At 73.7% G+C, this 115,343-nt stretch carries 93 protein-coding genes and 1 pseudogene; 48 read left to right on the forward strand and 46 right to left on the reverse strand.

Going from position 1 to position 115,343, the window contains the following annotated elements; translation table 11 throughout:
- Positions 1-46 precede the first annotated feature (46 nt).
- The 21 genes from lysA (at position 47) to POF43_RS08180 (ending at position 22,699) form a co-directional block, all read left to right on the forward strand.
- Positions 47-1,438: a diaminopimelate decarboxylase gene (gene lysA, locus POF43_RS08080; RefSeq protein WP_271324317.1), complete on the forward strand. Its 1,392-nt coding sequence runs from the start codon at positions 47-49 to the stop codon at positions 1,436-1,438.
- Between the two features lie 183 nt (positions 1,439-1,621).
- Positions 1,622-2,914 (forward strand): homoserine dehydrogenase, encoded by a 1,293-nt coding sequence (locus POF43_RS08085; protein ID WP_271317452.1) that lies wholly within the window; start codon positions 1,622-1,624, stop codon positions 2,912-2,914.
- Positions 2,915-2,919: 5 nt separating this feature from the next.
- Entirely contained in the window at positions 2,920-4,008 is a 1,089-nt protein-coding gene (gene thrC / locus POF43_RS08090) for a threonine synthase (RefSeq protein WP_271317454.1), read from the forward strand.
- Positions 4,009-4,777: 769 nt separating this feature from the next.
- On the forward strand, positions 4,778-5,731 hold the full coding sequence (gene thrB / locus POF43_RS08095) for a homoserine kinase (protein ID WP_271324316.1): 954 nt from the start codon (positions 4,778-4,780) through the stop codon (positions 5,729-5,731).
- 473 nt (positions 5,732-6,204) lie between these two features.
- Positions 6,205-8,226, forward strand: coding sequence for a transcription termination factor Rho (gene rho, locus POF43_RS08100; protein WP_271324315.1), 2,022 nt, complete (start codon positions 6,205-6,207; stop codon positions 8,224-8,226).
- Between the two features lie 485 nt (positions 8,227-8,711).
- Positions 8,712-8,933, forward strand: a complete 222-nt coding sequence (gene rpmE, locus POF43_RS08105; protein ID WP_271313988.1) for a 50S ribosomal protein L31 — start codon at positions 8,712-8,714, stop codon at positions 8,931-8,933.
- Positions 8,934-9,023: 90 nt separating this feature from the next.
- Complete coding sequence (gene prfA / locus POF43_RS08110; RefSeq protein WP_271324937.1) at positions 9,024-10,094, forward strand: peptide chain release factor 1; 1,071 nt, start codon at positions 9,024-9,026, stop codon at positions 10,092-10,094.
- Between the two features lie 25 nt (positions 10,095-10,119).
- The gene (prmC, locus tag POF43_RS08115; protein WP_271313990.1) at positions 10,120-11,001 is read left to right on the forward strand and encodes a peptide chain release factor N(5)-glutamine methyltransferase; all 882 of its coding nucleotides are present in this window, start codon (positions 10,120-10,122) and stop codon (positions 10,999-11,001) included.
- A gap of 58 nt (positions 11,002-11,059) precedes the next feature.
- Entirely contained in the window at positions 11,060-11,707 is a 648-nt protein-coding gene (locus POF43_RS08120; protein WP_271313991.1) for an L-threonylcarbamoyladenylate synthase, read from the forward strand.
- A 43-nt stretch (positions 11,708-11,750) separates the two neighbouring features.
- Positions 11,751-12,386: an arsenate reductase/protein-tyrosine-phosphatase family protein gene (locus POF43_RS08125; RefSeq protein ID WP_271313992.1), complete on the forward strand. Its 636-nt coding sequence runs from the start codon at positions 11,751-11,753 to the stop codon at positions 12,384-12,386.
- A 295-nt stretch (positions 12,387-12,681) separates the two neighbouring features.
- Positions 12,682-13,986, forward strand: a complete 1,305-nt coding sequence (locus POF43_RS08130; protein WP_271324936.1) for an MraY family glycosyltransferase — start codon at positions 12,682-12,684, stop codon at positions 13,984-13,986.
- A gap of 258 nt (positions 13,987-14,244) precedes the next feature.
- Entirely contained in the window at positions 14,245-14,763 is a 519-nt protein-coding gene (locus POF43_RS08135; protein WP_282704480.1) for a hypothetical protein, read from the forward strand.
- Between the two features lie 298 nt (positions 14,764-15,061).
- Positions 15,062-15,868, forward strand: coding sequence for a F0F1 ATP synthase subunit A (gene atpB, locus POF43_RS08140; RefSeq protein WP_271313995.1), 807 nt, complete (start codon positions 15,062-15,064; stop codon positions 15,866-15,868).
- 74 nt (positions 15,869-15,942) lie between these two features.
- Complete coding sequence (gene atpE, locus POF43_RS08145; RefSeq protein WP_271313996.1) at positions 15,943-16,191, forward strand: ATP synthase F0 subunit C; 249 nt, start codon at positions 15,943-15,945, stop codon at positions 16,189-16,191.
- 35 nt (positions 16,192-16,226) lie between these two features.
- Positions 16,227-16,766 (forward strand): F0F1 ATP synthase subunit B, encoded by a 540-nt coding sequence (locus tag POF43_RS08150; RefSeq protein ID WP_271313997.1) that lies wholly within the window; start codon positions 16,227-16,229, stop codon positions 16,764-16,766.
- The gene (locus tag POF43_RS08155; RefSeq protein WP_271313998.1) at positions 16,763-17,578 is read left to right on the forward strand and encodes a F0F1 ATP synthase subunit delta; all 816 of its coding nucleotides are present in this window, start codon (positions 16,763-16,765) and stop codon (positions 17,576-17,578) included. The genes POF43_RS08150 and POF43_RS08155 overlap by 4 nt, the downstream gene beginning before the upstream one ends.
- Before the next feature lie 115 nt (positions 17,579-17,693).
- A complete protein-coding gene (atpA, locus tag POF43_RS08160) occupies positions 17,694-19,265 on the forward strand; it encodes a F0F1 ATP synthase subunit alpha (protein ID WP_271313999.1) in 1,572 nt (523 codons plus the stop codon).
- Between the two features lie 2 nt (positions 19,266-19,267).
- On the forward strand, positions 19,268-20,182 hold the full coding sequence (locus tag POF43_RS08165; protein ID WP_271314000.1) for a F0F1 ATP synthase subunit gamma: 915 nt from the start codon (positions 19,268-19,270) through the stop codon (positions 20,180-20,182).
- Positions 20,183-20,187: 5 nt separating this feature from the next.
- Complete coding sequence (atpD, locus tag POF43_RS08170; RefSeq protein ID WP_271324257.1) at positions 20,188-21,630, forward strand: F0F1 ATP synthase subunit beta; 1,443 nt, start codon at positions 20,188-20,190, stop codon at positions 21,628-21,630.
- Between the two features lie 117 nt (positions 21,631-21,747).
- Positions 21,748-22,125 carry a F0F1 ATP synthase subunit epsilon gene (locus tag POF43_RS08175; RefSeq protein ID WP_271314006.1) on the forward strand — a complete coding sequence of 126 codons (378 nt, stop codon included), beginning with the start codon at positions 21,748-21,750 and terminating at the stop codon, positions 22,123-22,125.
- Between the two features lie 112 nt (positions 22,126-22,237).
- A complete protein-coding gene (locus tag POF43_RS08180) occupies positions 22,238-22,699 on the forward strand; it encodes a DUF2550 domain-containing protein (RefSeq protein WP_271314002.1) in 462 nt (153 codons plus the stop codon).
- Between the two features lie 72 nt (positions 22,700-22,771).
- Here POF43_RS08180 and POF43_RS08185 read toward each other — a convergent pair whose 3' ends face one another.
- Entirely contained in the window at positions 22,772-23,344 is a 573-nt protein-coding gene (locus tag POF43_RS08185) for a cob(I)yrinic acid a,c-diamide adenosyltransferase (RefSeq protein ID WP_271314003.1), read from the reverse strand.
- Positions 23,345-23,571: 227 nt separating this feature from the next.
- Here POF43_RS08185 and POF43_RS08190 point away from each other — a divergent pair, with 227 nt between their 5' ends.
- From POF43_RS08190 to POF43_RS08200, 3 genes are all read left to right on the forward strand, one after another.
- Positions 23,572-24,420 carry a 3-hydroxyacyl-CoA dehydrogenase family protein gene (locus POF43_RS08190; protein ID WP_271314004.1) on the forward strand — a complete coding sequence of 283 codons (849 nt, stop codon included), beginning with the start codon at positions 23,572-23,574 and terminating at the stop codon, positions 24,418-24,420.
- A gap of 572 nt (positions 24,421-24,992) precedes the next feature.
- Complete coding sequence (locus tag POF43_RS08195; RefSeq protein WP_282704481.1) at positions 24,993-25,340, forward strand: STAS domain-containing protein; 348 nt, start codon at positions 24,993-24,995, stop codon at positions 25,338-25,340.
- A gap of 629 nt (positions 25,341-25,969) precedes the next feature.
- Positions 25,970-28,552 carry an ATP-binding protein gene (locus tag POF43_RS08200; protein WP_282704482.1) on the forward strand — a complete coding sequence of 861 codons (2,583 nt, stop codon included), beginning with the start codon at positions 25,970-25,972 and terminating at the stop codon, positions 28,550-28,552.
- Between the two features lie 395 nt (positions 28,553-28,947).
- On the opposite strand, the gene POF43_RS08205 is transcribed toward POF43_RS08200, so the two are convergent.
- Positions 28,948-29,961: a carbon-nitrogen hydrolase family protein gene (locus tag POF43_RS08205; RefSeq protein ID WP_271324824.1), complete on the reverse strand. Its 1,014-nt coding sequence runs from the start codon at positions 29,959-29,961 to the stop codon at positions 28,948-28,950.
- Between the two features lie 287 nt (positions 29,962-30,248).
- On the reverse strand, positions 30,249-30,911 hold the full coding sequence (nucS, locus tag POF43_RS08210) for an endonuclease NucS (protein WP_271324825.1): 663 nt from the start codon (positions 30,909-30,911) through the stop codon (positions 30,249-30,251).
- A 265-nt stretch (positions 30,912-31,176) separates the two neighbouring features.
- On the opposite strand from nucS, the gene POF43_RS08215 reads away from it, so the two are divergent.
- On the forward strand, positions 31,177-31,569 hold the full coding sequence (locus POF43_RS08215; RefSeq protein WP_271313694.1) for an SCO5389 family protein: 393 nt from the start codon (positions 31,177-31,179) through the stop codon (positions 31,567-31,569).
- A gap of 287 nt (positions 31,570-31,856) precedes the next feature.
- On the opposite strand, the gene POF43_RS08220 is transcribed toward POF43_RS08215, so the two are convergent.
- Positions 31,857-32,888: an LLM class flavin-dependent oxidoreductase gene (locus POF43_RS08220; protein WP_271324827.1), complete on the reverse strand. Its 1,032-nt coding sequence runs from the start codon at positions 32,886-32,888 to the stop codon at positions 31,857-31,859.
- A gap of 283 nt (positions 32,889-33,171) precedes the next feature.
- Between POF43_RS08220 and POF43_RS08225 the strand changes: the two genes are divergently transcribed.
- On the forward strand, positions 33,172-33,486 hold the full coding sequence (locus POF43_RS08225; protein WP_271313695.1) for an Rv1322 family protein: 315 nt from the start codon (positions 33,172-33,174) through the stop codon (positions 33,484-33,486).
- Between the two features lie 9 nt (positions 33,487-33,495).
- Here the strand turns inward: POF43_RS08225 and POF43_RS08230 are convergent, their stop codons facing one another.
- The 8 genes from POF43_RS08230 to mce all read right to left on the reverse strand — a co-directional run bounded on the left by POF43_RS08230 (position 33,496) and on the right by mce (position 44,579).
- Complete coding sequence (locus POF43_RS08230) at positions 33,496-34,434, reverse strand: ABC transporter permease (protein ID WP_271324826.1); 939 nt, start codon at positions 34,432-34,434, stop codon at positions 33,496-33,498.
- Position 34,435: 1 nt separating this feature from the next.
- Positions 34,436-35,764 carry an ABC transporter ATP-binding protein gene (locus POF43_RS08235; protein WP_282704483.1) on the reverse strand — a complete coding sequence of 443 codons (1,329 nt, stop codon included), beginning with the start codon at positions 35,762-35,764 and terminating at the stop codon, positions 34,436-34,438.
- A gap of 193 nt (positions 35,765-35,957) precedes the next feature.
- Positions 35,958-36,752, reverse strand: coding sequence for a hypothetical protein (locus POF43_RS08240; RefSeq protein WP_282704484.1), 795 nt, complete (start codon positions 36,750-36,752; stop codon positions 35,958-35,960).
- 200 nt (positions 36,753-36,952) lie between these two features.
- Positions 36,953-37,723, reverse strand: a complete 771-nt coding sequence (locus POF43_RS08245; protein ID WP_372515900.1) for an ABC transporter permease — start codon at positions 37,721-37,723, stop codon at positions 36,953-36,955.
- Positions 37,724-37,725: 2 nt separating this feature from the next.
- Positions 37,726-38,832, reverse strand: a complete 1,107-nt coding sequence (locus tag POF43_RS08250; protein WP_271323156.1) for an ABC transporter ATP-binding protein — start codon at positions 38,830-38,832, stop codon at positions 37,726-37,728.
- A gap of 111 nt (positions 38,833-38,943) precedes the next feature.
- On the reverse strand, positions 38,944-39,879 hold the full coding sequence (locus POF43_RS08255) for a coiled-coil domain-containing protein (protein ID WP_271313701.1): 936 nt from the start codon (positions 39,877-39,879) through the stop codon (positions 38,944-38,946).
- Positions 39,880-39,981: 102 nt separating this feature from the next.
- Entirely contained in the window at positions 39,982-43,992 is a 4,011-nt protein-coding gene (gene scy / locus POF43_RS08260) for a polarized growth protein Scy (RefSeq protein ID WP_271323158.1), read from the reverse strand.
- Between the two features lie 158 nt (positions 43,993-44,150).
- Positions 44,151-44,579 carry a methylmalonyl-CoA epimerase gene (gene mce / locus POF43_RS08265; RefSeq protein ID WP_271313702.1) on the reverse strand — a complete coding sequence of 143 codons (429 nt, stop codon included), beginning with the start codon at positions 44,577-44,579 and terminating at the stop codon, positions 44,151-44,153.
- 181 nt (positions 44,580-44,760) lie between these two features.
- On the opposite strand from mce, the gene POF43_RS08270 reads away from it, so the two are divergent.
- Positions 44,761-45,936 (forward strand): acetyl-CoA C-acetyltransferase, encoded by a 1,176-nt coding sequence (locus POF43_RS08270; RefSeq protein WP_271313707.1) that lies wholly within the window; start codon positions 44,761-44,763, stop codon positions 45,934-45,936.
- A 74-nt stretch (positions 45,937-46,010) separates the two neighbouring features.
- On the forward strand, positions 46,011-46,967 hold the full coding sequence (gene meaB, locus POF43_RS08275; protein WP_271323155.1) for a methylmalonyl Co-A mutase-associated GTPase MeaB: 957 nt from the start codon (positions 46,011-46,013) through the stop codon (positions 46,965-46,967).
- A 174-nt stretch (positions 46,968-47,141) separates the two neighbouring features.
- Here the strand turns inward: meaB and POF43_RS08280 are convergent, their stop codons facing one another.
- The 5 genes from POF43_RS08280 to POF43_RS08300 all read right to left on the reverse strand — a co-directional run bounded on the left by POF43_RS08280 (position 47,142) and on the right by POF43_RS08300 (position 50,530).
- Positions 47,142-47,618: a MarR family winged helix-turn-helix transcriptional regulator gene (locus POF43_RS08280; RefSeq protein WP_271323154.1), complete on the reverse strand. Its 477-nt coding sequence runs from the start codon at positions 47,616-47,618 to the stop codon at positions 47,142-47,144.
- A gap of 34 nt (positions 47,619-47,652) precedes the next feature.
- On the reverse strand, positions 47,653-48,390 hold the full coding sequence (locus POF43_RS08285) for an AIM24 family protein (protein WP_271323157.1): 738 nt from the start codon (positions 48,388-48,390) through the stop codon (positions 47,653-47,655).
- A gap of 68 nt (positions 48,391-48,458) precedes the next feature.
- A complete protein-coding gene (locus POF43_RS08290) occupies positions 48,459-49,109 on the reverse strand; it encodes an AIM24 family protein (protein WP_271323153.1) in 651 nt (216 codons plus the stop codon).
- Positions 49,109-49,747, reverse strand: a complete 639-nt coding sequence (locus POF43_RS08295) for an AIM24 family protein (RefSeq protein WP_271317537.1) — start codon at positions 49,745-49,747, stop codon at positions 49,109-49,111. Before POF43_RS08295 ends, POF43_RS08290 begins: the two co-directional genes overlap by 1 nt.
- On the reverse strand, positions 49,748-50,530 hold the full coding sequence (locus POF43_RS08300) for a DUF2127 domain-containing protein (RefSeq protein WP_271317536.1): 783 nt from the start codon (positions 50,528-50,530) through the stop codon (positions 49,748-49,750).
- Positions 50,531-50,705: 175 nt separating this feature from the next.
- Here POF43_RS08300 and POF43_RS08305 point away from each other — a divergent pair, with 175 nt between their 5' ends.
- The 5 genes from POF43_RS08305 to icmA all read left to right on the forward strand — a co-directional run bounded on the left by POF43_RS08305 (position 50,706) and on the right by icmA (position 54,389).
- Positions 50,706-51,056, forward strand: coding sequence for a DUF3817 domain-containing protein (locus POF43_RS08305; protein WP_271317535.1), 351 nt, complete (start codon positions 50,706-50,708; stop codon positions 51,054-51,056).
- Positions 51,053-51,349: an MTH1187 family thiamine-binding protein gene (locus POF43_RS08310; protein ID WP_271317534.1), complete on the forward strand. Its 297-nt coding sequence runs from the start codon at positions 51,053-51,055 to the stop codon at positions 51,347-51,349. Before POF43_RS08305 ends, POF43_RS08310 begins: the two co-directional genes overlap by 4 nt.
- 146 nt (positions 51,350-51,495) lie before the next feature.
- Positions 51,496-52,005 carry a MarR family winged helix-turn-helix transcriptional regulator gene (locus POF43_RS08315; protein ID WP_271317533.1) on the forward strand — a complete coding sequence of 170 codons (510 nt, stop codon included), beginning with the start codon at positions 51,496-51,498 and terminating at the stop codon, positions 52,003-52,005.
- A 227-nt stretch (positions 52,006-52,232) separates the two neighbouring features.
- Complete coding sequence (locus POF43_RS08320; protein WP_271318257.1) at positions 52,233-52,568, forward strand: DUF3817 domain-containing protein; 336 nt, start codon at positions 52,233-52,235, stop codon at positions 52,566-52,568.
- 120 nt (positions 52,569-52,688) lie between these two features.
- A complete protein-coding gene (gene icmA, locus POF43_RS08325) occupies positions 52,689-54,389 on the forward strand; it encodes a coenzyme B12-dependent isobutyryl-CoA mutase large subunit (RefSeq protein ID WP_271318258.1) in 1,701 nt (566 codons plus the stop codon).
- 577 nt (positions 54,390-54,966) lie between these two features.
- On the opposite strand, the gene POF43_RS08330 is transcribed toward icmA, so the two are convergent.
- Complete coding sequence (locus POF43_RS08330) at positions 54,967-55,632, reverse strand: TetR/AcrR family transcriptional regulator (RefSeq protein ID WP_282704485.1); 666 nt, start codon at positions 55,630-55,632, stop codon at positions 54,967-54,969.
- 274 nt (positions 55,633-55,906) lie between these two features.
- Here POF43_RS08330 and POF43_RS08335 point away from each other — a divergent pair, with 274 nt between their 5' ends.
- From POF43_RS08335 to POF43_RS08365, 7 genes are all read left to right on the forward strand, one after another.
- Complete coding sequence (locus POF43_RS08335; RefSeq protein ID WP_271312768.1) at positions 55,907-56,866, forward strand: tetratricopeptide repeat protein; 960 nt, start codon at positions 55,907-55,909, stop codon at positions 56,864-56,866.
- Positions 56,867-57,558: 692 nt separating this feature from the next.
- The gene (locus POF43_RS08340; protein ID WP_271312769.1) at positions 57,559-58,185 is read left to right on the forward strand and encodes a DUF6230 family protein; all 627 of its coding nucleotides are present in this window, start codon (positions 57,559-57,561) and stop codon (positions 58,183-58,185) included.
- Positions 58,186-58,289: 104 nt separating this feature from the next.
- A complete protein-coding gene (locus POF43_RS08345) occupies positions 58,290-58,805 on the forward strand; it encodes a DUF6114 domain-containing protein (RefSeq protein ID WP_271323636.1) in 516 nt (171 codons plus the stop codon).
- The gene (locus POF43_RS08350; protein WP_271312771.1) at positions 58,795-60,117 is read left to right on the forward strand and encodes a hypothetical protein; all 1,323 of its coding nucleotides are present in this window, start codon (positions 58,795-58,797) and stop codon (positions 60,115-60,117) included. The genes POF43_RS08345 and POF43_RS08350 overlap by 11 nt, the downstream gene beginning before the upstream one ends.
- A 79-nt stretch (positions 60,118-60,196) precedes the next feature.
- The gene (locus POF43_RS08355; RefSeq protein ID WP_271323637.1) at positions 60,197-61,765 is read left to right on the forward strand and encodes a glycosyltransferase family 2 protein; all 1,569 of its coding nucleotides are present in this window, start codon (positions 60,197-60,199) and stop codon (positions 61,763-61,765) included.
- A gap of 334 nt (positions 61,766-62,099) precedes the next feature.
- On the forward strand, positions 62,100-64,337 hold the full coding sequence (locus tag POF43_RS08360) for a bifunctional glycosyltransferase/CDP-glycerol:glycerophosphate glycerophosphotransferase (protein WP_282704486.1): 2,238 nt from the start codon (positions 62,100-62,102) through the stop codon (positions 64,335-64,337).
- Positions 64,338-64,387: 50 nt separating this feature from the next.
- Positions 64,388-66,067 carry a glycosyltransferase family 2 protein gene (locus POF43_RS08365; protein ID WP_271322759.1) on the forward strand — a complete coding sequence of 560 codons (1,680 nt, stop codon included), beginning with the start codon at positions 64,388-64,390 and terminating at the stop codon, positions 66,065-66,067.
- 83 nt (positions 66,068-66,150) lie between these two features.
- Here POF43_RS08365 and POF43_RS08370 read toward each other — a convergent pair whose 3' ends face one another.
- The 11 genes from POF43_RS08370 to POF43_RS08420 form a co-directional block, all read right to left on the reverse strand.
- The gene (locus tag POF43_RS08370; protein ID WP_271312775.1) at positions 66,151-67,755 is read right to left on the reverse strand and encodes a hypothetical protein; all 1,605 of its coding nucleotides are present in this window, start codon (positions 67,753-67,755) and stop codon (positions 66,151-66,153) included.
- On the reverse strand, positions 67,739-68,569 hold the full coding sequence (locus POF43_RS08375; protein WP_372515902.1) for a polyprenol monophosphomannose synthase: 831 nt from the start codon (positions 68,567-68,569) through the stop codon (positions 67,739-67,741). The genes POF43_RS08370 and POF43_RS08375 overlap by 17 nt, the downstream gene beginning before the upstream one ends.
- Before the next feature lie 46 nt (positions 68,570-68,615).
- Positions 68,616-69,695 carry a mannose-1-phosphate guanylyltransferase gene (gene manB / locus POF43_RS08380; protein ID WP_271322760.1) on the reverse strand — a complete coding sequence of 360 codons (1,080 nt, stop codon included), beginning with the start codon at positions 69,693-69,695 and terminating at the stop codon, positions 68,616-68,618.
- Positions 69,696-69,803: 108 nt separating this feature from the next.
- Positions 69,804-71,036, reverse strand: a complete 1,233-nt coding sequence (locus POF43_RS08385) for a hypothetical protein (protein ID WP_271322761.1) — start codon at positions 71,034-71,036, stop codon at positions 69,804-69,806.
- Between the two features lie 169 nt (positions 71,037-71,205).
- On the reverse strand, positions 71,206-72,636 hold the full coding sequence (gene pyk, locus POF43_RS08390) for a pyruvate kinase (RefSeq protein WP_271312778.1): 1,431 nt from the start codon (positions 72,634-72,636) through the stop codon (positions 71,206-71,208).
- 168 nt (positions 72,637-72,804) lie between these two features.
- Entirely contained in the window at positions 72,805-73,968 is a 1,164-nt protein-coding gene (locus POF43_RS08395) for an acetate/propionate family kinase (RefSeq protein ID WP_271322762.1), read from the reverse strand.
- Positions 73,965-76,070, reverse strand: a complete 2,106-nt coding sequence (pta, locus tag POF43_RS08400; protein ID WP_271312780.1) for a phosphate acetyltransferase — start codon at positions 76,068-76,070, stop codon at positions 73,965-73,967. Before pta ends, POF43_RS08395 begins: the two co-directional genes overlap by 4 nt.
- A gap of 154 nt (positions 76,071-76,224) precedes the next feature.
- Positions 76,225-78,702: a 1,4-alpha-glucan branching enzyme gene (gene glgB / locus POF43_RS08405; RefSeq protein ID WP_372515903.1), complete on the reverse strand. Its 2,478-nt coding sequence runs from the start codon at positions 78,700-78,702 to the stop codon at positions 76,225-76,227.
- Between the two features lie 184 nt (positions 78,703-78,886).
- Positions 78,887-80,347 carry a maltokinase N-terminal cap-like domain-containing protein gene (locus POF43_RS08410; RefSeq protein ID WP_271312781.1) on the reverse strand — a complete coding sequence of 487 codons (1,461 nt, stop codon included), beginning with the start codon at positions 80,345-80,347 and terminating at the stop codon, positions 78,887-78,889.
- Positions 80,348-80,426: 79 nt separating this feature from the next.
- Positions 80,427-82,139, reverse strand: a complete 1,713-nt coding sequence (gene treS, locus POF43_RS08415) for a maltose alpha-D-glucosyltransferase (protein WP_271312782.1) — start codon at positions 82,137-82,139, stop codon at positions 80,427-80,429.
- Positions 82,136-84,136 carry an alpha-1,4-glucan--maltose-1-phosphate maltosyltransferase gene (locus POF43_RS08420; protein ID WP_271312783.1) on the reverse strand — a complete coding sequence of 667 codons (2,001 nt, stop codon included), beginning with the start codon at positions 84,134-84,136 and terminating at the stop codon, positions 82,136-82,138. Before POF43_RS08420 ends, treS begins: the two co-directional genes overlap by 4 nt.
- Positions 84,137-84,753: 617 nt before the next feature.
- Here POF43_RS08420 and glgP point away from each other — a divergent pair.
- The 3 genes and pseudogenes from glgP to POF43_RS08435 form a co-directional block, all read left to right on the forward strand.
- Positions 84,754-87,360 carry an alpha-glucan family phosphorylase gene (gene glgP, locus POF43_RS08425; protein ID WP_282704487.1) on the forward strand — a complete coding sequence of 869 codons (2,607 nt, stop codon included), beginning with the start codon at positions 84,754-84,756 and terminating at the stop codon, positions 87,358-87,360.
- 145 nt (positions 87,361-87,505) lie between these two features.
- On the forward strand, positions 87,506-88,825 hold the full coding sequence (locus POF43_RS08430; protein WP_271316977.1) for an AAA family ATPase: 1,320 nt from the start codon (positions 87,506-87,508) through the stop codon (positions 88,823-88,825).
- A pseudogene (locus POF43_RS08435) lies at positions 88,779-89,303 on the forward strand (RloB family protein); the annotation flags it as partial. The gene POF43_RS08430 and the pseudogene POF43_RS08435, both read left to right, overlap by 47 nt.
- A gap of 89 nt (positions 89,304-89,392) precedes the next feature.
- Here POF43_RS08435 and POF43_RS08440 read toward each other — a convergent pair.
- The 3 genes from POF43_RS08440 to glgX all read right to left on the reverse strand — a co-directional run bounded on the left by POF43_RS08440 (position 89,393) and on the right by glgX (position 95,723).
- Positions 89,393-91,246 (reverse strand): ABC transporter ATP-binding protein, encoded by a 1,854-nt coding sequence (locus POF43_RS08440; RefSeq protein ID WP_271316978.1) that lies wholly within the window; start codon positions 91,244-91,246, stop codon positions 89,393-89,395.
- A complete protein-coding gene (locus tag POF43_RS08445) occupies positions 91,246-93,057 on the reverse strand; it encodes an ABC transporter ATP-binding protein (protein ID WP_303657704.1) in 1,812 nt (603 codons plus the stop codon). The genes POF43_RS08440 and POF43_RS08445 overlap by 1 nt, the downstream gene beginning before the upstream one ends.
- A 344-nt stretch (positions 93,058-93,401) precedes the next feature.
- Positions 93,402-95,723, reverse strand: a complete 2,322-nt coding sequence (gene glgX / locus POF43_RS08450; protein WP_372515905.1) for a glycogen debranching protein GlgX — start codon at positions 95,721-95,723, stop codon at positions 93,402-93,404.
- Between the two features lie 169 nt (positions 95,724-95,892).
- Between glgX and POF43_RS08455 the strand changes: the two genes are divergently transcribed.
- Positions 95,893-96,825 carry a L,D-transpeptidase gene (locus POF43_RS08455; protein ID WP_308217729.1) on the forward strand — a complete coding sequence of 311 codons (933 nt, stop codon included), beginning with the start codon at positions 95,893-95,895 and terminating at the stop codon, positions 96,823-96,825.
- Between the two features lie 216 nt (positions 96,826-97,041).
- Here the strand turns inward: POF43_RS08455 and POF43_RS08460 are convergent, their stop codons facing one another.
- Complete coding sequence (locus tag POF43_RS08460; protein WP_282704488.1) at positions 97,042-97,962, reverse strand: GHMP family kinase ATP-binding protein; 921 nt, start codon at positions 97,960-97,962, stop codon at positions 97,042-97,044.
- Positions 97,963-98,323: 361 nt separating this feature from the next.
- Between POF43_RS08460 and POF43_RS08465 the strand changes: the two genes are divergently transcribed.
- The 3 genes from POF43_RS08465 (at position 98,324) to POF43_RS08475 (ending at position 100,785) form a co-directional block, all read left to right on the forward strand.
- Positions 98,324-99,091 (forward strand): enoyl-CoA hydratase/isomerase family protein, encoded by a 768-nt coding sequence (locus tag POF43_RS08465; protein WP_271325562.1) that lies wholly within the window; start codon positions 98,324-98,326, stop codon positions 99,089-99,091.
- Positions 99,092-99,271: 180 nt separating this feature from the next.
- Positions 99,272-99,766 carry an ATP-binding protein gene (locus POF43_RS08470; protein WP_271325563.1) on the forward strand — a complete coding sequence of 165 codons (495 nt, stop codon included), beginning with the start codon at positions 99,272-99,274 and terminating at the stop codon, positions 99,764-99,766.
- Positions 99,767-99,951: 185 nt separating this feature from the next.
- Positions 99,952-100,785: an SDR family NAD(P)-dependent oxidoreductase gene (locus tag POF43_RS08475; RefSeq protein ID WP_271325564.1), complete on the forward strand. Its 834-nt coding sequence runs from the start codon at positions 99,952-99,954 to the stop codon at positions 100,783-100,785.
- Between the two features lie 115 nt (positions 100,786-100,900).
- On the opposite strand, the gene POF43_RS08480 is transcribed toward POF43_RS08475, so the two are convergent.
- From POF43_RS08480 to POF43_RS08520, 9 genes are all read right to left on the reverse strand, one after another.
- The gene (locus POF43_RS08480; RefSeq protein ID WP_271324874.1) at positions 100,901-101,152 is read right to left on the reverse strand and encodes a hypothetical protein; all 252 of its coding nucleotides are present in this window, start codon (positions 101,150-101,152) and stop codon (positions 100,901-100,903) included.
- On the reverse strand, positions 101,149-101,925 hold the full coding sequence (locus tag POF43_RS08485) for a COG4280 domain-containing protein (RefSeq protein ID WP_271324873.1): 777 nt from the start codon (positions 101,923-101,925) through the stop codon (positions 101,149-101,151). The genes POF43_RS08480 and POF43_RS08485 overlap by 4 nt, the downstream gene beginning before the upstream one ends.
- Positions 101,922-102,728, reverse strand: a complete 807-nt coding sequence (locus POF43_RS08490; RefSeq protein WP_271314500.1) for a polysaccharide deacetylase family protein — start codon at positions 102,726-102,728, stop codon at positions 101,922-101,924. Before POF43_RS08490 ends, POF43_RS08485 begins: the two co-directional genes overlap by 4 nt.
- Positions 102,729-102,786: 58 nt before the next feature.
- Positions 102,787-104,160, reverse strand: coding sequence for an MGDG synthase family glycosyltransferase (locus tag POF43_RS08495; protein WP_271324872.1), 1,374 nt, complete (start codon positions 104,158-104,160; stop codon positions 102,787-102,789).
- Positions 104,161-104,285: 125 nt separating this feature from the next.
- Positions 104,286-104,942 (reverse strand): phosphatase PAP2 family protein, encoded by a 657-nt coding sequence (locus tag POF43_RS08500; protein ID WP_271324871.1) that lies wholly within the window; start codon positions 104,940-104,942, stop codon positions 104,286-104,288.
- A gap of 41 nt (positions 104,943-104,983) precedes the next feature.
- A complete protein-coding gene (locus POF43_RS08505; RefSeq protein WP_271324870.1) occupies positions 104,984-106,780 on the reverse strand; it encodes a hypothetical protein in 1,797 nt (598 codons plus the stop codon).
- 621 nt (positions 106,781-107,401) lie between these two features.
- Entirely contained in the window at positions 107,402-108,490 is a 1,089-nt protein-coding gene (locus POF43_RS08510; protein WP_271323446.1) for a M48 family metalloprotease, read from the reverse strand.
- Positions 108,491-108,494: 4 nt separating this feature from the next.
- Entirely contained in the window at positions 108,495-108,947 is a 453-nt protein-coding gene (locus POF43_RS08515) for a BlaI/MecI/CopY family transcriptional regulator (RefSeq protein WP_271323445.1), read from the reverse strand.
- Between the two features lie 87 nt (positions 108,948-109,034).
- A complete protein-coding gene (locus POF43_RS08520) occupies positions 109,035-109,493 on the reverse strand; it encodes a cupin domain-containing protein (RefSeq protein ID WP_271318101.1) in 459 nt (152 codons plus the stop codon).
- Positions 109,494-109,596: 103 nt separating this feature from the next.
- Here POF43_RS08520 and POF43_RS08525 point away from each other — a divergent pair, with 103 nt between their 5' ends.
- Positions 109,597-110,232, forward strand: coding sequence for a TetR/AcrR family transcriptional regulator (locus POF43_RS08525; protein WP_271318100.1), 636 nt, complete (start codon positions 109,597-109,599; stop codon positions 110,230-110,232).
- A gap of 65 nt (positions 110,233-110,297) precedes the next feature.
- On the opposite strand, the gene POF43_RS08530 is transcribed toward POF43_RS08525, so the two are convergent.
- From POF43_RS08530 to POF43_RS08545, 4 genes are all read right to left on the reverse strand, one after another.
- Positions 110,298-111,842, reverse strand: a complete 1,545-nt coding sequence (locus POF43_RS08530) for an MFS transporter (RefSeq protein WP_271323444.1) — start codon at positions 111,840-111,842, stop codon at positions 110,298-110,300.
- Positions 111,843-112,028: 186 nt separating this feature from the next.
- On the reverse strand, positions 112,029-112,850 hold the full coding sequence (locus tag POF43_RS08535) for an alpha/beta fold hydrolase (RefSeq protein WP_271323443.1): 822 nt from the start codon (positions 112,848-112,850) through the stop codon (positions 112,029-112,031).
- Positions 112,851-113,479: 629 nt separating this feature from the next.
- A complete protein-coding gene (locus POF43_RS08540) occupies positions 113,480-114,058 on the reverse strand; it encodes a DUF6529 family protein (RefSeq protein WP_271323442.1) in 579 nt (192 codons plus the stop codon).
- Positions 114,059-114,101: 43 nt separating this feature from the next.
- The gene (locus tag POF43_RS08545; protein WP_271323441.1) at positions 114,102-114,644 is read right to left on the reverse strand and encodes a COG4315 family predicted lipoprotein; all 543 of its coding nucleotides are present in this window, start codon (positions 114,642-114,644) and stop codon (positions 114,102-114,104) included.
- Positions 114,645-115,343 lie beyond the last annotated feature (699 nt).

The following is a 115,343-nucleotide window of genomic DNA, read 5'->3' on the forward strand; positions in this document are numbered from 1 at the left end:
TCCCCGTCGCCCCCGGCCTCACCCCCCACCCCCGAGGAGCCGCCGCGTGAGCCGCAGCGCGCACCCCGCGGGGCCCCGGCACGCCGACGTACTGCCGGAAGGGCACTACGCCGCGCCCCCCGCCGACCTCAACGTCCTCGACGAGCGCGTCTGGTCGCGGACCGTCAGCCGTGGCGCGAACGGTGTGGTCAGCGTCGGCGGCGTCGACGTCAAGCAGCTCGCGCGCGAACACGGCACGCCGGCGTACGTGCTGGACGAGAGCGACTTCCGGGCCCGCTGCCGGGCGTGGAAGCAGGCGTTCGGGCCGGACGCGGACGTCTTCTACGCCGGCAAGGCGTTCCTGTCCCGCGCGGTGGTGCGGTGGCTGGACGAGGAGGGGCTGCACCTGGACGTGTGCTCCGAGGGGGAACTGGCGACCGCGCTGTCGGCCGGTATGCCCGCGGAGCGCATCGCGCTGCACGGCAACAACAAGTCGGCACGCGAGATCGAGCGGGCGGTCCGGGCCGGCGTCGGCCGGATCGTGCTGGACTCCTTCCACGAGATCGTGCGGGTCGCCGGGATCGCCGAGCGGCTCGGCACGCGGCAGCGGGTGCAGATCCGGGTGACCGTCGGCGTCGAGGCGCACACCCACGAGTTCATCGCCACCGCGCACGAGGACCAGAAGTTCGGCATCGCGCTCGCCGACGGGCAGGCCGCCGAGGCCGTGCGCCGCGCGCTGAAGCTCGACAGCCTCGAACTCATCGGCATCCACTCGCACATCGGCTCGCAGATCTTCGACACCTCCGGCTTCGAGGTCGCCGCCCACCGGGTCGTCGGCCTGCTGCGCGAGATCCGCGACGAGCACGGCGTGGAGCTGCCGGAGATCGACCTCGGCGGCGGCCTGGGCATCGCCTACACCCCCGACGACGACCCGCGCGAGCCGGACCGCATCGCCGTCGCGCTCAACGACATCGTCACCCGCGAGTGCGAGGCGGCCGGCCTCGCCGTGCCGCGCATCTCGGTCGAGCCGGGCCGCGCCATCGTCGGCCCGACCGCGTTCACCCTCTACGAGGTCGGCACGATCAAGCCGCTCAAGGGCCTGCGCACCTACGTCAGCGTGGACGGCGGCATGTCGGACAACATCCGCACCGCGCTGTACGACGCGCGCTACAGCGTCAGCCTGGTCTCGCGGTCCTCCACCGCGCCGCCGATGCTGTCGCGGGTGGTCGGCAAGCACTGCGAGTCGGGTGACATCGTGGTGCGCGACGCGTTCCTGCCCGAGGACCTGGCCCCCGGCGACCTGATCGCGGTCCCGGCCACCGGCGCGTACTGCCGCTCGATGGCCAGCAACTACAACCACGCCCTGCGCCCCCCGGTGGTCGCCGTCAACGACGGTGCCTCCCGGGAGATCGTGCGGCGTGAGACGGAGGAGGATCTCCTGCGTCTCGATATCGGTTAGCAAGATCTTGGTCTCGAATGCTGGACCGGGCATAGAAACTCACGTCCAGTGGGTGAGACTGGTCCGTACTACCCCGTTCCGGGACCGTCCCAGGCGGCCCCGGAACCGCGGGTGACCAGGGTGACGAGGGTGGCAAGCGGTCGCGAGGCCGGCGAGAAACCGACGTGCGAGAAACGAGGTCGCATGATGCGTACGCGTCCGTTGCGGGTGGCGCTGCTGGGCTGTGGAGTGGTCGGCTCGGAAGTGGCCCGCATCATGACGACGCAGGCGGCCGACCTCGCCGCCCGCATCGGCGCGCCCGTCGAACTCGCCGGCATCGCGGTGCGCCGCCCGGACCGGGTACGGGCCGGCGTGCCGCAGGAGCTGATCACCACCGACGCCACCGCCCTGGTCAAACGCGGTGACATCGACGTGGTCGTCGAGGTCATCGGCGGCATCGAGCCGGTGCGCACCCTGATCACCACCGCCTTCGAGCACGGCGCCGGCGTGGTGTCCGCCAACAAGGCCCTGCTGGCCGCACACGGTGCCGCCCTGCACGCGGCCGCCACGGCGGCCGGCGTCGACCTGTACTACGAGGCCGCGGTGGCCGGCGCGATCCCGCTGATCCGCCCGCTGCGCGAGTCGCTGGCCGGCGACAAGGTCAACCGGGTGCTCGGCATCGTCAACGGCACCACCAACTTCATCCTCGACCGGATGACCTCCACCGGCGCCGGCTACTCCGAGGCGCTCGACGAGGCCACCGCACTCGGCTACGCGGAGGCCGACCCGACCGCCGACGTCGAGGGGTTCGACGCCGCCGCCAAGGCCGCGATCCTGGCCGGCATCGCCTTCCACACCCGCGTCACCATCGACGACGTGCACCGCGAGGGCCTCACCGAGGTCACCGCCGCCGACATCGCCTCCGCCACCCGCATGGGCTGCGTCGTCAAACTGCTGGCCATCTGCGAACGCGCCGCCGACGGCCGCTCGGTCACCGCCCGCGTCCACCCCGCGATGATCCCGCTCAGCCACCCGCTGGCCGGCGTCCGCGAGGCGTACAACGCGGTCTTCGTCGAGGCCGACGCCGCCGGGCAGCTGATGTTCTACGGCCCCGGCGCCGGCGGCGCGCCCACCGCGTCCGCGGTGCTCGGCGACCTGGTGGCCGCCTGCCGCAACAAACTGGCCGACCGCACCGGCGTGGGCGAGTCCGCCTACACCGAGCTGCCGGTCAGCTCGATGGGCGAGGTGGTCACCCGCTACCACATCAGCCTCGACGTGGCCGACAAACCCGGTGTGCTGGCCCAGGTCGCCACCGTCTTCGCAGAGCACCAGGTGTCCATCGACACCGTCCGCCAGCAGGGCAAGGACGGGGAGGCGTCGCTGGTCGTCGTCACCCACCGCGCCCCGGACGCCGCCCTGTCGGCGACGGTGGACGCGCTGCGGAAACTCGACACCGTCCGCGGGGTCGCCAGCATCATGCGTGTGGAAGGGGAATGACCCAGATGAACGCCGTCGTCGATCCGCCCCGGCTGTCCGCCACCCACCAGTGGCGCGGGATCATCGAGGAGTACCGGGACCGCCTCCCGGTCACCTCCGCGACCCCGGTGGTGACGCTGCTGGAGGGCGGCACCCCGCTGGTCCCCGCGCAGACGCTGTCCGCCCGCACCGGGTGCGACGTCTACCTCAAGGTCGAGGGCGCCAACCCCACCGGTTCCTTCAAGGACCGCGGCATGACGATGGCCATCACCCGCGCCAAGCAGGAGGGCGCCCGCGCGGTGATCTGCGCCTCCACGGGCAACACCTCCGCCTCGGCCGCCGCCTACGCTGTCCGGGCCGGCATGGTCTGCGCGGTACTGGTGCCGCAGGGCAAGATCGCGCTCGGCAAGATGGGCCAGGCCCTGGTGCACGGCGCCCGCATCCTCCAGGTCGACGGCAACTTCGACGACTGCCTCACCCTGGCACGCGAACTGGCGGACAAGTACCCGGTCGCCCTGGTCAACTCGGTCAACCCGGTCCGCATCGAGGGCCAGAAGACCGCCGCCTTCGAGATCGTCGACGCGCTCGGCGACGCCCCCGACGTGCACGTCCTGCCGGTCGGCAACGCCGGCAACATCACCGCGTACTGGAAGGGCTACCGCGAGTACGCGGCCGACGGCGCCGCCACCCGCACCCCGCGCATGTGGGGCTTCCAGGCGGCCGGCTCCGCGCCCATCGTCAACGGCGCACCGGTGCTCAAGCCGCAGACCATCGCCACGGCCATCCGGATCGGCAACCCCGCCTCCTGGGCGTTCGCCGAAGCCGCCCGCGACGAGTCCGGCGGCCTCATCGAAGCGGTGACCGACCGTCAGATCCTGTCCGCCTACCGTCTGTTGGCCTCCCGCGAGGGTGTCTTCGTCGAGCCCGCCTCCGCCGCGTCGGTGGCCGGCCTGCTCAAGGCGGCCGAGGAGGGCAAGGTCGACCCCGGCCAGCGCATCGTCTGCACCGTCACCGGCAACGGCCTCAAGGACCCCGACTGGGCGGTGGCCGGCGCCCCCCAGCCGGTAACGGTCCCCATCGACGCGGCGGCGGCGGCGGAACGGCTGGATCTCTGAATTTATTGTGTTCGCTCTTGCTTTTTTGTGTTCGCTCGCCGCCGGGCGCTTGACCCGGCGTCGACACTCCTCCTCGCACGGTCACTCGTCCCTCGCTCCCTCCTCCTCGTCGCTTTCGACACCGGCGCGCCCTTTGGCTCGCTCACCCCACGCCATCCCGGCTGACGCCTTCGGCCCATCACGGGCCCGGCTGACGCCTTCGGCACGTCACCGGGCGGGGCTGGCGCCTTCAGGGCCTCACCGGGCGGGGCCGGCGCCTTCGACCCGGCACGCACCCGGGCGGCGCCTTCGGCACGTCACCCCGTCCTGCTGCCGTACGTCGTCCCCCGCACCGGTGACGGCAACTCCGCGCACCCGGTGACGGCGGTGGCCTCGCTCCCCGCTCGGTCCTGGCTGGCTCCAGCGCGGGGCGGCCCGGCTGCCGGCCTCTGCGCCGGCCCGGGTGCCGCGACGCGGCTGCCGTGCTGGTGGGCGGGGGTCTCGGGGGCGGTGCGCGGGGTCAGGGCGCACGAACCTTTCGCGACACGCGTCGCGCGCCGTCCGTGCGCCCTATGTCGCGGTGGAACCTTCCTTCGATAGGCTGGCCCCACCGGCGTCGCAGCGTGCCGGTCCCTCCCGTGCCTTCGGCGGTCGCTTCCGGCGCGGTCCCTGCGTCCGTACCGCCGCTGCCCCGGGCGCCGGACGACGCCCGACCTGACACGTACCGGCCCAACGCGGCGGTACGCCGGGCCGGTTCAGCAGCCGCCAGTACAAGGAGAGTCTTCGACCGATGGCCGGTCCCGCCTTCCGCGCCGCCGCCGTACGGGTACGCACCCCCGCGACCAGCGCGAACCTCGGCCCCGGCTTCGACGCCTTCGGCCTCGCCCTCGGCCTGTACGACGACGTCGTGGTCCGGGTCGCCGACCACGGGCTGCACGTCGACATCGCCGGCGAGGGTGCGCAGACGCTGGGGCGGGACGAGAAACACCTGGTCGTACGGTCCCTGCGCACCGCGTTCGACCTGCTCGGCGGGCAGCCGAGGGGGCTGGAGGTGGTGTGCGCCAACCGCATCCCGCACGGCCGCGGACTCGGCTCGTCGTCGGCGGCGATCTGCGCCGGGATCATCGCGGCGCGCGCGGTCACGATAGGCGGGCCCGACAAGCTCGACGACGCGGCGATGCTGGAACTGGCCACCGAGATCGAGGGGCACCCCGACAACGTCGCCGCCTGCCTGCTGGGCGGCTTCACCCTGGCGTGGACCGAGGGCGGCGCGGCGCGGGCCATCCGGATGGACCCGTCCGCCGAGGTGGTGCCGGTGGTGTTCGTACCGGCCAATCCGGTGCTGACGGAGACCGCCAGGGGCCTGCTGCCGCGGGCCGTGCCGCACGCGGACGCCGCCGCCAACGCCGGGCGGGCCGCGCTGCTGGTCGAGGCGCTGACCCGGCGCCCGCACCTGCTGCTGGCGGCCACTGAGGACCGGTTGCACCAGGAGTACCGCGCCCCGGCCATGCCCGAGAGCGTCGCGCTGGTGGGACGGCTGCGCGCGGACGGCGTGCCCGCGGTCATCTCCGGGGCGGGGCCGACCGTGCTGGCGCTGGCCACCGAGGGGACCGCGGAGAAGATCGCCGCGGTCGCCGGCGACGGCTGGGCGGCCAACCGGCTGACGCTGGACGCCGGCGGCGCCGGCGTGCTGCCGCTGGGCGGCGCGGGACGCGACGAGGTCCGGGGAACCGGCCAGCGATGACGGGGGCTGGGGTTTGAGCCGGTGGCGCAGACGGGAAGCATCGCTCGCGATGGCACCGTTCCGGGGGGCGGCGCGGCCGGTCCGGGGACCGGCGGGGCGCGGCAGGCGGACATCCGTCCCACGATTGCCGGGCGCGCAGAGGGGGAATATTTGTTAGATCGGGTAGTGTTAATCTCAAGTCTGCACTTCGAGCCTTTGAGGCTCGGTGTTCAGCGTCCCGTCTCGGGACCACCATTCTTCCGGGAGCCTCCCACACTGCCTGAGCAGCCTGCCCTTCGCAGTGCCGAGCACGCTCCGGAGTCGGTGCGAGCGCCAGGCCACCACGTGACCCGCTCGCTCCGGAACCGCAGTAATTCCGCCGCCACCTGGCGGCACACCGCCCCGGATCAGGCCGCACAGAGAGCCCGAATCCGGACAGCACAACCGGTCGCCGAGCCGATCTGGCCGACGCCCGCTCCAGGGAAGGACCCTTCGTGAGCGACACCACCGATCTGATGGGCGCACGAGCGGACAACGCTGCCGCCGCGTCCGACGCCGCCGCGCCCGCCTCCGGTGCTGCCACTGGTACCGCCACCCGGCGTCGCCGTACCGGCACCGGCCTCGACGGCATGGTGCTGGCCGAGCTTCAGCAGGTCGCCTCGGGCCTCGGTATCAAGGGCACCGCGCGGATGCGCAAGGGCCAGTTGATCGAGGTCATCAAGGAACGCCAGGCCGGCGGTTCGGCCGCCGCGGCACCGGCCGCCGAGCCCGCCGCCGACAAGCCCAAGCGCCGCACCACCTCCCGGGCGCGTACCGGCGAGAACGCCACCGCCGAGGCCGCCGGGCAGGCCGAGCCGATCGACATCCCCGGCCAGCCCGCCGGTGACAAGCCCGCCGAGCGCCGCGGCCGCCGCACCTCCGTCGAGGCCGCGCAGCCGGCCGCCGAGGCCAAGCCGGCCAAGGACGAGCAGCCCGCCGACGCGGACCGCGACCGTGAGCCCCGCCGGGAGCGCGGCGCCAAGGCCGAGCGTGCGGAACGCCCCGAGCGCGCCGACCGTTCCGAGCGCCCCGAGCGGGCGGACCGCGCCGAGCGGGCCGACCGCCAGGGCGGCCAGGACCGGCAGGGCGGCGGCCAGGGCGGCCAGGGTGGCGAGCGCGGCCGGCGCGACCGCCGCCGCGGCGAGGAGCAGCAGCAGCAGAGCGGCGGCGGCGACCAGCGGCAGAACCGCCGTCCGGCGGCCGCCCCCGTCGACAACAGCGCCCAGGACGACGACGACTTCGAGGGTGGCCGCCGCGGCCGCAGGGGCCGTTACCGCGACCGCCGCGGGCGTCGCGGGCGCGAGGAGTTCGGCCCCGGCGAGCCGCAGGTCAACGACGACGACGTGCTGATCCCGGTCGCCGGCATCCTCGACATCCTCGACAACTACGCGTTCATCCGCACCTCCGGCTACCTGCCGGGGCCGAACGACGTGTACGTCTCGCTGGCCCAGGTCCGCAAGAACGGCCTGCGCAAGGGCGACCACGTCACCGGTGCGGTGCGGCAGCCCAAGGACGGCGAGCGGCGCGAGAAGTTCAACGCGCTGGTGCGGCTGGACTCGGTCAACGGCATGGCGCCCGAATCCGGGCGCGGGCGGCCGGAGTTCGGCAAGCTGACGCCGCTCTACCCGCAGGACCGGCTGCGTCTGGAGACCGAGCCGGGCATCCTGACCACCCGGATCATCGACCTGGTCGCACCGATCGGCAAGGGCCAGCGCGGTCTGATCGTGGCCCCGCCGAAGACCGGCAAGACCATGATCATGCAGGCGATCGCCAACGCGATCACCCAGAACAACCCCGAGTGCCACCTGATGGTCGTCCTGGTCGACGAGCGTCCGGAAGAGGTCACCGACATGCAGCGGTCGGTCAAGGGCGAGGTCATCTCCTCGACCTTCGACCGCCCGGCCGAGGACCACACCACCGTCGCGGAACTCGCCATCGAGCGCGCCAAGCGCCTGGTGGAGCTGGGCCACGACGTGGTGATCCTGCTGGACTCCATCACCCGTCTGGGCCGTGCCTACAACCTGGCCGCGCCCGCCTCCGGCCGCATCCTGTCCGGTGGTGTGGACTCCACCGCGCTCTACCCGCCGAAGAAGTTCTTCGGCGCCGCGCGCAACATCGAGGACGGCGGCTCGCTGACCATCCTGGCGACCGCGCTGGTGGAGACCGGCTCGCGCGCCGACGAGGTGGTCTTCGAGGAGTTCAAGGGCACCGGCAACATGGAGCTCAAGCTCGACCGCAAGCTGTCGGACCGCCGGATCTTCCCGGCCGTCGACGTCGACGCCTCCTCCACCCGTAAGGAGGAGATCCTGCTGGGCAGCGAGGAGCTGGCCATCACCTGGAAGCTCCGCCGGGTGCTGCACGCGCTCGACCAGCAGCAGGCGATCGAACTGCTGCTGGACAAGATGAAGCAGACCAAGTCCAACGGCGAGTTCCTGATGCAGATCGCCAAGACCACCCCGGGCAACAACAACGACTAGGTCGTCCGTTCCGCCCGACGCCGGTGCCCCGGCCGCCCCCCACGGCGGCCGGGGCACCGGCGTCCGCGCGTCCGGCGTCCGGGCGACGTTCCCGTCGGCCTCGGAGGGCGGCGCGCGCCGGTCCCGCGCCGCCGGCGTCCGCGTGCAGGGCCGCGACCGGTGACGTGCGACCGCCGCCGGCCACCGCTGACCGGTGACCGCGGTCACGCTCGGCGCCGGCCACCGCCGCCCCGCGCCGCCGCAGCCGCCGCACCGCCGCCCCGGCCACCTCACCGCCCCGCCCCGACAACCTCACCGGCGCCGCCCCCGCCCGGCAAGGCCCCGGCCCCGCCCCGGACCCCGCACCACCCGCAGGGGAATACCTCACCCGGGCATCCGGTTTTGGGAGTACGGGCCTGTGCTGGCAGACTGGTCCGTCGGCCCCGGTTCACGTCCCGCGAAACCCCGCGGAGCGACCCGGCGCCCTCCATCACCTAGGAGACACCTTGAAGCGCGACATCCACCCCCAGTACGCGGAGACCCAGGTCACCTGCACCTGCGGCGCCTCCTTCACCACCCGCAGCACCAAGACCGACTCGGCGATCCGGACCGACGTCTGCTCGGCCTGCCACCCCTTCTACACCGGCAAGCAGAAGATCCTCGACACCGGCGGCCGCGTCGCCCGCTTCGAGGCGCGCTTCGGCAAGAACGCCGGCGCCAAGAAGTAGCGGTCCTCACGCCGGTCGGCCGCCCCCGCGCGGGGCGGCCGCACCGGCGTTTGTCTTCAGCGCAGGTCCGTGACGACAAGGGAACCGACAATGTTCGAGGCGGTCGAGGAACTGATCGGCGAACACGCCGACCTCGAAAAGCGGCTGGCCGACCCGGCGGTACACGCCGACCAGGCCGAAGCACGCAGGCTGGGCAAGCGCTACGCCGAACTGACCCCCGTGGTGAGCACCTTCCGCTCCTGGCGGCAGACCGGCGACGACATCGGCACCGCCCGTGAACTGGCCGCCGAGGACCCGGAGTTCGCCGCCGAGGTCAAGGACCTGGAGCGGCTGCGCGAACAGCTCACCGACCGCCTGCGGCTGCTGCTGGTCCCGCGCGACCCCAGCGACGACAAGGACGTCATCCTGGAGGTCAAGGCCGGCGAGGGCGGCGAGGAGTCCGCGCTGTTCGCCGGGGACCTGCTGCGCATGTACCTGCGGTACGCCGAACGCCTCGGCTGGAAGACCGAGATCATCGACGCCAACGCCTCCGACCTCGGCGGCTACAAGGACGTCCAGGTCGCGGTGAAGACCCGCGGCAGTGTCGAACCCGGCCAGGGCGTGTGGGCCCGCCTGAAGTACGAGGGCGGCGTGCACCGCGTCCAGCGCGTCCCCGCCACCGAGTCGGCCGGCCGCATCCACACCTCCGCGGCCGGCGTCCTGGTCACCCCGGAGGCCGACGAGGTCGAGGTCGAGATCAACGCGGGCGACCTGCGCGTCGACGTCTACCGCTCCTCCGGCCCCGGCGGCCAGTCGGTCAACACCACCGACTCCGCGGTCCGCATCACCCACCTGCCGACCGGCGTCGTCGTCTCGTGCCAGAACGAGAAGAGCCAGTTGCAGAACAAGGAGCAGGCCATGCGGATCCTGCGCTCGCGGCTGCTGGCCGCCGCCCAGGAGGAGGCCGAGCGCGAGGCGTCCGACGCCCGCCGCAGCCAGGTGCGTACCGTGGACCGCTCCGAGCGGATCCGCACCTACAACTTCCCGGAGAACCGCATCTCCGACCACCGGGTGGGCTTCAAGTCCTACAACCTCGACCAGGTGCTCGACGGCGAACTCGACGCCGTCATCCAGGCGTGCGTGGACGCCGACTCCGCCGCCAAACTCGCCGCCGCCCAGTAAGCCCCTGCCAGCCGGAGGACGCCAAGTGCAGCCGTCAATCGGGGGCCGCCCCCCGACACCCCGAACGGTGCTGCTCGCCGAGGTGGCCCAGGCCACCCAGCGGCTGGCCGACGCCGGCGTGCCCTCCCCACGCTTCGACGCGGAGGAACTCGCCGCCTACGTCCACGGCGTCAAGCGCGGTGAGCTCCACCAGGTCAAGGACACCGACTTCGACGCCCGCTACTGGGAGGCCGTCGCCCGCCGCGAGAACCGCGAGCCGCTCCAGCACATCACCGGCCGCGCCTTCTTCCGCTACCTGGAACTCCAGGTCGGACCAGGGGTGTTCGTGCCGCGCCCGGAGACCGAGTCGGTCGTCGGCTGGGCGATAGACGCGGTGCGCGCCATGGACGTCGCCGAACCGCTCGTCGTCGACCTGTGCACCGGCTCCGGCGCCATCGCGCTCGCCCTCGCCCAGGAGGTGCCGCGCTCGCGCGTGCACGCCGTCGAACTCGACGAGGGCGCGCTGCGCTGGACCCGCAAGAACGTCGAGGGCTCCCGCGTCACCCTGCACCAGGGCGACGCGCTCGCCGCGCTGCCCGAACTCAACGGCCAGGTCGACCTCGTCGTCAGCAACCCGCCGTACATCCCGCTCACCGAATGGGAGTACGTCGCCCCCGAGGCGCGCGACCACGACCCGCAACTCTCGCTGTTCTCCGGCGAGGACGGCCTCGACACCATCCGCGGCATCGAACGCACCGCCCACCGGCTGCTGCGCCCCGGCGGCGTCGTCGTCGTCGAGCACGCCGACACCCAGGGCGGCCAGGTGCCGTGGATCTTCAACGAGGAGACCGGCTGGACGGACGCGGCCGACCACCGCGACCTGAACAACCGCCCCCGGTTCACCACCGCCCGCAAGACCCTGCCGTGACCAGCGCCACCGGCGCCGTCACCCGTCACCACCCCGTTTCCCAGATGGAGGTCAGCTAATGGCCCGGCGTTATGACTGCTCCGACGCGGCCGACCGTGCCACCGGGCTGCGCGAGGCCACCTCCGCCGTCCGGCGCGGCGAACTCGTGGTGCTGCCCACCGACACCGTCTACGGCATCGGCGCGGACGCCTTCAGTGCGGAGGCGGTCGGCGACCTGCTCCAGGCCAAGGGGCGCGGCCGCAACATGCCCTCGCCGGTGCTGGTCGGCTCGCCCAACACCCTGCACGGCCTGGTCACCGACTTCTCCGAGGCCGCCTGGGACCTGGTGGACGCCTTCTGGCCCGGCGGGCTGACCCTGGTCGCCAAGCACCAGCCGTCGCTCCAGTGGGACCTGGGCGACTCCCGCGGCACCGTCGCGGTGCGCATGCCGCTGCACCCGGTGGCCATCGAGCTGCTCACCGAGACCGGTCCGATGGCCGTCTCCAGCGCCAACCTCACCGGCCACCCCTCGCCGCAGGACTGCCAGGCCGCGCAGAACATGCTCGGCGACGCGGTCTCGGTCTACCTCGACGGCGGCCCGACCCCGGACTCCGTGCCGTCCTCCATCGTGGACGTCACCGGCAAGGTCCCGGTGCTGCTGCGGGCCGGCGTGCTCACCGCCGACCAGCTGCGCCAGGTCGCACCCGACCTGCGGGAGTCCGTGTGACCGGCCGCCGCCCGAGCGTCCCCGCCGCCCTGGAGGCGCACCGATGGCGGTAGGCGGCCCCGAGCAGGACCGGGGCATAGCCGACCGGTTCCGGGTGCTGTACGTGTGCACCGGCAGCGTCTGCCGATCGCCGATCGCCGAACGGCTGACCCGGCTGGAGCTGGACCGGCGGCTCGGGCAGGACGCCGAGCAGATCGCGGTGCGCAGCGCGGGCACCTGGGGGCACGTGGGCGCCCCCATGGAGGCGCACGCGGCCACCGTGCTGGCCGAGTACGGCGCTGACCCGGAGGGCTTCTCCGGCCGCGAGCTGCTCGACGAGTACGTCATCGAGGCCGACCTGGTGCTGACCGCCACCCGCGACCACCGCGCGCAGGTGATCTCGATGGGCCACGCGGCCGGGCTGCGCACGTTCACGCTCAAGGAGTTCACCCGGCTGGTGCGGGCCATAGACCCGGCCACCCTGCCGGAGAGCGGCGTCATCGAGCGCGCCCGGGCGCTGGTGCGCGCCTCGGCGGCGCTGCGCGGCTGGCTGCTGGCGCCGAACGCGGAGGCCGACGAGGTCTACGACCCCTACGGCGCCCCGGTGACGGTCTTCCGGCACATCGGCACCGAGATCCACGCCGCGCTGGACCCGGTCGTCACCGCGCTCACCGGCGTACCGGCCCCCACGGCCGGCTGAACGCCCCCAGCCGGCCGCACGCGCGACGCGGCGGTCCCGGGCCCCACCGGGAGCCGCCGCGCCCCGCGGGCGGCCGCAGCCGTCCCCAGGGGCGCTCCCGGCCCCCGCGGCGGCGGCCGGCCGGCCCGTATGACTCAAGTGGAGAACGGTTTTCCGGCGTCCTCCGCGATGCGCCCGACCGGGGTACGCACGGGCGGGGCACGGGGTCCGGGGCGACGGGAACCGACCGGAGGGTGGATGATGTCCTCCCCTGTGGTTCACACTCCCCACTCCGAGGCGAATAAGGTGTGGCGCTGTGCGCGAATACCTCCTGACTCTCTGCGTCGCCGCGGCCGTCACGTATCTGCTGACCGGCCCGGTACGGAAGTTCGCCATCGCCGCGGGGGCGATGCCCGAGATCAGGGCGCGTGACGTCCATCGCGAACCAACCCCCCGGCTCGGTGGCATCGCCCTGTTCGGCGGCCTGTGCGCCGGCCTGCTGGTCGCCTCCCGGCTGATGAACGTCGGCGACGTCTTCACGCTGTCCAACGAGCCGCGGGCCCTGCTGTCGGGCGCCGGGCTGATCTGGCTGCTGGGCGTGCTGGACGACAAGTGGGGCGTGGACGCGCTGATCAAGCTCGGCGGCCAGATGATCGCGGCCGGCGTCATGGTCTGGCAGGGCCTGACCATCCTGTGGCTGCCGGTCCCCGGCATCGGCGCGGTCGCGCTCAGCCCGGTGCAGTCCACCCTGCTGACCGTGGCCCTGGTGGTCATCACCATCAACGCGGTGAACTTCGTCGACGGCCTGGACGGCCTGGCGGCCGGCATGGTCTGCATCTCCGGCATCGCGTTCTTCATGTACGCCTACCGGCTGTGGTTCGGCTACGGCGTCGAACAGGCCGCGCCCGGCACGCTGTTCAGCGCGATCCTGATCGGCATGTGCGTGGGCTTCCTGCCGCACAACATCCATCCGGCGCGGATCTTCATGGGCGACTCCGGCTCGATGCTCATCGGCCTGGTGATGGCCGCCTCCGCGATCTCCATCACCGGCCAGGTCGACCCGGACGTCATCACCAACACCACCGGTTCGGTGCGCAGCACGGTCCACGAGATGGTGCCGGTCTACATCCCGCTGCTGCTGCCGCTGACCCTGATCGCCATCCCGGCGGCCGACCTGGTGCTGGCCATCGTGCGCCGTACCTGGAACGGCCAGTCGCCGTTCGCCGCCGACCGCGGCCACCTGCACCACCGGCTGCTGGAGATCGGTCACTCGCACAGCCGGGCCGTGCTGATCATGTACTTCTGGTCCGCGCTGATCGCGTTCGGCACCGTGGCCTACTCGGCCCGCTCCTCCAGCATGTGGATCCTGCTGGCCGTCGTGCTGCTCAGCGCGGTGGGCCTGGTGGTGCTGCTGCTGCCGCGCTTCAAACCGCGTGCCCCGCGCTGGGCCCAGTCCTTCGTGCCGCCGCGCTACCGGCGCCGCAAGGTGAGCCCGGTCGACGCGCAGCTGGACGGCTCGCAGCCGGATCAAACTCCTGAAGCCCTCGGGCTGCACGGCGCGACCGCGGTGGGCGAGCGGTCCAGCCTCCCGGAGCGACGCAGCGTGAGTAGCTCCCGCTGAGGAATGCCGCGAAACGGTACAGAGTCCTACTCGATGGTAACCGTCAGCAAGTAAAAGCGAGTTGTAACTCGTGAGTGTGACGGTGAGCACATCAACATGGTAAAGACCTCATCAAATAGTTTGTGATACCGTTCACGAAACCAGGGACGAGAGCCGAAGACCGGGGCGGGATGACCGCCGTGATGGTCCTGCGGCCGTGGCCTCCTCGGGACCCAACTTGGGACAGAGGGTGCCTTTCCCGGCGTTAACCTCTTCGGCATGCGGCTCACTCGGCCCACGCCGGTACGTCACGCGCCCACCGCCCCCGACCCCCGCCGGAGTTACCTCCCTATGCAGTCCAACGACGCCCGGATTCTCCGCGGCGCGGCGATGTTCGCCGCCCCTGTGGGAGTCGTCGCCACCGTGGTCAGCGCCCTCGTCGCCGGCGAGAAGGGCCTGATCGGCGGGTTGATGGCGCTGGTCGTGGTCGCCGTCTTCTTCGGTCTCGGCTTCGCGGCGCTGATGCGCATCACCCGCGACCGGCCCGAAGTGGTGATGATGGCCGGGATGTTGGTCTACGCGGTGCAGATCCTGTGCATCGGTGTCTTCGTCATCGTCTTCAGCCACACCACCTTGTTCGACGGTCGGGCGTTCGCCCTCAGCCTGCTGGCCACCGCGATCGCCTGGATCGGCGGACAGGTGCGCCAGAGCCTCACCGCCCGCATGCTCTACGTGCACCCCGTCCCCTCGACGCCCGCCGCCGACCAGCCGGCGAAGCCGGTGAGGACGGAGTCCTGAGCATGGGACATAAGGGGAGGGTAAAGGGGCTTGATCCCGATCTGCTATCGTCCGGAATCGCATCCGGCCGTGGGGGGCCCGTGCGCCTGAAACAGGTGCCGCCCTCCAGGCCAGCGGCGTATCCGGTTCCTGGTCCGCGAAGGACAGCGGGACGCCGGGTGCCCGGTCCACGGTGCGGCCTTCGAGCCGACCGCGGTGGCGCCGCCACACCACGTCCTGCGTGCCGACCTGCGGTCCCACCAGCCGCGCTGACACACAAGGTTGCAGTTACTTATGCGTCACGACGAAGGAGTCACGGGTGAGTGCCCACACGCTGCTCGCTGAGAGCGGATGCCACATCCAAGCGAACTGTGGCTTCCCCGCGCCGGGCCTCAACTCGTTCAACTTCAAGCCGATCTTCAGCGTCGGCAGCTTCGACTTCACCAAGCCGATGCTGCTCGCGATCATCTGCATGCTGCTGGTGGTCGGCTTCTTCTGGGCGGCGTTCAACAAGCCCAAGCTGGTGCCGGGCAAGCTCCAGCTGGTCGGCGAGATCGGCTACACCTTCGTCGCCAAGAGCATCGCGCGTGAGGTGATCGGCAAGAAGGGCGACAAGTACGTCCCCTTCCTGACCTCGATCTTCTTCTTCGTGTGGCTGATGAACATCATGTCCATCATCCCGCTCGCGCAGTTCCCGGTCGCCTCGCGCTTCGCGTTCCCGGTGGCGCTCGCGGCGCTGGTGTTCATCACCTACATGTACCTGACGTTCAAGAAGAACGGCTTCCGCGGCGGCGTCAAGAACCTGGTGTGGATCGAGGGACTGCCCAAGCCCCTGGTCCCGCTGATCGTGCTGCTGGAGTTCATCCAGAACGTGATCACCCGCCCGTTCACCCTCGCGGTGCGGCTGTGGGCGAACATGTTCGCCGGCCACATGCTGATCGTGATGTTCAGCGTCGCCACCTGGTACCTGCTGACGCCCTCGTTCTTCGCGGCCATCGCCGGCGGATCGTTCGTGCTGGCCGCCGGTATGACCGCCTTCGAGGTGCTGATCCAGTTCCTTCAGGCGTACATCTTCACGCTGCTCGCCTCGATCTACATCAGCGGAGCGCTCGAAGAGGGTCACTGACCCTCGCGCCCGCCCCCACCACTCTTCCGCTGGGAAGCCCCCCAGCGGACCGCATCACACAGGAAGACAGGGAAATGTCTGCCGACCTCGTTAACCTTGCCGCCAACACCACCGTCGCGGGTCGCATGGGCGCCATCGCCTACGGTCTCGCCGCCATCGGCCCGGGCGTCGGCATCGGTCTGGTCTTCGGCCACTCCATCGAGGCCATGGCCCGTCAGCCCGAAGCCATGCCGATCATCCGCACCAACATGTTCCTCGGCTTCGCGCTCTGTGAGGTTCTGGCGCTGCTCGGTCTGGTCGTCCCCTTCATCTTCCAGAGCTGACCGCCCGGTAGCCACACTCGACGAAAGGTTCAGACATGATGACCTTCCTGGCCGAGGGAGGAGCCCAGAACCCGCTCCTCCCCGACACCGCGGAACTGGTTGTCGGCCTGCTCTGCTTCTTCATCGTCTTCGGCATTCTCGGTAAGAAGCTGCTGCCGAACATCCAGAAGACCCTGGACGAGCGGCGCGACGCGATCGAGGGTGGCCTGGAGCGGGCGGAGAAGGCCCAGGCCGAAGCCACCGCGACGCTGGAGGAGTACAAGGCCCAGCTCGCCGAGGCGCGGCACGAGGCCGCCCGGATCACCGAGCACGCCCGTGAGCAGGGCGCCGTGATCATCGCCGAGATGCGCGAAGAGGCGCAGCGCCAGCGCGACGCCATCATCGCCGCCGGTCACGCGCAGATCGAGGCGGACCGCCGCCAGGTCACCGTCAGCCTCCGCCAGGAGGTGGGCCGGATCGCCACCGACCTGGCCGGCCGGATCGTCGGCGAGTCCCTGGAGGACTCCGCCCGGCAGAGCCGTGTCATCGACCACTTCCTCGACGACCTCGAGGAGAAGGCCGAGGCCGCCCGATGAGCGGAGCAAGCCGTGAGGCGCTGGCCGCCGCGCGCGAGAGCCTGGACGCGCTGGCGGACAACACGTCCGTCGACGCCGCCGCTCTCGCCGACCAGCTGGCCGCCGTCACCGGGCTGCTCGACCGCGAGGTGTCGCTGCGCCGGATCCTGACCGACCCGGCGCAGCCCGGCGAGGCCAAGGCCCAGCTGATCCGGCGACTGCTGAGCGGACAGGTCGGCGGGGAGACCCTCGACCTGGTCTCCGGCATGGTCCGCTCCCGCTGGTCCTCCGGGCGCGACCTGGTCGACGCGGTGGAGGAGCTGGCGGCGATCGCCGACGCCATCGGCGCCGAGCGCGCCGGGGCGCTCGACGACGTGGAGGACGAGCTGTTCCGCACCGCGCGGATCATCGCCGCCCACCCCGAACTGCGCGCCGCCCTCGGGGACCGCTCGGCCTCCGGCACCGCCAAGGCCGAACTGGTCCACACCCTGCTGGGCGGCCGGGCCAACCCGGTCACCGTCCGGCTGGTCTCGCGGCTCGTCGCACGTCCGCGGGGTCGTAGCCTGGAAGCAGGGCTCGACGCCCTGTCCAAGCTGGCCGCGGCCCGCCGCGGCCGCACGGTCGCGGTGGTCTCGACGGCGGTCCCGCTGTCCGACCAGCAGAAGCAGCGCCTCGGTACGGCACTGGCAACGCTGTACGGCCGCCAGGTGCACCTGAACCTGGACGTGGACCCCGAGGTCCTCGGCGGAATCAGCGTGCGGGTCGGCGACGAGGTCATCGACGGCACGATCGCCAGCCGTCTCGACGAGGCGGCACGACGGTTGGCCGGCTGACCAGCCACCACCTAGACAGCACTGAAGCGGCCCTGGCTGGGCCGTGGCGGCGCGGGGGAGATCCCCCGTCCACCGCAAGTAACTTCGGGCCCAACAAGGAGAGCAGGGAACCCAGATGGCGGAGCTCACGATCCGGCCGGAGGAGATCCGGGACGCACTGGAGAACTTCGTCCAGTCGTACCAGCCGGACGCCGCCTCGCGCGAAGAGGTCGGCACGGTCAGCCAGGCGATGGACGGCATCGCGCGGGTCGAGGGTCTCCCCTCGGCCATGGCGAACGAACTCCTGAAGTTCGAGGACGGCTCGCTCGGCCTCGCGCTGAACCTGGAGGAGCGGGAGATCGGCGCCGTCGTCCTCGGTGAGTTCAGCGGCATCGAGGAGGGCCAGACCGTCCGGCGCACCGGCGAGGTGCTGTCCGTGCCGGTCGGCGAGGGCTACCTCGGCCGCGTCGTCGACCCGCTGGGCAACCCGATCGACGGACTCGGCGAGATCGAGACCGACGGCCGCCGCGCCCTCGAACTGCAGGCCCCCACGGTCATGCAGCGCAAGTCGGTGCACGAGCCGATGCAGACCGGCCTGAAGGCCGTCGACTCCATGACCCCGATCGGCCGCGGCCAGCGCCAGCTGATCATCGGCGACCGGCAGACCGGCAAGACCGCGCTCGCCGTCGACACGATCATCAACCAGCGTGACAACTGGCGCTCCGGCGACACCGACAAGCAGGTGCGCTGCATCTACGTCGCCATCGGCCAGAAGGGCTCCACCATCGCGTCCGTGCGCGGTGCGCTGGAGGAGGCCGGCGCCCTGGAGTACACCACCATCGTCGCCGCCCCGGCGTCCGACCCGGCCGGCTTCAAGTACCTGGCCCCCTACACCGGGTCCGCCATCGGCCAGCACTGGATGTACCAGGGCAAGCACGTCCTGATCGTCTTCGACGACCTGTCGAAGCAGGCCGACGCCTACCGCGCCGTGTCGCTGCTGCTGCGCCGCCCGCCGGGCCGCGAGGCCTACCCCGGCGACGTGTTCTACCTGCACTCCCGTCTCCTGGAGCGTTGCGCGAAGCTCAACGACGAGATGGGCCACGGTTCCATGACCGGCCTGCCGATCGTGGAGACCAAGGCGAACGACGTCTCGGCGTTCATCCCGACCAACGTCATCTCCATCACCGACGGCCAGTGCTTCCTGGAGTCGGACCTGTTCAACGCGGGCCAGCGTCCGGCGGTCAACGTCGGCATCTCGGTCTCCCGCGTCGGCGGCTCCGCCCAGCACCCGGCGATGAAGCAGGTCTCCGGCCGGCTGCGCGTGGACCTGGCCCAGTTCCGTGAGCTGGAGGCGTTCGCCGCCTTCGGTTCCGACCTGGACGCGGCCTCCAAGGCCCAGCTGGCCCGCGGTCAGCGCATGGTCGAGCTGCTCAAGCAGGGCCAGTACGCGCCCTACGCGGTCGAGGAGCAGGTCGTCTCCATCTGGGCCGGCACCAACGGCAAGCTGGACGACGTCCCGGTCATCGACATCCGCCGCTTCGAGCGCGAGCTGCTCGACTGGATGGAGCGCGAGAAGAAGGACCTGCTGACCGGCATCCGCGAGGGCAAGAAGATGAAGGACGACACCCTTCAGGTCCTCGGTGAGGCGGTCGACACCTTCAAGAAGCAGTTCGAGACCTCGGACGGCAAGCTGCTGGGTGAGGGCTGAGCATGGGCGCCCAGCTGAGGGTCTACAAGAGGCGCATCCGCTCCGTCACCGCCACGAAGAAGATCACCAAGGCGATGGAGATGATCGCCGCCGCCCGCATCGTCAAGGCACAGCGCGCGGTCGCCGCCTCCACGCCGTACGCGACCGAGCTGACCAACGCGGTCGCCCAGGTGGCGAAGGGCTCGAACGCCAAGCACCCGCTGACCACGGAGGCCGAGCGGCCGACGCGGGCCGCGGTGCTGCTCATCACGAGCGACCGCGGTCTGGCCGGCGGCTACTCCTCCAACGCCATCAAGGCGGCGGAACGCCTGTCCGAGCGGCTGCGCTCGGAGGGCAAGGAGGTCGTCCCCTACATCGTCGGCCGCAAGGGCGTGTCGTACTACAACTTCCGCAACCGTGAGGTCGGGCAGTCGTGGACCGGGTTCACCGAGAACCCGGAGTACGCGGACGCCAAGCGGATCGCCGCGCCGCTGATCGAGGCCATGGGCATCGACGCGGCCGAGGGCGGGGTCGACGAACTGCACATCGTCTTCACCGAGTTCGTCTCGATGATGACGCAGACCCCGGTCGACAACCGGCTGCTGCCGCTGAGCATGTCCGAGACCGCCGACGCGGTCGAGGACAAGGGCGGCCCGAAGGCGCTGTACGAGTTCGAGCCGTCCGTCGAGGGCGTGCTGGACGCGCTGCTGCCGCGGTACGTCGAGAGCCGGATCTTCAACGCGCTGCTCCAGGCGGCGGCCTCCAAGCACGCCGCCACCCGGCGCGCGATGAAGTCGGCGACCGACAACGCCGAGGAGCTCATCAAGTCGCTCTCGCGGCTTGCCAACGCGGCCCGCCAGGCCGAAATCACCCAGGAAATCAGCGAGATCGTCGGTGGCGCGAGTGCCCTGTCCGACGCGACCGCGGGGAGTGACTGATCACCATGACAACCTCTGTTGAGACGACCGTCGCGGCCGGTCGCGTCGCGCGGGTCATCGGCCCGGTGGTCGACGTGGAGTTCCCCGTCGACGCCATGCCGGACATGTACAACGCGCTGACCGTCCAGGTCGCCGACCCGGCCAACGCCGGCGAGCTGAAGACCCTGACCCTCGAGGTCGCCCAGCACCTGGGCGAGGGCGTGGTCCGCGCGATCTCCATGCAGCCCACCGACGGCCTGGTCCGTCAGGCCCCGGTGACCGACAGCGGCGAGGGCATCATGGTCCCCGTCGGCGACGTCACCAAGGGCAAGGTGTTCAACACCCTGGGCGAGGTCCTCAACGTCGACCCGTCGACCGTCGAGATCAAGGAGCGGTGGTCCATCCACCGCAAGGCGCCCAACTTCGACCAGCTCGAGTCCAAGACCGAGATGTTCGAGACCGGCGTCAAGGTCATCGACCTGCTGACCCCGTACGTCAAGGGCGGCAAGATCGGCCTGTTCGGCGGTGCGGGCGTCGGCAAGACGGTGCTCATCCAGGAGATGATCTACCGCGTCGCCAACAACCACGACGGTGTGTCGGTGTTCGCCGGCGTCGGTGAGCGCACCCGTGAGGGCAACGACCTCATCGAGGAGATGCAGGAATCCGGCGTCATCGACAAGACCGCGCTGGTCTTCGGCCAGATGGACGAGCCCCCGGGCACCCGTCTTCGGGTCGCGCTGGCCGGTCTGACGATGGCGGAGTACTTCCGCGACGTCCAGAAGCAGGACGTGTTGTTCTTCATCGACAACATCTTCCGCTTCACCCAGGCCGGTTCCGAGGTCTCCACGCTGCTCGGCCGCATGCCGTCCGCGGTGGGCTACCAGCCGAACCTGGCCGACGAGATGGGTCTGCTCCAGGAGCGCATCACCTCCACCCGTGGCCACTCGATCACCTCGATGCAGGCGATCTACGTCCCCGCGGACGACCTGACCGACCCGGCCCCGGCGACCACCTTCGCGCACCTCGACGCGACGACGGTGCTCTCCCGGCCGATCTCGGAGAAGGGCATCTACCCCGCGGTGGACCCGCTGGACTCCACGTCCCGCATCCTGGACCCGCGCTACATCGCGCAGGACCACTACGACTGCGCCATGCGCGTCAAGGGCATCCTGCAGAAGTACAAGGACCTCCAGGACATCATCGCGATCCTCGGCATCGACGAGCTCGGCGAGGAGGACAAGCTCACCGTGACGCGCGCGCGCCGCATCGAGCGCTTCCTCTCGCAGAACACCCACGTCGCCAAGCAGTTCACCGGTGTGGACGGCTCCGACGTGCCGCTGGAGGAGTCGATCCTGGCGTTCAACGCCATCGCCGACGGTGAGTACGACCACTTCCCCGAGCAGGCGTTCTTCATGTGCGGTGGCCTGGAAGACCTCAAGGCCAACGCCAAGGAGCTGGGCGTCTCCTGACACCCGGGCGCCGCGTCAGTGTGTGAAGGGGGGCGGGCGTGTCCCGCCCCCCTGCCACACCCCGTTATCCTGTGATCCAACACCCGCCGGGAGCGGTGGGTGGAAACCCGAGGAGCCATCTTGGCCGAGCTGCACGTCGAGCTGGTCGCCGCCAACCGCAAGGTCTGGTCGGGCGAAGCCACGATCGTCGTCGCGCGCACGGTGTCGGGCGACGTAGGCATCATGCCGGGCCACACTCCGCTCCTGAGCGTGCTGGAGTCCGACCCGGTGACCATTCGCACGACCGATGGCGGCACCGTCATCGCGGCCGTGCACGGCGGTTTCATCTCGTTCTCCGACAACAAGCTCACGATCCTCGCCGAGGTCGCCGAGCTTGCCGACGAGATCGATGTGGACCGCGCCGAAGCCGCGCTGGGACGCGCCAAGTCGGGCGAGGACTCCGCTGCCCAGCGGCGTGCCGATGTCCGGCTGCGCGCCGCGAGCGGCACGAACTGACCACCCGACCGAGGCCGCGGACCGCCCACCAGGCGTTCCGCGGCCCGGTCGCAGCGGGAACGTTGTTACCAGTGTCCGGCACCCCGGACCACGAGGCGAGGAGGTCGGAGGCATGGTCCTCGCCCTGGAGCTGCTCGGGACCCTCCTCGTGCTGGTCGCGCTGGGCCTGTTCGTCTTCGGGCTGCGCCGCCGGCTGATCCAGCGGCCGGGCGGGACCTTCGACTGCAGTCTGCGGGTGCCCGCCGAGCCGTCCGCCGACCCCGCCACCCCGCTGCCCGGCGGCAAGGGCTGGGTGTACGGCGTCGCCCGGTACAGCGGTGACCGGATCGAGTGGTTCCGCGTCTTCTCCTACGCGCCCCGGCCGCGCCGCGTCCTGGACCGGGCCGCCATCGAGGTCGTCGAGCGCCGCACCCCGCAGGGCGAGGAGGAACTCGCGCTGCTGTCCGACGCGGTCGTCCTGGTCTGCGAGCACCGCGGCGACCGGCTGGAGCTGGCGATGAGCGAGGACGCCCTGACCGGCTTCCTGGCCTGGCTGGAGGCCGCCCCGCCCGGCCAGCGCGTCAACGTCGCCTGACCCGTCACCCGACGCGCCCGGCCCCCGTCCGAGCGCCCGCCCGGCTTCCCGGCGGCCTGCCCGCCGCCCCCGTCAGCGGTTCTCGCCCGGCACCCACAGCACGTCGCCGCGCTCCGCGTTCGCGGTCCTCGCCAGGATGAACAGCAGGTCCGACAGGCGGTTGAGGTACTTCGCCGTCAGCGGGTTCATCACCTCGCCGAACTCCTCCAGCGCCGTCCAGGTCGACCGCTCCGCCCGCCGCACCACCGTGCAGGCCTGGTGCAGCAGTGCCGCGCCGGGCGTACCGCCGGGCAGGATGAAACTGCGCAGCTTCTCCAGCGGCTCCAGGAACCGGTCGCAGTCCGCCTCCAGCTTGTCGATGTAGCCCTGCTCGACCCGCAGCGGCGGGTACTTCGGGTCCGGCACCACCGGCGTCGCCAGGTCCGCGCCGACGTCGAACAGGTCGTTCTGCACCCGGGTCAGCACCGCCGAGACCTCCGCCGGCAGACCGCCCAGCGCCTGTGCCACCCCGATCGCGGCGTTGGCCTCGTTGGCGTCGGCGTACGCCGCGATCCGCGAATCGGTCTTCGGTGCCCGGCTCATGTCGCCCAGGGCGGTACTGCCGTCGTCGCCGGTACGGGTGTAGATACGCGTCAGATTGACCATGCGGTGACTCTAGCTAGCGCCCGCCCGCCGCAGGCCACGCTGTGCGGCGCGTCACCGTTCCGGACCCCATCCGGCGTGCCGCCGGGCCCGGTTGGGGGACGGCCGCGGCACCGGTGCGGCGAAGAACACACCGTGACCCCGGCCTCTTAGTGCTGCGCGGCGCGGTGTCACACCGTTAAGGTCCGGCACACAACGTCAAAGAGGGTCAACACAACGAGGTGTCTGCCGTGGCGAAGAAGCTCGCCGTCATCGGTGCCGGACTGATGGGTTCCGGTATCGCCCAGGTCTCCGCGCAGGCGGGGTACGAGGTGGTGCTGCGCGACCTGACCGACGAGGCGCTGACCCGGGGCAAGGACGGGATCCGGGCCTCGTTCGACCGGTTCGTGGCCAAGGGCAGACTGGCGGCCGCCGACGCCGGGGCCGCGCTGGACCGCATCACCACCACCACCGACCTGGACGCCGTGGCGGACGCCGACATCGTGGTCGAGGCGGTCTTCGAGAAGATCGAGATCAAGCAGGACATCTTCCGCGCGCTGGACGCGATCGCCAAGGACGGCGCGGTGCTGGCGTCCAACACCTCCGCCATCCCGATCACCAAGATCGCCGCGGTCACCGGGCGCCCGGAGTCGGTGGTCGGCACGCACTTCTTCTCACCGGTGCCGATGATGGGCCTGTGCGAGCTGGTGCGCGGCTACAAGACCAGCGACGAGACGCTGGCCGCCGCGCGGGCCTACGCCGAGGAGATCGGCAAGACCTGCATCGTCGTCAACCGTGACGTGGCCGGCTTCGTCACCACCCGGCTGATCTCCGCCCTGGTGGTGGAGGCGGTCAAGCTCTACGAGTCCGGGGTGGCCTCCGCCGAGGACATCGACACCGCCTGCAAGCTGGGCTTCGGCCACGCCATGGGCCCGCTGGCCACCACCGACCTGACCGGCGTCGACATCCTGCTGCACGCCACCGGCAACATCTACACCGAGTCGCAGGACGAGAAGTTCGCGCCGCCGGAGCTGATGCGGCGCATGGTCGACGCGGGCGACATCGGCCGCAAGAGCGGCCAGGGCTTCTACCCGTACTGACCCGGGCCGCGTCGCGCAACGGTCTCCCTCACGGGTCCGGGGCACGGGTCCGCGTCACGGGTCCGGGGCACGGTTCACGCACCGGGGTGACGGCCGGTCCGCCGGTTCGCCGGTTCGCCGGTCCGGTGGTGCGCCGAGCCGCGGCGCGTACCGTGCGGCGGTCCGGGGCGGGCGCTCCGCACCCGTCCGCGGGCTGACCGCCCGTCACCGGGGTGTGCGGGACCGGCCGGAGCCCGCCGCGCGGGGCACCGCGGCGCGCGACTGGCGCACCGGAGTGACCGGACCGCACGTCGTATCAGCCCATGGGGTGAATTCGGCAGCGGTTCGCTCACGGACGGCGACCCCGGGGTGCGACGGGTCGTCAGTTGCGTGAACACTAAGAGCGACCGAACCGGTCCGGCGGCGGACGGCAGCCGCCGCAGGACCCGGCCGGCCCGTGCGGACACCGGACGGAAGAACCGTTACGGCGCCACCGCGCGGGACCGTCCGCGCCGCAGACGCCCACGCCGACCGTTCGCCGCCACCGCCACCGCCACCGCCACCGGGGAGACCCGACCATCTTGGGAGTACCGATGCATATCAGGGGCGACCACGCCCAGCTCGCCGTCGGGGGCCGCCTCGACGTCCGGAGCGCGGCGGACGCCCGTGCGGTGCTGCACACCGCTGTCGACTCCGGCCACGGGGACCTGGTGCTCGACCTGACCGACCTGGAGTCCTGGGACGCCACCGGGCTCGGGGTGATCATGGGGGCGCACCGCCGGGCCGGCCGGGCCGGCCGCCGCCTCGTGCTGCGCGGGGTGCCGCCGCAGATGCAGCGGCTCCTGGTCGCCACGAGGTTGCACCGCATCCTCACCATCGAGGAGAACCCGCCCGCCGCCCCGGTCGCCGCCGCCGTCGCCGAGGGCACCCGCGCGGAGTAACCCTGCCGGGGGCGCCGGTGAGGTGCTTATGGGGTGAGGCGGACAGGGGGCGGTGCGCCTGTGCGGCGAGGCGGGCATGGTGGCCGGGGCGCCGGTGGGGCGGCAACGTTGCCGGGCGCCGGCGGGGCGGCAACGTGACCGGGCGCCGGTGGGGCGGCGGCAACGTGACCGGGCGCCGGTGAGGTGGCGGCGCGGTGAGCCCGGCGACGCGGCCGGGCGCCGGCGACGCGGTGCGGCGTCAACGCGGCGACGCCGCCCGGCCGTACCGTGCCCCACCCCGCAACGCGCCCGGCGTCGGCGGCCCGAGGGACCCGCTCGTCCGTCCCGGGGCCGTCCCGGGGCCGTCGCCGGCGGCGGCCGACCGTCCGTCAGCGGGCCGACGCGGCCCCCGCGCGGGGGGGACGACCGGGTGTGAAGGGCGCATCCCGGGCGGTGGGCGGCCCCGGGTTTCCGTCGGTAGTGTGTGAAGGTTTAGGGTTTGCCTCCTGGCGTGTCTCCCCGGCACGCCTTGCAGGCATGTACAAGGCATGAAGGGGAGCCGGACCGCCGTCGGCGGGCCACGCGGGCTTCCGATCCGATGACGACATCCCACCGGTTCCCGTACGCCGGCGCACACAGGGGCGGAGACGATGGATTCACAGCACCGCGGACCGGAGGACGGCGAGGAGACCGGCCCCGCGCCGGCCGCCGGCAGACCGGGCGGCGACCGGGCGGAGCGCGACCTCGCGCCGCCGTCCCGAGCGGCCGGCGGCGTCGTGCCCCGGCCGTCCGCCGCGGCCGTCGTCGTGCCGCCGCACGGCACCGCCGTCCCGGTGCCCAGCGCGCCGCGCGACCCCGGACCCCGCGGTGCCTCCCGCGTCACCCAGATCGTGGCCGGCGACTACCTGGTCACCGTCAACCCGGTCGACGGCAGCGAGGTCACCGGCGCGCCGCGCGACCGCGTTCCGTCCGTCCGCCGCCGTACCGCCGCCGAACGCGCCGACCGGGCCCGCGCCGCCCGCCCCGCGCCGGTCGCAGTCACCGCCGCGCTGCCGCTGCTGGAACGCGCCGACGAGAGCGACCGCCTGGTGCGGCTGCTGTCCCGCGGCCGCTCGGTCCGCCTCACCGGCCCGTCGGGGTCCGGCCGCACCGTGCTGCTCAACGCCGTCGCCGACCGCTGCGCCGACCTGGCCCCCGACGGGGTGATCCGGCTGTCCGGCCACCACCGCACCCCGGCCGACCTGCGGCAGGAGCTGTACGCGGCGGTCCACCACGCCGACGGCTACCGGCCGGTCGGCGCGCGGCTCGCCGAGGGCACCGGATCGGTCGGCGCCATCGTGGTGCTGGACGACGTCGAGTTCGGCGGCGCCGCGCTGGACGAGCTGCTGGCCTCGGCGGCCGACTGCGCCTTCCTGATCGCCGCCACCCCCCGGGTGCCCGCGCCGTCCGCCGGCTCGGCCATCGAGGAGGTCTTCCTCTCCGGTCTGTCGAAGACCGCCTGCGCCAAGCTGCTGGCCCGCGCTGCCGAACGCGAACTGTCGAAGGAGGAGTCCTCCTGGGCCGCCGACCTGTGGTTCGCCTCCGAGGGGCTGCCGCTGCGGTTCGTCCAGGCCGGCGCCCTGCTGCGGCAGCGGGCCGGCGGGCTGTCGCGGGCGGTGGCGGAGTCGCTGTCGTTCGACAAGACCGCGCCCGCCGTGCCGAAGGACGCCGCGCCGCGCACCGCCGCGACCGGTCCGCTGCCGTCGCTGGCGCAGAGCGCGGCCCCCGCGCGGCTGCTGGCGGGCCGGCTCAGCCGCAACGGGCGCGAGGCGCTGCGGATCGCGGTGGCGCTGGGCGGCGAGTGCGTGCACCAGTCGCACCTGCCCGCGCTGATCGGCGCCGAACAGGCCGACACCGCGCTGGCCGAGCTGATCGCCTGCGGCCTGGCCACCCCGGTCGCCGGCCACTACCGGCTGGCGGCGGGCGTGCTGGAGCAGCTCGACGGCACCGAGGAGACCGACGGCCACGCGCTGACCGCCGCCCGGCACTACGTCTGGTGGGCCGCCCACCCGTCGGTCCCCGCGACCCGGGTGGCCGCCGAGGCGGACGCGATCCTGGCCGCCGCGGCCGCCTGCCGCGACAGCGGCGAGCACGAGGCCGCGGTGCGGCTGGCCCGCGCCGCGGCGCCGGAGTTCGCCGCCGCGCTGTACTGGTCGGCGTGGGAGCGCGCGCTGCGCACCGGCCAGGAGGCCGCCCGGCTGGCCGGTGAGGTGGGCGAGGAGGCCTACTTCCACCACGAACTGGGCGTCCTGGCGCTGTGCGGCGGCAACCTCGACCGTGCCCGCACCGAGCTGGAGGCCTCGATCGCCATGCGCGGCGCGCTCGGCGACCGGCAGGGCAGCCTGGTCGGCCGGCGCACCCTCGCCCTGGTCAACGACCGGGCCGGCACCACCCCGCCGGTGGCGCTGCCCGCCGGCCCCGGTCCCGCCAAGGCCCTGCAATCGGGCCGCCCTTCGGCCGCCCGCACCGCGCCCACCACCGCCGTCGTCCCGGCGGGCCGCCCGGCGCACGCCGTCCAGCGCCCGGCGCACGCCCTGCCGCCCGGCGCGGTCCCGGTGCCGAGCGCGATGCCCGCGGTGGACCACCCGGGCGCCGGCCGCCGCAAGCACCGCGGCCGGCGTGCTGTCGTCCAGTCGCGCCGCAACCTCGCCGCGGCCGGTGCCGGCGCGGTGATCGCCGCCGTGCTGGGCACCGTCGTCACGCTCGGCGCGACCTCCGCCAGCCGTCCGTCCGGGTCCGCCGACGGCAAGCCGGGCGGGACCGTCGCGCAGAACGACGACCCCGGCGTGCCCGCCGACCAGCCCACCGAGGCCAGCAGCACCTCCCGGCCGCCGTCCGCGCCGGACTCGCCCACCGCGCCGTCCGCCTCCACGTCGGCCGCGGCACCGTCCACGACCCCGTCGCCGGGCGCCACCCCGTCCACCGCGCCGACCACTCCCGGCAGCACGACGAGCCCGCCGAAGGGCGGTGGTTCGCCCAGCACGTCGACGTCGCCGACGCCGTCCGCGCCGCCCACCACCGCGCCGCCGACCTCGCCCCCGCCGACCACCCCGCCGCCGACGTCGCCGCCGCCCACCACGCCCCCGTCCTCGCCGCCGCCGTCCTCCCCGGCCCCGACACAGCCCACCAACAGCCAGTCGGCGTCCGCGACCCCGACCAGCCCGTCCGCGTCGGCCCCGGCCCCGGTGTCGTAGGACGCGGGTCTTCGCGGCACGAACTCCGCCGTTCGGCCCCCCGGTTCCGCGTTCCGCGCGGGACGGGGGAGCCGGGCGGCGCTTTCGTCAGGGGCGCGTCGGTCGCGGCTGTCGGCGGCGGTCGACGTCACGGGCCGGGCGGTTCGCCGACCCGCCGTCAGGCTGCTGCGGCCGAGCGGCAAGCCCCGGTCCGGCCGCGCCGGCACCCCTTGCCGACGGCTTCGGCCCCGGCGACACCGGCCGCCGCGGTCGGCTTCCGGCCAGCCGGCCGACCCCACCGGCGCCCACCCACCGCGTACCGCCGCCCGCCCGCCGCCGGGCGCCACGACAACCCCCGTCGCGGCGCCCGCCGGTGTCCGTCCCGCGCCGCAGCGGTGCCCGGGGGGACGGCGGAGTCAGAACCCGGCGCGGTCCTCGCTGCGCGCGTCCGCGCCGACCGCGTACCGCTCGTAGAGGCCGGAGCGGGCCGTGCGGCGCCAGGGCCGGGCGAACGCGGTCGCGGGGTCCTGGGGGTCGTGGCCGACGTCGGCGACCACGAACGCGGCGGCGCCGCCGGACGGACACCGGGCCGCCCAGGTGCCGGCCGGGGTCACGATCCCGGCCGTCGCGGCGTCGGCGCCCGGCCGGGCGGGGACCGCGAAGCCGGCCCAGAACCCGTTGACCGCCGCGTGCGCCTGCGTCTCCAGGGCGAACGCCCCGTCGTCGCCGGGCGCGCCGCCCGTGGTGGAGAACAGCACGCAGTCCACGTCGAGGCTCTCGTACTCGGCGAAGATCTCCGGGAAGTGGCACTCCATGCCGAGCGCGCAGCCGAACCGCACGCCGTCCACCGCGAACGTCACGGGGGCGACGCCCGGGGCGTACATGAAGGAGATCTTCGTGTTCGACAGCATGCGTTCGTCGTACCGGGTCACCACCGTGCCGCGGTCCGAGATCACGTACATGCTGTTGTGCGGGCGGTGCGGCGGGGTCAGCCGGTGCGTGGAGCCCAGCACCGTCCACAGCCGCAGCTCCCGTGCGAGGTCAGCGATGGCGGTCAGTTCGCCGCGCAGCACGTCCCAGGCGAACCGGTCCCAGTCGGCCGGCCCCACCACCTGCGGCCCGGCGGCGGACATCACCCGTTTGCCCGGGAAGCAGGTGGCGCCCTCGGTGAACTGCGCGACCCGTGCCCCGGCCCGGGCGGCCTCCCGCATCAGCCGGCGCACCTCCCGCCCGGCGGCCCGCAGCGCGTCCTGGTCGCGCGGGTCCTGCCCGACCGCGGTCTGCGCCACGGCCAGGCGTACGCGTTTCGTCCCCGGCATCACGTCTCCCGAAGGATTCGGTCGCACGTGCCGGAGGGCGGTGGTGTAGGACTCGCCCGTCTTCGCGGCCCGGGCTCGCACCCGCCGCTTGAGGTTCCTGTTGGCTGTCATCCGGTCTCCCACGCCCCGGACGGAGATCCCCCAGCGACCACGTACGGGACGGTCGGACCACGACAGCGACCTGAGACGGTGAGTCCCTTTGCCTCCGCGAAGGGCCGTGCTGGGGACGGCCGGGGGAGGTGCGGCGCAGGCCACGCCGCGACCATCGTCCCGGCGCGGCCCGGCGGAGTCAAGCAGCCCGGCGCGGCCCCGGCGGCGGCCGTCGCGACAACCGCCCGAACACCCGTCGGGGCGGCCGCGTTCGCCGTCCCGCGCAGGAGGAGCCGGCCCAACGACCGTCAGAACAGCCGCAGTTTGTCGTCCTCGATGCCGCGCAGCGCGTCGTAGTCCAGCACGGCGCAGCCGATGCCGCGGTCGGTGGCCAGGACGCGGGCCTGCGGTTTGATCTCCTGGGCGGCGAAGATGCCCTTGACCGGCGCGAGGTGCGGGTCGCGGTTGAGCAGGTCGAGGTAGCGGGTCAGCTGCTCGACGCCGTCGATGTCGCCGCGCCGCTTGATCTCCACCGCGATCGTGCCGCCGTTCGCGTCACGGCACAGGATGTCGACCGGCCCGATGGCCGTGGGGTACTCGCGCCGGATCAGCGTCCAGCCCGCGCCGAGGGTCTCGATGCGGTCGGCGAGCAGTTCCTGAAGGTGTGCCTCGACACCGTCCTTGATCAGGCCGGGGTCGACGCCGAGTTCGTGCGAGGAGTCGTGCAGCATCTCCTCGATGGTGATGATCAGTTTTTCGCCGCCCTTGTTGATCACCGTCCACACACCGTCGGCGCTCTCCTTGAGTGTGCACGGTGGCGACATCCAGTTGAGCGGTTTGTAGGCACGGTCGTCCGCATGGATCGACACACTGCCGTCGGCCTTGATGAGCAGGAGTCGCGGGGCCGAGGGCAGGTGGGCGGTGAGCCGCCCGGCGTAGTCCACGGAGCAGCGAGCAATGACGAGACGCACGATCGGCAACGCTACCGGCAACCGGGCCCGTCGCGCGATCCGGGCCGCCGCAGCCAACGGTCAAGTGCCGATAGGTCCGTCAAATCACTCTCAAAGCAGGTCAGTTGAGTTTGGCCGGTTGTGACCGCAACCTCCTGGTGCCTGCGCAGCCGTACACCTACGGTGGGTGGCGGAGTCCGTCGGGACGCGTTGGTCGTGCCGACGGTCCGCTCCACCGTCCGTCAGGCCCCGGGCGTCCTGGCGCGGGGTCGCGAGAGGAGAACCCATGTCGCTCGACGTCTCACCGGCCCTGTTGGAACAGGCCGAGCGAGGCGAGGTCGACGAAGCCGCATTCGTCGACTGCGTCCGGACCTCCCTGCCCTATGCGTGGGAGATGATCAGCTCACTGGTGGCCCAGCTCAAGGTGGACGGGGGCGCCTTCGCCGACAACCAGACCCCGCCGCCTGACGAGCAGGCGCGGGGGCAGTTGCTCCGGGCGCTCGCCAGTGACGCCATCCGCGGCGTGCTGCAACGGCACTTCGGGGTCCGGCTGGCGTTCCAGAACTGCCACCGGGTCGCCGTCTTCCCGCTGGAGGGGCTGGACGAGCTGACGTACCAGCGCTTCACCTCGGTCCGCGGTCAACTGCTCAACCAGTCGCCGCTGCTGCGCGACTGCTGACCGCGACCCCCCGGGCCGGCCGCCTGCCCGGACCGCCCCGCGCCCCACCACACCGCCGCCGACCGTCCGCACCGTCCCACCGCCGCGCCGGCCCCGAGCCACCACGACGCCGCCCCAAGCGGCGACCACGGCACCGTCCGACAGCGACCGCCGAAGCGGCGACCACCGCACCGCCCGACGGCGCCCCCGAGCCGCGGTACCGAACCGCACCGCGCCGAACGGCGCCGCACCGCACCACCCACCACCCGTGCTCCCGCCGCCGGCCGGAGCGTGTCCCGCCGGACACGTCAGGCCAGCAGCGGGAGCACGTCCGCGCCCAGCCGGGCCACGCACGCCTCGGTCTCGGCGAGGTCGCCGCTGCCCTCCGCCAGCAGGGCGAAGCGCCGGATGCCGGTGCGTTCCGCGGTCGCGGTCAGCCGGCGCGCGCACAACGCCGGCGAGCCGACCGGGTGCAGCGAGCAGAGCAGTTCGGTGTACGCCTCGGCGTCCCGCATCGGCCGCCGCCGGCCGTCCACCGGGACGTGCGCCGCCAGCCCCTGCCGCAGCCAGCCCGGCATGGACTTGCCCAGCGTGTGGCGTGCCTCGTCGTCCCGGTCGGCGATCTGCACCACCCCGGCGGCCACGTGGCAGGCCGCCACCGAACTCACCCTTTCGGGTGAATGTCCGGCGGCCAGCGCGGTCGTCCGCCACAACGCGGCCAGCTCCGCCTTCACCCCGTCGTCGCAGTGCATCCCCAGCAGCATCGGCAGCGCCCGCCGGGCCGCCAGCCGTACGCCGGTGTGCGACGTGCAGGCGACCAGCACCGGCGGGCCGTCCGGCGCCCCGAACGGGTCGGGCCGCGGCACCACCGGCACCTCGCGGAACCGGTACCGCGGCCCGTCCGCGCCCACCCGCGGCTCGCGCAGCCAGCGCAGCAGCAGGTCCAGCGCCTCCGGGAACCCCTCCTCGTACGCCGTCAGCCCGCCGCCGAAGACCTCCAGGTCCTGCCACGGGCCGCCGCGCCCCACGCCGAGGGTGAAGCGGCCGCCGCCGGTCAGGTGCAGCAGCGCCGCCTGCTCGCCGAGCGCCACCGGATGCGCCGTCGGCAGCACGCTGACCGCGGTGCCCACCGTGATCCGCCGGGTCCGCCCCAGCAGCAGCGCGGCCAGCGTCACCGCCGACGGGCACACGCCGTACGGCATGAAGTGGTGCTCCGCCAGCCACACCGCGTCCAGCCCGGCCGCCTCGGCCGCCTCCGCGCTGCGCACCGTGCGCCGCAACGCCTCCGCGTGCCCCTGGCCCGGGAACTGCGCCGAGAGCGCGAAGACCCCCAGCCGCACCGGCTCCCGCATGTCCTCACCCCTGCCGTACCGTCCGCCGCCCGGAAGGCCCCGGGGTGCGGAGACCGCTCACCGTGTTCAACGCCCGACCCCTGCCGAGGGCACGCCGGACCCCCGGATTTCTCAGACCAGGTGATCTTCAGACGTAATGACTGGACGGTTCGGCGCCGCCCCGGGGCGCGGTCCGGGGCCGGTCGTACGGCCGGCCGGGGGTTGGCCGACCGCGCCGCGTGCCGCGTACGCTGGACAGCGCCCAGCCTCGACCCCCGCCCGTGAGGTTCCCGTGTCCCCACGCCGCAACCGCCCTCACCGGGCGGCGACTTCACCGGAACGGAACGACGACGACCGGCACGGCCTGGAGCGCTCCGAGACCTGGCAGGACGAGGAGTGGGTCATGCGCCCGGTGGCCGGCAGCGCCGGCAAGACGTACCGGTGCCCCGGCTGCGACCAGGAGATCCCGCCCGGCGTCGGCCACGTGGTCGCCTGGCCCGAGCACCACGGCGTCAACGACCGCCGCCACTGGCACCGCGCCTGCTGGAACGCGCGGGACCGCCGCGCACCTCGCACGCAGCGGTCCCGTAACGCCCCGAGGTACTGACGGCCCCCGCTACACGTCCCGCTTGTCGAGCACCGCGTACGCGCCGCCGAGGGCGACCGCGGTGACCGCCAGGAGGATCCATAGAGGGTCCCAGCCCTGGGGACCGGTGGACATGAACGCATTGTCGTACAGCGTGGCGATGCCGTTCGGCACGCAGTACTCGATGAGGGCGTTGCGGACCGGTTCCAGGCTGTTGCCGGCCATGAACAGCGCGAGGATCAGCGGCAGGAGCACCAGGCCCAGCATCGTGGTGATCGCGCCGGCCGAGTGCCGCAGCATGGTGCCGACAGCCAGCGACAGCAGCCCGAGCAGCGCCACGTAGAGGCCGATGCCGACGGTGGCGCGCAGCCACTGGTCGGTGGTCGGCGCCAGCATCCCGCCCAGGGCCTGCCCGTGCCCGCAGGAGACCTGCTGCGCGCCCGGCGTGGCGCACATCGGCGGGGCCGGAACGGCGCCGGCGCCGTTCCCGCCGGTGAGCAGCGCGGAGTCGGCGAGCGCGACGACCGCGGCGGCCACCGTCGTCGTCACGAACGCCACCGCGCAGAAGACCAGCGCCTTCGCCGTCAGCATCCGCGACCGCGACGGGCACGCGGTCAGCGTGGTGCGCATCATGCCGGTGCCGTACTCCGAGGTCACCACCAGCACGCCGAGCGTGATGACGCACAACGAGCCCAGCAGCACGCCGAAGAACCCGGCGGACAGCGCGGGTTGCGGGGACAGGTCACTGGTGCCGCTCATCACACCGGCGACCAGCAGACCGATGCCGATCACCAGCACGAGCAGGACGCCCAGCGTCCACATCGTCGAACGCACCGTGCGGATCTTGGTCCACTCCGAGCGCAGCGCGTTGCCGAGCCCGGTGGGGGTCACCGGGATCGGCGAGGTGTAGCCGCCGGGGCCCGCGCCGTCCGGCCAGGGGGCGGTCGGTGCCTGGTAAGGGGTCGTCATCTCACGCGTCCTCGGCGTCGGTCGGCTTTTCGGCGGTCGGCCGCGCCCCGGCGGCAGCCGCCGGCGCCCCGGGCGCCTCCGGCCGCGGCGGGGTCTGCGGTGGCGTCTGCGTCTGCGGGTCGGCGGCCTGCGCCGGTACGGCGGCGACCTGCTGCGCTGCCGGCGGTGACACCGGCTGCGGCGGCATGGCGGCGACCGGCTGCGGCGCGGGCTGCTGCGCGGGCTGCGGCACCGCGTACGGGTTCGGGGCCGGGTTCGGGGCCGGGTTCGGGGCGGCGTACGGGTTGTGCGCCGGGGCCGGCGGGCCGGCGTACGGGTTCGGCGGGGCGAACGGGGCACCGGCCGGTACCGGCCCGCCCCCCGCGACGGGCGCGCCGCCGTACGGCTGCGGCTGCGCCGGGCCGCCGCGCGGGTCCTGCGTGGAGCGGTAGTCCACCGCGCCCTGCGTCAGGCGCATGTACGCCTCCTCCAGCGACGCGCTGTGCGGCGACAGCTCCCACAGCCGGACGTCCGCGGCGTGCGCGATGTCGCTGATCCGGGGGAGTTCCAGGCCGGTGACCCGCAGCGCGCCGTCCGGACCGCCGGCGACCTGGCCGCCCGCCTCGCCGAGCGCCGCGGTCAGCTTCTGCGCGGCGCCGTCCTCGGCCGGGGTGCGGACCAGGGCGTAGGCGGTGGAGTTGCGCGCGATGAACTCCCGCACGCTCAGGTCCGCCATCAGCTGGCCGCGCCCGATGACGATGAGGTGGTCGGCGGTCAGCGCCATCTCGCTCATCAGGTGGCTGGAGACGAAGACCGTGCGGCCCTCGGAGGCCAGGCCCCGCATGAGGTTGCGCACCCAGTGGATGCCCTCGGGGTCCAGGCCGTTGACCGGCTCGTCGAACAGCAGCACCTGCGGGTCGCCCAGCAGCGCGGCGGCGATACCGAGCCGCTGGCCCATGCCGAGGGAGAAGTTCTTCGACCGCTTCCCGGCCACCTCCCGCAGCCCCACCATGCCGAGCACGTCGTCGACCCGGCGGGCCGGCACCCCGGCCAGCTGCGCCAGGCACATCAGGTGCTGCCGCGCGCTGCGCCCGCCGTGCACCGCCTTGGCGTCCAGCAGCGCGCCCACGTGCCGCGGCGCGTTCGGCAGCTGGCGGTACGGCCGGCCGCTGACCGTCACCTCGCCGGCCGACGGCGTGTCCAGGCCGAGGATCATCCGCATCGTCGTCGACTTGCCGGAACCGTTCGGCCCCAGGAAACCGGTCACGACTCCGGGGCGCACCTGGAACGACAAGTCGTGCACGGCGGTCTTGTCCCCGTAGTGCTTCGTGAGGCCACGTGCCTCGATCATGCTCCGCCTCTCGGAATGGCCGGTGAATGGCTGGGGCAGCGCGCCCCCGTAAGGCATAGGAGGCTACCGGCGCCGGCATGGTTCCCGCCGAACGGCTCCGGCCCCACCGGTGGCGTAACGTCACTGCTGACCCGGCGTCAGTTGCCGGTCCCGGCGGGCGGCGGCACCGCGCCCCGCCCCGGCCGCCCCGGCGTCAGCTCCGCGTCATCAGCTCCGGCTGGCGCAGCAGCCAGCCGTCCGCCGTGAAGGCGCGGGCGGCGGCCGTGCGCACCGCGGGGTCGGCGGCGGCCCGGGTCACCCAGGCGCGCGGGTCGGGGCCGAGCAGGTCGCGCAACCGGGCGGAGCGGGCGAGCAGGTCGCGCAGCAGGTCGCGCTGGCCGGTGGCGGGCAGCGGGACGCCGTCCGGGGCGAGGACCCCGTGCCGGTTGACGTACAGGTCGCACCACGGTGGCACGGTGCCGTCCGGCAGCGTGACGGGGAAGTCGGCGGCGGGCAGCCGCACCCGCCGGTAGTTCGGCTCGGTGGCGTCCACCACCGCCAGCTGCTCCGCGTCCAGCCAGGTCACCACCACCCGGGCGGTCCCCGGCCCGGCGTACGGCGCGGCGCCCACGTAACCCGACGCGCTGACGTGGGCCGACACCCCGACGCCCAGCCCCTCGACGGTGGCCGGCACCATCGGCACGACCACCGCGACCCCGGCCGACAGCAGCTTGTGCCGGGTCTGGCCGGGCGAGGCGTTCGACCCCACCGCCAGCACCGGCACCCGCTCCCCGGTGCCGGGCCGCCCGTCGCCGGCCAGCAGGGCGTCCAGCGCGGTGCCGTCGGCGGCCGTCCAGCGGCCCACCGCGGCGGGTCCGCCGTCCGGCGGGCGCAGCGCCAGCAACTGGTCGCCGCGCAGCAGCGCCGGCCACGGCACCGGGCGGCCCGGATAGCTCAGCGGATCCAGCAACGGCACGCCGTCCAGCCCGAGCGCGGCCAGCCCGGTCACCGCCTTACCGCTGTCCGCGTCCCGATACCGGCCGCGGGCGCTGTCGCTCGCCCGGGCACCGCGGTCGTTGCCGCCCCGCTGACCGCTCCCGGGTCCGGCACCGCCGCCCCGCTCACCGCCCGCGCCCCCGGACCCCGCGCCCCCGGACCCCGCGCCCCCGGACCCCGCCGGCCCGTCACCGTCCCGGTCGGCGGCTGCCGTCACGCGTCCCTCCGCTTGACCATGACGTAGCCGCCGAGCAGGGCCGCGGCGACCCAGGCGGCCATGATGGCCAGGCCGGTCCACGGTCCGTAGGGGCGGCCGCCGCCGTCGCCGATCACCATCATGATCCGCTGTCCCGCCTGGTCGGGCAGGTAGCGGGCGACCTTCTGGGTGGCGGAGACGTTGTTGAGGATGTTGGAGATCAGGAAGAAGAACGGCATCAGGATCGCCAGCGACAGCAGCGGCCCGCGCAGCATCGCCGCACACCCCATGGCGAACATCGCGATCAGCGTCAGGTACAGCGCGCCGCCGAACACCGCCCGCAGCACGCCCGGGTCGCCGAGGTCCGCGCCGTGGTCGCCGAGCGCCGCCTGGCCGACGAAGAACGTGACGAACGAGGTGACCATGCCGACCACGAACACCAGGGCGGTGGCCACCGCGATCTTGGCGAACAGGAACATCCCGCGCTGCGGCACCGCGGCCAGCGAGGTACGGATCATCCCGGTGCTGTACTCGTTGGAGACCACCAGCACCCCGAAGACGATCATCAGCAGCTGACCGAGGCCCATCCCGGCGAAGCTGACGTACGTCGGGTCGAACGTGACCTGGTCGCCGGGGGACATGCTGTGGAAGTTGCGCGCCGACAGCCAGGAGATGAGCAGGCCCAGGCCCACGGTGATGACCACCGCCAGGCCCAGCGTCCACCCGGTGGAACGCACCGACCGCACCTTGGTCCACTCCGACCGCATGACCGCCGGTGCCGTAGCCATCGTCATCGCGTCCCCCCGCCGTCCGCACCGGAACCACCGCTGTCGCCGCTGCCGCCGCCCGCACCGGGACCACCGCTGCCGCTGCCGGAACCCCCGCGCGTCCGGCCGCCGGCGCGCCACTGCGCGCCCCACGCCTGCTCCGCGGCCGGCGGCGGTGGTGGCGGCGCGCCGTCGGCGTGGGGCGGTGCGGCGGCGCCCGGGGCGCCGTCCAGCGAGTGGTACTCCACCGTGCCGGCCGTCAGCTGCATGAACGCCTCCTCCAGCGAGGCGTGCTGCGGGCTCAGTTCGTGCAGCGTGACCCGTTCGCGGGCCGCCAGGTCGCCCAGCACGGCCGCCTCGGTGCCGTCGACCTCGAAACTGCCGTCGGCGGCGGTCCGCGCGGTGATCCCGGCCGCCGCCAGCACGTCGCGCAGCCGTTCCGGCATCGGGGTGCGCAGCCGTACGAACGACCGGGAGTTGTCCGCGATGAACCGGGCCATCGAGGTGTCCGCCAGCAGTTTGCCCTGGCCGATGACGACCAGGTGCTCGGCGGTCAGCGCCATCTCGCTCATCAGGTGGCTGGAGACGAAGACCGTGCGGCCCTCGGCGGCCAGCGACTTCATCAGGTTGCGGATCCAGTGGATGCCCTCCGGGTCGAGCCCGTTGACCGGCTCGTCGAACATCAGGATGCGCGGATCGCCCAGCAGCGCGGCGGCGATGCCCAGCCGCTGGCCCATGCCGAGCGAGAAGCCCTTCGGCCGCTTGCGGGCCACCGACGCCAGCCCCACGGCCTCCAGCACCTCGCCCACCCGGGAGGTGGGGATGCGGTTGGACTGCGCCAGGCTCAGCAGGTGGTGGTACGCGGTCCGGCCGCCGTGCACCGCCTTGGCGTCCAGCAGCGCGCCGATGTCCTTCAGCGGTTCGCGCAGCCGCCCGTAGTGCTGCCCGTCGATCGTCACCCGGCCGGCCGTCGGGTGGTCCAGACCCAGCATCATCCGCATCGTGGTGGACTTCCCCGAGCCGTTGGGGCCGAGGAAGCCGGTGACGATACCGGGCCGCACGGTGAACGTGAGGTCGTCCACCGCCACCTTGTCGCCGAAACGTTTGGTCAGCCCCTGGAGCTCGATCACACCGTTCACGCTAGGCGACTACCCCATCCCGCGCACGGCAAGGCCCCCCACTCGTGGAGACGTGGGGGGCCTTGGCGTGCGGTCGTGCCGGGCCGGTGATCCGGCGGGGCGTCAGCGGCTCTGCTGGGCCGGGACGCCGCGCGAGATCGGCTCGTCGTCGGTGTTGCCGACGGCCGCCACCGCGGCACCGGTCAGCGTGGCCAGCATCTCGCGGACGTTGGTCAGCTGCGCGTTGATGCTGTCGCGGCGGTTGGTGAGCGCCGCCAGCTCGCGCTCGGACTCGCTGCGGATCCGGTCGGCCTTGGCGTTCGCGTCGGCGACGATGTCCTCGGCCTGGCGCTGGGCGGTCTCCACCGTCTGGCGGGCGCGGCGCTCGGCGTCGGTGCGCAGCTTCTCCGCCTCCAGACGCAGCTGCTCGGCGCGGTGCTCGATCTCCGCCAGGCGCTTTTCCGCCTTGGCCTGACGCGACGCCAGGTCGCGCTCGGACTGCTCGCGGCGCTTGGCCAGGTTGGTCTCGAAGTCCGCGGCGGCCTGGGCGGCCTTGGCGCGGGTCTCCTCGAAGAGGGCGTCCGCCTCCTCACGCTTGGCGGCCGCGTCCTTGTTGGCGTCCGAACGCAGCTGGGTCGCCTCGCCCTTGGCCTTGTCGACGATCCGCGCGCCCTCGTCCTCGGCCTTCGCCTTGCGCTCGGCGGCGAACGACTCGGCGTCGGCGCGGACCTGGTTGGCGGCTCCCTCGGCCAGCTCACGGTGCTGCTCGGAGGCGCGGCGGGCCTCCTCGCGCAGGTCCTTCGCCTCCTCCTCGGCCAGCCGCAGGATCTTCTCGACGCGGGCGCCGAGACCTGCGTAGGACGGCTCGGCGTCGTTGATCGCCGCCTGGGCGTTCTGCGTTTCGAGGTGCAGTTCCTCGATGCGCTTCTCCAGCGCGGTGATCCGCGCGAGAGCGCTGTCACGGTCGGCGACGAGCTTGGTGATGCGGTCGTCCACCTGGCCGCGGTCGTAACCACGCCGCACGAGCTCGAAGCCGAAGGGGGATGAGGTGTCGCTCATGGGGTTCCTGTCAATTCAGGGCGGTGAGGTGATAGGGGGAATCCTAGGCGGGCGGACGGTGAGTCATCGAGTCAATGTCCGTTACATCTGAAGATTGTCAACTCAATCGGGTGGTGCGTCTTCGGATCGCTTGCCACTCGTACGAGTGGTTCCCGCTCCGGCGCCCGCCTTCACCCCACCCGGTCCGTCCCGGCGGTCTCCTGACTTCTTACCACCGATGCCACCCGACGGGTCAAACGATTCGAGTGCTTCCAACACGTCCTGTACGCGGGAGATTTCGGCGTTGATGTCCTCGCGACGGCGCTTGAGGACGTCGAGTTCACGACGCGCCTCGTCCACGACACGCTTGGCTTCCGCCCGCGCCTCGCCCACCACCCGATCCGCTGTCCGGTCCGCTTCGGCCTTCCGCTGACCGGCCTCCTTCAGGAGACCCTCGGCCTTCTTCACGGCGGAGATACGGATCTTGTCCGCCTCCGTCGAGGCGTCGGACCGCGACGTGGCGGCCGCCTTCTCGGCATCGGCGACCATCTTACGCGCCTTCTCCTCCGCCTCCCGCAGTTGCTCGGTGGCGGCGGCCACCAACTTGTCACAGCGTTCGCCCGCGGTCTTCATCGCCTCCGCGGACTCCTTACGGGCCCGCTCGTGCAACGCCTCGATCTCCCCCTCGACCCGCGCCCGCAGCTCCTCGCTGCGCTCCCGGGTCGACGTGGCGTCCGCCCGCGCCTCCGACAGCATCGTGTCGGCGTCGGAACGGGACTTCTCCACCAGGGAATTGGCCTGATTGCGTGCGTCCTCCACCAGCCGGTCCGCCTCGGACCTGGCCGCCGCGACCATCGCGTCCGCCTGCTCCTCGGCCGCCGTCGCGCTGCGGGTCGCCTCGGCCCGGGCCTCGCCGGTCAGCCGGTCCGCCGCGGCCTGCGCCTCGGTGGTGATCCGGTCCGCCTCGGAGACCGCCTCGCCGATCAGCTCGTCGGCCTGCTGCGCGGCCTCGGCCCGCCGGCGGTTCGCCGTCTCGCGCGCCTCGTCCAGCGCCACCTGCGCCTCGGCCGCCAGCCGGTCCGCCTCGGTGACCGCGCCGGCCAGCAGCTCGTCCGCCTGCTGCGCCGCCTCCGAGCGCCGCCGGTCGGCCTCCAGCCGCGCCTTGTCCAGCGCCTCCTGCGCCTTGGTGGCGATCCGGTCCGCCTCGGTGGTGACCCCGGCCAGCAGCTCGTCGGCCTGCTGCGCGGCCTCCGCCCGCTTGCGGTTGGCCTCCTCGCGGGCCTCCTCCCGGGTCCGGCCCGCCTCGTCGGTGGCCGCCGTGGTGATCCGGTCCACCTCCGCGCGGGCCGCCTCCGCCTGCTCACGCGCCGCGGTGCGGATCTGCTCGGCCTCACCGGTCAGCCGGGACGCCTCGGCCGAGGCCATCGCCACCCGGCTCTCGGAGTCCACCGCCAGCCGCTCCGCCTCGGCCACCGCGCCGGCCAGCAGCTCGTCGGCCTGCTGCGCGGCCTCGGTGCGCCGGCGGTTGGCCTCCTCGCGCACCTCGTCGCGCAACCGGTCGGACTCGGCGATCGCGTCCGCCATGGTCCGTTCCGCCAGCGCCTTGGCCAGCTCGGACTCCTCCGCCGCCGCCTCGCGCACCCGGGCGGCGTCCGCGTGGGCGCGCTCCCGGTCGGCGTTGGCGTCCTCGTGCAGCCGGTCGGCCGCCTCGCGCGCCTCGGTCCGCAACCGGGTCGCCGCGTGCTCGGCCGCCGACCGCAGAGCGGCGATCTCCTCCTCGGCCTGCGCGCGCATCCCGGCGACCGCGTCCCGCACCTGCTGCGCGCTCTGCTCGGCCGCCGCCACCAGCTCCGCCGCCCGGCCCTCCGCCTCGGCGACCAGCCGGTCCGCCTCGACCCCGGCCTCCTCGACCCGGCGGCGGGCCGACGCCAGCAACTCCTCGCTCTGCTCGCGGGCCTGACCGCGTTCCTGCTCTGCCTCCCGGCGGGCGCCGTCCAGCAGCTCCTGCGCCTCGCGGCGGCGGCGGGCCGCCTCGTCGCGCGCCGACGCCAGCGCCTCGGCCGCCTCCGTCCCGGTGCGCTCCGCCGCGGCCGTCGCCTCGGCCCGCAACCGGTCCGCGGTCTCGCGCGCCTCGGTGCGCCACTGCTCCGCCTCGGCCGCCGCCTCCTCGCGCAGCCGGCCCGCGACCGCCTCGCCCTCGGCCCGGGCCGCCGACGCGTCGGCCGCCGCCAGACCGCGCAGCCGCTCCGCCTCGCTGTCCGCCTCCGACAGCAGCGAACGCAGCCGCTCGGCCGCCTCCGCCCGGATGCGTTCCGCCTCCTCGGCGGCCTCCCGGCGCAGCCCGGCCGCCTCGTCGCCGGCCGCCCGCAGCGCCTCGTCGGCCTCCGACAGCTTGCGGCTCAGCTCGCTGCGCTGCCGGTCGAGGTCCTCGCGGGCCTCCTCGCGCAACTGCCGGCCGGCCTGCTCGCCCTCCTCGCGGGCGGCACGGGCCTCCTCGCCGGCCTGCTCGCGGGCGGCCGCCACCTCGGCCTCCACCTCGGCCCGCAGCGCAGCCGCCTCGGTCCGCGCCTGCTCCAGCGCCTCCTCGGCCTGCCGGCGCAGCGTCGCCGCCCGCTCGGTGGCCTCGGTGCGCACCCGGTCGGCCTCGGTGCCGGCGCCCTGCCGCACCTCGTCGGCGTCCGAGCGGGCCTTGGTCAGCAGCTCCTCGGCGGTGGAGGCCGCCTCCTCGATCTGCTGCAACGCCTCGCGCCGCGCCTCGCCGCGGATCCGCTCGCCCTCGGCGACCGCCTCGGCGCGCAGCTGCTCCGCCTCGCCGCGCAGCCGGCGGGCCTCCTCCTGGAGCTCGACCGTGCGGGCCCGGTACTCCTTGGTGTCGTCCTTGGCCGCGCCCTTGAGCTGCTCGGCCGCGTCCTCCGCCTGGGCGCGCAGCCGCTCGACCTCGGCCTCGGCCTCCTTGCGGATCCGCTCGGCCTCCTCGGCCGCGGCCTTCGTCGCCGTCCGGGCGTCTTGCGACGCCTTGGCCAGCACCTCTTCCGCGCTGCGCGCCGCCTTCGCCAGCTGCGCCGCCGCGTCCTCGGCCGCCGCGCTGCGGGCCGCCTCCTGCGCCTCCGCCAGCAGCCGGTCGGCCGCCGCACGGGTGTCGTCGCGCTGCTGCTCGGCGTCGGCCCGGATCGCCTCGGCCTCCTTGGTCGCCTCGGCGACCAGCCGGGCGATCTCGGTGCGCGCGGTCCTGGTGCGCTGCTCGGCGGACGACTCCGCGTCCGACAGCAGCTTGGCCGCGGTCTTCTCCGCCTCCGCGCTCAGCTTGTCGGCCTCGGCGCGGGCCTGCCGCAGCGCGGTGTCCGCCTCCGCCATCGCCGACTCCGCGGTACGGGCCAGCTCGGCGGCCTCGCGGCGGGTGTCCTCCGACTCCGAACGCGAGGCGCTGCGCAGGCTCTCGGCGTGGTCGGTGGCCTCCTGGGCCTGGTTGGACGCCGCGGTCAGCAGCCGCTCGGCGTCGGTGCGCGCCCGCCGCAGGATCGCCTCGGCCTCGGCGCGGGCCTCGGCGGCGGCCGACTCCAGCCGCTCGCGGGCCTGTTCGGCGACCCGGGCGGCCTCGGCGCGGGCCGCGGACAGCGCCGCCTCGGACTCCGCCCGCGACTCGTCCATCAAACGGCGGGCCTGCGCCTCGCTGCGGGCCCTGAGCTGCTCGGCCCACGAGACGTTCTCGTTGACGTGCGTCTCGACGGTGGCCCGGCGCTCCGACAGCTCCTCGTCCAGCCGCCGGCGCCGGGCGACCGCCTCGGCGTGCCACTCCGACTCCAGCTGGGACTGGCGCTCGGCCTGCTCCTGGAGCAGCCGCTGGGTGCTGGCCCGCGTCTCGCGCAGCTCGCGCTCGGCGTCGGCGCGCAACTGGTCGGCCTGCAACTGCGCGTTGCGCAGCAGCTGCTCGGCCTGGGCGCTGAGGTTGTCGTAGCCGCGCGGCTGGGCAAGCTGGCGCCGCGCCTCGTGCAACTTGGCGCGCAACACCTCGACCTGGTAGCCGAGATCGTCTGCGTGGTCGACAGCCTTTTCCCGCTCGGTCCGCAGCCGCTCCATCTCGGCTTCGAACTGAGAGAGGTGGTCGTCAGCCTCGTAGCGGTCGTAGCCCCGCACTCCGCGGTCCCATCCGTCTCCTGGACTGCTCACCCGCCAACCGGGTGAGCCCTCCGGTGAACATAGCCATTCCGGGGAATGGTGTCAGATTTTCACCGCAGTCCGGGCCGTCCCCCCGGACCCTGGGAGACACAGTACCGGGGAGGGCGGGGTCCCGGTCAGTGCTCCGACGCCGAGGTGACGAGCTCGGTGAGCACTCCGTGGCAGTCCTTCGGGTGCAGGAAGGTGATCCGCGAACCCATCGATCCGGTGCGCGGTGCGTCGTAGAGCACCCGTACGCCCTTGTCGCGGATGCCGGCCGAGTCGGTGTCGACGTCCGCGGTGCCGAACGCGATGTGGTGCACGCCCTCACCGTTCTTGGCCAGCCATTTCCCCACCGCGGAGTCCTCGCGCACCGACTCCAGCAACTGGAGGTAGGAGGCGCCCCCGTCGGAGGTCTCGTTGATCTTGAGCATCGCCTCGCGCACGCCCTGCTCCTCGTTGACCTCGGTGTGGAACACCTCGAAGCCATAGGTGGCACGGTAGAACTCGACGGTGGCGTCGAGGTCGAAACAGGCGATCCCGATGTGGTCGATTCGAGTCAGCATCCCCCTAGTCCATCGCTCGCACGGGTGGTCACGCAACGTGCGCGCCGTCACACCGCGCCCCCTATGACCGAGCCGTACCGCTCAGTACATTGGGGCTTAACCCTCGTTAACCTCCGTTCCGGTTCGTTGACCAACCCTCCGTGCAAAGGGGCGCGACATGACCAACCAGGCCCGAACGTCCGTGATCGTCGCCGGTGCCCGCACGCCGATGGGGAGACTGCTCGGCTCGCTGCGCTCCTTCAGCGGCGCCGAGCTCGGCGGCTTCGCCATCAAGGCCGCCCTGGAGCGGGCCGGCGTCGGCGCCGGACAGGTCGAGTACGTCATCATGGGCCAGGTGCTCCAGGCGGGCGCCGGCCAGATCCCCGCCCGGCAGGCCGCGGTCAACGCCGGCATCCCGATGAACGTCCCGGCGCTGACCGTCAACAAGGTCTGCCTGTCCGGGCTGGACGCCATCGCGCTGGCCGACCAGCTCATCCGGGCCGGCGAGTTCGACATCGTGGTGGCCGGCGGCCAGGAGTCGATGACCAACGCCCCGCACCTGCTGCCGAAGTCCCGTGAGGGCTTCAAGTACGGCGCGATCGAGATGCTCGACGCCATGGCGCACGACGGCCTGACCGACGCCTTCGAGAACATCGCGATGGGCGAGTCCACCGAGAAGCACAACGCCCGCCTGGGCATCGGCCGCGCCCCGCAGGACGAGGTCGCCGCGCTGTCGCACCAGCGGGCCGCCGCCGCGCAGAAGAACGGGGTCTTCGACGCGGAGATCACCGCGGTGACCGTCCCGCAGCGCAAGGGCGACCCGGTCGTCGTCACCCAGGACGAGGGCATCCGCGCCGGGACCACCACCGAGTCGCTGGGCAAGCTGCGCCCGGCGTTCAGCAAGGACGGCACCATCACCGCCGGCACCTCCTCGCAGATCTCCGACGGCGCCGCCGCCGTCGTGGTGATGAGCAAGGAGCGCGCCGAGGCCCTCGGCCTGGAGTGGATCGCCGAGATCGGCGCGCACGGCAACGTGGCGGGCCCGGACAACTCGCTGCACTCCCAGCCGTCCAACGCCATCAACCACGCGCTGTCCAAGGCCGGGCTGTCGGTGGACGACCTGGACCTGGTCGAGATCAACGAGGCGTTCGCCGCGGTCGCCGTGCAGTCAATGAAGGACCTCGGAATTTCCTCCGAAAAGGTGAACGTCAACGGTGGCGCCATCGCGCTGGGCCACCCCATCGGCATGTCCGGCGCCCGGATCGTGCTGCACCTGGCCCTGGAGCTCCAGCGGCGCGGCGGCGGCACCGGCGCGGCGGCGCTGTGCGGCGGCGGCGGCCAGGGCGACGCCCTGATCATCCGGGTCCCCGGCAAGTAGGTCCGGCCCGCCGGACCCGGTCGCCCGGGTCCGGCGTCCCCGGCAGACCGCAACCACTGAAGGAGTCACCCCCGATGGCGGATGTCGCCACCCTGGTCGAGCAGGCGCGGGCCGGCCGTCCCCGGTCGGTCGCCCGGCTGATTTCGCTGGTGGAGGGCGCCTCCCCGCAACTGCGCGAGGTGATGGCCACCCTCGCCCCGCTGACCGGCGGCGCCTACGTGGTGGGCCTGACCGGCTCGCCCGGGGTCGGCAAGTCGACCTCCACCTCGGCGCTGGTGACCGCGTACCGCAAGCGCGGCAAGCGGGTCGGGGTGCTGGCCGTCGACCCCTCGTCGCCGTTCTCCGGCGGCGCGCTGCTCGGCGACCGGGTGCGGATGGGCGAGCACACCTCCGACCCGGGCGTCTACATCCGCTCCATGGCCACCCGCGGCCACCTCGGCGGGCTCGCCTGGGCCGCGCCGCAGGCCATCCGGGTGCTGGACGCGGCCGGCTGCGAGGTGGTGCTGGTCGAGACGGTCGGCGTCGGCCAGTCCGAGGTGGAGATCGCCGCGCAGGCCGACACCTCCGTCGTGCTGCTGGCCCCCGGCATGGGCGACGGCATCCAGGCGGCGAAGGCCGGCATCCTGGAGATCGGCGACGTCTACGTGGTCAACAAGGCCGACCGTGACGGCGCCGACGCCACCGCCCGCGAGCTGAACCACATGCTGGGCCTGGGGGAGTCCCGCGGTCCGTCCGACTGGCGCCCGCCCATCGTCAAGACGGTGGCCGCCCGCGGTGAGGGCATCGAGGAGGTCGTCGAGGCGCTGGAGAAGCACCGCGCCTGGATGGAGGAGCACGGCGTGCTGGCGGACCGCCGCCGGCGCCGGGCGGCCCAGGAGATCGAGAACATCGCGCTGACCGCGCTGCGGCAGCGCATCGGCGACCTCAGCGGCGACCAGCGGCTCGACGCGCTGGCCGACAGCGTGGTGCGCGGCACGTCCGACCCGTACAGCGCGGCGGACGAGCTGATCGCCGGCCTGACCTCGGCGTGACCCGGGCCCGGCCCCGGCCCGCCCGCCGCGCGCGGCGCCCGCCCAGCCGGCCCTGACACCGGGCGGGCCGGGCCGTCCGGCGGTACGTACCGCGCCCGCCGGGCGGGCCTGGAAGCGACGCGTCCGGCGGGCGACCTCAGGACCCGGCCGCGTACCGCGCCCGCCGGGCCGGGGTCAGACCCGGCCGCGTGCCGTGCGCAGGTGCTCGGCGACCGGTTCGAACGCGTGGTGCAGCGTGGTGAGGTCGGCGGGCGAGAGCAGATCGATGAAGTGCTCGCGGACCGCGGCGACGTGGTGCGGGGCGACCTTGGTCATGGTCTGCCAGCCGTGGTCGGTCAGCACCGCGAACAGCCCGCGGCGGTCCGAGGCGCAGTCCTGCCGCTTGACCAGCCCGGCGTTCTCCATGCGGGTGATCTGGTGCGACAGGCGGCTCTTGGACTGGAGCGTGGCGCGGGCCAGGTCGCTCATCCGCATCTGGCGGTCCTCGGCCTCGGAGAGGTTGACCAGGATCTCGTAGTCGTTGAACGTCAGACCGAACGGCTGGAGTTCGCGTTCGAGCTGGTAGGTCAGCAGCTTCGACACCTCAAGGTGGCTGCGCCAGGCGGCCTGTTCACCGGCGTTGAGCCAGCGGGCCCCGTTCTCGGTCTCCATAACTGAAGCCTATCCAATTGAGTTGAAAGATGTATTAAAAGGGAAGCGGGCCGCGACCGCCCGGCCCCCTGCCGCCCCCGGCCATCCCCTCGGGACCACCCGGCATCCCCGGCTCCCACGGGACGCTGCCGGTGTCGATGCCGTCCATCAGCGTCTCGCTGGACTGGAGCAGCACCTGCCCCGCACCGGCGAACTCGAACTGGTGCTCCTCGCCCGACAGCCCGCCAAGACCGGTCAGCATCCGCACCCCGCCCAGCACCCCGCGCAGGTAGGAGTGGTCGTAGTGGTGGCACGGCGACGGGCAGTCCGCCCAGCCGACCAGCGCCTGCGGATCGACCCGGATCGGCGGTTCGACGAAGACCACGGCGCCGTTGGAGGCGGCCACGAACTTCCCGGTGCCGATCAGCGTGAGGAACCCGGGGATGATCGACTGCTTGAGCGCCAGCCCCGGCGAGAACGCCAGCAGGTTCCCCGACCGGATCGTCAGGTTGCCCTGGTCGAGGTCGTAGGAGTTGATGTCGAACGCCCGGTCCGCCAGCAGCATCCGCCCCCGGCCCTGCGCCACCACCCACTGCGCGGCGTGCAGCGGCGAGTGGAAACTGCTCGCCACCAGCCGGTCCAGCGGCCCGTGACCGAGCCCGTGGAAGTCGATCTGCCCGTAGTACGCGATCATCTTGCCGCGCTGGAGGAACCACTGGCCGTCCAGGTGCACGCTGAACGTGTACGGGTTGACGTTGTCGTCGGCCGGCAGGGTGTGGGCGTCGTGGACCACCGGGCCGCCGGCCCCCGGCGGGTACTGCGGCGGCCCGAAACCCGGCGGCGGCGGTCCGAAACCCTGGCTCACAGCTTCTCCTCCGACGCCTGCACGTAGACCGTGCCACTGCCGGACAGCTCCAGCTGGAAGGACTCCCCGCTGCCCCGGCCGACCATCTCCCGCCAGCCGACCGCCGTGGACAGCCGGTTGCGCAGGTCCCCGCGGTGCGCCACGTACGCCTGCGGGTCGACGTGCACCGCGGCCTGCGGGGTCACCGGCAGTTCGAAGACCCCGCCGTGCGCCAGCACCGCCACCGAGCCGTACCCGGTTAGCGTGGTGGTGAACAGCCCCTGCCCGGTGACCTGGCCGCGGATGACGCCCATCACACCGCCCTGCGACCCCATGAACATCGTGCCCTGCTCCAGTGAGCCCTCGAACGCCAGCAGCCGGTCGGACTCCACGTACAGCGTCTCACCGCTCAGGTCGACGACGTGCGCGTGGTGGCCGCCGTGCCCGAACATCACCGCGCCGTGGCCCTCCACCGTCATCAGCGGCACCGCCTCGTGCGCGATCCGGCGGCCCAGCATCGACCCCAGACCGCCCTGGCCGCCGGTGATGCTGGGGGTGAACGTCACCTGCCCGGTGTACGCCAGCATCGCGCCGCGCTGGCTGAACACCACCTGCCCCGGCGCCACGTCGGCCCGCACCATCTTCGACGTCAACTGCGTGAAGGCCATCAGATCTGGCCCCCCACCGTGACGCGTTCGCTCGGCTGCACGTAGACCAGCCCGTCGCCCTCGAACCGGATCTGGAACGCCTCCCCGGACGCCTCGCCCGCGAAGGTGCGCCAGTTGACGCCCGACTGGAAGTGCTGGCGCAGGTTCCCGGTGTGGGCGACGTAGGCGCCCGGGTCGACCGACAGCGGCGTCTGCGGTGTCACCCGCAGCACCACGGCCGGCCCCGCCGAGGTCAGCGCCGCCTGCCCGCTGCCCTCCACCGTGGTGGTGAACAGCCCGTGGCCCTCGCTCGCGCCGCGCAGCCCGGTGAAGGAGGTGCCGGTGCGCAGTGTCGCCTCGGTGCACAGCAGGTTGCTCGCCTCGACGTACAGCTTCTCCCCGTCGAGCCGCACCAGGTTGATCTCGGCAGCGGACTCGGCGAAGAAGCAGGTGCCGAAGCCCTTGACCTCCATCACCGTCATGCTCTCGCCGGTCACCCGCCGGGTGACCAGGCCGCGCAGCCCCTCGCCGCCGCCGGTCAGCCGCTTGAACGTCATCTTGCCGGTGTACGCGACCATCGAGCCGTTCCTGGCCTTGACCGCGTCGTCGGTGAGGTCCACGGCCAGCACCCTGCTGCCCTGGAGCCGGAAGAGCGCCAACTACACCACCGCATCCCTGTCGCGCGCCGGACCGGCGGCCCGCTCGACCTCCAGCAGCGCGTCGCCCCGCCGCTCCTGCTCGAAGGCGTCCGCCCCGCCGCGCAGCCCGAACAGCCGCTTGGCCAGCAGGATGTAGACCACCGCCACCACGTTCAGCGCCAGCGTGCCGATCTTCAGCCCGCTGATCTTCTCGGTCAGCTCGTAGACCTCCAGCGGCAGGAACGCGGCGGTCGCCACCACCGTCAGGTACTCCGCCCAGCGCTTGGCCATCCACAGCCCGACGCCCTCGACCAGCTCGATCAGCGCGTACGCCAGCAGCGCGGCGGCCACCTCCAGCAGCGTGGAGCGCTTGTAGGTGAACGTCTTGCGTATGGTGTCGACCACCGGGGAGTGGTCCACGTCGTAGTGGAAGTGCACCGCAACCGGCCGGAAGAACGTCAGGTCCTTCTCGAACAGGTCGCGCACCGCGTCCTGGGAGTTGCTGAACTTCCACACCGCGACCGCGGCCAGCACGATGAACAGCCCGCGCAGCACCCGCTCCACCGACAGCACCCGCAGGATCAGCAGGTCGCGCAGCGCCCGGCCGCGCGGCACCTCGGGCGCCTCGGTGGCCGGCCCCGAGCCGCCCGGCGCCCCCAGCACGAAGTCGCCGCAGCGCAGGCAGCGCCACGCCTCGCCCAGCGCGGTCGCGGCCTCCAGCCGCTCGCGCAGGTGCGGTTCGTCGGGCGCGTACGTCGCGTGCCCGCGCCGGGCGCAGGCCCGACGGTTCCAGTCGATCTTCACGTCGTCCCCCGTGGGTCGCGATCACCGTCCGCGACGATGCTAATGGCGAGCACCGACAGCGCCACCCCGTTCGGCCCGGTCGCAACGGGACTGCGACAATGGGCGCGCTTGTGCACCGGTTCACAAGGCCCGGTCGCGCCGGCGTTTCCCGTTGACCCTTGCGAATGAGGCCCCTGTGGACGTCAAGACCGCCGCCGCCCTGCGCCGGATGCGCATCATCTCGGTCGCCGAGGCCGTCTCCTTCCTCGTGCTGCTGATCTTCGGCTCGCTGCTCAGCCGGATCTCCAGCGTCAACCTGCTGATGCCGCTCGGCATGCTGCACGGCGTGCTGTTCGTGATCTACCTGGTGCTGCTGGCCGACGTGTGGAACAAGGCCAAGTGGAACGGCAAGCGGGTCGCGCTGTTCGTGCTGTTCGCGGTGCTGCCCACCGGCGGCTTCTTCGGCGACCGCAAGCTGCGCGCCGAGGCCGCCGCCACCCCGGTCGCCGCCGCCGACCCGGCCGTCGACAGCGTGGTGGGCGCGTGATCGTCGCCTTCTCCGTCACCCCCATCGGCGTCGGCGAGGACGTCGGCGCCCTGGTGGCCGAGGCGGTCCGGGTGGTGCGCGAGTCCGGCCTGCCGCACCGCACCGACGCGATGTTCACCTCCGTCGAGGGCGAGTGGGCGGAGGTGATGGACGTGGTGCGCCGCGCCGTCGCCGCCGTCGAGGCCCGCGCCCCGCGCGTCTCCCTGGTGCTCAAGGCCGACATCCGCCCCGGCGTCACCGACGGCCTCACCAGCAAGGTGGCGACCATCGAACGCCACCTCGGCGGCGCCTGACCTCCCCGCCGCCGGCGTCCGCGACGCGCGTGCCGGCCGTGGTACGCCCGCCGGCCGCGGTACGCCCGCCGCCGCGCCGGCCGGTGCCGCGGGTCCGTATCGCGGACGGCCGGTGCCCGCACGGGGCCGGCGGGTAGGGTCGGGGCGTGCCCAAGCCGCTCAGCCTTGCCTTCGATCCCATCGCGCGCGCCGACGAGTTGTGGCGGGCACGCTGGGGCTCGGTGCCGTCGATGGGGGCCATCACCTCGATCATGCGGGCCCAGCAGATCCTGCTCGGCCAGGTCGACGCCCTCGTCAAGCCGTACGGGCTGACGTTCGCGCGGTACGAGGCCCTGGTGCTGCTCACCTTCAGCCAGACCGGGGCCCTGCCGATGTCGAAGATCGGCGAACGCCTGATGGTGCACCCCACGTCGGTCACCAACACCGTCGACCGGCTGGTGCGGGCCGGCCTGGTCGACAAGCGCCCCAACCCCAACGACGGCCGCGGCACGCTCGCCGCCATCACCGGGCGCGGCCGTGAGGTCGTCGAGGCGGCCACCGCCGACCTGGTCGCCGCCGACTTCGGCCTGGGCGCGTACGACGCCGAGGAGTGCGCGGAGATCTTCGCCCTGCTGCGCCCGCTGCGGATAGCCGCCGGGGACTTCGGCGGCACGTGATCCCGCGGCGCCGGCCGCACCGGCGCGCGATCCCGTGGCGCCGCCGTGCCGGGCGTGAGCCAGCGGTACCGCCTGCGTCGGTGCGTATCCCGCGCCACCACCGCACCGGTGCGTGATCCCGTGGCGCCGCCGCCCGCGACCCCGGCCCGGCCCGCCCACCCGGACGCGTGCCGCGGACCAGGGGGCGGCGCGTGGCGGTGCGGGGGAGCCGGTTACGCTCGTGAGCCATGAAGCGGAGTGTCCTGACCCGGTACCGCGTGATGGCATATGTCACCGGTGTCTTTTTGATCCTTCTGACGCTGGCCTGCATCGCGCAGTACGCCATGCACCTGCACGGCGCCGAGATCGCCGTCGCCATCCTGGGCACCGCCCACGGCTGGCTCTACGTGATCTACCTGGTGTGCGCCTTCGACATGGGCAGCAAGGCCAAGATGCACTTCGGCCGGCTGCTGTGGATTCTGCTGGCCGGCACCGTGCCCACCGCCGCGTTCTTCGTCGAGCGCAAGGTGACCCAGGAGCTGGAGCCGCTGGTCAGGGCGTACGGCGAGCCGGTCAACGCCTGATCCGCCGCGGGCCCGCCCGGCGCCGCGCGACACGCCGGGCGCCCGGCCTCCGCGGCGGACGGCGGGTCCCGCACCCCCCCGGCGTCGACATTTACTTGGACGTCCAAGTAAATTGGGGGGATGGACGCCGAAGGCATCGAAGAGGGCCGCCAGCGCTGGCAGGCCCGGTACGACAAGGCCGCCAAGCGCGACGCCGACTTCACCACCCTTTCGGGGGACCCGGTCGACCCGGTCTACGGGCCGCCGGCCGGCGCCGCGGTGCCGGGCTTCGACCGGATCGGCTGGCCGGGCGAGTACCCGTTCACCCGTGGCCTGCACCCGACCGGCTACCGGGGCCGGACCTGGACCATCCGCCAGTTCGCCGGCTTCGGCAACGCCGAGCAGACCAACGAGCGCTACAAGATGATCCTCGCCAACGGCGGCGGCGGACTGTCGGTCGCGTTCGACATGCCCACGCTGATGGGCCGCGACTCCGACGACCCGCGCTCGCTCGGCGAGGTCGGCCACTGCGGCGTCGCCATCGACTCGGCCGCCGACATGGAGGTCCTCTTCCGGGACATCCCGCTCGGCGACGTCACCACCTCGATGACGATCTCCGGCCCGGCCGTCCCGGTCTTCTGCATGTACCTGGTGGCCGCCGAGCGCCAGGGCGTCGACCCGTCGGTGCTCAACGGCACGCTCCAGACCGACATCTTCAAGGAGTACATCGCCCAGAAGGAGTGGCTCTTCGCCCCCGAGCCGCACCTGCGCCTGATCGGCGACCTCATGGAGTACTGCGACAGCGGCATCAAGGCGTACAAGCCGCTGTCGGTCTCCGGCTACCACATCCGCGAGGCCGGGGCGACCGCCGCGCAGGAGCTGGCGTACACGCTGGCCGACGGCTTCGGCTACGTGGAGCTGGGCCTGTCGCGCGGCATGGACGTCAACTCCTTCGCGCCCGGCCTGTCGTTCTTCTTCGACGCGCACGTCGACTTCTTCGAGGAGATCGCCAAGTTCCGCGCCGCCCGCCGCATCTGGGCCCGCTGGATGCGCGACGTCTACGGCGCCACCTCCGACAAGGCGCAGTGGCTGCGGTTCCACACCCAGACCGCCGGGGTCTCGCTGACCGCGCAGCAGCCGTACAACAACGTGGTGCGCACCGCCGTCGAGGCGCTGGCCGCGGTGCTGGGCGGCACCAACTCCCTGCACACCAACGCCCTCGACGAGACGCTGGCGCTGCCCAGCGAGCAGGCCGCCGAGATCGCGCTGCGCACCCAGCAGGTGCTGATGGAGGAGACCGGCGTCGCCAACGTGGCCGACCCGCTGGGCGGTTCGTGGTTCGTCGAGGCGCTGACCGACCGCATCGAGGCGGACGCGGAGAAGATCTTCGACCGGATCAAGGAGCTGGGCGAGCGGGCCGTCCCCACCGGTGAGCACGCGATCGGCCCGATGACCTCCGGCATCCTGCGCGGCATCGAGGACGGCTACTTCACCGGCGAGACCGCGGAGTCCGCGTTCCGCTACCAGCGGTCGGTGGAGAAGGGCGACAAGCGCGTCGTCGGGGTGAACTGCCTGACCGGTTCGGTCACCGGCGACCTGGAGATCCTGCGGGTCAGCCACGAGGTCGAGCGCGACCAGGTCGCGGTGCTCGCCGCCCGCAAGGCCGAACGCGACGACGCGGCCGTCGGCACCGCCCTCACCGCGATGCTGGCCGCCGCCCGCGACGGCGGCAACATGATCGCGCCGATGCTCGACGCCGTCCGCGCGGAGGCCACCCTCGGCGAGATCTGCGGCGTGCTGCGCGACGAATGGGGCGGCTACACCGAACCGGCCCGCTTCTGACCGACCGCCTCCCGCGCGGCAGCGGGGCGCCGGCCGACGACGGTGCCGGAGCGCGGGCGGGTGCCCCCGCATGCGGGCGCCCCGCACGGCCGGGGCGCCGGCCGACGACGACGGTGCCGGAGCGCCGGCCGGCGACCCCGCGTGCGGGCGCCCCGCACGGTCGCGGGGCGCCGGGCCGGCGCTCCCGGACGTGTGCGCCCCGGGGCGTCTCGCCGGGGCCCGGACGCGCCCGCCCGGGCCCCCGGCGCGGGCGGGTAGGCGTCGGCCACCACCGCCCCGGCTGCACCGCCCCGGCTGGGCCCGGCGCGGGGTGCGTAGGCGTCGACCACCACCGCGCGGGTGCCGCTGGCGGCCGGGTTCCCGCCGCACCGGTGCCGGACCGCCGACGCCCGCCGGCCAGGCGCCCCGCACCGGTGCCGGACCGCCTACCTCCGCCGACCAGGCCCTCCCGCACCGGTGCTGGACCGCCGACGCCCGCCGGCCAGGCGCCCCGCACCGGTTTCGGCGCCGCCGTCCGCTGTGCCGCCCACGCACCCGCTGCCTCAGCGCTCGCCGCCCAGGCCCCCGCGCCGGACCGTCAGCGCCCGCCGCCCAGGCCCTCGCGCCCGCCGCCCAGGCCCTCGCGCCCGCCGCCCAGGCCCCCGCGCCCGCCAGCCAGGCCCTCCCGCAGCAGGCCCGACAGGGCCGCCGCCCAGGCCGCGTCGACGCGTTCGCCGCTGACCAGGATGCGGTGGACCACCGCGCCGGCGACCACGTCGAAGACCAGGTCGACCTGGGCGCGGGTGGCGGCGGTGCCGTCGTCGGGGGGGATCTCGCCGCGCCGCTGGGCGCGGTGCCGGCCGAGGACGACCAGGCGTTTCTGCCGGTCGACGATGGCGGTGCGCACCCGGCGGCGCAGGCCCTCGTCGTGGCTGGACTCGGCGATGACGGCCATCAGCGCGGTGCGGACCTCGGGGCGGTCCAGCAGGGCGGCGAACTGCAGGACGACGTCCTCGATGTCGGCGGCGAGCGTGCCGTGGTCGGGCATCCGCAGCTCGTCGAACAGGGCGCCCAGCGCGTCGACCACGAGTTCGTTGCGGTTGGCCCAGCGCCGGTAGAGCGTGGTCTTGGCGACGCCGGCCCGGGCCGCCACGTCGGCCATGGTCAGGCCGCCCCAGCCCTGCTCGACCAGCGCCTCGCGGGTGGCGTCGAGGATGGCCGCGTCGGCCTCCGCGCTGCGGGGACGCCCCGTTCTCGCCATCATGCCCGGACCCTACTCCCTGGTACACGTGAGCCAGATCACGTCCGGCGGCCGGTGGAGAAACGGTGATCATCCGTCGGGAGGCGGCCGGACAGGAGTTACGCTACGACCCGTAGCGTAAAGCGATGACCACGTACGGAGCAGTCCGTACCGGTGGGGACCGGTGCGGCACGGTGACAGTGTGAGGACTCGGCTGAGCGATTCCGGATATCCCGCGTTCCGGCGGGGTATCGAGGGGCTGTTCACGCTTGTCCCGCCGAGGGGGGAGGATTGACCCATGCAGCCACGGAACATGTCCATGAGCGGGGTCGTCGACCTCGGCGCGGTGAAGGCGGCCGGTGAGGCCAAGCAGAAGGCCGAGCAGGCCCGGCGCGAACAGGCCGCCCGCGGGGACGCCGGCGCCGTCGCGCCCTCCCAGCTGGTGTTCGACGTCACCGAGGAGACCTTCGAGCAACAGGTCCTCGCGCAGTCCGACATCGTCCCGGTCGTCATCGACTTCCACACCGACCGCTCCCCGTTGTGCGCGGAGCTGAGCCCGGTGCTGGAGCGGGCCGTCCTGGCGCTCGGCGGCCGGCTGGCGCTGGCCCGGATCGACGTGGACGCCAACCTCGAACTGCTGCGGCAGTTCGGCGTGCAGAGCGTGCCGGCGGTCTACGCGGTGGTGGCCGGCCAGGCCATGCCGCTCTTCCAGGGCGTGGCCCCGCAGGAGCAGATCGCCGAGGTCTTCGACCAGTTGATCGCGGTCGCCGAGGAGCGGTTCGGCCTGACCGGCCTGACCGTGGACGGCGAGGCCCCGCCGCGGGAGGCCGCCGCGGAGCCGCCGATGGACCCCGCGCTGGCCGCCGGTCACGAGGCGCTGGACCAGGGCGACTACGCCGGCGCGATCCAGGCGTACCAGAACGTGCTGAACGACAACCCGGGCGACACCGAGGCCAAGCTGGCGCTGGCGCAGGCCGACCTGCTGCTGCGGGTGCGCGACCTGGACCCGGCCGCCGTCCGGCAGGCCGCGGCCGCCGACCCGGCGGACGTGGACGCGCAGATCTCGGCGGCCGACCTCGACCTGGCCGGCGGTCATGTGGAGGACGCCTTCGGGCGCCTGGTGGACACCGTGCGCCGCAGCGCGGGGGAGGAGCGCGACCGCGCCCGGGTGCGGTTGCTGGAGCTCTTCGAACTCGTCGGCTCCGACGACCCCCGGGTCTCCGCCGCCCGCGGCGCGCTGGCCCGGGTGCTGTTCTGACCGTGTGACGCCGGGCGCGGCCGGGGTTTGGGCCCCGACCGCGCCCGGCGCGCGGCGAAGGCGCCGCGAGTGCGCTCCGGTACCGGTCGGACGCGGCCGGTCAGCGGCAGAAGGGCCGGTTCCGCATCCGGCGAGCGGCTTTATCGAATCGTGATGACGACGGGGTGAGGTTACCCCCAGTAAGGCCGACCCCGGGGCCTGTCCGGGTATGACTGGTCTTGTGGTGACTTGTCGCCCGCCGTGCGGGCACTTTGCGTGTTCACGCTAAGCTGATCGGTCGCGCGGAGGTCATCCTCCCGTTACTCACTAGTAACGAGCCCCCTTGTGCGGCGGCGGCGAATGGACAACGATCGGCCACGCTCGGTCCATTCACATCGTCCGTCAATCCGGTCGGCGCGATGGCGGAAGGGTCCCCACCGGGCAGGGTGCGCGGCAACCGTCGCGGCCCTTGGACAGGGGGGTACCTGCCTCACCCGGCAGGGCCTGTCCAGCAGGTTGCGCGAGAGCGTGGCCAGTGGTTGTCGCTCGGGGGTGATCGCCGATTCTTCGGACACTGCCGTCCGCCACCGTGCGACGGCGCTCCTCCGACGGGCCGGCGCTCTCCTTCCCGAGGACGTAGCACTTCTCCCATCCCAGTCCGGATCTCTCGGGTCCGGGCGGAGATGTACGTCCGAGAAGGAGGAAAGTCAGTCATGGAGTCAGAACCGACTCGTGGCGGAACGAGATGGAAGCGGTTCGGCGTCGTCATGGTGCCGAGCATCGCGGCGACCGCCGCCATCGGCGTGGCGCTGGCGCAAGGCGCGCTCGCGGCTTCGTTCAGCGTCTCCGGCCAGGAATTCAAGGTCTCCGCGTCCCACCTGCACGGCACCGGGTTCCTTCAGTACGGCGCTGTCGACGCGCAGGGCAACGGCGGCGTGCCCGTCGCGGTCTCGGCGTTCAAGACGGCGACCATCAACGACCTGTGCCAGTCCGTCGTCATCCCCGACGTGCCTTTCGTCGGCAAGGTGTCGATGGTGCTCAAGGCCGGTGGAGGTTCGGCCCCTGTGGAGGCCAAGGACCTCTACATCGACCTGAACCAGCTCAACGCCGATGCCACGTTCACCAACATCAACATCGGCATCGCGGCCGGGGACGCCAACCCCAACGGTGCCGTGATGAAGGGCAAGCCGGAAATGGCCGACCCGGGAAGCTTCGCGCAGGAGGCGGACGCCGCCGACCTGACCAACGTGCAGCAGACCGCGTGGGCCACCAGCGCGGGCACCTTCCAGCTCTCCGGTCTGTCGATGCACGTCAGTGCCGGCGACCACGAGTGCTACTGAGGTAACCGCGGTTAGTCGGCCAGGTGAGGGGCGGCTCGTCCGTCCCTCACCCGACCAGCCAGTACGAGAACCACCGATCGCCGGTCGCAGGGAGCTGTTTTTCAATGAGCGCCGAGTCCATCCCCGGGCTGCGTGACCGATTCGGCAGTGGCCGCAGGACCTTCCGCACGTGGCGCGGTCAGCGCCCGTTCTGGGCGGGTCTGCTGACACTGCTGGGCGGGCTGCCGATCATGTATTTCCCTTACGCCCACCTGACCCTCGGTTCGCTGACCGTGCGCATGGCCACCACCGCCGGGTCCGGTTCGCTGATCATCGGCGTACTGCTGGTGGTGCTGGGGCTGACCATGTGGTTCCAGGCCTCGGCCCGGGTCTTCGCCGGAGTCGCGGCGATCCTGCTGAGCCTGGTGTCGCTGGTCGTCTCCAACTTCGGCGGTTTCCTCATCGGTTACCTGCCGGCCCTGATCGGCGGTTGTCTCGCCTGCGCCTGGGCGCCGGCCCGTAAGGCCACCGCCTCCGCGGTGCCGGACGGGACCGCGGCGTCCGTGGTGAGCGACGAGCCGGCCGCCACCGGGATCGGCACGGACGAAGAGTCAACGAACGGGAGGCACAGTGCCGGGTGACGAGGCTCAGCCCGAGAACCAGGGCGGCGCGCCTCAACTCAGAACGGGGCCGCGGCACGCGGCCCCCCGCAAGTCACTGCTCACCCGCGTCCACGTCCCGGCGGGCAAGGCGATAGCCCTGGCCGCCATGCCGACCGCGGTGCTGATGGGCATGGGGCTCACTCCCCGCCTCGCGCAGGCGGCCGAAGCGAAGAACAGCTTCTCCGGCGACCACTGTGTCAGCGTCTCCGACACCCCGTCGCAGAAGGGCACCCCGTCGTCGTCCCCCTCGGCGTCGCCCTCCGCGACGCCGTCGCCGACGACCGGTGGCGGCCTGCCGTCGACCGGACCCACGTCCACGCCGCGGGTGCCGCTGCCGACGAAGTCCTCGACGGCCGGCAAGGCGGCGACGACCGGTCACACGGCCACCCAGGCCAGCGACCAGTCGGACTCCGACCCCGGCGGCCTGCTGGGCGGGCTGCTCGGCGGTGTGCTGGGCGGCATCCTGGGCGGAGGCGGGTCCAGCCCGTCGCCGTCCGCCTCGCCCTCCCCCTCGCCGTCGCACAGCGCGTCCGCCACCCCGACCACGACCCCGACCACACCGGGAGGCACCGGCGGCAGCGGTGGCTCCGGCGGGTCCGGCGGGTCGAGCGGCGGCAGCGGCGGAGGCACGACCGGCGGGTCCGGCGGCAGCGGTTCCGGTGGCAGCGGGTCCGGCGGCGGTACGGACGGCGGTTCCCCGAAGACCGTCAGCGGCACCGCCAAGGGCCTCACGCAGGGTCTGGGCGCGTCGGCGACACCGGGCGGCACCGCCACCCCGTCGCCGTCCTACAGCCCCGGCATGCCCTATCCGTGCCCGACGTACAACGCCAAGGCGCTGGCCGCGGCGGGCCTGGAGCAGACGCCCGCACTGCTGCCCAACCTGCCGTGGACGCTGAAGTCGGACATGCTGACCCTCACCGGCCTGCAGTACGACGGCATCGTGAAGGTGGAGACCGAGAACGGTTCGGTCAAGGACGTCATGAAGTTCACCGTCAGCGGCCTGGACATCAAGAACCTGCACCAGATCGTCCAGGGCCCGGACAACACGCTGCAGAACGTCCAGGCGGCCGACGGTTCCACCTCGACCTTCCGCAACGGCACGGTCACGCTGTACACCGAGGAACTCAAGGGCAACCTGCTCGGGCTGATCCCGATCGACTTCACGCCCAAGAGCCCGCCGCCGCTGACCCTGCCGGTGCTGTTCTTCACCGACGTGACGGTCGTGCAGGCCGGACAGTTCGGCGGCACGCTGACCATCCCGGGCATGCACGCCTACTCCACGCCCGGCTGACCCGGCCGGTCCGGCCGCCCGGCCGAGCCGTTCCGGCAACCGCGCCACCCGGCGGCGTGAGGGCGATAGTTTGGGCGCGATGAAGACTCAAGGCCGCCACGTCACCGTCGTGGTGATCGGCTACAACGACGCCGTCCACATCACCGAGGCCGTCGCCTCCGCCCTCGCGCAGGGCCCGGCCGTCGCCGAGGTCGTCGCGGTCGACGACTGCTCCACCGACGGCACCGGCGACGTCCTGGACCGGCTGGCGGCCGCCGAACCCCGGCTGCGCGCGGTGCGCCGCACCACCAACAGCGGCGGCTGCGGCACCCCGCGCAACGACGGGATCGCCGCCGCCGGCAGCCCGTACCTGATGTTCCTCGACAGCGACGACGTGCTGCCCCCCGGCGCCGTCGACGCGCTGCTGGCCGCGGCCGTCGACCACGACGCCGACGTCACCGCCGGGCTGTGCGTGCGCCGCGAACTGCCCGACGGCCGCGAGACGCCCTGGCGGCCCGAACTGCACGAGGCAGCCGCCGTGATCGCCCGCCCCGCCGACGACCCGCGGCTGGCCGAGGACACCCTGTGCGTCAACAAGCTCTACCGCACCGGCTTCCTGCGCGAGCACGCCATCGCCTTCCCCGACGGGAAGTTCGTCTACGAGGACTTCGTCTTCACCGCCCGCGTCCAGGCCGCCGCCCCCCGGGTCGCGCTGATCACCGACACCGTCTACGTCTGGCACGTACGGCGCTCCGCCAAGCAGCTGTCGATCTCGCTGGACCGCTCCGGGGTGGAGAACTGGCGGGCCCGCGTCGAGGCGCACCGCCAGGTCGTCGCCATCCACACCGAGGTCGGCAACAAGGCCCTGGTCCGCGCCGCCCGGGCCGGCTTCCTGGACCGCTCGGTGCGGATGTACGTCCGCGAACTGGGCGCCCGCGGCCCGGAGTACCGCCGCGAGTGGTGGCGGCTGACCCGCGAGTACCTGGCCGGCTTCGACGCCGCCGACCTGGCCGCCACCACCGCGCCGGCCCGGGTGATCGCCGGCGTGGTGCTCGCCGCCGACCAGCCGCGCGACCTGCCCCGGCTGGCCGCGCTCGCCGCCCGCCCGCCGCGCCTGCTGCCGCCCTACGCCGCCGAACCGGTGTGGAGCCAGGACCTGCCGCAGGTCGCGCTGGAGGACCTGGTGACCGCGCCGGTCGACCGGCTCCCGCTCACCGTCGAGGCCGCGCTGGAGACCGGCGCCACCCGGGCCCGGCTCACCCTGCGGGTGCACGACCTGTACGGCCGGCTCGCCGCCGCCCGCCCGCTCACCGCCGACGTCGAGATCCGCGACCGCACCGACGGCTCGGTGCTCCAGCGCCGCACCGCCGCGCTCACCGCCGCCGGCGGCGGCTGGGACGCGCGGGTCTCGCTCGACCTGCCCGCCCTGCTGGCCGGCCCGCTGGCCACCCGCGACGTGGCTGTCGTGGTGCGCTGCGCCGACGGCGAAAGCGTCGAAACCGTGCCGCACGCGGTCCGCAAGGGCCTGCGCCGCACCGTCGTACCCACCCTGCGCGGCGGCGCCCTGCTGGCCCAGCCCTACGCCACCGCCGACGGCGCCCTCGCGCTGCGGCTGGCCCCGGCCCTGCGCGGCGCGCTGTCGGTGGTCCGCCGCCGGCTCGGCCGCTGACGGACCGCCCGGTCCCGGCCGCGCGCCGGGACCGGCCGCCCGGCGGACGGCCGGGCAGGTGAACGCCGGCCGCAGGGCCGCCCGGGTGAACGCCGGGCGGACGGTACGCCACCGGCGCGTGGCGCGGGGGCGGCACCACGGAATCGGCTGAATCCCTCCGCGCGGACTGGAACCCGGGCCCCCCGCATCCCGTCCTACAACGCGGCAGCGCGCCGCGTGGACAAACACGGCCGCACCACGCCCTGGCGTAGGATTCCGGCACCGGATCTCACGCAACACACCCGACCGGTCCCGCTCCGTAATCACCGCGTCCCCTTAAAGGACAGTTCACCTCATGACCACGTTCACCGTCATCGTCACGGCCCGCGACGCGCAGGGCCACCTCCGGGAATGCCTCGACAGCGTCCTCGCCGACCCCGGAGCGGGCGGACCGGACGTCCAGGTGGTCTGCGTCGACAACGGCTCGACCGACGGCACGCGCGCCATCGCCGACGAGTACGCCGCCCGCGACCGGGTCACCGCCGTCCACCTGCCGCGGCCGCTCATGCCCGCCGCCGCGATGGACGCCGGGGCCCGGGCGGCCACCGGCGACTACCTGCTGTTCCTCGACGGCCTGGACCGGCTGGCGCCCGGCGCGCTCGCCGCGCTGGCCCGCCGCGCCGCCGAGACCGGTGAGCCCGACCTGGTCCTGCTCGACCACGTGCGGATCCACTGGCGCAACCCGCCGGCCCCCAGCGGCGACGGCAAGCTGTTCGCCGGCCCCGGCCGTGCCGTGGTCAGCGCCCGCACCCACCCCGAACTGCTCAACCTCAACCCGGTGCTCGCCAACCGGCTGGTGCGTTCCGGCTTCCGGGCCGCGCACCGCGAGCTGTTCACCGCGGAGGGCCCCGGCGAGGCACTGCCCGCCATCGGCCTGCTGCTGGCCGCCGAACGGGTCGCGATCCTCGACGAGATCGTGCTGATGCGCACCGAACCGGACGCCGGCCCCGCCGACGACGACCCGTTCACGCTGTTCGCCACCCACGACCACCTCGCCGCCCTGATGGACCGGCTCCAGGCCCGCCCCGAACAGCGGACGCTGGTCTTCAACGCGCTGACCCGCCGGATGCTCAAGGTCCTCGACGGCACCACGCTCGACGACCGCGAGCACGCCGACTACTTCCGGCTCACCGCCGCCCACTTCACCAGCCACAAGCCGGCCGGCTACCGGCGCCCCGCCGACCTCAACGGCGTGCGCCACGCCCTGCTGGAACGCGGCTCATACCCCGCCTACCGGGCGTTCACCAGTGCCAACCGCAAGCGGCGCGGCGTGCGCGGACTCGCGGTCAAGGCCAAGCGCAAGGCCGCCGCGGTGGTCAAGGACGGCGTCTACCGCGAGCAGCTGCGCCACCCCGTCGAGGAGGACCTCGCGGTCTTCTCCGCCTACTGGGACCGCGGCGTGGCGTGCAGCCCCGGCGCGATCTCCGCCAAGCTCGCCGAACTCGCCCCGCACATCCGGCAGGTGTGGGTGGTGCGCGGCCGCGACGTGCCGCTGCTGCCGCCCGGCACCGACCACGTGGTGCCCGGCTCGCGCCGCTACTGGAGCGTGATGGCGCGGGCCAAGTACTTCGTCAACAACGTGAACTTCCCCGACTCACTCGTGAAGCGGACCGGGACCATCCACGTCCAGACCCACCACGGCACCCCGCTCAAGCGGATGGGCATCGACCAGATCCCGTTCCCGGCCACCTCCCGCGGCGTCGACTACGACGCGCTGCTGGAGCGCTGCGCGCGCTGGGACTACAGCGTCTCCGCCAACCCGCACTCCACCGAGACCTGGGCCCGCGCCTACCCGGTGCCGTTCACCTCGCTCGACTACGGCTACCCGCGCAACGACGTCTACTACACCGCCACCGCCGAGGACGTCCGCCGGCTGCGCGAGCGGCTGGGCATCGCCCCCGGCCGCACCGCCGTGCTCTACGCCCCCACCCACCGCGACTACGAGGCCGGCTGGACCCCGCGGCTGGACCTCGAACGCCTGTCCCGGGTGCTCGGCGACGACGTCACCCTGCTGGTACGCGGCCACTACTTCTACGACCGCGGCGCCTCCCCGCTGGAGGAACTGCACCGGCGCGGCGCCATCATCGACGTCTCCGGCTACGAATCGGTCGAGGAGCTCGGCCTGGCCTGCGACGCGCTCATCACCGACTACTCCTCGGTGATGTTCGACTACGCCAACCTCGACCGCCCCATCGTGGTCTACGCCGACGACTGGGAGACCTACGCCGTCACCCGCGGCGTCTACTTCGACCTCACCGAGCACGCCCCCGGCGCGGTCGCCCGCAACCAGGACGAGCTGGAAGCCGTCTTCCTCGGCGACGCCTGGCGCGACGAACAGGCCGCCAGCCGGCGGGCCGCGTTCCGCCGCAGGTTCTGCGCCTTCGACGACGGGCACGCCGCCGAACGCGTCGTGCGCCACGTCTTCCTCGGCGAGCCGGACACCCCCGCGGTCGTGCCGGTCGAGCACCGCACCCCCGCACCCGCGCCCGCCCCCGCCGCGACCGGCGCCGAGCACGCCACCCCGATCGGATGAAGCCCGCAGCGCGGGGCCGCACCGCCGTACGTTCCCTGACCGGAGGATTCATGGCCATGGCGGCCCCCGAAGTCACCGTCACCGTGATCGTCTACAACGACGCCGAGCGACTGCCGCGCGCGGTGCGCTCGCTGCTCGCGCAGACCGTGGACAACATCGAGATCATCATCAGCGACGACCACTCCACCGACAACACCCCTGAAGTGGCACGGGAGTTGGCGGCCAGTGACGAGCGGATCGTCTACCACCGGCTGGAGCGGAACAGCGGCGGGTGCAGCGCGCCGCGCAACGCCGCCATCGAACTGGCCCGCGCGCCCTACCTGATGTTCCTCGACAGCGACGACGAACTGCCCGACAACGCCCTGGAGACGCTGCGCGACCTGCTGGACGCCGACCCCGGCACCGACTTCGCCATGGGCGCGGTGGAACGGGTGCGCACCGACACCGGGACGGTCTCCGCCTGGTTCCCGCACCTGTTCGAGCACGACCGCACGGTGCACGGCATCCGCGAGGAACCCGGGATGCTCTTCGAGCACCTGTCGACCAACAAGATGTACCGCCGCTCCTTCATCGACCGGCACGCGCTGCGCTTCCCGCTGGGCATCCACTACGAGGACCAGCTGTTCTCCGCGCAGGCCTACTGCCTGGCCCGCTCCTTCGCCATCACCACCACTGCGGTCTACCGGTACTACTTCGCGCCGTACGAGTCGGAGCAGGCCGCCACCATCTCCAACCAGCGCCACCGCATCGAGAACGTCCGCGACCGGGTCAACGTCGCCCGGCTCATCGACGCCTTCCTCGACGACAGCGGCCACCACGACATCAAGGCCGACAAGGACTTCAAGTTCCTCAAGCACGACCTGAAGCTCTACTGCGGCGACCTGCCGTACCGCACCCCGGCGTGGATCAAGCAGTTCGCCGACGAGACCACCCCCTACCTGCGCACCCTCGCCCAGGAGGCGTTCGAACGCCTGCCGCGCGACCAGCGCGTCGTCATCCGGCTGGTGCGCGACGGCCGCTACGAGGAGGCGCAGCTCGCCGCCCGCGGCATGGGCCGCGACGTCGCACCGCGGGAGGTCACCGAGGATTCCGAGGGCCGCGTCTACTGGGGGCCGTTCGTGCCCGCCGACCCCGACTCGGCCCGCGAGCTGGAGATCACCGACCTGGAGCTGCGCGACCGGCCGTTCCGCACCGCGCTGCTGCGCCACGAGGTCCTCTCCGTCACCCCCGGCCCCGGTGCCCGGATGACGCTCGCGCTGCGCACCTACGACCCGGGCAGCCAGCTGCCGATGGGCCCGGTCGTCGCCACCGTGCACCTCGCGCCCGGCCGCAAGCGGCTGAGCACCTCCTTCCGGCTCGACCCGGTGCGCCCCGGCGTCTTCGAGGGCAGCGTCACCGTCGACCTGGCCGGCGTCCCCATGCCACCGCACGGCTTCGCCGGCCTGCGGCACCCGGTGCTGGCGATCACCCAGCACCGCCGGCACCGCACCGGGCTGCTGCTCGCCCCGCTGGACTTCCCCCGGCTCAGCCGCACCGTCGGCTACCACCACGGCATGGCCGAGCACCAGGTCACCGTCGAGCCGGAGGGGCACGGCGCCGGCCGCATCCAGGTGGTGTGGGAACGCGCCGGACTGCTGGCCAGGGCCGAACCCCACCTGCCCGCCCTGCGCCGCATCGCCGGCCCCGGGGTGCGCCGGGTGCGCGGACTGGTGCGCGGCCTGACCCGCTGACCGCGCCGGTGAACCGACGACAACGCTGAGGGGGCCGCACCCGCGGCCCCCTCAGCATCGCTCCACCGGCCGGCCGGAGCCGGTCAGCCGCCCTTGGCCACCACCCGCAGCAGCACCTCGCCGTGCGGCCCGTGCGCCGTCTCGCGCAGCGCCGGGTCGTCCGTGGCCGGACCGCCGGCCCGCCCACGGGTCTCGATGACCCACCGCACGTGGTACTCGCGCAGCAGCGCCAGCCGTTGCGCCCGGGAGGTGCCGGCCGCGAAGTAGCGCTTGGTGTCGGCGATCCGCGCCGCCTGGTCGGGCAGGAAGAAGTCCGGCCAGCCGGGCTCGACGGTGTAACCGCCGTACGCCGGCGTCTGCCGCAGCGCCCGGAAGTCCGCCGTCATGACGACGTCGCCGTAGCGCACGTACGGCCGCACCCAGGAGTACGTGCTCCAGGCGTGCTGGGTCGGCGCGTCCCGTAGCACCGGCGGGATCGCGGCCGGCCGCAGCACGTACGACAGCGTCCCGGCCTGCGCCCAGCAGCCCACCAGCAGGCCCACCGCGGCCAGCGGCGCCAGCACGGTGCGCACCAGCTTCTCGCGCCCGTCGGCCGCCTCGACGGCCAGCGCTATCTGCGCCGGGAAGAACAGCGCCGGCAGCACCCGGCCCAGCGCGTAGTGGCCGCTGATCCCGCCCGCCGCGTAGACCACCGCGCCGAGCGCGAACATGATGACCAGCGGATCACGCCGGTCGCGCCGCAGCCGCAGCGCCAGCGCCGCCACCCCGAGCACCAGCAGCCCGAAGCGGCCCACCAGGTGGGCGTACAGCGGCTTGTGCACCGCGTCCAGGCCGCCGACGCCCAGCAGGCCGAAGAAGGAGTAGTACGGCCACACCAGCAGGATCACCGCGCACAGCGCCACCCCCGCCGCGATCCGCAGCCACACCGCCCGCGGCGGCCACGGGCGGGCACCGGCCACCACACCGATCAGGCCGAAGACCGTGACGACGCCGGTGAACTGGTGGCTCAGCAGGATCAGCGCGAGGCCCAGCCCCAGGCCCAGCCAGCCGGGCAGCCCCCAGTCGCGGGCCAGCGCCTGCCGGGCCAGCGCCCACAGGTGGAAGGCGGCGCCCATGGCGAAGGTGCTGGGGTAGGCCAGGCACAGCGCCAGCGACGTCATGCCGGGAAAGCCGCTCCAGGTGAACAGCTGCCAGCCGTACAGCAGCGTCACCGTCAGCAGCGCCAGCGGCACCGCGGCCGGCCGGGTGGTCAGGGTGCGCACGAACCGCCGCACCCCGGTGACCAGCAGCACCAGGTCGACGGCCGCCGCCAGGTGCAAGGTGGCGAAGACGCTCAGCCCGCCGATCCGGCCGGCCACCGCCAGCAGCAGCATCCACGGCGAGTAGTACGGGCTCGGTACGTCGGAGTCGACCAGCGGGTCGCCGGGCGACGTCAGGCTGTGCCGCAGCCGTTGCAGGGTGGCCGCGTGGATGCCCAGGTCCCCCACCCACGGCAGCCGCACCACCATCAGCGCCAGCAGCGCGACCACCACCAGCGCGCAGAGCCACGCCGCGCGGTACGCCAGCCCCGCCCGCCGCCAGCGTCGCCAGGACTCCAGCGGCCGGCGCGATATGCCGCCCGGTCTGCCGCCGCCCGCCCCGGCGGCCGGGGTCGGGTCGGTCGGCCCGGTCTCAGTGACGGCGGGCACGGGCCGCGTCCCATCGCATGCGCCAGGGCAGCAGCGCCGACTCCAGCTGCACCGCCAGCGTCATCTTCGACATGCCGATCTGCCGCTCCTCGAAGTGGATCGGGACCTCGACGACGGTGTAACCGGCGCGCACCGCCTGGAACTTCAGCTCCACCTGGAAGCTGTAGCCGCTGGAGCGCACCTGCGACAGACGCATCGCGGTGACCGTGTCGGCCCGCCACATGGCGAACCCGGCGGTCACGTCCCGCAGTCCGGTGCGCAGTACCGCGCTGACGTAGCCGTTGGCCCAGCGCGACAGCAGCTTGCGGTGCGCGCCCCACTCCTCGGCGAGCCGGCCGCCGGCCACGTAGCGGCTGCCGATCACGACGCCGGCGCCGGTGGCCAGCGCGGTGCCGAGCATCTGCGCCACGTACTCCACCGGGTGGCTGCCGTCGGCGTCCATCTGGAGCACGTACCGGGCGCCCTCGGCGACCGCCTGGTCCATGCCGGCCGCGTAGGCCCGGCCCAGCCCGTCCTTGACGGTGCGGTGCAGCACCGTCACCCGGGTGCGGTCGGCGGTGTTGTGGCGGGCCGCCAGCTCCTCGGCCACCTCACCGGTGCCGTCCGGGCTGTTGTCGTCCACCACCAGCAGCCGCAGGCCGGGCAGCGGGAGGGCCAGCAGTGCCTCGGCCATCCTCGGCAGGTTCTCGGCCTCGTTGTACGTGGGCATCACCACGGTCAGCGCGGTCTCGCCCCAGCCGGCGGGCAGGTCGTGCGGGCGGCGCAGCGCCGCGGGCGGCGACTGCGGCGCGTGGGGGGTGGTCGTCACACTCATCAAGGTTCTTCTCTGTCGGGGCGATCGGTCAACTCGCCTGAGTCGGTCAGCAGTTGCTGGAGAAGCGGATGGCGGCCGCGGGGAGCACCGCCTCGCACCACACCCGGACGCCGTCCAGCAGTTCGTTGTCGGCGCCCACGTCGGCCCGGTCGCCGATCACCGTGCCGTCCAGCACCGTGCGGGCGCCGACGCGGGCGCCGGCGCCGATCAGGCTGCGGCGCACCTGGGCGCCGGCCCCGATCCGCGCGCCGTCCAGCACGACCGTGCCGTCCACCACCGCGTCCCGGGCGATCCTGGCGCCGGCGCCGACCACGGTGCCGCCGGACAGCTTGGCGCCGTCGGCCACCTCGGCGCCGGGCAGCACCAGGCTCTCCCCGGCGCGGCCGGGCAGCGCGGGGGAGGCGACCACGCCGCGCACCAGGTCGGCGGAGGCCTGGATGAGGGCGGCCGGCCGGCCCAGGTCCAGCCAGTACGTCTGGTCCACGACGCCGTGCAGCAGCGCGCCGGCCGCCAGCAGCGAGGGGAACGTCTCACGCTCGACGGAGACCGGGCGGCCGTCGGCGATGGTGTCGATGACGGCCCGCCGGAAGACGTAGCAGCCGGCGTTCACCTGGTCGGTGACGATCTCCTCGGGGCGCTCGGGCTTCTCGGTGAACGCCAGCACCCGGCCGGTGGCGTCGGTGGGCACCAGGCCGAAGGCGCTGGGGTCCTCCACCCGGGTCAGGTGCAGCGAGACCTCGGCGCCGGCCGTGCGGTGCCCGTCGACCAGGGCGCGGATGTCGAGCCCGGTGAGGATGTCGCCGTTGAAGACCAGCACCGGTTCGTCGGGTCCGCAGGTCAGCGCCTTGGAGGCGTTGCGGATCGCGCCGCCGGTGCCGAGCGGTTCGCGCTCGTGGACGTAGGAGATGCGCATGCCCAGCGCGGAACCGTCGCCGAAGTAGGGTTCGAAGACCTCCGCCAGGTAGGAGGTGGCCAGCGCGACGTGCGTGACGCCGGCCGCCCGGGCTCTGCTCAACTGGTGGGCGAGGAAGGGGACTCCGGCCGTCGGGACCATGGGCTTCGGCGTGTGTTCCGTGACCGGACGAAGGCGGGAGCCCTTTCCGCCGACCAGGAGGATCGCTTCCACGGGCTGTACCTCGATTGCGAAGATGATAAAACGGTTAAAATGTGCACAAGGGGGTAGTGAATACTAGCGTGCGTGACGAGCCGTCAGGCGCCCGGGGCCGCCGCGCCCTCACGGCGACCAGCGGAACAGCATCAGCAGCCCGACCGCGTACCACCCGGCGAACACCGCCCCGCACCCGTACAGGCAGCCCTGCACCACGCGCGGCAGCCGCGAGACCGGACGCGCGAGTAACAGCAGCATGATCGGCAGGAACGGCAGCATGAACCGCGGCTTGGACAGCGGGGAGCCGGGGGTGCCGACCATCAGCGCCCAGGCGCCGGCCAGCGCCAGCACCATCGCCCACGGCACCCGCCGGTCCAGCGCCAGCGCCAGCACCCCGCAGGCCACCAGCAGGATCAGTATCAGCACCGCGCCGTAGCGGATGTCGGCGTCGCGCCGGTAGAGCGTCACCAGCTTCAGGAAGTGCGCGGTGCCCAGGCCGAAGTCGAACGACTGGCCCCACGCCTTCTCCGCCTCGAACCAGCCGTCCAGCCGGCCGACCTGGGCGCCGATGTACAGCCAGCTGAACAGCAGCCCGGTCGGCGCCAGCGCCAGCCCGGCCCACGGCCGCCAGCCGTCCCGGCGCCGCAGCAGCGCCCAGCCGGCGCACACCACCATGACCCCGAGCAGCACCGCGGCGGTCGGCCGCATCGCGCCGGCCAGCGCGGTCAGCGCCCCCGCCGCCACCCAGCGCCGCGCCACCACCGCGATCAGCGCCCACACCAGGGCGGCGGTGAAGCAGCCTTCGGAGTACGGCACCCACAGCGCGAACGCGTACGGGGAGGCCGCCCACAGCCCCACGCAGGCGTAGCCGACCCGGCGGCCGGCGATCGAGCCGACCAGGGTGTGCACGCCCGCGGCGGCGACGGTCGCGGCGGCCCAGGAGACCACCACGCCCGCGACGGGGAAGGACAGGCCGGTCAGGTGCACGGTGCGGATGAGCGCGGGCACCAGCGGGAAGAACGCCAGCGTCGACCACACCGGCGTGCCGTCCGGCCGGAAGGCCAGCCGCTGCGGGTAGCCGTACCGGGCGATCGCCAGGTAGTTGCCGCTGTCCCAGCGGCGCAGCACGTGCGCGGCCGGGTAGCCCATGTGACGGGTGATCACCATCAGCAGGGTGAAACCTATGGCCGCGACCCCGAGGTAGACCGCCGCCGCGGTGGCCGCCTGCCGGCGGTCGAAGCGGATCGTCACCTCGTCGCGGCGGACGGCGCCGGCGACGCGGTCGCGCCAGCCGGCCGGGCCCGGCACGGTCGTGCTCTCCGGCGAACTGCGGGGGCCGGGCGGGGCGGTGCTGATCATGGAACGGGGACTCCGGGCATGGGCGGGGACGCGTCACTACGTAAGAGACGAAACCACGGCCGCGGGTTCATCGCCCACCACGAACAACGCCCACGGGCATCGTCGGGACCCACGCGAACGGCGGCGGGCCGCCGGCTTCCGCAAGCCGGGGACCCGCCGCCGCGCGTGTTCAGTTGCTGTGTCCGCCGCCCAGGTGGTGCACCCGCACCAGGTTGGTGGTGCCGGGCACGCCGGGGGGCGAGCCGGCCGTGATGATCACCGTGTCGCCCGGCCCGTAGTCGCTGAGCTTGAGCATCTCGGTGTCGACCAGGTCGACCATCGCGTCGGTGTGGTCGACGTGCTCGACCAGGTGCGTCTGCACGCCCCAGGTGAGCGACAGCTGGTTGCGGGTCGCGGCGTCGCTGGTGAACGCCAGCACCGGCACCGGCACCCGGTAGCGGGCCAGCCGCCGCGCGGTGTCACCCGATTGGGTGAAGGCGACAAGGGACTTGGCGTCCAGGAAGTCGGCGAGTTCGGCGGCCGCGCGGGCCACCGCGCCGCCCTGGGTGCGCGGCTTCTTGCCGGGCGCCAGCGGCTCCAGGCCGCGGCGCAGCAGCTCCTCCTCGGCCGCGCAGACGATGCGCGACATCGTCTTGACGGTCTCGATCGGGTACTTGCCGACCGAGGACTCGGCGGAGAGCATGACCGCGTCCGCGCCGTCCAGGATCGCGTTGGCCACGTCGGAGGCCTCGGCGCGGGTCGGCCGGGAGGCGTGGATCATCGACTCCATCATCTGGGTCGCCACGATGACCGGCTTGGCGTTGCGGCGGCACAGCTCCACCAGCCGCTTCTGCACCACCGGGACCTTCTCCAGCGGGTACTCCACCGCCAGGTCGCCGCGGGCCACCATGACGGCGTCGAACGCCGCGACGACGTCCTGCATGTTGTCGACCGCCTGCGGCTTCTCCACCTTGGCGATGACCGGGACCCGGCGGCCCTCCTCGTCCATCACGCGGTGCACGTCGCGCACGTCCTTGGCGTCGCGCACGAAGGACAGCGCGACCATGTCGCAGCCCATCCGCAGCGCGAAGCGCAGGTCGTCGATGTCCTTCTCCGACAGCGCCGGGACGTTGACCGCGGTGCCGGGCAGGTTGATGCCCTTGTGGTCGGAGATGATGCCGCCCTCGACCACCACGCAGCGCACCTGCGGTCCGGCGATCTCGATCACCCGCAGCGCCACGTTGCCGTCGTTGATCAGCACCGGGTCGTCGACCCGCACGTCACCGGGCAGCCCCTTGTAGGTGGTGCCGCAGATGTGCCGGTCGCCGGGCACGTCCTCGGTGGTGATGGTGAACTCGTCACCGGCCTCCAGCTCCACCGGTCCGTCGGCGAAGGTCTCCAGCCGGATCTTCGGGCCCTGGAGGTCGGCCAGCACGCCGATGGCGGTGCCGGTCTCCTCGGCGACCTTGCGTACCCGGTGGTAACGCTCCTCGTGCTCGGTGTGGCTGCCGTGGCTGAAGTTGAAACGGGCCACGTTCATGCCTGCCTCGACCAGTGCCTTCAACTGGTCGTAGGAGTCGACAGCCGGACCCAGGGTGCAGACGATTTTCGCTCGGCGCATGCAGACGATCCTATCGATGATTTGTTCCCGCCCGGAATTTAGCCGGTCGACGCCCTGAGGGCATCATCACATGCGCCGCTCAAGCACCCCGCAACCGGGACCGGTGTGATAACAGGGGAGCGCGCGGCCCCTCAACCGAGCGGCCGCGCGCCGGCCTTGCCGGGACCGTCAGCCGCGGACCAGTTGCCAGGTCTGCGAGGCGATCTCCCACTCCTCGTCGGTCGGCACCACGGCCACCGCGGTCGGCGAACCGTCGGCGGAGACCACCCGGGCCCCGGCGGACCGCACCGCGTTGCGCACCGGGTCCAACTCGACGCCGAGCCGGCCCAGTCCCCGCAGGGCCGCCTCACGCACCTCGGCGGAGTTCTCCCCGACCCCGGCGGTGAAGGCGATGGCGTGCGTCTCGCCCAGCACCGCCAGGTAGCCGCCGACGTACTTGCGCAGCCGGTGGACGTAGACGTCGAAGGCCAGCCGGGCGTCCGGGTCGCCGGCGGCGGACCGGCGCACCACCTCGCGCATGTCGTTGTCGCCGCACAGGCCCAGCAGGCCGCCGCGGTTGTTGAGCAGCCGGTCGATCTCGTCGGTGGACATCCCGGCGACCCGGGCCAGGTGCAGCGGCACCGCCGGGTCCAGGTCGCCGGAGCGGCTGCCCATCACCAGCCCCTCCAGCGGCGTCAGCCCCATCGAGGTCTCCACGCACACCCCGCCGCGCACCGCGGACGCCGAGGCGCCGTTGCCCAGGTGCAGCACGATGACGTTGACCTCCTGCACCGCGCGGCCCAGCAGCCGGGCGGTGGCCCGCGAGACGTAGGAGTGCGAAGTGCCGTGGAAGCCGTAGCGGCGCACCCCGTAGCGGTCGGCGACGCCGCGGTCGATGGCGTACCGGGCGGCGGCCTGCGGCAGCGTGGCGTGGAAGGCGGTGTCGAAGACCGCGACCTGCGGCAGGTCGGGCCGCACCTCGCGGGCCACCCGGATCTGCCGCAGGTTGACCGGGTTGTGCAGCGGCGCGAGCGGCGCCAGCGCCTCGATGCCGGCCTCCACCTCGTCGGTGACCAGCGTCGCCGCGGTGTAGGTGGTGCCGCCGTGCACCACCCGGTGGCCGATGGCGGCCAGCCGCGGCGAGTCCAGCCCGTGGCCGTCCGCCGCCAGCCGGTCCGCCACCTCGTGCAGCGCCCGGGTGTGGTCGGCCGGGCCGCCGTCGGCGCCGATCCGCTCCACGACGCCGCGGGCCGGCCGCGAGCCGTCGGCCATGTCGACCAGCTGGTACTTCAGCGTCGAGGAGCCCGCGTTGAGGACCAGCACGTGGTCGGCGGCGGGGGTGGTGCCGGTCATCGGGTGGCCTCCTGGGCCTGGATCGCGGTGATGGCCACGGTGTTGATGATGTCGGGCACGAGCGCGCCGCGCGACAGGTCGTTGACCGGCTTGCGCAGCCCCTGAAGGACCGGGCCGATGGCGACCGCGCCGGCCGAGCGCTGCACGGCCTTGTAGGTGTTGTTGCCGGTGTTGAGGTCGGGGAAGATCAGCACGGTGGCCCGTCCGGCGACCGGCGAGCCGGGCATCTTCGCGGCGGCCACCGCCGGGTCCACCGCGGCGTCGTACTGGATCGGCCCGTCCACCAGCAGGTCGGGGCGCAGTTCGCGCACCAGCTCGGTGGCCCGCCGGACCTTGTCGACGTCGGCGCCGCTGCCGGAGGTGCCGGTGGAATACGACAGCATCGCGATCCGCGGTTCGACGCCGAACGCGGCGGCGGTGGCGGCGGACTGCACGGCGATGTCGGCCAGCTGGCCGGCGTCCGGGTCGGGGTTGACCGCGCAGTCGCCGTAGACCAGCACCCGGTCGGCCAGGCACATGAAGAACACCGAGGAGACGATGGAGGCGCCCGGCGAGGTCCTGATGACCTCGAACCCGGGGCGGATGGTCGCCGCGGTGGAGTGCGTGGCGCCGGAGACCATGCCGTCGGCCAGGCCCTGGGCGACCATCAGCGTGCCGAAGTAGGAGACGTCGGCGACCACGTCGTGGGCGAGTTCCACCGTCATGCCCTTGTGGGCGCGCAGCTGCGCGTACCGCTCGGCGAACGTGTCGCGCAGCGGCGAGGTCTGCGGGTCCACGATCCGCGCCACCGCGCCGGTCTCCGGTACCTCGTCCAGGCCCAGGGCCAGGCCCAGTTCACCGGCCCGGCGGCGGATCGCGCCCTCGTCGCCCAGCAGCGTCAGGTCGCAGACGTTGCGGCGCAGCAGCACCTCGGCGGCGCGCAGCACGCGCTCCTCGGTGCCCTCGGGCAGCACGACGTGCCGGCGGTCGGAGCGGGCGCGTTCCAGCAGGTCGTGCTCGAACATCATCGGCGTGACGCGCGTGCCGCGCGACACCGACAGCCGTTCGGTCAACTCGGCGGCGTCCACGTGCAGTTCGAACAGCCCGAGCGCGGTCTCCGCCTTGCGGGGGGTGGCCGCGGTCAGCTTGCCCTCCAGGGTGAACAGCTCCGCCGCGGTCGGGAACGAGCCGCCGGGCACCGCCAGCACCGGGGTGCCGGGGGCCAGCCGGGCGGCGAGCGCCAGCACGTCCCGGGTGGGGCGCTCGTCCAGGGTGAGCAGCACCCCGGCGATCGACGGCGCCCCCGCGGAGTGCGCGGCCAGCGATCCGATGATCAGGTCGGCGCGGTCGCCGGGGGTGACCACCAGGCAGCCCGCGGTGAGCGCGGGCAGGAACGCCGGCAGCATCGCGCCGCCGAAGACGAAGTCCAGCACGTTGCGGGCCAGCCCCGCCTCGTCGCCCTCCAGCACGGTGGCGTCCAGCGCCTGCACCACCTGCGCCACGGTCGGCGCCGACAGCGACGGCTCCTCCGGCAGCACCCAGGCCGGCACCCCCAGCCGGCCCTCCAGCAGCTCACGGGCCCGGCCGGCCTGTTCCGGCGGCACCCGGTTGGCGATCATCGCCAGCACGTCGCAGCCCTGGGCGGTGAAGGCCCGCAGCGCGTTGCTGACCTCGGCGGCCACCGAGTCGGCGTCCTGCCCGGAACCGCCGACGACCGGCAGGACGGCGGCGCCGAACTCGTTGGCCAGCCGCGCGTTGAGCGCCAGCTCGTCCGGCAGCTGGGTGTCGTGGAAGTCCGACCCCAGCACCAGGACCACCTCGTAGTCCGCCGCGACCTGGTGGAAGCGGCCGACCAGCAGCTCCACCAGTTCGTCCGTCCCGCGTTCGGCCTGCACCCGGGCGGCCTCCGCGTAGCCGACGCCGACCGCGCCGGCCGGGTCCTGGGCGAGCCGGTAGCGGGCCCGCAGCAGCTGGAAGAGCCGGTCGGGGCCGTCGTCGTGGCTCAGCGGCCGGAAGATCCCGACCCGGTCCACCCGCCGGGTCAGCAGCTCCATCACCCCCAGCTCCACGACCTGCCGGCCGTCCCCCCGCCCGATCCCCGTCACGTACACGCTGCGTGCCACCCGTGACCGTCCTTCGCCGTCGCCCCGCACGGGCCCCGGCGGCCCGCCGCCCCAACCTCTCACGCCGCGCGGACCGGCCGGGCGCGCACCGGCGGGCGACACCCCCGTCCGCCCGGCACCGCCCGCCCGGCCCCGCGTGCGGCGTGCGGCGGCCTCAGTCGCGCGCCGGGACCAGCCACACCGTGGACAGCGGCGGGAGGGTCACCTCGATGCTCGCGGGGCGGCCGTTCCAGGCGATGTCCGCCGGCCGCAGGACGCCCGCGTTGGTCAGGCCGCCGCCGCCGTAGCGGGTGTCGTCGGTGTTGAGCACCTCGCGCCAGCCGGCCGGGCCGGCCGGGACGCCGACGCGGTACGGGCGGCGCACGACGGGGGAGAAGTTGGTGACCGACACCAGCGGGCGCCCGTCGGCGTCCAGGCGGGCGAAGGCGATCACGTTGGCCTCGGCGGCGTCGGAGTCGATCCAGGAGAACCCGGCCGGATCGGTGTCCAGCGCCCACAGCGCCGGGGTGCCGGCGTAGGCGGTGTTCAGGTCCCGCACCAGGTCCCGCACGCCGCGGTGGTCACCGGCCGCCGGATACGTCTCGTCCAGCAGCCACCAGTCCGGGCCGCGCTCGTGCGACCACTCCGCACCCTGCGCGAACTCCTGTCCCATGAACAGCAGCTGCTTGCCCGGATGCGCCCACATGTAGCCCAGGTACGCCCGGGCGGTGGCCCGCTGCTGCCACCAGTCGCCCGGCATCTTCATCACCAGCGAGCCCTTGCCGTGCACCACCTCGTCGTGCGAGATCGGCAGCACGTAGTTCTCCGAGTACGCGTACACCATGGAGAACGTCAGCCCGCCGTGGTGGTGCTCGCGGTGCACCGGGTCGTGCGACAGGTAGTCGAGCGTGTCGTGCATCCAGCCCATGTTCCACTTCAGGCCGAAGCCCAGCCCGCCGAAGCCGGTCGGGCCGGTGTGGTGGGTCGCCCGGGTCACCCCGTCCCACGCGGTCGACTCCTCGGCGATCGTCACCACCCCGGGGCAGCGCCGGTAGACCGTGGCGTTCATCTCCTGAAGGAACGCCACCGACTCCAGGTCCTCCCGCCCGCCGCGCTCGTTCGGCGTCCACTGGCCGGGGCCGCGCGAGTAGTCGCGGTAGAGCATCGAGGCGACCGCGTCCACCCGCAGCCCGTCGATGTGGAACTCCTCGCACCAGAACACCGCGTTGGCCACCAGGAAGTTGCGCACCTCGTCGCGCCCGGTGTCGAAGACCAGCGTCCCCCAGTCCGGGTGCTCGCCGCGCCGCGGGTCGGCGTGCTCGTACAGCGGCTGCCCGTCGAACCGGGCCAGCGCCCAGTCGTCCTTGGGGAAGTGCGCCGGCACCCAGTCCAGGATCACCCCGATCCCGGCCCGGTGCAGCGCGTCGACCAGGAAGCGGAAGTCGTCCGGGGTGCCCATCCGGGACGTCGGCGCGTAGTACGAGGTGACCTGGTAGCCCCACGAGCCGCCGAACGGGTGCTCGGCCACCGGCATCAGCTCCACATGCGTGAAGCCCAGGTCCCGCACGTAGGCGGTCAGCTGCTCCGCGAGCTGACGGTACGTCAGTCCCGGTCGCCAGGACGGCAGATGGACCTCGTAGACCGACATCGGCGCCTGGTGCGGCGGCCGGTCGCCGCGGTGCGCCATCCACGCCTGGTCGTGCCACGCGTGGTGCGAGGCGGTCACCACCGACGCGGTGGCCGGCGGCACCTCGGTGCGCCGGGCCATCGGGTCGGCCTTCATCCGCCGCTCGCCGTCCTGGGTCAGGATGTCGAACTTGTACAGCGCGCCGTCGCCGACGCCGGGCACGAACAGCTCCCACACCCCGGACGAGCCCAGCGACCGCATCGGGTACCCGGTGCCGTCCCAGTAGTTGAAGTCGCCGGCCACCCGCACCCCGCGCGCGTTCGGCGCCCACACCGAGAACCGGGTGCCGGCCAGGCCCTGGTGCTCCATGACCTGCGCGCCCAGCGCCTTCCACAACTCCTCGTGCCGGCCCTCACCGATCAGGTGCAGGTCCAGCTCGCCCAGCGACGGCAGCAGCCGGTACGGATCGTCCTCGGCGACCTCCTCGCCCTCGTAGCCGACCGACAGCCGGTACGCCGGCACCTCCCGCAGCGGCAGCACCCCGGAGAACAGCCCGTCGCCGTCGTCGTGCAGCGCCTGCCGCACCCCCGGCGCCTCCACCGTCACCGCCCGCGCGTACGGCTTGAGCACCCGCACCGCGATCCCGCCGGGCACCGGATGCGCCCCCAGCACGCCGTGCGGGTCGTGGTGGGCGCCGGCCAGCAGCAGCTCGCGGTCGTGCCGCTCCACCGCCGAAGCCGCCCGCACCCCGCCGGCCCCGGGCCCGCCGGCCCCGGAGCCGGCCAGACCGCCCGAGCCGGGACCGCCTGAGCCGGGACCTCCGGAACCGCGACCGCCGGAGCCGGTCGGCGGCGTGGCGGGGGCCGGGCGGAACGTGCCCGGCACCGTCACGTCCCGGCGCGGCGCCGAACCGGAGGCGGCCGGCCGGCTCCCGTCGCCGTATCCGCGGGCGTCGGCCTCCGACCGCATGCCGGCCGGCGGCGCCGGGCGGCCGGGTGCGGGGTGCGAGGGTTCACGCGCAGTCACGGTGGGGTCCTTCCAGGTCGGAGGTCGAGGGTCGCAGGTCAGCGGTCGCAGTCGGAGTCGGCATCGTCGGCGTCGTCGGTTTCGTCGGCGTCGTCGGCGACGCCGGCGGGTTCTTCGGGACCGGCAGGTCTTCGGCGGCGCCCGCGGTCCGGCCGGGCCCGGCGGCCGGCGCCGCCCGGGCCGGTCAGGCCGCCAGCCGCTCCACCGCCGCCATCGGGATCGGCAGCCACCGCGGGCGGTGCCGTGCCTCGTACAGCACCTCGTAGACGGCCTTGTCGGTCTCGTACGCCCGCAACGTCACCGCGGCCCGGCGCGGATCACGGCCGCCGGCGTCCGCGTACCCCGCGCAGAACGCGTCACGCTGCCGTTCCGCCCAGGCGGCCGCCGCCGGTGAGCCGGGATCGCGGTGCCGGGCGGCGTAGTCGAAGGACCGCAGCATGCCCGCGACGTCCTGTATCGGCGGCTGCGGGCGGCGCCGTTCGGACAGCGGCCGGGACGGCTCGCCCTCGAAGTCGATCAGCACCCAGCCGGCGTCCTCGGTGCGCAGCACCTGCCCCAGGTGCAGGTCGCCGTGGATGCGCTGGGCGCCCAGCCCGTCGCCGCGCTCGCCGAGTTCGGCCAGGTCGGTGTAGGCGCCGGCCAGCCGGTCCGCGTACGGCGCCAGCTGCGGCACCGCCCGGGCCGCGGTCCGCAGCCGGTCGGTCATCGCGGTGGCCAGCAGCCCGACCTGCGCGGCGTCCAGCCTCTCGCGCGGGAACGCCTCGGCCAGCGCGCCGTGCACCTGCGCGGTCGCCGCTCCCAGCTCGCGCGCCGCGTCGGTGAACTCCGGCCCGTCGCCGTCGACCGACTCCAGCGCCAGCGCCCAGCCCTCGCTGGAGCCGTGGAGGAAACGTTGCAGCACCCCCAGGGTCGCCGGTTCGTCGTGCAGGCCCAGCGCCTCGAACCAGGCGGCCGGCGCCGGCACCCGCGGGCAGCCGGACCGGGCCAGCGCCAGCGACACCTCCAGGTCGGGGTTGGTACCGGCCGAGATGCGCCGGAAGACCTTCAGGATGAACGCGTCGCCGTATATCACCGACGAGTTGGACTGCTCGGCGCCCGACATCCGGGCCGGCAGCCCGGCCGGTACGACGGTGCCGGGCTCGGCGGAGAACCGCAGCGGCCCGGTGCGGCCGCCGGTGCGCAGCCGTTCCAGCAGCAGCCCGGCCAGCTTCGGGTCGTACAGCGCCTCGTAGACCGTCAGCCCGGCCAGCGACCCCTCCCGGGCCCGGCCCAGCAGTGCGCCGCCCAGCGCCGGCGGCAGCACCTCGCGGGTGCCCAGCAGCAGCTGGTAGCAGTCGGCGCCGCCGCCGGCCTGCTCGACGTCCAGCAGCAGGTGCAGCAGCCCCGGGGTGCCCAACCGCCCGTCGCACGGCAGGAGTTCGACCGCGCTCAGCAGCTGGAAACCGGTGATCTCCCGGCCCTTGCCGGCGAACCAGCGCTGCTCGGGCAGCCAGGCCCGCAGCAGCGGGTCGAGACCGCGCAGCAGCCCGGCGCCGTCCGGTCCCGGGTCCGGCGCCGCCGGACCCGGGACCCGGCCGCCGGTCATCGCGCCGTCCGCCCGGTCGGCGCGGGCCGTGCCGCGGTGCGGCGACGAGGTCTGCGGCATGGTGTCCCCTCCTCGGTGGGCGTGGGCGTGGGCGTGGGCGTGGGCGTGGGCGTGGGCGCGGTCGGCGCCGGGGCGCGCATCAGACCGCGTCCCGGCGCAGCCGGAACCAGTAGAAACCGTGCCCGGCCAGCGTCAGCAGGTACGGCAGCTCGCCGATCGGCGGGAAGCTCACCCCGCCGATCAGTTCGACCGGGCGGCGGCCCTCCCAGGCGTGCAGGTCCAGCTCCGTCGGCTGCGGGAACCGGGAGAAGTTGTGCACGCACAGCACCAGGTCGTCGCCCTCGGCGGTGGAGACCTCGCGCAGGAAGGCCAGCACCGCCGGGTTGCTGGACGGCAGTTCGGTGTACGAGCCGAGGCCGAAGGCCGGGTTCTGCTTGCGGATCTCGATCATCCGCCGGGTCCAGTGCAGCAGCGAGCTGGGGCTCGACATCTGCGCCTCGACGTTGGTCACCTGGTAGCCGTAGACCGGGTCCATGATCGTCGGCAGGAACAGCCGGCCCGGGTCGCAGGAGGAGAAGCCGGCGTTGCGGTCCGGCGTCCACTGCATCGGGGTGCGCACCGCGTCCCGGTCACCGAGCCAGATGTTGTCGCCCATCCCGATCTCGTCGCCGTAGTACAGGATCGGCGAGCCGGGCAGCGACAGCAGCAGCGCGGTGAACAGCTCGATCTGGTTGCGGTCGTTGTCCAGCAGGGTGGCGAGCCGCCGGCGGATGCCGATGTTGGCCCGCATCCGCGGATCCTTGGCGTACTCGGAGTACATGTAGTCGCGCTCCTCGTCGGTGACCATCTCCAAGGTCAGCTCGTCGTGGTTGCGCAGGAAGATGCCCCACTGGCAGTTCTTCGGGATGGCCGGGGTCTTCGCCAGGATCTCCGAGACCGGGTAGCGCGACTCGCGCCGCACCGCCATGAAGATGCGCGGCATGACGGGGAAGTGGAACGCCATGTGGCACTCGTCGCCGCCGCCCTCGAAGTCGCCGAAGTAGTCGACGACGTCCTCCGGCCACTGGTTGGCCTCGGCCAGCACCACCGTGTCGGGGTAGGACTCGTCGACCTCCGCGCGCACCCGCTTGAGGAACTCGTGGGTGGCCGGCAGGTTCTCGCAGTTGGTGCCCTCCTCGGCGTACAGGTACGGCACCGCGTCCAGCCGGAACCCGTCGATGCCCAGGTCCAGCCAGAACTTCAGGCCGGCGATCATCTCCTCCTGCACCCGCGGGTTCTCGTAGTTCAGGTCCGGCTGGTGGGAGAAGAACCGGTGCCAGTAGTACTGCTGGCGCACCGGGTCGAACGTCCAGTTGGACGTCTCGGTGTCGACGAAGATGATCCGCGCGTCCGGGTACTGCTTGTCGTCGTCGGCCCACACGTAGTAGTCCCCGTACGGGCCGTCGGGGTTGGCGCGCGACTCGATGAACCACGGGTGCTGGTCGCTGGTGTGGTTCATGACGAAGTCGATGATGACCCGCATGCCGCGGTGGTGCGCGGCGTCGACGAACTCCACGAAGTCGGCCAGGTTGCCGAACTCCGGCAGCACCGCGGTGTAGTCGGCCACGTCGTAGCCGCCGTCGCGCAGCGGCGAGGCGAAGAACGGCGGCAGCCACAGGCAGTCCACCCCCAGCCACTGGAGGTAGTCCAGCTTGGCGGTCAGCCCCTTGAGGTCGCCGACGCCGTCGCCGTTGCTGTCGTGGAAGGAGCGGACCAGCACCTCGTAGAAGACCGCGCGCTTGAACCAGTCGGGATCACGGTCCTTGGCGGGCGTGTCCTCGAAGGTGTCCTGGACGGGCTCGTTGACGATCAATTGGGTGACCCTCCGATCGGTGAGGACGGTCGCAGCGTCAGCACGTGCGCCGGGCGGTTCCCCGGTTCCAGGCGGACGTAGTTGTCGCTGCCCCAGCGGTAGGTCTCGCCGGTCAGCTCGTCGTGGACGAGTACGAACTCGCCCCAGTCCAGGCCGAGTTCCGGCATGTCCAACGAGACGGTCGCCTCGCGGGTGTGGTGCGGGTCGAGGTTGGCGACCACCACGACGGTGTCGTGCCCGCCGTCCTGGGTGGCCGCCCGTTTGGAGTAGGCGATCACCGCGTCGTTGTCGGTGCGGTGGAAGCGCAGGCCGCGCAGCGTCTGCAACGCCGGGTGCCGCCGCCGTATCCGGTTCAGCGTGGTCAGCAGCGGCGCCAGCGACCGGCCCTCCGCCTCGGCGGCCGCCCAGTCGCGCGGCCGCAGCTGGTACTTCTCCGAGTCCAGGTACTCCTCGCCCCCCTCCCGGTACGCGGTGCCCTCGCACAGCTCGAAACCGGCGTAGACCCCCCAGGACGGCGACAGCGTCGCGGCCAGCACCGCCCGCACCTCGAACGCCGGGCGGCCGCCGTGCTGGAGGTAGCCGGGCAGGATGTCGGGGGTGTTGACGAACAGGTTCGGCCGCATGAAGTGCGCGGTGCGCCCGCTCAGTTCCGTCAGGTACTCCGTCAGCTCGTCCTTGGTGTTGCGCCAGGTGAAGTACGTGTACGACTGCTGGAAGCCGACCTTGGCCAGCTCCCGCATCATCGCCGGCCGGGTGAACGCCTCGGCCAGGAAGATCACGTCCGGGTCGGTCCTGTTGACCTCGCCGAGCACCGCCTCCCAGAACACCACCGGCTTGGTGTGCGGGTTGTCGACCCGGAAGATCCGCACCCCGTGCGCCATCCAGTGCCGCAGCAGCCGCAGCGTCTCGGCGACCAGCCCGTCGAAGTCCTCGTCGAAGGCCAGCGGATAGATGTCCTGGTACTTCTTCGGCGGGTTCTCCGCGTAGGCGATCGAACCGTCCGCCCGGTGCGCGAACCACCGGGGGTGCTCGGTCACCCACGGGTGGTCCGGCGAGCACTGGAGCGCGAAGTCCAGCGCCACCTCCATCCGCAGCTCCCGGGCCCGCGCCACGAAGGCGTCGAAGTCCGCCAGCGTGCCCAGGTCCGGGTGGATCGCGTCGTGGCCGCCGTCCGGCGAACCGATCGCCCACGGCGAGCCCACGTCGTGCGGCGCCGCCGACAGGGTGTTGTTCGGCCCCTTGCGGAACGACCGGCCGATCGGGTGGACCGGTGGCAGGTACACCACGTCGAACCCCATCGCCGCCACCGCCGGCAGCCGCTCCGCCGCGGTGCGCAGGGTGCCCGGCACCGGCGTCCCGCCCGGCGGCACCACCGCGCCCTCCGAGCGCGGGAAGAACTCGTACCAGGAGCCGTACAGCGCCCGGCGCCGCTCCACCAGCAACGGCAGCGGCGGGTGCTCGCTGACCAGCTCCCGCAGCGGCCACCGGTCCAGCACCGCGACCACCTCGGGGGTCAGCGCCGCCGCCAGCCGGTCGGCGACCGGCCGGGAGGTGTCGCGCAACGCGTCCACCGCGTCCAGCACCGCCGCGCGGCCCGCCGCCTTCGGTACCCCGGCCGCCGCCCGCTCGTGCAGCGCGGCGCCCTCGTCGAAGACCAGGCCGGTGTCGATGCCGGCCGGGACCTTGATCCGCGCGGTGTGCCGCCAGGTGCCCACCGGGTCGGACCAGGCCTGGACCGTATACGTCCAGTGCCCTTCCGCCGTGGGGGTGACCAGCGCGCCCATCCGGTCGGTACCGGGGGCCAGCTCCCGCATCGGCGTCCACGGCCCCGCGCGGCCCGCCGGGTCGCGCAGCACCACGTTCGCGGCCACCGCGTCGTGCCCCTCACGGAACACCGTCGCCGACACCTCGAACGCCTCGCCCACGACGGCCTTCGCGGCCCGTCGCCCGCAGTCCACCAGCGGGCTGGGGTCCACTACCGGGATCCGAGCGGTCATTGCGTCACCTGGGCTCGTGTCGTTACGTGGTCTCGGTGCCCCCAAGGCCCTTTTTAGCGCTTTCTCCGGCTCGGCACTCGCCCGCATCCTCGCTCCCGCCTGCGGCCACTCGGCTGATCTGGATGAAACGTGAAGGAGTTTTCCGATGGCGCTTCGCCGTGTTACGGCCCGATGTCGGTGCGACGTCCGCACCCGCACGGACCGGCCCCTCACCCGGTTCCGCCCCGGTCCCGTCCCCCCGCCGCTGCTTAGCCTGCCCCGGTCCTCCCGGAGGACACGCATGAGTTACGAACGACGGCGAAACGGGTCGGGGGAGTATCGGGCGGGGGCGGGACGGGGGCGTGGTTTGGGGTTCGGTGCGGGGCGGAGGCGTGGCCGGGGGTGCGGTTCGGTGCGGGGCGGGGGTGTGGCTCGGGGTGCGGTGCGGCGCCGGGCGGGGGTGTGGCCGGGGGTGCGCGGTCCGGCACCGGGCGGGGGTGTGGCTCGGGGTGCGGTGCGGCGCCGGGCGGGGGTGTGGCTCGGGGTGCGGTCGGCACCCGGCCGGCGGTGTCCGTCCGGCGCGCCCGTCGAGCCCGTTGGAGCGCCCCGAATCCGTCCGCCCCGGTTACGGTCGAAGGGTGAAGGCTATTCGTCGGTTCACCGTTCGCACCGTCCTGCCCGAGCCCCTGCGGCCGCTGCGCGAGCTGGCGCGGAACCTGCGCTGGTCCTGGCACCCGCCGACCCGGGAGCTGCTGCGGTCCGTCGACCCGGACGGCTGGGCCGCGGCCGGCGGCGACCCGTTGCGGCTGCTGGCGTCGGTCCCCGCCGACCGGCTGGCGGAACTGGCCCGGGACCGCGCGTTCCGCCGCCGGCTGGCGGCCGCCGCCGACGACCTGGGCGACTACCTCGCCCGCCCGCGCTGGTACCAGCGCCAGGACCCGGTCCGGCTGCCGGCCGCCATCGCCTACTTCTCGCCCGAATACGGCATCACCGCCACCCTTCCGCAGTACTCCGGCGGCCTGGGCATCCTGGCCGGCGACCACCTGAAGGCCGCCAGCGACCTCGGCGTGCCGCTGATCGGCGTCGGCCTGCTCTACCGGCACGGCTACTTCCGCCAGTCGCTGGACCGCGACGGCTGGCAGCGCGAGCAGTACCCGGTGCTCGACCCCAACGCGCTGCCGCTCGAACCGCTGCCCCGGCCCGACGGCACCGCGGTCGGCGTCACCCTCACGCTGCCCGGCGGCCGACCGCTGCACGCGCGGGTGTGGAAGGCGCAGGTCGGCCGGGTCCCACTGCTGCTGCTCGACTCCGACGTCGAGGGCAACACCGCCGAGGGGCGCGAGGTCACCGACCGGCTCTACGGCGGCGGCAGCGAGCACCGGCTGCTCCAGGAGATGCTGCTGGGCATCGGCGGGGTCCGGGCGGTGCGGGCCTACTGCGCGCTGTCCGGCCACCCCGCCCCGGAGGTCTTCCACACCAACGAGGGCCACGCCGGGTTCCTCGGCCTGGAGCGCGTCAGCGAACTCAGCGGCCGGCTCGACTTCGACGCCGCCGTGGAGACCGTCCGCTCCGGCACCGTCTTCACCACCCACACCCCGGTCCCGGCCGGCATCGACCGTTTCGAACGCGGCCTGATCGCCCGGCACTTCGGCGACGACGGCGAACTGCCCGGCGTCCCCGCCGACCGGGTCCTCGACCTCGGCGCCGAGACCTACCCCGGCGGCGACCCGGGCGTGTTCAACATGGCCGTGATGGGCCTGCGGCTCGCCCAGCGGGCCAACGGCGTCTCCACGCTGCACGGTGCGGTCAGCCGGGAGATGTTCGCCGGGCTGTGGCCGGGACTGGACCCGGACGAGGTGCCGATCGGCTCCATCACCAACGGCGTGCACGCCCCCACCTGGATCGCCGACGCCACCCTCGCCGCCATCGGCCCCCGGCTCGGCGGCGAGGAGGCGCTCGCCCTCGGCGACGAACGGACCTGGGCGGCGCTGCGCGACCTGCCCGACGCGGCGGTGTGGGAACTGCGCCGCGTCCTGCGCTCCCGGCTCGTCGACGACGCCCGGGTGCGGCTGCGCAAGTCCTGGCTGCGCCGCGGCGCCGACCGGCTCGAACTCGGCTGGACCGACGACGTCCTCGACCCGGACGTGCTCACCATCGGCTTCGCCCGCCGCGTGCCGTCCTACAAACGCCTCACCCTCATGCTGCGCGACCGCGACCGCCTCACCGCGCTGCTGCTGCACCCCGAACGCCCGGTGCAGTTCGTGGTGGCCGGCAAGGCGCACCCCGCCGACGAGGGCGGCAAGCGCCTCGTGCGCGAACTCGTCCGGTTCGCCGACGACCCCGCCGTCCGGCACCGCGTGGTCTTCCTGCCCGATTACGACATGGGCATGGCCGAGACCCTGGTACCCGGTTGCGACGTCTGGCTCAACAACCCGCTGCGCCCGCTGGAGGCCTGCGGCACCTCCGGCATGAAGGCCGCGCTCAACGGCGGCCTCAACCTGTCGGTCCTCGACGGATGGTGGGACGAGTGGTACGACGGCCGCAACGGCTGGCCCATCCCCACCGCCGACGGCGCCGACGAGGACCCCGAACGCCGCGACGACATCGAGGCCGCCGCGCTGTACGACCTGATCGAGCAGCGGGTCGCGCCGCGGTTCTACGACACCGGCCGCGACGGCGTACCGGCCGAGTGGACCGGCATGGTCCGCCACACCCTGGCCACCCTGGGCCCGAAGGTGCTGGCCGGCCGCATGGTCCGCGACTACGTCGAGCAGCTCTACGGTCCGGCCGCCCGCGCCCACCGCGCCGCCACCGACCAGGCCGTCCGCGACCTCGCCGCCTGGAAGGACCGGGTGCGCCGGGCCTGGCCGTCGGTCCGCGTCGACCAGCTCGACGCCGCACCGCCCGACAGCGGCCCCGAGGTCGGCGCCGACCTCCCCCTGCGGGCCCGCGTCGCCCTCGGCGGCCTTCAACCCTCCGACGTCGACGTGCAGTTGGTGTACGGCCCGGTCGACGACGCCGACCGCATCACCGCCGCCACCGTGCGCCCCCTCAAACCCGCCGCCGCCCCCGCCCCCGACGGCACCGCCCCCTACGAGGGCACCCTCCCCCTCACCCACGGCGGCCCCTTCGGCTACACCGTCCGCGTCCTGCCCACCCACCCCCTCCTGGCCTCCCCGGCCGAACTCGGCCTGGTCGCCCTGCCGTTGGAGACGGAGGGCATGACGGCGGGGGTACTGCGGTAGGGCGGACGGCCGCGCGGTGTGGACGGCGCGGTGGCTGCCCGCGCCACCCCGTCCGGGTGGAAAACCCCGATTCTCGTTGCCACAGGTCGGAGCTTGCGATTCACTTGCACGAAGGCGATCAAGATCCGGGAAAACGGAGGACGAGGTGCTACTGAACTTCAGGGTTGCGAACCATCGCTCCATCCGGGAGGAGCAGGAGCTCCAGCTCCACCCGGTCTACGACGCCGACCGTCCGTCCGGCACGAACTGGGAGGCCGTCCCGGTAGCCGGTGTCTTCGGCGCGAACGCCGCCGGCAAGTCCAACCTGATCGACGCGCTGATGTTCATGGCCCGGATGGTCGTCGGCTCACACCGCGACGCCGAACCCGACGGCGGGGTACCGCGCCGGCCGTTCCGCCTCGACGAGGAGGCCGGGGGCGACCCGTCCTGGTACGTTGTGGACCTGCTGCTGGACGGTGTCCGGTACACCTACGGTTTCAGCATCGACGACGACCGGGTGCTCGACGAGTGGCTGTACTGCTACCCGCACGGCCGGCGGCGGAAGATCTTCCAGCGGATGCCCGACGAGGTGGAACCCGGGGACTCGCAGTCGGAGCGCGAACTGCGGCTCGTGGAGTCCATCACCGAGCCCAACGTCCTGTTCATGTCGGTTGCCGCGCGTTCCAAGCAGGCCGCGTTCCGGCCGGTGTACGACTGGTTCGTGCGCGGCCTGCAGTTCCGGCGCCTGGCCTCAGGCCAGCGCCGGAACGCCCTGGAAGCCCTTCGCCTGTTGGAGGCCCCCGAAAGCCATCCCGGCTTCATGGAGCTGCTGCGGTCCGCGGACCTCGGCATCGAGGAGGTCGGTACGCAGCGGGTGCCGGTCGACGCCGGTGACGCCCAAGGCACGCGGTACGCGCCGGAGGCCCTGTTCGCGCTGCCGGAGGACCGGGGGAGGCGAGAGATGATCCAACCCTGGATCGGCCACCGCGGACGCTCCGGTGTGGTCCGCATGGAGTTGAAGGACCAGTCCGCCGGCACCCGGGCCCTGTTGGAACAGGCCCCCCGCTTCCTGTCGGTCCTGCGCGAGGGCGGCACCTTCGTCGTCGACGAGATCGACTCCAGCCTGCACCCCCTGCTCACAGCCCGCCTGATCGGCCTGTTCCAGAGCGCCGAGACCAATCCGCGGCGTGCCCAGCTCGTGTTCACCACTCATGACGCGAGCCTGCTGGGCAGGATCGACGGGGAGGACATCCTCAAACGGGACCAGGTGTGGTTCGTGGAGAAGAACCAGTACGGGGAGACGGAGCTGTTCTCGTTGGCCGAGTTCAAACCCCGGCAGGAGGAGAACCGCGAACGCCGCTACCTGGGCGGCAGTTACGGCGGCGTACCGTTCATCGACGACAGTTTCGCCAGGGCGCTGTCGACCCGGGGGGATACGAATGGCGAGGACACCGAAGCCGACCGGCCGCAAGTGCCCCTCTTTTGAGTCAACGCTCGACCGGAGGACCGAACGGCGTTCCTCCCGGGAACGGTTGCTGGTGGTCTGCGGCGCCGAGGTGACCGAGCGTGACTATCTCAGCGGTCTCAGGACCGTAGCCCGCAACCAAGCCGTCTCGGTGAAGATCGTCGAGCGTCCGAAGTCCCCCTCCCAGGTCGTGGACTACGCGAGGACGTTGCAGGACAGGGACCCCGGCGCGTTCGACCAGACCTGGTGCGTACTGGACGTCGACGACTTCGACGACATCCCGCAGGCCGTCGCCGCGGCCGGCCGGGGACACCGAATCCGGATCGCCCTGTCCAACCCGTGCTTCGAGCTGTGGTTGCTCCTCCACCACGTCGACCACCGCGCGTTCGCACCCGACTGCGACCACCTCAAACCGCTCCTGGACAAGCACCTGCCCGGCGGCTACTCCAAGACCGGTCTGAACTTCCGTCATTTCGCCGGCGGTTGGCAGGACGCGGTCGGTCGTGCCAAGGCCCTCGCACCGTTCGGTGAGGAACTGCGCCACAACCCGTCGACCGGCTCACCGGGGGCGGGTGCTCGGCGGCCGCCTCACACCAAACTGTCGCGCCACGCGGTGTGCAGTCCGGCGAACCGGCCGTCGCCCAGGACGAGGCGGTCGGGGGAGCCGTCCTCCACGACGCGGCCGGCGTCCATCACCAGCACGCGGTCGGCGATCTCGACGGTGGACAGCCGGTGGGCGATGATCACCGCGGTGCGGCCGTGCAGGACGGTGCGCATCGCGCGCTGCACCGCCTGTTCGCCGGGTACGTCGAGCGAGGAGGTCGCCTCGTCGAGGATCAGCACCGCCGGGTCGGCCAGCAGGGCGCGGGCGAAGGCGACCAGTTGGCGCTGGCCGGCCGAGATGCGGCCGCCGCGCTTGCGGACGTCGGTGTCGTAGCCCTCCGGCAGCGCGGTGATGAACTCGTGGGCGCCGATGGCCCGCGCGGCGGCCACCACGTCCTCGGCGGTGGCGTCCGGATCGCCCAGCGCGATGTTCTCCGCGACGGTGCCGGAGAACAGGAACGACTCCTGCGTCACCATCACCACCCCGCGCCGCAGCTCCGGCACCGCGAGGTCACGCAGGTCGACCCCGTCGAGCGTGACAGCGCCCTCGGTCGGGTCGTAGAACCGGCACAGCAGCTTCGCCAGCGTCGACTTGCCGGCACCGGTCGCGCCGACCACCGCCACCGTCTGCCCGGCCGGCAGCGCCAGGTCGAACCGGGGCAGCACCTCACCGCCGGTGCGGTACGCGAACCGCACCCCGGCGAACTCCACCGCCCGCCCGGGCCGCCCCGACGCCCGCTGCGGCAGCGTCCTGGGCGCCGCGGGCTCCGGCACCGACGGGATCTGCGCCAGCAGCCCGGCGATCTTCTCCAGCGAAGCGGCCGCCGACTGCCAGGAGTTGAGGAACATCCCCAGCGGGTCGATCGGCTCGTACAACCGCCGCAGGTACAAAACGAACGCCGCCAGCACACCCAGCTCCAGCGAACCGGACGCCACCCGGTAGGCACCCCACAGCACCACCAGCGCCAGCGAGGTGTTGGCGATCAGCCAGGAGGAGACGGTGAAGCGGCCCATCTCCAGGATCGCGTCGCCGTTGGACGTGCGGTGCACCCGGTTGAGCGCGGCGAACTCCTCGTCGTTGGACTCCTCCCGGCGGAACGCCTGCACCGGCCGGATGCCGTTCATCGTCTCGGAGAACCGCACGATGACCGACGCCATCGCCGCCGACCGCCGGGTGTAGACCAGCTTCGACCGGCGGCGGAAGCGGCGCACGGTGAACGCCAGCGGAACCCCGGTCACCAGCGCGACCAGCCCCAGCTTCCAGTCCAGCACCACCAGCACGCCGGAGATGTACAGCACCGACAGACCGACGTTGAGCAGCTCCTGCATGCCCTCGGTGATCAGCTCCCGGATCGCCTCCACGTCGGAGGTGGCCCGCGCGATGATCCGCCCCGAGGTGTACCGCTCGTGGAAGTCCAGGCCCAGCGACTGCGCGTGCCGGAAGATCCGGCCGCGCAGCTCCAGCAGCACGCTCTGCCCGATGACCGCCGACCGCCGGATGAACACCCGCTGGAGCACCCCGCCGGCCACCGCGCACCCGATGTACGCCACCGCGACCGCCACCAGCGGACCCGCGTCGTGCCGCGCCAGCGCCGGGATCGCGTGGTCGATGGCCAGCGCCACGATCAGCGGGCCGGACTGCGCCGCCGCCTGCTGCACCACCAGCAGTATCGCCGCCAGCCAGATCCGGCCCCGGTACGGCCGGGTCAGGTCCCGCAGCAGTGCCCGCGACGCGCCCGGCGGGGCGGGCAGCGCGTCCCGGTCGAACGGGTCGGCCGGGCCGCCGTCCGCTACCGGCTCCTGCCGCTCGTCGGCGGGCTGTTCGGTCACCGAGGCCATCAGGCGGCGCTCCTCTCGTCGGCGCCGGACATCAGCCAGCGGTACTCCTCGTTGGTCTCCAGCAGCTCGCGGTGCGTGCCGACCGCGGTGATCCGACCGTCGTCCGACAACAGCGCGACGCGGTCGGCCAGTTGGACGGTGGAGGGCCGGTGCGCCACCACCAGCGCGGTGGTGGTCGCCAGCACCTCGCGCAGCGCGGCCTCCACCAGCGCCTCGGTGTGCACGTCCAGCGCGGACAGCGGATCGTCCAGCACCAGGAACCGCGGGTCGCCCACCACCGCGCGGGCCAGCGCCAGCCGCTGCCGCTGGCCGCCGGACAGGCTCAGGCCCTGCTCGCCGACCTGGGTGTCCACGCCCTGCGGCAGGTCGTGCACGAACCCGCACTGGGCGGTGCGCAGCGCGCGCAGCAGTTCCTCCTCGCCGGCCTGTGGCGCGCCCATCAGCACGTTCTCCCGGACGGTGGCGGAGAACAGCGTCGGCTCCTCGAACGCGGTGGCCACCAGGGAGCGCAGCTGCGAGCGGCTCATCGCCGCGCTGTCCGCGCCGTCCAGCGTGATCCGGCCGCCGGTCGCCTCGTACAGCCGCGGCAGCAGGGCCGTCAGCGACGTCTTGCCGCAGCCGGTCGCGCCGACCAGCGCCATGGTCTCGCCGGAGCGCACGTGCAGGTCGACCCCGGTCAGCAGGTCGGGGGTGCCCTCGGGCGCGTCCGGGTACCGGAAGCGCACCGCCTCGAACCGGATGCCGTCCGCCGGCCCGGCCGCGGGTGCCGCGCCGGTGCCGTCGTCGGCGGGCGGCGCGGTGTCCATCACGTCGAAGAACCGGTCGACCGCGGTCGCCGCCTCGTTGCTGATCGACAGCAGCCAGCCCAGCGACTCCACCGGCCAGCGCAGCGCCAGCCCGGTGGTCAGGAACGCCACCAGGGTGCCGCTGCTGAGGGTGCCGTGGGCGACCTGGACGCAGCCGAACACCAGGGCGCTGCCCAGGGCCACGTCCGGCAGGCTGGTCATCATGCCCCACAGGTTGGCCAGCAGACCGGCCTTGAACAGCTCGGTGCCGCGCAGTTCCTGCGACTGCCGCTGGAAGGCCCGGGCCTGGCTGCGGTGCCGGCCGAACGCCTTGATGATGCGGATGCCCAGCACGGACTCCTCGACCAGCGTGGTCAGGTCGCCGATCTGGTCCTGGGCGCGGCGGGTGGCCACCGAGTAGCGCGACTCGAAGTACGTGCACAGCGTCACCAGCGGCACGACCGGCGCCAGCAGCACCAGGCCGAGTGTCCAGCGCTGGAAGAACAGGATGACGAAGCCGACGACGACGGTGGTGGAGTTCACCACCAGGAAGATCAGCGGGAACGTCAGGAACATCCGCACGATCTGGAGGTCGTTGGTGCCGCGCGACAGCAACTGGCCCGAGCCCCAGCGGTCGTGGAAGGCGACCGGCAACCGCTGGAGGCGGTGGTAGAGCTCACCGCGCATCCGGGCCTCCAGCGCGGCCATCGGACGGGCCACCAGCCAGCGCCGCACGCCGAACAGGCCGGCCTCCGCCAGCCCCAGCAGCAGCACCAGCGCGCCGCCGAGCCAGACGCCGGAGGGGTCGTGGTGCCGGACCGGGCCGTCCACCAGATGCTTGAGCACCAGCGGGATCAGCAGCGACAGGCAGGAGGCCGTCACCGCCACGAGCGCCGAACACACCAGCCGCCACGCCACCGGCCGCACGTAGGGCCGCAGCCGCAGCAGCGACCGCACCGTCGAGTGCCGCGGCACCTCCCGCGCCGCGTCGCCCCGCGGGTCCGAACCGCCCTCCCCGCCCGTCATCGAGGCTCCCTCAGTCGATCATGGTCGTGGACCGCGGCCCGGAGGTCGGACCGCAGTACGAGACTAAAGGCGACCGCTGACAGCGCCACTGGTTTTTCGGCCCGGGGGTCCGCGCCCGGCACCCCCGCGGCCGGCGCGGCGCCGGCGCCGGCCGGGATCGACGGCACCGGGTTGACGCCGCGCCGCCGGGCCGTGGAACCCGCCGGGCCGTGGAACCCGCCGGGCCGTGGAACCCGCCGGGCCGTGGAACCCGCCGGGCCGTGGAACCCGCCGGGCCGTGGATCCCGCCGTGCCCCCGACCCCCCCGCGCCCCCGACCCCACCGCATCGTCGGCCGCGACGGTGTCAGGCCCGGGGCACCGCGCGCAGCAGGAGCAGGGAGCGCGGCGGGACCGCCGTCTCCTCGCCCGCCGGGAGGAGGTCTGCCGGGGCATCACCCGCGAGGGTGAATTCGCGGGAGGTGTCCAGCACCGGTTCGTAGCCGGCCGCCCACGGGGGACCGGGCAGGGTGAAGCCGGTCGCGGTCTCCCCGGCGTGCAGCACCAGCAGGAAGCCGGCGCCGGTGAGGCGGCGGCCGCGGGCGTCGTGCCGGGCGACGTCGGCACCGGACAGGAACACCGCCAGCGTGCCGGCCGGCGCGGCCCAGTCCTCGTCGGTCATCTCCCGTCCGTCCGGGGTGAACCAGGCCAGGTCGCGCAGCGCGCCGCCGGGGTCGGCGGGCAGGCCGGTGAAGAACGCGTCCGCGCGCAGCGCCGGATGCTCGCGGCGCAGCGCGATCAGCCGGGCGGTCAGGTCCCGCACGCCGCGCCAGCGGGGTTGGGCCAGCAGCGACCAGTCGACCCAGGAGGTGGCGTCGTCCTGGCAGTAGGCGTTGTTGTTGCCGCCCTGGGTGCGGCCCATCTCGTCGCCGGCCACCAGCATCGGCGTGCCGGGGGCCAGCAGCAGGGTGGCCAGCAGGTTGCGGATCTGCCGGGTGCGCAGCGCGGTGATCGCCGGGTCGTCGCTCTCGCCCTCGGCGCCGTGGTTCCACGAGCGGTTGTCGTCGGTGCCGTCCCGGTTGTCCTCGCCGTTGGCCTCGTTGTGCTTGTGGTCGTAGCTGACCAGGTCGCGCAGGGTGAAACCGTCGTGCGCGGTGACGAAGTTGACGGAGGCGGCCGGGCGCCGGCCACCCCAGTCGTACAGGTCGCTGGAGCCGGACAGCCGGTAGCCGACGTCGGCCAGGCCGGGCCGGGCGCCGCGCCAGAAGTCCCGGACGGTGTCGCGGAACCGGTCGTTCCACTCCGACCAGCCCGGCGGGAAGGCGCCGGCGCGGTAGCCGTCCGGACCGGTGTCCCACGGCTCGGCGATCAGCTTGACCCGGCGCAGCACCGGGTCCTGGGCCAGCGCCGCCAGGAAGGGGGCGGCCATGTCCGGTTCGCCGCCGGTGCGGGTCAGCGCGCTGGCCAGGTCGAAGCGGAAGCCGTCGACGCCCATGCGTTCCACCCAGTACCGCAGGCTGTCGGTGATCAGCCGCAGCGCCACCGGGTTGCCGGCGTCGAGGGTGTTGCCGCAGCCGGTGTGGTCGTCGTACCGGCGCCGGTCGTCGCCCAGATGGTAGTACGCCCGGTTGCCCAGCCCGCGCAGCGACAGCGTCGGCCCGCACTCGCCGCCCTCGGCGGTGTGGTTGTAAACCACGTCGAGGATCACCTCCAGGCCGGCCGCGTGCAGGGCGCGCACCATGCGGCGGAACTCGGTGACCTGTTCGCCGCGGCTTCCGGAGGAGCAGTAGGCGGCGTGCGGCGCGAAGAAGCCGATCGTGTTGTAACCCCACAGGTTGCGCAGCCCGCGCCGCACCAGGTGCTCCTCGTGCGCGAACTGCTGGACCGGCAGCAGCTCCACCGCCGTCACGCCCAGCCCTGTCAGGTGCTCGATCACGGCCGGGTGCGCCAGGCCCGCGTAGGTGCCGCGCAGCGCCTCGGGGACGTCCGGGTGGCGCATGGTGAAGCCGCGCACGTGCAGTTCGTACAGCACGGTGTCGGCCCACGCGGTGCCGGGCCGCTCGGCGTCGGGCACCAGCGGGTCGGCCGGGTCGGCGACCACGATCGACCGGGGCAGGTCGGGCGCGGAGTCGCGGTTGTCGCGCACGGTGTCGGCGACCTCCCGGTCCGGCCAGTCGCGGGCGTGCCCGTACCACGACGCGGGCGGCAGACCGTCGGGACCGGTGGCCGCGAAGTCGCCGTCCACCGCGCGGGCCCGGGGATCGAGCAGCAGCTTGGCCGGGTTGAACCGGGCACCGGTCCACGGGTCCCAGCGGCCGTGCGCCCGGAAACCGTAGGCCTGGCCGGGGCGTATGCCGGGCACGAAGCCGTGCCGCACGCCGTCGGTGCACTCCGGCAGCCACAGCCGGGTCTCCGCGCCGGCCTCGTCGAACAGGCACAGCTCGACCCCTTCGGCCTCGCCGGCCCACACCGCGAAGCCGGTGCCCTCCACACCGTCCGGCCCGGTGCCGTACCGGGCGCCGAGCGGGTCGGGGCTGCCGGGCCACACCCGGGGCGCCTCGCCCGGCGCGGCCCGGGGTGCGGGCGGCGCGGCCGCGCGCGGCGGCCCGGAGGGGGCGGCGGCCCCGCGTCCGGCCCGCCGGTCGCGCTGCCGCGCCCGCGCCGCGTCGTGCTCGGGTGCGCGTGCCACGTGAGGTCTCCCGTCGGGGAATGGATCGACTCGGGGCGCCGCCGCGGACCGGCACGCCCCGGCGCGCGGTGTCCCGGACCGCGCGCGGATCACGTCCTCCGGGTGTTCTTCCCTGACGCGCCCCGCTCCCACCGCCCCGCTTCCCCGGGTGACGGGTACGTTGCCCTGTGTGACGAACGCGGCGGTGGAGTGGGTGCGCGGGCACCGGCGGGCGGCGGTGGCCGCGCTGGGCGCGGCGGGCGCGGCGGCCTGCCTGACGTGGCTGGCGCTGCCGGCCGGCGGCGGTCCGCACGAGGCGGTGCCGCTGCCGCCGCCGAGGACCGCCACCGGGTACTTCACACCGGAGTCGGGCAGCACGGTCGGCACCGCCATGATCGTCTCCGTGGTCTTCGACCATCCGGTGACCCGCCGCAGCGCGGTCTCGCGGGCGGTGCGGGTGCTGGCCACCCCGGGCGTGCCGGTCGCCGGGCACTGGTTCGGCGACCGCCGCCTGGACCTGCGGCCGCAGCGGTTCTGGGCGGCCGGCACGCTGGTCGACCTGCGGCTGCGGCTGGACGGGGTGGAGACCGCGCCGGGCCGGTACGGCACCCAGAGCAAGGACATCGTCTTCCGGGTCGGCCGCGAGCAGGCCGACGAGGTGGACGCCGCCCGGCACACCCTCACCGTGCGGCGCGGCGGCCGGACGGTGCGGGTCCTGCCGGTCAGCACCGGCGACCCCGGCCACGCCACGTACGACGGAACGATGGTCATCACGCAGAAGTTCGCCAGGACCCGGATGAACGGCGCCACCGTCGGCTTCGGCGGCGCCTACGACATCGCCGACGTGCCGCACGCCATGCGGCTGACCGACTCCGGGACGTTCCTGCACGGCAACTACTGGTCGCCGCGCGGGGTGTTCGGCGCCGCCAACACCAGCCACGGCTGCGTCGGCCTGCCCGACGCGCGCGGCGGCGCCCCCGACTCCCCGGCCGGCTGGCTCTACGGCCAGTCCCTGGTCGGCGACCCGGTCACCGTCACGCACTCCACCGGACCGCGGGTCGGCCCCGGCAACGGCCTGGGCGGCTGGAACCTGCCGTGGCGGGAGTGGACGGCGACGGGGTGAGGTCGGCCCGGTGAGACGGTGACGCGGCGTTGGCTCGGCGTCCCGGTGAGGTGGCTCGGCGGCCCGGTCGGGTGACGCGGTGCGGCGTCGGCGTGGCGGCGCGGTGAGGTCGTGACGCGGCGGCGCGATGGCGCGGCGCGGCGTCCCGGTGAGGTGGCGTCGTGAGGCGGTGGCGCGGTGTCACACCCGGGCGCGGGCGGGCCGGTGCGGCCGGGGTCAGCGGCCGAAGCCCAGCGTGCGGTGGACCATCACCTCGCCCAGCAGCTGGGAGCAGGCGCTCGCGGTGTCCAGCAGCCGCCGCGGGTACGACGGTTCGCGCCGGTCCAGCAGCACGCCCAGGCTGGTACCGCTGTGGCCCACCACCACGCCGAGGCCGCCGACCTCGCGGCACACCGCGATCATCGCGTCCAGCGTCCGCTTGGGCCGCAGCACCTGGTTCATCAGCGCGCTGCGGGTCGCCACCGCGCCCACCTCGGCCAGGTCGGTACGGGCCACCGCGACCGTCATCCGCTCCAGCAGCACCGCGTAGGCCCGCCGGTCGGCCGCCGAGAACGGCTTGGGGACGCGGTTGAACTCCACGGTGTCCACCGCGCCGCCCTCGTCGCAGCCGACCACCGTCATCGACGGCAGCGGCCCCAGCAGCGCCCGCAGCGCCACCCGCCGGTGGTGGTAGGCGACGATCCCCGGGTACAGCACGCCGTCGGTGGGCTCGATCCCGGCCAGGTAGGACTCGATCCGCCGCGGCGGCATCGGCTCGCCCAGCGCGTCGCCCAACGCCCGCGCGGTGGCCACCAGGTCGGCCGACGACGACGCCAGCCCCTTGCCCTCCGGCAGCCGGCTCTCCAGGGTCAGCAGCCCGCCGGCCGGCCGCCGCGACGACTCCATCACCAGCCGCGTCAGCCGCAGCGCCTTCGTCTTGTGCGCCGGCCGCACCTCCAGCGCCGCGCCGTGCGGCGCCGGGCGGAACGTCGCGCGCGCCCAGCAGGCGATCGGCAGCGTCACCAGGAAGTCCCCGTCGTCGCCGGGCAGTACGCCCTGCAACAGCTCGCCGAAGGTGCCGAACGCGGTACCCACCCCGGTCACCGCCCGGTACGGCGGCCCCGGCGACGCCGCGACCCCGTCCACCGCCTGCCTCACGCCGCGCCCCCCGCCCCGGCACGGACCCCGGCCCCGGCTCCGCCACGGACCCCGGCCGCCGCCGGCTCCGCGCCCGGCGTGCCCGGCCCGTTCACCGCCCGCGCCGGCCACCACACCGCGTCGTCCACCGCGTGCTCCTCCCTCGTCCAGTACCTCGTCCGGCCGCCCGCACCCCCGCGCCGGTCCCGGTCATCACCCGCGCGGTGCGCCACGGTACGCCCGGCCGCGGGGGCGGCGGACCGGCCGGGGTGGAGCCGCCGAACGCCCGGCGCCCCGCGGCCGGGCGCGCCGGCACCCACGCGCCGTGCGGCGTCCGTCACTCACCGGGCCGGGCGCCGCCACCGGACGATACGGTCGCCGCATGACTGTTCACCTTGAGGCCGCCGACGGCGTCGGCGTCATCCGCCTGGACCGCCCGCCGATGAACGCGCTGGACGTCGCCACCCAGGACGCCCTGCGGCAGGCCGCCGCCGAGTGCTCCGCGCGCGCCGACATCCGGGCCGTGGTGCTGTGGGGCGGGGAGAAGGTGTTCGCGGCCGGCGCGGACATCAAGGAGATGCAGGCCATGGGGTACGAGGACATGGCACTGCGGGCCGGCGCGCTCCAGGAGTCGTTCACCGCCGTGGCCCGTATCCCCAAGCCGGTCGTGGCCGCCGTCACCGGCTACGCGCTCGGCGGCGGCTGCGAACTCGCGCTGTGCGCCGACATCCGGATCGTCGCCGACAACGCCAGGTTCGGCCAGCCGGAGATCCTGCTCGGCCTGATCCCCGGCGCCGGCGGCACCCAGCGGCTGTCCCGGCTGGTCGGCCCCTCGCGCGCCAAGGACCTGATCTTCACCGGACGCATGGTCAAGGCCGACGAGGCGCTCGCCATCGGCCTGGCCGACCGCGTCGTGGCGCCGGACCAGGTCCACGGCGAGGCGCACGCCTGGGCCGCGCGGCTCGCCAAGGGGCCGGCCCTCGCGCTGCGTGCCGCCAAGGAGGCGATCGACACCGGTCTGGAGACCGGCCTGGAGACCGGACTCGCCGTCGAACGCGGCCTGTTCGCCGGGCTGTTCGCCACCCGGGACCGCGAGGCCGGCATGCGCAGCTTCGTCGAGCAGGGCCCCGGCAAGGCCGACTTCGGCTGACCGCCCGCGACCGCGCCGGCCACCGCTGCCGTCCCAGGTCGCGCCCCAGGTCACAGGGGGTACGCCGGGGTGTCCGCTGCCGTGGGCATATGACCCGGTGGTAGGCCCGGCGTTCCCTCGTGCGGGGTCAATTCCCTTGGTTCCGGCCCGAACCGGCGTCCCGGACGCCATCATGTGGCCATGGTCGGTCGGGGAACGTCGCATCAGTCACCGCCGTCGGGCACCGTCGCGCCGACGTGGCCGGCGGTGCCGAGGGATCTGCACGACGCCTACATCCTGGAGGTCCTCGGCGACCCCTCGGCCGGCGAGGTCTGCTTCCAGTCCCGCCCCGAGTCGGCCTCCACAGCCCGCCGCCTCACCCTCGCCAAGCTCCGCGCCTGGGGCCTGGGACCGCTCAGCGACACCTGCGAGCTGCTGGTGTCCGAACTCGTCGGCAACGCGGTGCGCCACACCGGTGCGCAGACCTTCGGCCTGACCATGGAACGCCGCCGCGGCTGGGTCCGCGTCGAGGTGCGCGACCCCTCCCGCGCCCTGCCCTGCCTGCTGCCGGTGCAGGACCTCGACGTCAGCGGCCGCGGGTTGATGCTGGTCGACAAGCTCTCCGACCGCTGGGGGGTGGACCTGCTGCCGCGCGGCAAGACCGCCTGGTTCGAACTGCGCGACGGCGAGCGCTGACCCACCCCGTGCGTTAGCGTCGGAGCCGCACGGCGGTGGACGGTGCCGTACATCGGTGGACGGCGTTGTCCGACAGCGGCCGGCACCGGAGAACGGCAGCCGGTGCCGGACCCGCACCGCACGACAGCGGACCGCACCGCACGACAGCAGACCTCGACGGACGCAGCGGACAAAGGGGAAGGCGCATGACGTCAGCACGGGAGCGCAGGGGGACGGCCGTGGTGACCGGCGCCTCCGCGGGCATCGGTCTGGCCTACGCGGAACGGCTCGCCGCCACCGGGCACGACGTGGTGCTGGTGGCCCGCCGCGCCGACCGGCTGGCCGACCTCGCCGACCGGCTGCGCCGCGCGTACGGCGGCACCGTCACGCCGCTCACCGCCGATCTGGCCGACCCCGAGGGCCTGGCCGCCGTCGCCGAACGGGTCACCGGCGACGACGTCACCCACCTCGTCAACAACGCGGGCATCAACGGCTACGGCCCGTTCGCCGGGAAGGACCCGGGCCTGATCGCCGCGGTCCTGGCGCTCAACGTCACCGCGCCCACCCTGCTGACCCGTGCCGCGCTGCCCGGCCTGCTGGCGCGCGGCCGCGGCGCGGTGGTCAACGTCGCCTCGCTGCTGGCGTTCTCCGGCGCGCAGCCGCCCGGCCCGCTGCCGCACCGGGCGGTGTACGCCGGCAGCAAGGGCTACCTGGTCACCTTCAGCCGCATCCTGGCCGCCGAACTCGTCGGCACCCCGGTCCAGGTCCAGGTGCTGTGCCCGGGGCTGACGGACACCGAGTTCCACCTCGTCGACGCGGACCGCCCGCTGGCCGGCCGCGAACCGCGCAGCAGCGGCCGCGGCATGGCCGCCGCCGACGTCGTCGACGCCTCGCTCGCCGGGCTGGCGGCCGACGAGACGGTCTGCGTCCCCGGCCTCGCCGACCCGGCCGCCGTCGACCGGCTGCTGGCCGCCGAGGCCGGGTTGCGCACCGCGGCCGGCTCCCCGCTGGCCGACCGCTACCGTCCGGCGACCGGCTGACCCGTCGCCGGGGACGCGGGCGTCGGGGGCGACTCCGGTGCCGGCCTCGGCGCGCACCCCGGCCCCGGCCCCGGCCCCGATACCGGTTCCGCAGCCGGATTCAGCCGGGCCCGCTTCAACCCCGTCCCCCCGGCCGTCCCGTGCCCCCGGTCCGGTCCCCGGTCCCTCCCCCGGAGCGGGTCGCGCGGCGCAGGGAGACGGCGAGGACCACCACGACCGCGGCCGGCGTCAGCCACCAGGCGGCGACGTGGCAGGCGGTGAGCAGGGCCGTGGCGCCCAGCGCCAGGGCCACGCAGAGCGCGACCGTCCAGTCGTCGCCGATCACGAAGTCGTACCAGAAGCGCAGGAAGTTGTGGACGTGGTTCATGAGCCCGCTCCGGGGTCGTCGGGGGAGCCGGGCCGGGTGCCGGCCGGTTCGCGCGGGCCGCGCAGCGCCGTCACGCAGACCAGCGCGACGGCCAGCGTGCCGGGGACCAGCGCCAGCAGGGCGAGGTCGGAACCGGGCCACCGGGCGCCGGTGCCCTCGACGGACCAGAACAGGCCGAAGGCGGTGAGCAGCACGCCGACCGCGAACTTCAGGGTGTTCTCCGGTACCCGGGCCAGCGGCGCCCGCACCAGCAGGCCGACCGCGGTGACCAGCAGCACCGCGGCCGCCGCACCGAGCGCGGCGAGCCCGATCCGGCCCTGCACCGCGCCGAAGGTGATCACGATGAACACCACCTCCAGCCCTTCCAGCAGTACGCCCTTGAACGCCATGGTGAAGCCGTACCAGTCCGGGACGAACGCCCGCCCGCCGCCGCCGGCCGTCCGGGCGGCCGCCGCCCGTTCGCGGTAGATCCGGTCCTCGTCGTGCAGCGCCTTGTGGCCGGCGGCCCGCAGGATCGCCTTGCGCAGCCACTGGAGGCCGAAGACCAGCAGCAGCGCGCCGACCACCAGCCGCAGCGGCTGGAGCGGTACCCGCCCGACGGCCGGGCCCAGCGCGCCCACCACGACCGCCAGGACGGCCAGCGCGGCGCCGGTGCCGATCAGCGGCGAGCGCCAGCCGCGGGTCGTTCCGGCGGCCAGCACGATGGTCAGCGCCTCCACGGCCTCCACCGCGCAGGCCAGGAAGACCGACAGGACCAGGACGGTGGCGTTCACGGTGTCCTCCGGCGGTCGGCGGCGGCGCCGCGGCGCCGGTGGTGCGCGCGGCGGCAGCAGCCGGGGGGTGCGGCGCGGTGCTCCCGCAGTGGTCCGACGGTGAGGCCGGCGCGTTCGCAGGTCTCCAATATCCTCGGCAGCGCGCCCAGCGCGGAACGCCACGCGCCGGGCGCCGACGTGCAGTCCGAGTCGTGCAGCAGCACCGTGCCGCCGCCGCGCAGGTCGGCGGTGACCGTGCGGTGCACCGACTCCGGGGTGGCCCGCCGGGTCCAGTCCTCGCCCCACGCCGTCCACAGCACCGGTGTGAGGTCCAGGCGCCGCGCGGCCAGGTGCGAGGCGGCCGTCATCACGCCGTACGGCGGCCGGAACAGCCGCGGGACCTCACCGGTGATGGCGGCCACGCCGTCGCGGGCCCGGGCCAGGTCGTCGTAGGTGGCCCGCGGGCCGCGCAGCATCAGCGGCCGGTGCCGCCAGCCGTGCACGCCGATCTCGTGCCCGGCCTCGGACATCTCCCGCAGCAGGCCGGGCGCCCGGCGGGCCATCGACCCCAGTACGAAGAACGTCGCGCGTATCCCGTGCCCGTCCAGCGCCCGCAGGAAGAACGGCGTGGACAGCGGATCGGGCCCGTCGTCGAAGGTCAGCGCCACGTGGTCGGGCCTGCCGCGGCCGCTGAGCGCGGGCATCAGCCGGTTGCGCAGCGGCCCGAGCGTCGACACGACGGGCGCCGCGTGCACGGCGGCCAGCAGGGGCAGCCCGACCTTGGCGACGGTGAGAGCGGTACGGACGGCGGGGGCGGCGGGCATCGAATGCTCCTCAACGGCGGCCGGGCAGGGGGAGTTCGGCAAGGGACGCGGGAGCGGGTCACAGGTCGAGGTCGTGCAGCAGGTGCGTCCCGCCGCGGGCGACCGCGTCCTCGGTGCTGTCCGGCCCGGCCAGCAGCGTGGTGGCCAGCGCTGCGGCCAGCACCAGCGCCGTCCGCCGCTGGGCGCGCCCGGCCCGGACCGGGACCGCCGCCGCGCCGGGACCGGACGCGGCCGCCGTCACCGCCGGCGTCACCGGTGCGGCCGGTACGCGTTCCGGTCGTACGCGCACCGTAACGCCACCGCGGCCCGGGGTGGGACGGCGGGCGGCGTCGAGTATCGCGGCGGCCGGGCCGTCGGCGTCGCCCCTGGCGAACAGGGCGAGCCCCGCCGCCCGTTGGGCGCTGCCGGCCGGGCCGTCCAGCAGACCGGTGAGCACCGGACCGAGGTCGTCGGCGTGGCGTATCCAGGTCGCCAGGCCCGCCGCGTCCAGGGCGGCGGCGTTGGTGCGCCCGTGGCCCGGTATGCAGCCGTAGGAGGCGACCGGCAGGCCGCTGGCGAACGCCTCCAGGGAGGTGAGGCCGCCGGCGTTCTGCACCAGGACGTCGGCCGCGTGCATCAGGCCCGGCATGTCGTCGACCCAGCCGAAGACGTGGCCGGTCCCGGCGGCCCGCAGCCGGTCGGCGAGGGCCTGGTTGCGCCCGCAGACGACGACCGGGACGGCGGCGCCGCACGCGCGTATCCGCGCCGCGGCCTGCTCGACCGGGCCGACGCCCCAGGAACCGGCGACCAGCAGCGCCAGCGGCCCGTGCGGCGGCAGTCCGAACCGGGTCCGGGCCGCCCGCCGCGCCTGCGGGGTGGCCGGGCCGAACCGGGGGTCGACGACCGGTCCGCGGGTCAGCACCCGGTGCGCCCCGCACGCCTCGGCCTGCCCGGCCGGGATCGGGTGCAGGGCCAGGTGGGTGTCGACGCCGGGCGCCACCCACAGCGGATGCACCGAGAAGTCGGTCAGGTACGTCAGCACCGGCACGGTCAGCCGCCCGTCGCGCCGCAGCGCGCCCAGCACCTGGCCGGCCAGCGGATAGGTGGCGACCACCGCGCGGGTGCCCGGCCGCAGCGCGCGCAGCGCCCGGTGCTCCGCCGCGCGCAGTACCGCGTTCGACACCCGGCCGCGGCCCGGCCGTTCCGTCGTGGCGTAGATCCGCTGGTACGCCCACGGCGCGTGGGTCAGCAGCTGGTGGTAGGTGCCGCCGAGCAGCGTGCCGAGCCGGGCGGGCAGCAGGTCGAGGAAGTCGAACCGGTCCACCGCGACCCCGCGGGCGGTCAGCCGGCGGGCGAGTTCCGCGGCGGCCCCGTCGTGGCCGGCCCCCACGCTCGCGGAGACGATGGCGACCCTGGCCGGTCCCGCCCCTGCAGGACTGTCGAGGTACGGCACGTGGAACCTGCTTCCGAACGGGGGAGTGGTTCGTACTCTACAACTTGTAGTAGCTGATCTCGAACCACCCCCGACGGCCCCGCGGGGCGCGACGCGCACCGTGCGAACGGCGGTGTTCGCCCAGCTCAACGGCGTGCGCGGGGCTCGCTCCCGGCCGGCCGTCCGCGCGGCACGCCGCACCGGTCGCACCACCACCGGGCCGCCGACAGCCACGCCACCGCGAACAGCCAGCCGCCGGCCACGTCGCCCGCCCAGTGCACCCCGAGGTAGACCCGGCTGAGCCCGACCACCACCGCCCACCCCGCCACCACCGCGCACGCCCAGCGCGCCGCCACCGGCCGCAGCCGCGCCGCCAGCACCGCGCACAGCACCCCCGCCACCAGGCACGACGTCGTGGTGTGCCCGGAGGGGAAGGAGAAACCGGAGGCCGGCGCCGCCCACCCCGCGCGATCCGGCCGGGGCCGCGCGATCGCCTCCATCACCCCGTAGCGGGTCAGCTGCGCCGCCACCACGAACGCCGCCAGCGCCCCCGTCACGCGCAGCCGCCGGGCCGCCGGACCACCGGTCGCCAGACCGGCCGCCACCACCAGCAGGTACGGCCACACCCCGGTGCCGCTGTCGGTCACCCACCGCGCGGCGGTCACCGCCGCGGCCGGCCGGTGCCCCAGTGCCCAGGCGTGCGGCCACCGTTCGGCGCCCAGCACCAGATCCGGCCGCACCCCCAGGACCCCGGCCGCCGCCGCGAACAGCGCCGCGCTGACGACCGCCGTCCACCCGTACACCGCGCGGTGCCGCCGCGGCGGACCCGTGCCGGGCGGGCCGGTCACCGGGGGCCCGCGGCGTGGCGCGCGTCCGCCAGGGGGAGCGCGGTGGTGGTGATGGTCATCGGGGTGCCGGAGACGGCGATCAGGTAGACGTGCCGGTCGCGGCCGGTGGGCAGCGGCTGGAGGTCGGCCGGGGCCCGCAGGACGTAGTCGCCGCGGGCGTGCGGGCGCAGGACGGCCGGCCCGGACCGCACGGTCCACCAGTCCGACGCGCCCTGGCCGCTGCGGGTGGCGAAGTGCGGGGCCAGCGCGGTGCCGGTGACGTTGACCGCCCGCACGGCGAGGCCGGTCAGGGTCGGCCGGCCCCGGCCGGCGACCGTCAGGCGGTCGATCGTCATCCGCAGCGGCGGCGGGCTCGCGGCGGCCACGCCGACGCACAGCACGGCCGGGGCCAGCAGCGCGGCCAGCACCGCCGCGCCGGCCCGCCGCCCGCCGGCCACGACCGGCCGCGGCTGCCAGGCCCCGGCCAGCGCGGAGGCCGGCACGGTGGCCGCCGCCGCGATCCACAGCGGCGTCATCAGCAGGAAGTAGCCGTCCTGCGAACGGGTGGTCAGGTAGAACGCGCACCACGGCAGCACCGTCAGCGCCGGCCCCAGCCGCCGCACGAACAGCACGGTGGCGGCGAGCAGCCCGAGCATCAGCAGCATGCCCGCGTAGGAGTAGAAGTCCAGCCGGTCGCTGCCGCCGGTGACGTAGTACGAGATGCCCATCACCCCCTGCCCGTGCAGGATCGCCTTCTGGGTGAACGGCAGGAGGCTGCCCGACAGCCACTGCGACGGCCCCTGGGCGATGAAGTAGGCGTTGACCAGCAGCCAGGTGGCGAACGCGAGGGCCGCGTGCCGGACGGTCACCTCCAGGGCGCGCCGGTGGCCCAGTTCACCGCGCCGGACCGCGTACATCCCGACGAGCAGGAACGGCGCCAGGAACCAGGCGAGTTGCTGCGCCGCGCAGGCCAGCCCGAGGCACACCGACCGTGCGACGCCGCCGCGCCCGAGCCGTCCGCCGGCCCCCGTGCGGTGCCAGCGCACCACGACCGGGATCAGCAGGGCCAGCGCGGTGATCGCCGGGTAGCCGCCGCGGGCGTAGGCGGGCAGCAGGCCGAAGCCGAGGCAGACCGCGGTGGCCGCCGACCGCCACGGCGCCGGCAGCAGCACCCACAGCGTGACGGTGCCCGCGAGCAGCGCGCCGGTGGTCACCGCGGTGGCGGCCACCGTCGAGTGCGCGAACAGGTGGATCGGCGCGACCAGCAGGGCGGTCAACGGCCCGTAGCCGTAGGTGTAGTCGGCGCCGCCCGACATCAGCTTGGTGATCCCCACGGTCGGCGTGCCGAACAGCCACGGCCACGGCTGCCCGTACATCGCGTGCCCGTGCACGATCTCGTTCGCCGCCTGCGTGGTCAGCGCCGCCTCGTCGATGCCGGCCGGGTTCAGCCACAGGGCGCACACCACCAGGACGGCCGCCAGCACCAGGACGCCCAGGTCCACCCGGCCCAGCCCGCGCCGGCTGCGGGTGGCGAACGCGAGCACCCCGGCGGTCAGGATCCCGGCGTAGCAGACCGAGATGACGCCCGCCACGACCGGCACGTTCGCCATCGCGGTCGTCCACGCGGACCGCGTCCCGATGAACAGGCTGATGGTGGCCAGCAGGGTCAGACCCCGGTGCCACTGCGGCGGCGCGTCACCGGCCGGCGTGTCCGGACCGGCGGCGCCGGCGGTCACCGCGGCGCCGGGCGTCCGCCTCACCCCGGCCGGGTCCCCGCCCGGGGTGCCGACACGCGTGGGCGGATCGTCGTCCATGGCGTTCTTCTCCTCGATTGGACCGGACCATCGGCTACTACGTCGTGTAGATGTCGGATCGGCGGCCGAGGTTGCGCCGAAGGCGCGGGATCCGCCGATGTCGCCGATGGCGCCGACGACGCCAGGGGCGGAGCCGGGGGCGGAATCGGAGCCGGGGGCGGGGTCGTGGGCGGAGTCGGGGCCGGGGGCCGGGTAGTGGGGGCGTCCGGGCGGGAGGCGGAGTGGGTCAGGGGGAGGCGGGGGCTCAAGGGGAGTGCAAGGAGTGCGAGGAGTGCAAGGGGAGCCAAGGGGAGCCAAGGGGGAGGTACGGCCGATGATAACTACATCATGTAGTAATTTATGCCGGACGGCCGCCGTACCGCGTTTCACGACACCGTGCCGCCAGCGTGCCTCCAGTCCCCCGGAGGGGCCCGCGGGCCACGGCGGGCGGCGGCCGTTTTCCTCCGAACGGTACGACCGCCCAGGGTGCGCCGACGCGCGGTCGGGCGGGGTTCACCCCTCATGCGTGCCGCGTTCGCGCCGTCACCCGTGCCGGGCCTGCCCCCTCATGCGTGCCGGGCGCGCGCCGCCCCACCCGGTGCCTGCGCCGCCGTCCGCTGCCGCCCGCCTGCGACGCCGCGGTCACGTGTTCGGCCGGTGCCGCACGCAGAGGGCGCCCAGCCCGGTGTGGTCCGGCAGCGCCGCCGGGTGGTCCGGCCACGCCGCCGTCCGGGCCGCGTGATCGGTGAACCGTGCGTCGGCCGGGCGTCGGTGCGCGCTCGCGGCGGCGCCGTGCGGGCCGGACCCGGGATCGGGGTGCCCGCACAGGTGGGTGTGCTGGGCGGCTTCGACCATCTGCTCGCTGTCGGTGGCGGCGTCCGTCAGGCTGGTGCAGCACAGCGTCAGCAGCAGGCCGGCGGCCACGAAGTGCAGCGGGCGGTGCCGGGGCGGCGGGGCGAGCAGCGCCCGGACCCGCTGCGGTACGGCGCCGCCGGTCGCGGCCAGCGCGGAGCCGGCCGGTCCGGCGTGCACCGCGAGCGCGGCACGGGCCACCGCCCGGGCCACCACCGTGCGGTCGCCCACCCCGGCCGCGGCGTCCTCGTCGGCCCACCGCTCCAGCACGAAGCAGCCCGCCTTCTCCACCGGCCGCAGCAACGGGTTGACGGCCGCCGCGATCCGCCAGACGGTCTTGAACCGGTGGTGGTGATGCCGCAGGTGGGCGCGTTCGTGGGCCAGCAGCGCGGCGCGTTCGCCGGCGGCGAGGCAGTCCAGCATGCCGCGCGAGACCACGATGCGGCCGGGCCGCCCCGGCAGGGCGAACGCCTCCGGTGCCGGGTCGTCGAGCACGGCCAACTGGTCGTTGCCGGGCAGCCGCCGGCATTCGCGCCGGGCCCAGCGCAGGTCCCGCGTCTGCCGTACGACGGTGACCGCGCACGCCACGCAGGCGGTGAGCAGCACGAGGGCGCAGCCGACCGCGACGCCGAAGCGCACCGGGTCCTCGGCGCGCAGCAGCCGTACCGACCAGTGGCCCTCCCGCGCGACCTGCGGGATCTGCGCCAGCGCGGTGAACGCCAGCAGGGCCAGCGACCCCACCCAGCCGGCCGCCGTCACCAGCGCCGCGCACAGCAGCGCCCACGCGGCCGGGCGCGGGGCGAGCCGCGGCGCGAGCCGGGGAGCGAGCAGCGCCAGCACGACGGTGACCACGATGGGGACGTAGACGTTGACCAGCACCGGTTCAGGGCCTCCCGTCGTCCGGCCCGGCGCCAGTGCCCGCGCCCGAGCCAGCGCCCTTGCCCGCGCCCGTGGCGTCGGCGAGCAGCCGGTGCAGCAGTTGTTCGTCGCGGGCCGACAGCTCCGAGACGAACCGGGTCAGTACCGCCTCCCGGTCCGAACCGCCCTCCAGCAGCGAACGCATCCCCGCCGCCGTGTGCGACGCCTCGTCCCGCACCGGTTCGTAGGCGTAGCCGCGGCCCACCCGGTGCCGTACCAGCATGCCCTTGTCGTGCAGCCGCGACAGGATGGTCAGCACCGTGGTGTACGCCAGTTCCCCCGGCAGCCGCTCGTTGACCTGGGCCGCAGTCAGCGGTTCCGAGGCCGCCCAGAGCGCGGCGAGCACGCCGCCCTCCAACTCGCCCCGCCCACGCCTGACCGCCCGGCCGCCGGGCTTCCCGCGCTCATCGTCGCTCACCGTTCAGACGCCCTTCGTGTCTCGACCCCGCACCAAGCTACCCCGGCCCCGCGCGCCCCGGGCCCGGCGCCGGACACCCGGACGGCCTCAGGCGAATTCCGTCGTCGCGGTGGTGGCGTAGCGGCCCATCACCTCGGTGGTGGTACGCGCGGTCACCTCCTGGCCGTCCGCCATCGCGGCGCCCAGGTCGCGGAAGTACTGCACGTAGAGGTCCGGGGTGAAGGTGTTGACCATCACGACGGGCTCGTCGCCGGGGTTGGCGAAGGTGTGCGGGACCCCGGGCGGAACCATCACCAACGTGCCCGCCGGCGCCTCGTAGTCGGTCTGCCCGACGGTGAACACGGCGGTGCCGGACACGACGTAGAAGCCCTCGTCGTGCGCGGCGTGCCGGTGCTGGGGCGGGCCGGCGCTGTGCGGGGCGAGGGTGACCTCGCCGATCCCCAGGCGGTGCGCGGTCGTGCCGCCGTCCTCGAGGATGCGCATCCGGGCCGGCCCCAACGGGATCACTTCGCCGCCGTCGGGCGCGACAACCGATACGTCGTTCATGGCCTGCTCCTTCGTAAGAGGCTACTTTCATGAAACTAGTCGACATGCGCGACGTTATGCAAGTGGGCTCTCGTTATCAGGGTTTGCTTGCTACGCTGGCGTCATGCAGAACGGCGAAACGACGACACCGCGCGGCACCACCGGCCGCGCCAACCAGAAGCTGCGCACGCGCAACGCGATCCTCCAGGCCGCGGTGGAGCTGATGCGCACCGGCCGCGAGGTGACCATGCTGGAGGTCGCCAGGACGGCCCTGGTGTCCGAGGCCACCGCGTACCGGTACTTTCCCGACCTGGCCAGCCTGCTGCGGGAGGCGATGGCCGGGCAGATGCCCAGCCCGCAGGAGGCGCTCGCCTCCGTCGCGGACTCCCGCGACCCGGTGGAGCGCGTCGCCGCCGCCACCGAGCACCTGCTGCGCCTGGTCCTGGGCTACCAGGGGGCGACCCGCGCCATGATCGCGGCCACCATCACCCGGCCCGCGACGGCCGACGCCCGCCCCGGCCTGCGCTTCGGCCTGATCGACCACGCGCTCGCCCCGCTGGACGACACCCTCGGGGCCACCGATCCGGCCGCCCTGACCCGGCTGAAGAACGACCTCGCGGTGGTGGTCAGCGCCGAGGCCCTCTTCTGCCTGACCGACCTGTGCCGGCTCGACCCGCAGGACGCCATCGCCAGCGTGGTCCGCACCGCCTCGACCCTGACCCGCGCCGCCGTGACGGCGATGGACGCTCCGGCGGGCTGACCACCGTTCGGTACGGTGGCCGGCCCGCCGGCGCGAGGGTCACGCCTCGGTGCGACGGTCACCGGTCACCCCCGGCGCGACGGCCACCGTGCGGGGCTGATCATCGGTGCGGCCGGTGCGGGCTGCGTTGTCGGGGTGAGCGGCGTGACCGGCGTGACCGGTGCGGCCGGCGTCGACCGCGTGGCCGGTTCGGCGGGGAAGCGGGCGGCGATCCGTGCGGCGCCGGCGGTGGCCCGGCCGGTGGTGGTGAGGATGCCCAGGAGCACGATCAGGGCGCCGCATCCGGCCAGCGACCACCACGCGGTGTGCCCGGCCGCGGTGAACCCGGTGCGCAGCGGGCCGTGGGTGTGCGCGGTGACGATCGAGCCGAGGACGGCCACCCCGAGGCTGTTGCCGATCTGGCGGGCGGTCGTGGTGATCGCGGCGGACACCCCGGCCCGGGCGCGCGGCATCCCGGCGACGGCCATGCTGGTGATCGGGGTGTTGACCAGGCCGAATCCGCAGCCGAGCAGCACGTAGGCGATCAGCAGCACCGGCAGCGCGGTGGTCGCGGTGACGGTGGTCAGCGTCAGCGCGCCGGCGGCCACCAGCCCCCCGGCGGCGACCAGCGGCAGGCGCGGACCGTGCGCGGCGGTCAGGCGGCCGGACACCGGGGAGGCGACGGCGGTTCCGGCGGCCATCGGGACCGTGAGCAGTCCGGCGTGCAGCGCGCTGTAGCCGCGTACGTCCTGGAGGTACAAGGTGTTGAGGAACAGGAAGCCCGCCAGGGCCAGGAACGCGGTGACCGCCGTGACGAACGCGCCGGTGAACGGCACGGACCGGAAGAAAGCCGGGTCGATCAGCGGCTGGTCGCGGCGCCGTTCGTAGCAGGGCAGCGCGAGGGCCGCGGCGCCGGCCAGGATGAACAGGCCGATGATCGGCGTGCTGCCGTAACCGCGGTGGGCGCCTTCGATGATCGCGCAGATGAGCGCGACCAGGACGGTGACGACCAGCGCCTGCCCGACCGGATCGCGGCGGCGCGCGGTCGCGGACCGCGACTCGGGCACCAGGACGGCGCTGAGCACCAGAGCGGCCGATCCGACCGGGATGTTGATCCAGAAGATCGCCCGCCAGCCGGCCGTTCCGACCAGCAGACCGCCGACCACCGGGCCCAGCGACAGCGACAGGCCGACCGTCGCTCCCCACACGCCGATGGCGCGGGCGCGTTCGCGCGGGTCGGCGAAGGTGTGGGTGATGATCGACAGCGCGACCGGGTTGAGCATGCTGGCGCCCAGGCCCTGCGCCACGCGGAAGGCGACCAGCCACGGCAGGTCCGGGGCCAGGGAGCAGGCCAGCGAGCCGGCGGTGAACAGCGCCAGGCCGGCCTGGAAGACCCGGCGCCGCCCGATCCGGTCCGCGGTGGACCCGGCGAGCAGCATGAAGCCGGCGATCGCCAGCGTGTAGCCGTCGACGGTCCACTGCAACCCGCTGACCGCCGGGTGCAGATCGCGCTGGACGGCCGGCAGCGCGACGTTCACCGCGGAGGTGTCGAGCACGGTGATCAGCAGACTCAGGCAGCACACCGCCAGTACGAGCACTCGGCGCCGCCGGGCGGGATCGGGCGTGGTCACTTCTGCCTCCTCGGTGGGGGATCGCGGGGGCGCGGCAGGCAACGGGGTCGCGCTCGCGGTGGGTGTCGGGGTCGGGCTCGGGGCCGGTACGGGCTGCCGGGCGTGCCGCGGTTCGCCGCGCACGGCACGGCACCGCGCCCGCCGGGGGCCGCCGTGATCGCGGCGCCGGGCGGGCGCGGGAGGGGGTCACTCACCGTCGGGCTTCACCTCGGCGTCCACGAAGTCCCCGATGGCGCCGAAGACCGTGCCGGGCTGCTCGATGTGCGGGAAGTGCCCGGCCTGCGGGACGGGCCGGAAGGTGGCCCGGGGGAAGGACGCGGCCAGGGTGCGTTCGTACTCCAGCGGCACGATCCCGTCCTGCTCGCCGGCGAGCACCAGCACCGGAACGGTGACCCGGTGCAGGCGGCCGCGCAGCTTCGGGTCGTGGCCGGCGCCCGTGTAGACCGCCTGGGTCCGCTGGTTGGCGGCCGTCCCGGCCTTCTGCTGCTCGCTCAACGTGCTCGGGTCGAGGCGCAACTCCGGCTTGTGGAAGGCCAGTTCACCGGTACGGATCGGCCCGAGCTTCGCGGGGTCGGCGATCTCCAGCGGCGGCTCGGGCGTGATGCCGGTCGCGGCGAGCAGCACCAGCGCGCTGATCCGGCCGCGGTTGTCGCGCAGGCCCATCTCGGCGGTGACCCAGCCGCCGATCGAGTTGCCGACCACCATGACCGCGGTCAGGCCGAGTTCCTCGATCAGGTCCAGGTAGGCCACGGCCAGGTCGGCGACCGAGTCGGTCGACTCCGGCCGGTGCGTGCCGTCGAACCCGGGGTGGGTCGGCACGACGACGTAGGCGTGCTCGGACATCGCGGTCGCGAAACCGGCGACCGAGCGCGGCCCGGCGCCACCGTGCAGCACCAGCGCGCCGGTGCCGGCCGCGGCGGCGGCGTCGCCGTACTCGTCAAGGGTGATGCGCAGGCCGTTGCGCAGCTCGACCGTGCGGGTGGTGCGGGCGGGGGTGGTGACAGTCATGGTGCGATTCCCTTGGCGTCGATACCGGTCTTGGGTGACCGCCAACCCCCTTCCTGGGGGCTGACTCTCATGAGTATGGGCCACTCCCATCGTTCATGCAAGTCCACTCTCATGATGAGTGCTGGCATGACGCGACGGAGCGGGATCGGGTCGCCGCCGGTGCTTGTCCCTGCCGGGCGGCGGTCAGGGGCTCATGCGGTCGGCGCTCATGCGGTCAGGGGTTTGTGCGGTCAGGGGCTCATGCGGTCAGGGGTTTGTGCGGTCAGGGGCTCATGCGGCCAGGGGCTTGTGCGGCCGGGCGGGCCGGGCGGAGCGCATGGGTGGGGTGACGTCACCGGGGGATCGGACCGGGTGTTCTCACCGGGCGGGGCCGGTCGCGGTGGAGTCCGTCGCCACGGGGGACGGGGACCATGCCGTCGACGGGCGGGCCGGGGACGCGCCGGGCCGTGGTGCTTCCCCGGTCGGCCACCCGACTCGGGCGATCACCGCATGCGGGCCGCCGCCGGACCTGCGCGGCGGGCCGGAGCGCGGCGAGTTCACGCACTCCGGGTCGATGCTCCGTCAGCCCCCGGGGCCGTTGCCCGCGTAGCGGTTGATCCCGGAGCCGTCCCCGCGTCGGCGTGCCGGTGTCAGAGGCCGGGGGCGTCGGAGCCGTTGAGGGCCCACAGTGCGCCGGTGTACCGGAGCGGGCCGATCGCGCAGACCAGCGCGCCGCCCACGAGGGGAAGCAGCCGGCCGGGCAGGAAGCGGCTGCGGACCACCAGCACCTTGGCGGCGAAGGCGCCGTAGAGGGCGCAGCCGCTCACGGAGTGCAGGGCGACGCGGGTGCCGGTGGTCTCCACGCCGTAGGCGGCCACGCAGTGGTAGGCGATCGGCACCGACAGCAGGAAGGCGACCAGGCCGATGAGCCGGTGCACCGTGCGCACCCGGCGGGGCGGGGGCCGCAGGCCGGGGATGCGCCCGTACCTCCACAGCGCCAGTCCGAGCTGGACGAGCGCCAGGCACCACAGCGCGCTGCCCAGCCGCGCCTTGAGGTCGACCGCCTGGGTGCCGTGGGCACCGAACAGGCCCGAGTCGTAGTCCGGGGTGTCGTGGCGGGCGACCGACCGGATCGCCGGCGATCCGGCCACCGACACCGCGGCACCGATGGCCAGGGCCGCGGCCCGCACCGGCAGGCTCCGGTGCGGGCCGCGGCGGCCGGTCGTCATACCGGCGTCGCCGTGCCGGGCGCGGTGCCCTGCCGGGCGGCGGTCAGCTCTTGTCCACCTTCTTGCCGCTCGCGTCGAGCACGTACCACTCGGCACCGAACTGGTTGAGGCCCTCGCCGTTGGCCTGGCCGGACTTGGAGTCGCCGGCGTACTGGTACAGCGGGTGGCCGTGGTACGTCACCTGCTCCTTGCCGTCGGACCTCTTGGTGGTGCCCAGCAGGTCCGACTTGGCCCTGCCGCCGGCCTTCGCCTTGCCGGAGGTCGGCGTCGGCGGCCAGGCGGTGGCGCACGCGCCGTTGCACGTCGACTTGCTGGTCCTGTCCGCCTCGAACAGGTAGAGGGTGCGTCCGGTGCCGTCGACCAGCACCGAGCCGAGCGAGCCGACCGACGCCGTCTTGATCTGCGCCTGCTTGGCGGCGGCCGCCCTGTCCGCCACCGGGGTATCGCCCGCGCGCCCCGACGCCGTGCCCGACGGCGACGCCGAGGACGCCGCGGAGGAGCCCGTCCCGTTCGAACAGCCGCTGGCCGCCGCGGCGATCGTCACAGCGGCGACCGTCCAGGTGATCGCCTCGAACATGCGTCGCATCGAAGACTCCCGCAGGATGTGCCAAGGCCCGAGGGCCACCCGACGTCCCAGGACAACCAGGACACCGGCACCCGACCCGCCGCGGGCGACGCGCCCAGGACGCGAGTGCACCGGAACGGGCGACCGTCGCCCGCAGAGGCTTACAGGGTCAATGGACCCGCGGACGTGCAGCACGCGCAAAGACGCCACCGCTTCGACGGCCGGTGTCGGTCTGGGCTTGGTGCTGTCCGACAGGGAATCGTGTACCTCGGCCTGGACCTCTGCGTCGACCGCCGGACGGGCGTCGTCGCGCTGTGGGCCGCAGCCATCGTCCGCGACGCGGGCACCACTTACGTAGAGGTGTCCCCGTCCGGTTTCGGGCTGCCCATCTCGGGCCGCGCGGACGGCCGCCAGGGACGCCGATACGACGGTACGGCCGCGGGCGGGTCTACTGCAGCGGCCGCTCGTCACTGTGACGGGTCGACGACATGGCCATTGCCCGTCGACCTTCGCGGACCTCTCCGCAGCGGTCAGTCGTCTGGCGCAGACGATTTTGCGCGCCGGACCTCGTTCTGTAGTTCTCGCATGGCCCTGACTGCTTGAACAGCCTTGCCACAGATCACGGGAACTTGGTCAAGAAGGTGGGCGACGATCCACGTCCCGCCAGTGATCGCACCAACGATGACAGCGGCCCAACCAACGGACTTCATGGCACACCAA

This window comes from Streptantibioticus silvisoli (assembly GCF_027947535.2).
GTDB lineage: Bacteria > Actinomycetota > Actinomycetes > Streptomycetales > Streptomycetaceae > Streptantibioticus_C > Streptantibioticus_C silvisoli.

Excerpts from the sequence above, each read along its gene's own strand:
- POF43_RS08280 (WP_271323154.1), bottom strand. The coding sequence starts at position 47,618 with ATGGAGACCGAGAACGGGGCCCGCTGGCTCAACGCCGGTGAACAGGCC.
- POF43_RS08440 (WP_271316978.1), bottom strand. The coding sequence starts at position 91,246 with ATGGCCTCGGTGACCGAACAGCCCGCCGACGAGCGGCAGGAGCCGGTA.
- POF43_RS08345 (WP_271323636.1), top strand. The coding sequence starts at position 58,290 with ATGAGCGCCGAGTCCATCCCCGGGCTGCGTGACCGATTCGGCAGTGGC.
- POF43_RS08470 (WP_271325563.1), top strand. The coding sequence starts at position 99,272 with ATGGTCGGTCGGGGAACGTCGCATCAGTCACCGCCGTCGGGCACCGTC.
- POF43_RS08180 (WP_271314002.1), top strand. The coding sequence starts at position 22,238 with ATGGTCCTCGCCCTGGAGCTGCTCGGGACCCTCCTCGTGCTGGTCGCG.
- POF43_RS08365 (WP_271322759.1), top strand. The coding sequence starts at position 64,388 with ATGGCCATGGCGGCCCCCGAAGTCACCGTCACCGTGATCGTCTACAAC.
- POF43_RS08335 (WP_271312768.1), top strand. The coding sequence starts at position 55,907 with ATGCAGCCACGGAACATGTCCATGAGCGGGGTCGTCGACCTCGGCGCG.
- POF43_RS08480 (WP_271324874.1), bottom strand. The coding sequence starts at position 101,152 with ATGAACCACGTCCACAACTTCCTGCGCTTCTGGTACGACTTCGTGATC.
- POF43_RS08185 (WP_271314003.1), bottom strand. The coding sequence starts at position 23,344 with ATGGTCAATCTGACGCGTATCTACACCCGTACCGGCGACGACGGCAGT.
- POF43_RS08520 (WP_271318101.1), bottom strand. The coding sequence starts at position 109,493 with ATGAACGACGTATCGGTTGTCGCGCCCGACGGCGGCGAAGTGATCCCG.
- POF43_RS08195 (WP_282704481.1), top strand. The coding sequence starts at position 24,993 with ATGCATATCAGGGGCGACCACGCCCAGCTCGCCGTCGGGGGCCGCCTC.
- POF43_RS08150 (WP_271313997.1), top strand. The coding sequence starts at position 16,227 with ATGATGACCTTCCTGGCCGAGGGAGGAGCCCAGAACCCGCTCCTCCCC.
- POF43_RS08155 (WP_271313998.1), top strand. The coding sequence starts at position 16,763 with ATGAGCGGAGCAAGCCGTGAGGCGCTGGCCGCCGCGCGCGAGAGCCTG.
- POF43_RS08255 (WP_271313701.1), bottom strand. The coding sequence starts at position 39,879 with ATGAGCGACACCTCATCCCCCTTCGGCTTCGAGCTCGTGCGGCGTGGT.
- icmA (WP_271318258.1), top strand. The coding sequence starts at position 52,689 with ATGGACGCCGAAGGCATCGAAGAGGGCCGCCAGCGCTGGCAGGCCCGG.
- POF43_RS08395 (WP_271322762.1), bottom strand. The coding sequence starts at position 73,968 with ATGACCGGCACCACCCCCGCCGCCGACCACGTGCTGGTCCTCAACGCG.
- POF43_RS08360 (WP_282704486.1), top strand. The coding sequence starts at position 62,100 with ATGACCACGTTCACCGTCATCGTCACGGCCCGCGACGCGCAGGGCCAC.
- POF43_RS08120 (WP_271313991.1), top strand. The coding sequence starts at position 11,060 with ATGGCCCGGCGTTATGACTGCTCCGACGCGGCCGACCGTGCCACCGGG.
- POF43_RS08200 (WP_282704482.1), top strand. The coding sequence starts at position 25,970 with ATGGATTCACAGCACCGCGGACCGGAGGACGGCGAGGAGACCGGCCCC.
- POF43_RS08540 (WP_271323442.1), bottom strand. The coding sequence starts at position 114,058 with ATGACGACCGGCCGCCGCGGCCCGCACCGGAGCCTGCCGGTGCGGGCC.
- atpA (WP_271313999.1), top strand. The coding sequence starts at position 17,694 with ATGGCGGAGCTCACGATCCGGCCGGAGGAGATCCGGGACGCACTGGAG.
- POF43_RS08085 (WP_271317452.1), top strand. The coding sequence starts at position 1,622 with ATGATGCGTACGCGTCCGTTGCGGGTGGCGCTGCTGGGCTGTGGAGTG.
- pyk (WP_271312778.1), bottom strand. The coding sequence starts at position 72,636 with ATGCGCCGAGCGAAAATCGTCTGCACCCTGGGTCCGGCTGTCGACTCC.
- POF43_RS08135 (WP_282704480.1), top strand. The coding sequence starts at position 14,245 with ATGCGGCTCACTCGGCCCACGCCGGTACGTCACGCGCCCACCGCCCCC.
- POF43_RS08125 (WP_271313992.1), top strand. The coding sequence starts at position 11,751 with ATGGCGGTAGGCGGCCCCGAGCAGGACCGGGGCATAGCCGACCGGTTC.
- POF43_RS08205 (WP_271324824.1), bottom strand. The coding sequence starts at position 29,961 with ATGACAGCCAACAGGAACCTCAAGCGGCGGGTGCGAGCCCGGGCCGCG.
- POF43_RS08235 (WP_282704483.1), bottom strand. The coding sequence starts at position 35,764 with ATGATCGAGGCACGTGGCCTCACGAAGCACTACGGGGACAAGACCGCC.
- POF43_RS08215 (WP_271313694.1), top strand. The coding sequence starts at position 31,177 with ATGTCGCTCGACGTCTCACCGGCCCTGTTGGAACAGGCCGAGCGAGGC.
- POF43_RS08465 (WP_271325562.1), top strand. The coding sequence starts at position 98,324 with ATGACTGTTCACCTTGAGGCCGCCGACGGCGTCGGCGTCATCCGCCTG.
- atpE (WP_271313996.1), top strand. The coding sequence starts at position 15,943 with ATGTCTGCCGACCTCGTTAACCTTGCCGCCAACACCACCGTCGCGGGT.
- POF43_RS08330 (WP_282704485.1), bottom strand. The coding sequence starts at position 55,632 with ATGATGGCGAGAACGGGGCGTCCCCGCAGCGCGGAGGCCGACGCGGCC.
- POF43_RS08290 (WP_271323153.1), bottom strand. The coding sequence starts at position 49,109 with ATGGCCTTCACGCAGTTGACGTCGAAGATGGTGCGGGCCGACGTGGCG.
- thrC (WP_271317454.1), top strand. The coding sequence starts at position 2,920 with ATGAACGCCGTCGTCGATCCGCCCCGGCTGTCCGCCACCCACCAGTGG.
- prfA (WP_271324937.1), top strand. The coding sequence starts at position 9,024 with ATGTTCGAGGCGGTCGAGGAACTGATCGGCGAACACGCCGACCTCGAA.
- POF43_RS08410 (WP_271312781.1), bottom strand. The coding sequence starts at position 80,347 with ATGCCGCAGACCTCGTCGCCGCACCGCGGCACGGCCCGCGCCGACCGG.
- POF43_RS08475 (WP_271325564.1), top strand. The coding sequence starts at position 99,952 with ATGACGTCAGCACGGGAGCGCAGGGGGACGGCCGTGGTGACCGGCGCC.
- mce (WP_271313702.1), bottom strand. The coding sequence starts at position 44,579 with ATGCTGACTCGAATCGACCACATCGGGATCGCCTGTTTCGACCTCGAC.
- POF43_RS08375 (WP_372515902.1), bottom strand. The coding sequence starts at position 68,569 with ATGAGTGTGACGACCACCCCCCACGCGCCGCAGTCGCCGCCCGCGGCG.
- POF43_RS08525 (WP_271318100.1), top strand. The coding sequence starts at position 109,597 with ATGCAGAACGGCGAAACGACGACACCGCGCGGCACCACCGGCCGCGCC.
- POF43_RS08490 (WP_271314500.1), bottom strand. The coding sequence starts at position 102,728 with ATGCCCGCCGCCCCCGCCGTCCGTACCGCTCTCACCGTCGCCAAGGTC.
- POF43_RS08165 (WP_271314000.1), top strand. The coding sequence starts at position 19,268 with ATGGGCGCCCAGCTGAGGGTCTACAAGAGGCGCATCCGCTCCGTCACC.
- POF43_RS08340 (WP_271312769.1), top strand. The coding sequence starts at position 57,559 with ATGGAGTCAGAACCGACTCGTGGCGGAACGAGATGGAAGCGGTTCGGC.
- POF43_RS08535 (WP_271323443.1), bottom strand. The coding sequence starts at position 112,850 with ATGACTGTCACCACCCCCGCCCGCACCACCCGCACGGTCGAGCTGCGC.
- POF43_RS08355 (WP_271323637.1), top strand. The coding sequence starts at position 60,197 with ATGAAGACTCAAGGCCGCCACGTCACCGTCGTGGTGATCGGCTACAAC.
- POF43_RS08545 (WP_271323441.1), bottom strand. The coding sequence starts at position 114,644 with ATGCGACGCATGTTCGAGGCGATCACCTGGACGGTCGCCGCTGTGACG.
- POF43_RS08505 (WP_271324870.1), bottom strand. The coding sequence starts at position 106,780 with ATGGACGACGATCCGCCCACGCGTGTCGGCACCCCGGGCGGGGACCCG.
- meaB (WP_271323155.1), top strand. The coding sequence starts at position 46,011 with ATGGCGGATGTCGCCACCCTGGTCGAGCAGGCGCGGGCCGGCCGTCCC.
- POF43_RS08320 (WP_271318257.1), top strand. The coding sequence starts at position 52,233 with ATGAAGCGGAGTGTCCTGACCCGGTACCGCGTGATGGCATATGTCACC.
- thrB (WP_271324316.1), top strand. The coding sequence starts at position 4,778 with ATGGCCGGTCCCGCCTTCCGCGCCGCCGCCGTACGGGTACGCACCCCC.
- POF43_RS08445 (WP_303657704.1), bottom strand. The coding sequence starts at position 93,057 with ATGACGGGCGGGGAGGGCGGTTCGGACCCGCGGGGCGACGCGGCGCGG.
- POF43_RS08245 (WP_372515900.1), bottom strand. The coding sequence starts at position 37,723 with ATGGCTACGGCACCGGCGGTCATGCGGTCGGAGTGGACCAAGGTGCGG.
- atpD (WP_271324257.1), top strand. The coding sequence starts at position 20,188 with ATGACAACCTCTGTTGAGACGACCGTCGCGGCCGGTCGCGTCGCGCGG.
- POF43_RS08385 (WP_271322761.1), bottom strand. The coding sequence starts at position 71,036 with ATGATCAGCACCGCCCCGCCCGGCCCCCGCAGTTCGCCGGAGAGCACG.
- POF43_RS08420 (WP_271312783.1), bottom strand. The coding sequence starts at position 84,136 with ATGACCGCTCGGATCCCGGTAGTGGACCCCAGCCCGCTGGTGGACTGC.
- POF43_RS08230 (WP_271324826.1), bottom strand. The coding sequence starts at position 34,434 with ATGACGACCCCTTACCAGGCACCGACCGCCCCCTGGCCGGACGGCGCG.